The 104,259-nt window shown below is 72.8% G+C and carries 98 protein-coding genes and 3 tRNA genes (1 of these 101 only partly in view); 61 read left to right on the top strand and 40 right to left on the bottom strand.

Annotated elements, in window-relative coordinates; genetic code table 11:
• Positions 1 to 198: 198 nt before the first annotated feature.
• Positions 199 to 269 (bottom strand) — tRNA-Gly (locus tag ACP7BI_RS10730).
• Positions 270 to 373: 104 nt separating this feature from the next.
• Here ACP7BI_RS10730 and ACP7BI_RS10725 point away from each other — a divergent pair.
• Positions 374 to 1,786, top strand: a complete 1,413-nt coding sequence (locus ACP7BI_RS10725; RefSeq protein WP_425846029.1) for a GH1 family beta-glucosidase — start codon at positions 374 to 376, stop codon at positions 1,784 to 1,786.
• On the opposite strand, the gene ACP7BI_RS10720 is transcribed toward ACP7BI_RS10725, so the two are convergent.
• Together ACP7BI_RS10720 and ACP7BI_RS10715 are read right to left on the bottom strand one after the other, a co-directional pair.
• Positions 1,783 to 2,262: a hypothetical protein gene (locus tag ACP7BI_RS10720; RefSeq protein WP_425846027.1), complete on the bottom strand. Its 480-nt coding sequence runs from the start codon at positions 2,260 to 2,262 to the stop codon at positions 1,783 to 1,785. The two genes, ACP7BI_RS10725 and ACP7BI_RS10720, sit on opposite strands and share 4 nt — an antisense overlap.
• A gap of 55 nt (positions 2,263 to 2,317) precedes the next feature.
• Entirely contained in the window at positions 2,318 to 2,491 is a 174-nt protein-coding gene (locus ACP7BI_RS10715) for a hypothetical protein (RefSeq protein WP_425846025.1), read from the bottom strand.
• A gap of 131 nt (positions 2,492 to 2,622) precedes the next feature.
• On the opposite strand from ACP7BI_RS10715, the gene ACP7BI_RS10710 reads away from it, so the two are divergent.
• From ACP7BI_RS10710 to ACP7BI_RS10700, 3 genes are all read left to right on the top strand, one after another.
• Positions 2,623 to 2,697 (top strand) — tRNA-Pro (locus ACP7BI_RS10710).
• Between the two features lies 1 nt (position 2,698).
• On the top strand, positions 2,699 to 3,589 hold the full coding sequence (locus tag ACP7BI_RS10705; RefSeq protein WP_425846023.1) for a sugar nucleotide-binding protein: 891 nt from the start codon (positions 2,699 to 2,701) through the stop codon (positions 3,587 to 3,589).
• A gap of 41 nt (positions 3,590 to 3,630) precedes the next feature.
• Positions 3,631 to 4,434: an isocitrate lyase/PEP mutase family protein gene (locus tag ACP7BI_RS10700; protein ID WP_425846022.1), complete on the top strand. Its 804-nt coding sequence runs from the start codon at positions 3,631 to 3,633 to the stop codon at positions 4,432 to 4,434.
• A gap of 19 nt (positions 4,435 to 4,453) precedes the next feature.
• On the opposite strand, the gene ACP7BI_RS10695 is transcribed toward ACP7BI_RS10700, so the two are convergent.
• From ACP7BI_RS10695 to sigK, 6 genes are read right to left on the bottom strand one after another with little or no spacing between them, the layout of a single operon-like run.
• Positions 4,454 to 5,293, bottom strand: coding sequence for a PhzF family phenazine biosynthesis protein (locus ACP7BI_RS10695; RefSeq protein WP_425846020.1), 840 nt, complete (start codon positions 5,291 to 5,293; stop codon positions 4,454 to 4,456).
• A gap of 37 nt (positions 5,294 to 5,330) precedes the next feature.
• Positions 5,331 to 6,029 carry an RraA family protein gene (locus ACP7BI_RS10690; protein WP_425846017.1) on the bottom strand — a complete coding sequence of 233 codons (699 nt, stop codon included), beginning with the start codon at positions 6,027 to 6,029 and terminating at the stop codon, positions 5,331 to 5,333.
• 19 nt (positions 6,030 to 6,048) lie between these two features.
• Positions 6,049 to 6,390, bottom strand: a complete 342-nt coding sequence (locus ACP7BI_RS10685) for a hypothetical protein (RefSeq protein WP_425846014.1) — start codon at positions 6,388 to 6,390, stop codon at positions 6,049 to 6,051.
• Between the two features lie 36 nt (positions 6,391 to 6,426).
• Complete coding sequence (locus ACP7BI_RS10680) at positions 6,427 to 7,338, bottom strand: DMT family transporter (RefSeq protein ID WP_425846013.1); 912 nt, start codon at positions 7,336 to 7,338, stop codon at positions 6,427 to 6,429.
• Entirely contained in the window at positions 7,339 to 8,112 is a 774-nt protein-coding gene (locus ACP7BI_RS10675; RefSeq protein WP_425846010.1) for an anti-sigma factor domain-containing protein, read from the bottom strand.
• Positions 8,109 to 8,657, bottom strand: coding sequence for an ECF RNA polymerase sigma factor SigK (gene sigK, locus ACP7BI_RS10670; RefSeq protein ID WP_425846007.1), 549 nt, complete (start codon positions 8,655 to 8,657; stop codon positions 8,109 to 8,111). Before sigK ends, ACP7BI_RS10675 begins: the two co-directional genes overlap by 4 nt.
• A 216-nt stretch (positions 8,658 to 8,873) precedes the next feature.
• Between sigK and tig the strand changes: the two genes are divergently transcribed.
• The 3 genes from tig (at position 8,874) to ACP7BI_RS10655 (ending at position 11,632) form a co-directional block, all read left to right on the top strand.
• Complete coding sequence (gene tig, locus ACP7BI_RS10665; RefSeq protein WP_425846004.1) at positions 8,874 to 10,229, top strand: trigger factor; 1,356 nt, start codon at positions 8,874 to 8,876, stop codon at positions 10,227 to 10,229.
• Positions 10,230 to 10,352: 123 nt separating this feature from the next.
• Entirely contained in the window at positions 10,353 to 10,967 is a 615-nt protein-coding gene (locus tag ACP7BI_RS10660) for an ATP-dependent Clp protease proteolytic subunit (protein WP_211449452.1), read from the top strand.
• Entirely contained in the window at positions 10,967 to 11,632 is a 666-nt protein-coding gene (locus ACP7BI_RS10655; RefSeq protein WP_425846001.1) for an ATP-dependent Clp protease proteolytic subunit, read from the top strand. Before ACP7BI_RS10660 ends, ACP7BI_RS10655 begins: the two co-directional genes overlap by 1 nt.
• Before the next feature lie 68 nt (positions 11,633 to 11,700).
• On the opposite strand, the gene ACP7BI_RS10650 is transcribed toward ACP7BI_RS10655, so the two are convergent.
• Positions 11,701 to 12,339, bottom strand: a complete 639-nt coding sequence (locus tag ACP7BI_RS10650; protein WP_425845999.1) for a copper resistance protein CopC — start codon at positions 12,337 to 12,339, stop codon at positions 11,701 to 11,703.
• A 140-nt stretch (positions 12,340 to 12,479) separates the two neighbouring features.
• On the opposite strand from ACP7BI_RS10650, the gene clpX reads away from it, so the two are divergent.
• The 5 genes from clpX (at position 12,480) to ACP7BI_RS10625 (ending at position 23,825) form a co-directional block, all read left to right on the top strand.
• Positions 12,480 to 13,757 carry an ATP-dependent Clp protease ATP-binding subunit ClpX gene (gene clpX, locus ACP7BI_RS10645; protein WP_425845996.1) on the top strand — a complete coding sequence of 426 codons (1,278 nt, stop codon included), beginning with the start codon at positions 12,480 to 12,482 and terminating at the stop codon, positions 13,755 to 13,757.
• A gap of 41 nt (positions 13,758 to 13,798) precedes the next feature.
• Positions 13,799 to 14,617 (top strand): ABC transporter ATP-binding protein, encoded by an 819-nt coding sequence (locus tag ACP7BI_RS10640; RefSeq protein WP_425845993.1) that lies wholly within the window; start codon positions 13,799 to 13,801, stop codon positions 14,615 to 14,617.
• A gap of 41 nt (positions 14,618 to 14,658) precedes the next feature.
• Positions 14,659 to 15,645: an ABC transporter substrate-binding protein gene (locus ACP7BI_RS10635; protein WP_425845991.1), complete on the top strand. Its 987-nt coding sequence runs from the start codon at positions 14,659 to 14,661 to the stop codon at positions 15,643 to 15,645.
• Positions 15,642 to 17,672 carry an iron ABC transporter permease gene (locus ACP7BI_RS10630; RefSeq protein ID WP_425845988.1) on the top strand — a complete coding sequence of 677 codons (2,031 nt, stop codon included), beginning with the start codon at positions 15,642 to 15,644 and terminating at the stop codon, positions 17,670 to 17,672. The genes ACP7BI_RS10635 and ACP7BI_RS10630 overlap by 4 nt, the downstream gene beginning before the upstream one ends.
• A 387-nt stretch (positions 17,673 to 18,059) precedes the next feature.
• Entirely contained in the window at positions 18,060 to 23,825 is a 5,766-nt protein-coding gene (locus ACP7BI_RS10625) for a peroxidase family protein (protein WP_425845985.1), read from the top strand.
• A 59-nt stretch (positions 23,826 to 23,884) separates the two neighbouring features.
• Here ACP7BI_RS10625 and ACP7BI_RS10620 read toward each other — a convergent pair whose 3' ends face one another.
• Positions 23,885 to 25,924 carry a M3 family metallopeptidase gene (locus tag ACP7BI_RS10620; protein ID WP_425845982.1) on the bottom strand — a complete coding sequence of 680 codons (2,040 nt, stop codon included), beginning with the start codon at positions 25,922 to 25,924 and terminating at the stop codon, positions 23,885 to 23,887.
• A 51-nt stretch (positions 25,925 to 25,975) separates the two neighbouring features.
• Between ACP7BI_RS10620 and ACP7BI_RS10615 the strand changes: the two genes are divergently transcribed.
• The gene (locus ACP7BI_RS10615) at positions 25,976 to 26,767 is read left to right on the top strand and encodes a methyltransferase domain-containing protein (RefSeq protein ID WP_425845980.1); all 792 of its coding nucleotides are present in this window, start codon (positions 25,976 to 25,978) and stop codon (positions 26,765 to 26,767) included.
• Positions 26,768 to 26,912: 145 nt separating this feature from the next.
• On the top strand, positions 26,913 to 27,518 hold the full coding sequence (locus ACP7BI_RS10610) for a helix-turn-helix domain-containing protein (RefSeq protein ID WP_425845979.1): 606 nt from the start codon (positions 26,913 to 26,915) through the stop codon (positions 27,516 to 27,518).
• 200 nt (positions 27,519 to 27,718) lie between these two features.
• On the opposite strand, the gene ACP7BI_RS10605 is transcribed toward ACP7BI_RS10610, so the two are convergent.
• The 3 genes from ACP7BI_RS10605 to ACP7BI_RS10595 form a co-directional block, all read right to left on the bottom strand.
• Positions 27,719 to 27,949, bottom strand: a complete 231-nt coding sequence (locus ACP7BI_RS10605; RefSeq protein ID WP_425845976.1) for a hypothetical protein — start codon at positions 27,947 to 27,949, stop codon at positions 27,719 to 27,721.
• Entirely contained in the window at positions 27,949 to 30,522 is a 2,574-nt protein-coding gene (gene valS, locus ACP7BI_RS10600) for a valine--tRNA ligase (RefSeq protein ID WP_425845974.1), read from the bottom strand. Before valS ends, ACP7BI_RS10605 begins: the two co-directional genes overlap by 1 nt.
• Before the next feature lie 104 nt (positions 30,523 to 30,626).
• The gene (locus ACP7BI_RS10595; protein WP_425845971.1) at positions 30,627 to 30,800 is read right to left on the bottom strand and encodes a hypothetical protein; all 174 of its coding nucleotides are present in this window, start codon (positions 30,798 to 30,800) and stop codon (positions 30,627 to 30,629) included.
• Positions 30,801 to 30,850: 50 nt separating this feature from the next.
• Here ACP7BI_RS10595 and ACP7BI_RS10590 point away from each other — a divergent pair, with 50 nt between their 5' ends.
• Positions 30,851 to 31,636 (top strand): fructosamine kinase family protein, encoded by a 786-nt coding sequence (locus tag ACP7BI_RS10590; RefSeq protein ID WP_425845969.1) that lies wholly within the window; start codon positions 30,851 to 30,853, stop codon positions 31,634 to 31,636.
• Positions 31,637 to 31,643: 7 nt separating this feature from the next.
• Here ACP7BI_RS10590 and ACP7BI_RS10585 read toward each other — a convergent pair whose 3' ends face one another.
• Together ACP7BI_RS10585 and ACP7BI_RS10580 are read right to left on the bottom strand one after the other, a co-directional pair.
• A complete protein-coding gene (locus tag ACP7BI_RS10585) occupies positions 31,644 to 32,261 on the bottom strand; it encodes an IMPACT family protein (protein WP_425845968.1) in 618 nt (205 codons plus the stop codon).
• A 142-nt stretch (positions 32,262 to 32,403) separates the two neighbouring features.
• Positions 32,404 to 33,762: an MFS transporter gene (locus tag ACP7BI_RS10580; RefSeq protein WP_425845965.1), complete on the bottom strand. Its 1,359-nt coding sequence runs from the start codon at positions 33,760 to 33,762 to the stop codon at positions 32,404 to 32,406.
• A gap of 76 nt (positions 33,763 to 33,838) precedes the next feature.
• Between ACP7BI_RS10580 and ACP7BI_RS10575 the strand changes: the two genes are divergently transcribed.
• Positions 33,839 to 34,486 carry a TetR/AcrR family transcriptional regulator gene (locus tag ACP7BI_RS10575; RefSeq protein ID WP_425845964.1) on the top strand — a complete coding sequence of 216 codons (648 nt, stop codon included), beginning with the start codon at positions 33,839 to 33,841 and terminating at the stop codon, positions 34,484 to 34,486.
• A gap of 47 nt (positions 34,487 to 34,533) precedes the next feature.
• Entirely contained in the window at positions 34,534 to 35,406 is an 873-nt protein-coding gene (locus ACP7BI_RS10570; protein ID WP_425845962.1) for a hypothetical protein, read from the top strand.
• On the opposite strand, the gene ACP7BI_RS10565 is transcribed toward ACP7BI_RS10570, so the two are convergent.
• Positions 35,403 to 36,272, bottom strand: a complete 870-nt coding sequence (locus ACP7BI_RS10565; protein WP_425845960.1) for an aminotransferase class IV — start codon at positions 36,270 to 36,272, stop codon at positions 35,403 to 35,405. The two genes, ACP7BI_RS10570 and ACP7BI_RS10565, sit on opposite strands and share 4 nt — an antisense overlap.
• Before the next feature lie 33 nt (positions 36,273 to 36,305).
• Positions 36,306 to 36,785 (bottom strand): hypothetical protein, encoded by a 480-nt coding sequence (locus ACP7BI_RS10560; RefSeq protein WP_425845958.1) that lies wholly within the window; start codon positions 36,783 to 36,785, stop codon positions 36,306 to 36,308.
• Between the two features lie 116 nt (positions 36,786 to 36,901).
• On the opposite strand from ACP7BI_RS10560, the gene ACP7BI_RS10555 reads away from it, so the two are divergent.
• From ACP7BI_RS10555 to ndk, 7 genes are all read left to right on the top strand, one after another.
• Positions 36,902 to 38,125: a histidine kinase gene (locus ACP7BI_RS10555; RefSeq protein ID WP_425845955.1), complete on the top strand. Its 1,224-nt coding sequence runs from the start codon at positions 36,902 to 36,904 to the stop codon at positions 38,123 to 38,125.
• On the top strand, positions 38,113 to 38,802 hold the full coding sequence (locus tag ACP7BI_RS10550) for a LuxR C-terminal-related transcriptional regulator (protein WP_425845954.1): 690 nt from the start codon (positions 38,113 to 38,115) through the stop codon (positions 38,800 to 38,802). The genes ACP7BI_RS10555 and ACP7BI_RS10550 overlap by 13 nt, the downstream gene beginning before the upstream one ends.
• Positions 38,799 to 39,647, top strand: coding sequence for a hypothetical protein (locus ACP7BI_RS10545; RefSeq protein WP_425845951.1), 849 nt, complete (start codon positions 38,799 to 38,801; stop codon positions 39,645 to 39,647). The genes ACP7BI_RS10550 and ACP7BI_RS10545 overlap by 4 nt, the downstream gene beginning before the upstream one ends.
• A gap of 221 nt (positions 39,648 to 39,868) precedes the next feature.
• Complete coding sequence (ileS, locus tag ACP7BI_RS10540) at positions 39,869 to 43,183, top strand: isoleucine--tRNA ligase (protein WP_425845949.1); 3,315 nt, start codon at positions 39,869 to 39,871, stop codon at positions 43,181 to 43,183.
• A complete protein-coding gene (locus tag ACP7BI_RS10535; RefSeq protein WP_425845946.1) occupies positions 43,180 to 44,625 on the top strand; it encodes a bifunctional folylpolyglutamate synthase/dihydrofolate synthase in 1,446 nt (481 codons plus the stop codon). Before ileS ends, ACP7BI_RS10535 begins: the two co-directional genes overlap by 4 nt.
• Positions 44,622 to 45,050, top strand: coding sequence for a DUF4233 domain-containing protein (locus ACP7BI_RS10530; protein WP_425845944.1), 429 nt, complete (start codon positions 44,622 to 44,624; stop codon positions 45,048 to 45,050). The genes ACP7BI_RS10535 and ACP7BI_RS10530 overlap by 4 nt, the downstream gene beginning before the upstream one ends.
• Positions 45,051 to 45,272: 222 nt before the next feature.
• Positions 45,273 to 45,683: a nucleoside-diphosphate kinase gene (gene ndk, locus ACP7BI_RS10525; RefSeq protein WP_425845941.1), complete on the top strand. Its 411-nt coding sequence runs from the start codon at positions 45,273 to 45,275 to the stop codon at positions 45,681 to 45,683.
• Between the two features lie 75 nt (positions 45,684 to 45,758).
• On the opposite strand, the gene ACP7BI_RS10520 is transcribed toward ndk, so the two are convergent.
• On the bottom strand, positions 45,759 to 46,376 hold the full coding sequence (locus ACP7BI_RS10520; protein ID WP_425845939.1) for a vitamin K epoxide reductase family protein: 618 nt from the start codon (positions 46,374 to 46,376) through the stop codon (positions 45,759 to 45,761).
• A 39-nt stretch (positions 46,377 to 46,415) separates the two neighbouring features.
• Here ACP7BI_RS10520 and leuE point away from each other — a divergent pair, with 39 nt between their 5' ends.
• Together leuE and ACP7BI_RS10510 are read left to right on the top strand one after the other, a co-directional pair.
• Positions 46,416 to 47,099 (top strand): leucine efflux protein LeuE, encoded by a 684-nt coding sequence (gene leuE, locus ACP7BI_RS10515; RefSeq protein ID WP_425845937.1) that lies wholly within the window; start codon positions 46,416 to 46,418, stop codon positions 47,097 to 47,099.
• A 201-nt stretch (positions 47,100 to 47,300) separates the two neighbouring features.
• Positions 47,301 to 49,823, top strand: coding sequence for an Rne/Rng family ribonuclease (locus ACP7BI_RS10510; RefSeq protein ID WP_425845935.1), 2,523 nt, complete (start codon positions 47,301 to 47,303; stop codon positions 49,821 to 49,823).
• A 59-nt stretch (positions 49,824 to 49,882) separates the two neighbouring features.
• Here the strand turns inward: ACP7BI_RS10510 and ACP7BI_RS10505 are convergent, their stop codons facing one another.
• A complete protein-coding gene (locus tag ACP7BI_RS10505; protein WP_425845932.1) occupies positions 49,883 to 50,164 on the bottom strand; it encodes a DUF4031 domain-containing protein in 282 nt (93 codons plus the stop codon).
• 155 nt (positions 50,165 to 50,319) lie between these two features.
• On the opposite strand from ACP7BI_RS10505, the gene rplU reads away from it, so the two are divergent.
• The 9 genes from rplU to rsfS all read left to right on the top strand — a co-directional run bounded on the left by rplU (position 50,320) and on the right by rsfS (position 57,062).
• On the top strand, positions 50,320 to 50,628 hold the full coding sequence (rplU, locus tag ACP7BI_RS10500) for a 50S ribosomal protein L21 (RefSeq protein WP_021010989.1): 309 nt from the start codon (positions 50,320 to 50,322) through the stop codon (positions 50,626 to 50,628).
• Between the two features lie 13 nt (positions 50,629 to 50,641).
• Entirely contained in the window at positions 50,642 to 50,896 is a 255-nt protein-coding gene (gene rpmA, locus ACP7BI_RS10495; protein WP_211449392.1) for a 50S ribosomal protein L27, read from the top strand.
• A 68-nt stretch (positions 50,897 to 50,964) separates the two neighbouring features.
• On the top strand, positions 50,965 to 52,497 hold the full coding sequence (gene obgE / locus ACP7BI_RS10490) for a GTPase ObgE (RefSeq protein ID WP_425845929.1): 1,533 nt from the start codon (positions 50,965 to 50,967) through the stop codon (positions 52,495 to 52,497).
• Positions 52,494 to 53,345 (top strand): glutamate 5-kinase, encoded by an 852-nt coding sequence (gene proB / locus ACP7BI_RS10485; protein ID WP_425845927.1) that lies wholly within the window; start codon positions 52,494 to 52,496, stop codon positions 53,343 to 53,345. The genes obgE and proB overlap by 4 nt, the downstream gene beginning before the upstream one ends.
• Before the next feature lie 48 nt (positions 53,346 to 53,393).
• Complete coding sequence (locus tag ACP7BI_RS10480) at positions 53,394 to 54,641, top strand: glutamate-5-semialdehyde dehydrogenase (protein WP_425845924.1); 1,248 nt, start codon at positions 53,394 to 53,396, stop codon at positions 54,639 to 54,641.
• A 27-nt stretch (positions 54,642 to 54,668) separates the two neighbouring features.
• Positions 54,669 to 54,863 carry a hypothetical protein gene (locus tag ACP7BI_RS10475; protein WP_211449385.1) on the top strand — a complete coding sequence of 65 codons (195 nt, stop codon included), beginning with the start codon at positions 54,669 to 54,671 and terminating at the stop codon, positions 54,861 to 54,863.
• 9 nt (positions 54,864 to 54,872) lie between these two features.
• Positions 54,873 to 55,469 (top strand): nicotinate-nucleotide adenylyltransferase, encoded by a 597-nt coding sequence (nadD, locus tag ACP7BI_RS10470; protein WP_031223936.1) that lies wholly within the window; start codon positions 54,873 to 54,875, stop codon positions 55,467 to 55,469.
• Entirely contained in the window at positions 55,466 to 56,665 is a 1,200-nt protein-coding gene (locus tag ACP7BI_RS10465; protein WP_425845920.1) for a hypothetical protein, read from the top strand. Before nadD ends, ACP7BI_RS10465 begins: the two co-directional genes overlap by 4 nt.
• Before the next feature lie 16 nt (positions 56,666 to 56,681).
• Positions 56,682 to 57,062, top strand: a complete 381-nt coding sequence (gene rsfS, locus ACP7BI_RS10460) for a ribosome silencing factor (RefSeq protein WP_211449381.1) — start codon at positions 56,682 to 56,684, stop codon at positions 57,060 to 57,062.
• Between the two features lie 219 nt (positions 57,063 to 57,281).
• On the opposite strand, the gene ACP7BI_RS10455 is transcribed toward rsfS, so the two are convergent.
• Positions 57,282 to 59,225, bottom strand: a complete 1,944-nt coding sequence (locus tag ACP7BI_RS10455) for an amidase (RefSeq protein WP_425845917.1) — start codon at positions 59,223 to 59,225, stop codon at positions 57,282 to 57,284.
• The gene (locus tag ACP7BI_RS10450) at positions 59,222 to 60,235 is read right to left on the bottom strand and encodes an agmatine deiminase family protein (protein WP_425845915.1); all 1,014 of its coding nucleotides are present in this window, start codon (positions 60,233 to 60,235) and stop codon (positions 59,222 to 59,224) included. Before ACP7BI_RS10450 ends, ACP7BI_RS10455 begins: the two co-directional genes overlap by 4 nt.
• Before the next feature lie 95 nt (positions 60,236 to 60,330).
• Here ACP7BI_RS10450 and ACP7BI_RS10445 point away from each other — a divergent pair, with 95 nt between their 5' ends.
• The 3 genes from ACP7BI_RS10445 (at position 60,331) to ACP7BI_RS10435 (ending at position 63,966) form a co-directional block, all read left to right on the top strand.
• Entirely contained in the window at positions 60,331 to 60,957 is a 627-nt protein-coding gene (locus ACP7BI_RS10445; RefSeq protein WP_425845912.1) for a TetR/AcrR family transcriptional regulator, read from the top strand.
• Positions 60,958 to 61,029: 72 nt separating this feature from the next.
• Positions 61,030 to 62,391 (top strand): flavin monoamine oxidase family protein, encoded by a 1,362-nt coding sequence (locus ACP7BI_RS10440; RefSeq protein WP_425845911.1) that lies wholly within the window; start codon positions 61,030 to 61,032, stop codon positions 62,389 to 62,391.
• A gap of 30 nt (positions 62,392 to 62,421) precedes the next feature.
• Entirely contained in the window at positions 62,422 to 63,966 is a 1,545-nt protein-coding gene (locus ACP7BI_RS10435; protein WP_425845909.1) for an APC family permease, read from the top strand.
• A 75-nt stretch (positions 63,967 to 64,041) separates the two neighbouring features.
• On the opposite strand, the gene ACP7BI_RS10430 is transcribed toward ACP7BI_RS10435, so the two are convergent.
• Positions 64,042 to 64,920 (bottom strand): VOC family protein, encoded by an 879-nt coding sequence (locus ACP7BI_RS10430; RefSeq protein ID WP_425845907.1) that lies wholly within the window; start codon positions 64,918 to 64,920, stop codon positions 64,042 to 64,044.
• Positions 64,921 to 65,003: 83 nt separating this feature from the next.
• Here ACP7BI_RS10430 and ACP7BI_RS10425 point away from each other — a divergent pair, with 83 nt between their 5' ends.
• Entirely contained in the window at positions 65,004 to 65,543 is a 540-nt protein-coding gene (locus tag ACP7BI_RS10425) for a cyclodeaminase/cyclohydrolase family protein (RefSeq protein WP_425845905.1), read from the top strand.
• Positions 65,544 to 65,669: 126 nt separating this feature from the next.
• Here the strand turns inward: ACP7BI_RS10425 and ACP7BI_RS10420 are convergent, their stop codons facing one another.
• Positions 65,670 to 66,143, bottom strand: a complete 474-nt coding sequence (locus tag ACP7BI_RS10420; RefSeq protein WP_021011006.1) for an Lrp/AsnC family transcriptional regulator — start codon at positions 66,141 to 66,143, stop codon at positions 65,670 to 65,672.
• Positions 66,144 to 66,319: 176 nt separating this feature from the next.
• On the opposite strand from ACP7BI_RS10420, the gene ACP7BI_RS10415 reads away from it, so the two are divergent.
• The 10 genes from ACP7BI_RS10415 to ACP7BI_RS10370 all read left to right on the top strand — a co-directional run bounded on the left by ACP7BI_RS10415 (position 66,320) and on the right by ACP7BI_RS10370 (position 77,828).
• Positions 66,320 to 67,444 (top strand): thiamine pyrophosphate-dependent enzyme, encoded by a 1,125-nt coding sequence (locus ACP7BI_RS10415; protein ID WP_425845903.1) that lies wholly within the window; start codon positions 66,320 to 66,322, stop codon positions 67,442 to 67,444.
• The gene (locus tag ACP7BI_RS10410) at positions 67,441 to 68,472 is read left to right on the top strand and encodes an alpha-ketoacid dehydrogenase subunit beta (RefSeq protein WP_425845901.1); all 1,032 of its coding nucleotides are present in this window, start codon (positions 67,441 to 67,443) and stop codon (positions 68,470 to 68,472) included. Before ACP7BI_RS10415 ends, ACP7BI_RS10410 begins: the two co-directional genes overlap by 4 nt.
• Positions 68,469 to 69,794: a dihydrolipoamide acetyltransferase family protein gene (locus ACP7BI_RS10405; RefSeq protein ID WP_425845899.1), complete on the top strand. Its 1,326-nt coding sequence runs from the start codon at positions 68,469 to 68,471 to the stop codon at positions 69,792 to 69,794. The genes ACP7BI_RS10410 and ACP7BI_RS10405 overlap by 4 nt, the downstream gene beginning before the upstream one ends.
• 36 nt (positions 69,795 to 69,830) lie before the next feature.
• The gene (locus ACP7BI_RS10400) at positions 69,831 to 71,507 is read left to right on the top strand and encodes a carboxyl transferase domain-containing protein (RefSeq protein ID WP_425845896.1); all 1,677 of its coding nucleotides are present in this window, start codon (positions 69,831 to 69,833) and stop codon (positions 71,505 to 71,507) included.
• A gap of 5 nt (positions 71,508 to 71,512) precedes the next feature.
• A complete protein-coding gene (locus tag ACP7BI_RS10395) occupies positions 71,513 to 73,507 on the top strand; it encodes a biotin carboxylase N-terminal domain-containing protein (protein WP_425845894.1) in 1,995 nt (664 codons plus the stop codon).
• Positions 73,504 to 73,986 carry a MaoC family dehydratase gene (locus ACP7BI_RS10390; protein ID WP_425845892.1) on the top strand — a complete coding sequence of 161 codons (483 nt, stop codon included), beginning with the start codon at positions 73,504 to 73,506 and terminating at the stop codon, positions 73,984 to 73,986. The genes ACP7BI_RS10395 and ACP7BI_RS10390 overlap by 4 nt, the downstream gene beginning before the upstream one ends.
• An 8-nt stretch (positions 73,987 to 73,994) precedes the next feature.
• Complete coding sequence (locus tag ACP7BI_RS10385; RefSeq protein ID WP_425845889.1) at positions 73,995 to 74,834, top strand: HpcH/HpaI aldolase/citrate lyase family protein; 840 nt, start codon at positions 73,995 to 73,997, stop codon at positions 74,832 to 74,834.
• A gap of 161 nt (positions 74,835 to 74,995) precedes the next feature.
• The gene (locus ACP7BI_RS10380) at positions 74,996 to 76,174 is read left to right on the top strand and encodes a YibE/F family protein (protein ID WP_425845887.1); all 1,179 of its coding nucleotides are present in this window, start codon (positions 74,996 to 74,998) and stop codon (positions 76,172 to 76,174) included.
• 77 nt (positions 76,175 to 76,251) lie between these two features.
• Positions 76,252 to 76,327, top strand: a tRNA-Ala gene (locus ACP7BI_RS10375).
• 325 nt (positions 76,328 to 76,652) lie between these two features.
• The gene (locus ACP7BI_RS10370) at positions 76,653 to 77,828 is read left to right on the top strand and encodes an adenosylhomocysteinase (RefSeq protein ID WP_425845885.1); all 1,176 of its coding nucleotides are present in this window, start codon (positions 76,653 to 76,655) and stop codon (positions 77,826 to 77,828) included.
• Positions 77,829 to 77,908: 80 nt separating this feature from the next.
• Here ACP7BI_RS10370 and ACP7BI_RS10365 read toward each other — a convergent pair whose 3' ends face one another.
• Positions 77,909 to 78,796 carry a universal stress protein gene (locus tag ACP7BI_RS10365; protein ID WP_425845884.1) on the bottom strand — a complete coding sequence of 296 codons (888 nt, stop codon included), beginning with the start codon at positions 78,794 to 78,796 and terminating at the stop codon, positions 77,909 to 77,911.
• A 101-nt stretch (positions 78,797 to 78,897) separates the two neighbouring features.
• On the bottom strand, positions 78,898 to 79,422 hold the full coding sequence (locus ACP7BI_RS10360) for a glycoside hydrolase family 15 protein (protein WP_425845882.1): 525 nt from the start codon (positions 79,420 to 79,422) through the stop codon (positions 78,898 to 78,900).
• Between the two features lie 142 nt (positions 79,423 to 79,564).
• On the opposite strand from ACP7BI_RS10360, the gene ACP7BI_RS10355 reads away from it, so the two are divergent.
• The 7 genes from ACP7BI_RS10355 to ACP7BI_RS10325 all read left to right on the top strand — a co-directional run bounded on the left by ACP7BI_RS10355 (position 79,565) and on the right by ACP7BI_RS10325 (position 85,927).
• Entirely contained in the window at positions 79,565 to 80,200 is a 636-nt protein-coding gene (locus ACP7BI_RS10355) for a SatD family protein (protein WP_425845880.1), read from the top strand.
• Positions 80,197 to 81,042, top strand: coding sequence for a hypothetical protein (locus tag ACP7BI_RS10350; RefSeq protein ID WP_425845879.1), 846 nt, complete (start codon positions 80,197 to 80,199; stop codon positions 81,040 to 81,042). The genes ACP7BI_RS10355 and ACP7BI_RS10350 overlap by 4 nt, the downstream gene beginning before the upstream one ends.
• 100 nt (positions 81,043 to 81,142) lie before the next feature.
• Positions 81,143 to 82,042, top strand: a complete 900-nt coding sequence (locus ACP7BI_RS10345) for a carbohydrate ABC transporter permease (protein ID WP_425845876.1) — start codon at positions 81,143 to 81,145, stop codon at positions 82,040 to 82,042.
• Positions 82,039 to 82,908, top strand: a complete 870-nt coding sequence (locus ACP7BI_RS10340) for a carbohydrate ABC transporter permease (protein ID WP_425845874.1) — start codon at positions 82,039 to 82,041, stop codon at positions 82,906 to 82,908. Before ACP7BI_RS10345 ends, ACP7BI_RS10340 begins: the two co-directional genes overlap by 4 nt.
• A 68-nt stretch (positions 82,909 to 82,976) precedes the next feature.
• Positions 82,977 to 84,323, top strand: coding sequence for an extracellular solute-binding protein (locus tag ACP7BI_RS10335; protein ID WP_425845872.1), 1,347 nt, complete (start codon positions 82,977 to 82,979; stop codon positions 84,321 to 84,323).
• 23 nt (positions 84,324 to 84,346) lie between these two features.
• Positions 84,347 to 85,423: an ABC transporter ATP-binding protein gene (locus ACP7BI_RS10330; protein ID WP_425845870.1), complete on the top strand. Its 1,077-nt coding sequence runs from the start codon at positions 84,347 to 84,349 to the stop codon at positions 85,421 to 85,423.
• Positions 85,424 to 85,462: 39 nt separating this feature from the next.
• Positions 85,463 to 85,927, top strand: a complete 465-nt coding sequence (locus ACP7BI_RS10325; protein WP_425845868.1) for a MarR family winged helix-turn-helix transcriptional regulator — start codon at positions 85,463 to 85,465, stop codon at positions 85,925 to 85,927.
• A 14-nt stretch (positions 85,928 to 85,941) separates the two neighbouring features.
• Here ACP7BI_RS10325 and ACP7BI_RS10320 read toward each other — a convergent pair whose 3' ends face one another.
• Together ACP7BI_RS10320 and treS are read right to left on the bottom strand one after the other, a co-directional pair.
• Complete coding sequence (locus ACP7BI_RS10320; protein WP_156906033.1) at positions 85,942 to 86,112, bottom strand: hypothetical protein; 171 nt, start codon at positions 86,110 to 86,112, stop codon at positions 85,942 to 85,944.
• Between the two features lie 93 nt (positions 86,113 to 86,205).
• The gene (gene treS, locus ACP7BI_RS10315; protein ID WP_425845865.1) at positions 86,206 to 88,428 is read right to left on the bottom strand and encodes a maltose alpha-D-glucosyltransferase; all 2,223 of its coding nucleotides are present in this window, start codon (positions 88,426 to 88,428) and stop codon (positions 86,206 to 86,208) included.
• Positions 88,429 to 88,481: 53 nt separating this feature from the next.
• Here treS and ACP7BI_RS10310 point away from each other — a divergent pair, with 53 nt between their 5' ends.
• Positions 88,482 to 89,519, top strand: a complete 1,038-nt coding sequence (locus ACP7BI_RS10310) for a zinc-dependent alcohol dehydrogenase family protein (RefSeq protein ID WP_425845862.1) — start codon at positions 88,482 to 88,484, stop codon at positions 89,517 to 89,519.
• A gap of 8 nt (positions 89,520 to 89,527) precedes the next feature.
• On the opposite strand, the gene ACP7BI_RS10305 is transcribed toward ACP7BI_RS10310, so the two are convergent.
• The 4 genes from ACP7BI_RS10305 to ACP7BI_RS10290 all read right to left on the bottom strand — a co-directional run bounded on the left by ACP7BI_RS10305 (position 89,528) and on the right by ACP7BI_RS10290 (position 92,241).
• On the bottom strand, positions 89,528 to 90,826 hold the full coding sequence (locus ACP7BI_RS10305; protein ID WP_425846047.1) for an alpha-amylase family protein: 1,299 nt from the start codon (positions 90,824 to 90,826) through the stop codon (positions 89,528 to 89,530).
• 81 nt (positions 90,827 to 90,907) lie between these two features.
• Positions 90,908 to 91,102, bottom strand: coding sequence for a hypothetical protein (locus ACP7BI_RS10300; RefSeq protein ID WP_425845861.1), 195 nt, complete (start codon positions 91,100 to 91,102; stop codon positions 90,908 to 90,910).
• A 28-nt stretch (positions 91,103 to 91,130) separates the two neighbouring features.
• The gene (locus tag ACP7BI_RS10295) at positions 91,131 to 91,976 is read right to left on the bottom strand and encodes an SMP-30/gluconolactonase/LRE family protein (protein WP_425845859.1); all 846 of its coding nucleotides are present in this window, start codon (positions 91,974 to 91,976) and stop codon (positions 91,131 to 91,133) included.
• A gap of 70 nt (positions 91,977 to 92,046) precedes the next feature.
• On the bottom strand, positions 92,047 to 92,241 hold the full coding sequence (locus tag ACP7BI_RS10290; RefSeq protein WP_425845857.1) for a hypothetical protein: 195 nt from the start codon (positions 92,239 to 92,241) through the stop codon (positions 92,047 to 92,049).
• Here ACP7BI_RS10290 and ACP7BI_RS10285 point away from each other — a divergent pair.
• On the top strand, positions 92,222 to 92,797 hold the full coding sequence (locus tag ACP7BI_RS10285) for an NADPH-dependent FMN reductase (RefSeq protein WP_425845856.1): 576 nt from the start codon (positions 92,222 to 92,224) through the stop codon (positions 92,795 to 92,797). The two genes, ACP7BI_RS10290 and ACP7BI_RS10285, sit on opposite strands and share 20 nt — an antisense overlap.
• A 104-nt stretch (positions 92,798 to 92,901) precedes the next feature.
• On the opposite strand, the gene putP is transcribed toward ACP7BI_RS10285, so the two are convergent.
• The gene (putP, locus tag ACP7BI_RS10280; RefSeq protein WP_425845853.1) at positions 92,902 to 94,461 is read right to left on the bottom strand and encodes a sodium/proline symporter PutP; all 1,560 of its coding nucleotides are present in this window, start codon (positions 94,459 to 94,461) and stop codon (positions 92,902 to 92,904) included.
• Positions 94,462 to 94,716: 255 nt separating this feature from the next.
• On the opposite strand from putP, the gene ACP7BI_RS10275 reads away from it, so the two are divergent.
• From ACP7BI_RS10275 to ACP7BI_RS10265, 3 genes are all read left to right on the top strand, one after another.
• On the top strand, positions 94,717 to 95,211 hold the full coding sequence (locus ACP7BI_RS10275; protein WP_021064830.1) for a PadR family transcriptional regulator: 495 nt from the start codon (positions 94,717 to 94,719) through the stop codon (positions 95,209 to 95,211).
• A 35-nt stretch (positions 95,212 to 95,246) separates the two neighbouring features.
• Positions 95,247 to 96,962 (top strand): ABC1 kinase family protein, encoded by a 1,716-nt coding sequence (locus ACP7BI_RS10270; protein ID WP_425845851.1) that lies wholly within the window; start codon positions 95,247 to 95,249, stop codon positions 96,960 to 96,962.
• An 80-nt stretch (positions 96,963 to 97,042) separates the two neighbouring features.
• Positions 97,043 to 98,272 (top strand): cobalamin-independent methionine synthase II family protein, encoded by a 1,230-nt coding sequence (locus tag ACP7BI_RS10265; protein ID WP_425845849.1) that lies wholly within the window; start codon positions 97,043 to 97,045, stop codon positions 98,270 to 98,272.
• Positions 98,273 to 98,364: 92 nt separating this feature from the next.
• Here ACP7BI_RS10265 and ACP7BI_RS10260 read toward each other — a convergent pair whose 3' ends face one another.
• The 7 genes in view from ACP7BI_RS10260 to ACP7BI_RS10230 are tightly spaced (each overlapping or abutting the next) and all read right to left on the bottom strand, a layout consistent with a single transcriptional unit that may run on beyond the window.
• Positions 98,365 to 99,024, bottom strand: coding sequence for a VOC family protein (locus ACP7BI_RS10260; RefSeq protein ID WP_425845847.1), 660 nt, complete (start codon positions 99,022 to 99,024; stop codon positions 98,365 to 98,367).
• Positions 99,024 to 99,686, bottom strand: a complete 663-nt coding sequence (locus ACP7BI_RS10255) for an alkylhydroperoxidase domain protein (RefSeq protein ID WP_425845844.1) — start codon at positions 99,684 to 99,686, stop codon at positions 99,024 to 99,026. Before ACP7BI_RS10255 ends, ACP7BI_RS10260 begins: the two co-directional genes overlap by 1 nt.
• Positions 99,683 to 100,342, bottom strand: a complete 660-nt coding sequence (locus ACP7BI_RS10250; RefSeq protein WP_425845843.1) for a CMD domain protein — start codon at positions 100,340 to 100,342, stop codon at positions 99,683 to 99,685. Before ACP7BI_RS10250 ends, ACP7BI_RS10255 begins: the two co-directional genes overlap by 4 nt.
• Complete coding sequence (locus tag ACP7BI_RS10245; protein WP_425845840.1) at positions 100,332 to 101,402, bottom strand: LLM class flavin-dependent oxidoreductase; 1,071 nt, start codon at positions 101,400 to 101,402, stop codon at positions 100,332 to 100,334. The genes ACP7BI_RS10250 and ACP7BI_RS10245 overlap by 11 nt, the downstream gene beginning before the upstream one ends.
• Positions 101,402 to 103,063 carry a dipeptide ABC transporter ATP-binding protein gene (locus ACP7BI_RS10240; protein ID WP_425845838.1) on the bottom strand — a complete coding sequence of 554 codons (1,662 nt, stop codon included), beginning with the start codon at positions 103,061 to 103,063 and terminating at the stop codon, positions 101,402 to 101,404. The genes ACP7BI_RS10245 and ACP7BI_RS10240 overlap by 1 nt, the downstream gene beginning before the upstream one ends.
• Positions 103,060 to 103,905 carry an ABC transporter permease gene (locus ACP7BI_RS10235; protein ID WP_425845836.1) on the bottom strand — a complete coding sequence of 282 codons (846 nt, stop codon included), beginning with the start codon at positions 103,903 to 103,905 and terminating at the stop codon, positions 103,060 to 103,062. Before ACP7BI_RS10235 ends, ACP7BI_RS10240 begins: the two co-directional genes overlap by 4 nt.
• Positions 103,902 to 104,259 carry the final stretch of an ABC transporter permease gene (locus ACP7BI_RS10230; protein WP_425845833.1) on the bottom strand. Its footprint extends 578 nt past the window's final position, so the window shows 358 of its 936 coding nt (coding positions 579–936); the start codon falls outside the window, past its right edge; it ends in the stop codon at positions 103,902 to 103,904. The genes ACP7BI_RS10235 and ACP7BI_RS10230 overlap by 4 nt, the downstream gene beginning before the upstream one ends.

Below are 104,259 nucleotides of genomic sequence, written 5' to 3'. Positions count from 1 at the left end.
CCCCACCACTCATCCATGACGGCATTCCACCACGGGCCACTGACACGCGAGCGACCGCAGAAGAGGGCTGTGGAGAACGTGTTCTGTCCGGTCAGGCGCCGACTGGGGTGCGCTTCGACGCGCTCAGCGCGCTGCGCGCGGAGCGGCTCAGCGCGCTGAGGGAGGGGGCGCCCGGAGCGGCACAGCGAGAAGGAGCGGAGCGGGCGACGGGAATCGAACCCGCGTAATCAGTTTGGAAGACTGAGGCTCTACCATTGAGCTACGCCCGCGCGGCCCGAGCGCGACGCGCGATCGGGACGCGACGAATCTACCGCATCCGCCCTCTCCGTCCGTGCGACGACCGCGCCTCCCTCGCCCGGCTACGCTCGAGACCGTGCAGCGAAGCATCCCTGACGACTTCATCCTCGGCGCCGCGACGGCGGCCTTCCAGATCGAGGGCGCCGCCTTCGAGGACGGGCGCACCGCGAGCATCTGGGACGCGTTCGCGCGCGTGCCGGGCGCGGTGATCGACGGCCACAACGGCGACGTCGCGTGCGACCACTACCACCGCATGACCGACGACGTCGCGCTCATGCGAGACCTCGGCCTGCAGGTCTACCGCTTCTCGACGAGCTGGGCGCGCGTGCGTCCCGACGGCGGCGAGCCCAACGCGAAGGGCATCGACTTCTACTCGCGGCTCGTCGACGAGCTGCTCGCGGCCGACATCATGCCGTGGCTCACGCTCTACCACTGGGACCTGCCGCAGGCGCTCGAGGAGCAGGGCGGGTGGACGAGCCGCGACACCGCGCACCGCTTCGTCGACTACGCGCTCACGGTGCACGACGCGCTCGGCGACCGCGTGCAGAACTGGACGACGCTCAACGAGCCGTGGTGCTCGTCGTTCCTCTCCTACACGGCCGGCGCGCACGCGCCCGGTCGGCAGAGCGTCGAGGCGGGCCTCCAGGCCGGCCACCACCTGCTGCTCGCCCACGGCATGGCGGTCGGCGCGCTGCGCGAGGCGGGAGCCGAGCGCGTTGGCATCACCCTCAACTTCCAGCCCGCCGAGCCGGTCGACCCGCAGAGCGCCTCCGACCTGGAGGCCGCGCGGCGCCTCAACGACCAGTACAACCGCTTCTTCGTGCACCCGATCATGACGGGCGAGTACCCCGAGTCGCTCGTGCGCGACGTCGGCCCGCTCGGCCTCGACGCCGTCGTGCACGAGGGCGACCTCGAGATCATCGCCGCGCCGATCGACGTGCTCGGCGTGAACTACTACCACGACGACGCCGTCTCCTACGAGACGCCCGAGGCGCCGGTCGTCAACGACGCACCGACCGATCGCCCGATCGCGAGCCCGTACCCCGCCGCCGAGGGCGTGCAGGCGCATCCGCGCGGCGTGCCGACGACCAACATGGGCTGGGAGGTCAACCCCTCCGGCCTCACGAAGCTCCTCCACCACCTGCACGACGAGTACACGGGCGCGAAGGGCGTCGAGCTGTGGGTCACCGAGAACGGCGCGGCCTACGACGACGAGGTCGTCACGGATGCGTCGACGGGCGAAGCGCGCATCCACGATGCCGAGCGCACCGACTTCCTCCGCTCGCACGTCGGCGCCGTGCTCGATGCGGTCGACGCGGGCGTGCCGGTCAAGGGCTTCATGTACTGGTCGCTCATGGACAACTTCGAGTGGGCGTGGGGCTACCACAAGCGCTTCGGCATCGTGCGGGTCGACTACGAGACGCAGGAGCGCACCGTGAAGGACTCGGGGCGCGAGCTCTCGCGGATGATCCGCGAGCGGACGCTCTAGCCCGCCGCCGCGGAGTCGGTGCCGCGCGTGCGGATCGCGCGCCGCTTCGCGAGCCCGCGCGCAAGGACGGCGCTCGCCGCGCCTGTGATGATGCCGGGTGCAAAGAGCACGCCCCAGCTCGGGTCGCCACCCGCGAAGACGGCGACCGCGAGCGCGCCTCCGATCGCACCCAGGACGCCGAAAGACGCGTGGTGCACCCACTCGGCCCGCACGCGACGGAGCACTGCCGCCGCGGCGATCGCGACGGGGACGCCATAGAGGGTCAGGGCGGGCAGGCCGATGAACGCGCCGATCAGGAGCGCGATCGGCAGCGTCGAGGCGGCGAGCACCGCGCCGAACACGAACGATCCCGCGAACACCGCACCCGCTCCGACAACCCAGCCGAAGGCGATGTCCCCAGCGGTGAACTCGTTCGCCGCCGGGTCGCGCCAGCCGTACCGCGCACGCAGCGGCTCGTCCACCTCGGGCTCGATCACGACGCGAGCGTGCCGCACCGGCAGTCGACGGTCGAGCGGTCCGCCGCGGACCGGTTCATCGCACCGGCGCGAGCGCGATGAGGAGCGAGAGCACCGCGAGCACCGCCGCGACCGGCACCATCGCCCACCGCTCCGGCTTGCTGCGGGAGATCGCGTTCATGGCGATGCCGAGCACGAAGTAGGCGACGACGACCCACACCGAGCGCGAGCGCGAACTGGAAGACGGCAAGCAGGACGAGGACGGCGGTGAGCACGACGGCGGGGAGCACGTCGACACGATAGCCGGGGCGGGCGCCCGTGGTCGGATCGGTGGATGCGCCCACGCCGTTAGGATCGGTGACTGTACGGGAGCGATCCCTACGGGGCGTAGCTCAGCTTGGCTAGAGCGCCCGCTTTGGGGGCGGGAGGTCGCAGGTTCGAATCCTGTCGCCCCGACGTGCGAGCGAGCGAGACAGCGGCATCGCCGCGGCGGACCCTGCTCGTCGGCTGCGGCAAGCTCGGCACGCCGCTCGGCCTGCGGCTCGTCGCCGCCGGCGGCGAGGTCCTCGCGCTGCGCCGCGACACGACCGGGCTGCCGGATGCGTTCGCGCGCCTCTCGGCCGACCTCAGCGCACCGGTGCCCCGGACGCTCATCCCCGCGGTCGACGACGTGGTGATCACGCTGCCGCCGGGCGACCACGACGGCCCGGAGCCGGCGTACGTGCGGTCGCTCCGGCACCTCGCCGATGCGCTGCAGGCCGCGTCGCGCCGCGTCGTGCTCGTCTCGTCGACGCGAGTGCTCGAGGGCCGCGCCGGTCCGACGCCGCTCACGGAAGCGGACGCGCCGGCGCCGGCCTCCGCTCGTGCCGCGGCGCTGCTCGACGGCGAGCGGCTCGCTTTCGATCGCCTCGACGCGCTCGTCGTGCGCCCCGCGGGCATCTACGGCCCTGGCCGCGACACGCTCGTGCGCAAGGTGCGCGATGGGTCACCCGTGCAGTACGCGCGGCGCACCAACCGCATCCACGAGACGGATCTCGTGCGCTCGCTCGAGGCGATGCTCGGCGAGCCGGAGCCGCCACGGCTCCTCCATGCCGTCGACGCCCGGCCCGCCCCGCTCGGCGATGTCGTGACCTGGATCGCCGATGCCCTCGGTGTGCCACCGCCACCTCGGATCGAGCCGGCGGCGCCGAGCGGCACCGTGCTGCGCGGCGACCGCCTCATGGCGCTGCTCGGTCGGCTGCGCTACCCGTTCTTCGAGGACGGCTACAGCGCCCTGCTCGAGCAGGCGATCGTCGCCGGCGCGGCGCGCGGAGGACCGCCCCTTGTCGCACGCGTCGCGCCGACATAAGGTCGCGGCGAGCGCGGCAGCGGACCGCGCCGGAGGTCGCGATGCCCGATCCGCGAGTCATCGAGTTCCATCGCCTGCACGAAGCGGGCACGTTCGTGATGCCCAACCCGTGGGATCTCGGCAGCGCCCGCATCCTCGAGCGGCTCGGCTTCCCCGCCCTCGCGACGACGAGCGCAGGCTTCGCCTGGTCGATCGGCAAGCAGGACTCGCGCGTCGCGCTCGATGAGGCGCTCGGCCACCTCCGCGCCCTCGCCGCAGCCGTCGCCGTGCCGCTCAACGCCGACTTCCAGGGCGGCTTCGCCGACGATCCCGAGATCGTCGCCGCGCACGTGGAGGCGGCCGCCTCGACCGGCGTCGCGGGCCTGTCGATCGAGGACTCGACCGGCGACGCCGAGCACCCGCTCTTCGAGCACGCGCTCGCCGTCGAGCGCGTCGCCGCGGCTCGAGCGGCGATCGACCGCGGCGGGACCGGGGCGCTGCTGACCGCGAGGTCCGAGGGGTACGTCGTCGGGCATCCCGATCTCGACGACACGATCCGTCGGCTCGTCGCGTACGCCGGCGCAGGCGCCGACTGCCTCTATGCGCCACGCATCTCCTCGCGCGACGAGGTCGCGGCGATCGTCGCGGCCGTCGCGCCGAAGCCCGTGAACCTGCTCGTGAATGCGCCGTTCGTCACCGTCGAGGAGGCGGCGGCGCTCGGCGTGCGCCGCATCAGCGTCGGCGGCACGCTCGCGCGCGCGGCGTGGGGCGGGTGGCTCGGCGCCGCCCGCGAGATCGCCGAGCGCGGCACCTTCACGGCGTTCCAGGGGCTGCCGGATGTCGAGAGCCTGCTCGCCGACGGATGACCGACGCGAGCGCGTCGCGTCAAGCGATCGCGATGCCCGAGAAGCACGTGACCGTCGCGCCGCCCACCCAGACCGTGCCGTCGGCATCCGCCTCGATCGAGATCGCTCCCGCGCGTCCGAGCCGTCGGCCCTGCGAGACCGAGTACGCGCGCTCGGCCGCGCCGGTGCTCGTGAGCCACTGGGCGACCGACGCGTTCTGGCTGCCGCACACCGGGTCCTCCGCGACGCCGATCGCGGGCGCGAACGAGCGCAGCTCGAACGCGCGCTCCGAGCCGGGCGGGTAGGCGCCGATCGCGCCGACCATGGCGTCGGGGATGCGCGAGAGGTCGGGCTCGAGGTCGAGCACCTCCTGCGCCGTCTCGAGCCGCACGACGCACCAGCCCGGCCCGTTGTCGACCCACTGGTGCGCGACCACCCGCTCGGGCGCGATGCCGAGCGCCTCGACGAGGCGCGCGAGGTGCTCGGGCTCGAGCTCGCCCGTGCGGCGCATCGGGGGAGCGGCGAAGGCGAGCACGTCTCCGCGCCGCACGTCGATGAGGCCGGCCTCGCACTCCTGCACGATGCGGTCGTCGCGCCGAGGAACGCCGCCGTGCTCGAGCCACGCGTGGGCCGAGCCGAGCGTCGGGTGGCCCGCGAACGGCAGCTCGCCGCCGGGCGTGAAGATGCGCAGCCGGTAGTCGGCGTCGGGCGAGGCGGGCGGCAGCACGAACGTCGTCTCCGACAGGTTCGTCCAGCGCGCGATGCGCTGCATCGACGCGTCGTCGATGCCCTCGGCATCGAGCACGACGGCGACGGGATTGCCGAGGTAGGGCTGGGCGCCGAAGACGTCGACCTGGGCGAAGCGGCGCTGGCGGGTCATGCTCTCTCCTTCGTCGGAGGTCGATGGATGCGTCGGCTCACTCCTCGATCGCGCCGCCCACGTCGCGCAGGTGCTCGCGGAAGCCGATGCCGCGGGCGCTGCGGGCGTCGAGGTAGTCACGGAACCGCACTTGCTCGCGCAGGCTCGAGCCGCCGCGCATGGCGGCGGCCTGGCGGCGCTCGGTGTCGCGGATGCTCGCGGCGGCCTCGGCGATCGGGCTCGCGTGCGCGACCGGCACGACGATCGCGCCGTCGTCATCGGCGAGCACGAGGTCGTCGCGCGCCACCGCGTGCTCGCCGAGCCGCGCGACCTGGAGCGCGTCGGCCGCCTGCGGCTCGACGCTCGCCGGTCCCGACGGCGAGGCGCCGAGGCTCAGCACCGGCAGGCCGATCTCGCGCAGCTCGCGGGTGTCGCGGTGCAGCCCCCAGATGACGATGCCGGCGATGCCGGCGCGCGCCGCCTCGAGCGCGACGAGGTCGCCGAGGCACGCGCGGTCGGTGCGACCGCCGTCGTCGACGACGAGCACGTCACCCGGCTCGCTCGCCTCGAGCGCCTCGAGGAACACGTCGACGCTGCCGACGTGCTGCGCGGGGAGCGCCCGGCCGACGACGTGCACGCCCGGCAGCACGGGCCGCAGCCCGGCGGGACCGCACCGGACCGGCACGCTGAGGCGCATGCATGCATCCGCCACATGAGCCGTCGAGAGGTCGTGGAAGGCCGACTGGAGCTCCTGCATGGGTCCTCCTCCATCGCACTCAACCGGGTTCGTGCTGCGTCGGCACCCACACGAGCGGGTGGTGGCAGCGATCGCACAGCACGTACCCATGCTCCCAGACGACCTCGTGCCCGTGGCGCTCGCAGTCCGACTCGAGCTGCGCCCACCGCAGGTCGGCGAGCGCGGTGCGGCGATGCAGCGGCCACCGCCACGGTGTGAGCCCGAGCTCCCGGAGCTCCGGGTCCGTCCAGTCATCCCGGTGGTGCGCCGGCCACTCGCCGACCGTCGGCTCGCCGTAGCCGCCCTCGATGGCGCAGGGCCGGGTGCTCCTGGGTGGGCGGCGGCAGCGCAGGCAGACGCCGTCGAGCAGCTGCTCCTCCATCATCGGGCTCCTCTCAGCACGGGACCGGATGCGTCGCTACGGCCGAGCGCGCCCGCGCCGCTGCGCGGTGAGCACGATCGCGACGCCCGCCGCCGCTACGACGAGCCCGGCGATGCCGAGCGGCGTGATCGGCACGCCGAAGATGAGCCAGACCCAGAGCATCGTCGTCGGCGGCGTGAGGTAGAGCATCGTGCTCACGAACGTCGCGCCGTGCGAGCGCGTGACCGTCACGTAGAGCACGTAGCCGCCGAGGCTCGAGAGCACGACGAGCCACAGCACCGCGAACCAGAGCTCGCCCGACGCCGGGGGAGCGGCGTGCCCGCGCAGCAGCGCGACCGCCATGAATGCGGCGCCCGCGACGATCGAGTGCAGGGTGAGCGTCTGCAGGAGGTCGTCGTGCATGTGCCAGCGGCGCTGCAGCACGGTGCCGGTGCCGAGGCACATGACCGCGGCGAGCGGGAGCGCGTAGGCCCACAGCGGCGCGCCGGTGCCGCCGAGAGCGCCCGAGACGACGAGCGCGACGCCGCCGAGCCCGACCGCCATGCCGAGCCACATCCATCCGTTCGCCCGCTCGCCGAGGAAGCGGCCGGCGATCGTGGCGACGAGCATCGGCTGGAGCGCTGCGATGAGCGCCGCGGTGCCGCCGTCGACGCCCGCGCGCACGCCCTCGAAGATGAGGAGGAGGTACGCCGCCTGGTTGAGCACCGCGACCGTGCCCTGCCGCAGCCAGCTCGCGCGCCCCGGCCAGCGACGGCGGAGCGCGAGCATCGCCGCGAGGAGGATGCCTGCGAGCACGACGAAGCGCCACGCGAGCACCGTGATGGGTTCGCCGCCGGCGCGAGCGGCGAGCTCTGCGCCCACGAAGCCCGAGCTCCACGTGACGATGAGCCCGATCGAGGCGACAGTGATCGCGGCCGTGCCGAGGCGGCCAGCGCGCTGCGCCGCCACCTAGGTCTCGACGACGAGGATCGGGTCGCTCGTCGGCGCCTCGGAGCCGCCCGCCGGCTCGACCGTCACGCCGATCGCGGCGCCGGCCGAGAGCTCGCCCTCCAGCAGGAACGCGCTCGAGGCGTCGAACACGCCCGCCGATCGGGCGCCGGCCTCGTCGATGAACCAGGCTTGGTAGGTCGATCCCTCGGGCGCGGCCGGCAGGCCGTCGAAGAGGATCGCCGACTGCTCGCGCTCGGGCGACCAGACGACCGTCGCGACGCCGCCGTCGGCGAGCTCGACCTCGCTCCGATGCGCGTCGGACGCCGCGACGAGGGCGCCGAGCGCCTCCTGTCGCGAGTCGCCGCCGAGCTGGGTGCCGATCGCGACGCCGCCGAGCAGCAGCGCCGACCCCGCCGCGACCGCACCGAGCACGCGCGCGGGGCGCCAGCGCGCTCGCGCGCGGCGCTCGGCAGGGCCGACCGGGCCGGCAGCGGGGGTGGATGCGCGCGGCTCCTCGGCGCGAGCGGCGGCGGATGCGTCCGGTCGCGAGAGTGCGGACGGCGCGTCGCGCCGCGGCTCGCGCGCGATCGCGTCGAGCACGCTCGCGCGCAGGCTCGGCGGCGGCGCGACCTCGTCGGCCGCGAGCAGCGCCGCGGTGTCGGCGAGCTGCCGCGCCTCCGCGAGCGCCTCGGGCGACGCCTCGGCCTCGAAGCGCGCGCGCTCGGCAGGCTCGAGCGCGTCGAGCGCGTAGGCGGCCGCCAGCTCGTCGACGGGCCGGGACTCGTCGGTCATGTCGTCACCCCCAGGATCCCGCGGAGGCGCTGCATGCCGTCGCGGAGCCTCGTCTTCACCGTGCCGAGCGGCGCACCGATGCGCTCGGCGATCTCCGTCTGCGTGAGCCCTTCGAAGTACGCGAGCTCGATCGCCTCGCGGTGCGAGTCGCTCAGGTCGCCGAGCGCTCGCCGCGCCCTCGCCGCGTCGAGCGAGATCTCGGCCTGCTCGGCGACGGTGTCGACCGGCACCGCCGTGTCGCGCACGCCGATCCGCTCGTCGCGATCGCGCTGCGACTGCGAGGAGCGCACGCGGTCGACGGCGCGCGCGTGCGCGATCTGCAGCAGCCACGACATCGCGGCCCCGCGGCTCGGGTCGAAGCGCTTCGCCTGCCGCCACGCCTCGAGGTAGACCTCCTGCGCGACCTCCTCCGACTGCGCGCGATCCACGAGGATGCGCAGCACGAGCCCGTAGACCCTCGCGGCCGTCGCGTCGTAGAGCTCCGCGAACGCCCGCTCGTCGCCGTCCGCCGCGCGCACGAGGCACTGCTCGAGCGAGGTCTCCACTCGCCCGAGTATTGCAGGCCGCCACCGGGCGGCCGCTCGGGGCCCGGCGAGCGCGGTCATGCCCGTGATTCGTCACGGGCGAACGGGCGGATTGGCCCGATCGCAGGGGAGGGCCGTTACACTCGGACGATGGTCCGCCCGCAAGCGGTGGATCTCGCGTGCCTACGCACCGCTGGCCCTCGTGCCGCACAACCACCAACCTCAGGAGACCACCCCGTGAAGACCACGGTCGAGAAGATCGAGAACACGCGCACCAAGCTGACCATCGCGGTCGAGCCCGAGGAGCTGCGCCCCGCGATCGACAGCGCCTACAAGGCCGTCGCCGAGCAGATCAGCGTCCCCGGCTTCCGCAAGGGCAAGGTCCCCGCGGCGATCATCGACCAGCGCATCGGGCGCGAGGAGATCCTCAACCAGGCCGTCTCCGAGTCGATCGACGAGTTCTACCGCCAGGGTGTCGCCGAGGCCGGCATCCGCCCGCTCGGCCGCCCCCAGGCCGACGTCACCGCGTGGCCCGAGCTGGGGGACTTCTCGGGCGACCTCGTCCTCGAGATCGAGGTCGACGTGCGCCCCGAGTTCGACCTCCCCGAGGTCGACGGCCGCACGATCACGGTCGACGCGATCGAGATCGGCGACGACGCCGTGCAGGAGGAGCTCGACGCGCTGCGCAGCCGCTTCGGCACGCTCGTCACGGTCGACCGCCCCGCCGCGAAGGGCGACTTCGTCACCCTCGACCTGACCGCGACGATCGAGGGCGAGGTCGTCGACACCGCCAACGGGATCTCCTACGAGGTCGGCTCGGGCGAGCTCATCGACGGCATCGACGAGGCCGTCGACTCGCTCACCGCCGGCGAGGAGACCACCTTCACCTCGAAGCTCGTCGGCGGCGACCACGCCGGCAAGGACGCCGAGGTCACCGTCACCGTCGACGCGGTCAAGGAGCGCGAGCTGCCCGAGGCCGACGACGACTTCGCCCAGATGGCGAGCGCCTTCGACACGATCGACGAGCTCAAGGCCGACCTCAAGGAGCAGGCAGCTCGCAGCCGCCGCATGGGCCAGGCCGAGCAGGCGCGCCAGCGCCTGCAGGAGGAGCTCGTCGAGGCCGTCGAGATCGAGGTCCCCTCGGCCGTCGTCGAGGATGAGGTCACCCGGCACCTCGAGGCCGAGAACCGCGCCGACGACACCGAGCACGGCGAGGAGGTGCGTCAGGAGACGCGCAAGCTCCTCAAGCAGCAGATGCTCTTCGACCGCTTCGCCGAGGAGGCGAACCTGCAGGTCACGCAGCAGGAGCTCACGCAGATCATCGTGCAGCAGGCCGCGCAGTACGGCATGGCGCCGCAGGAGCTCGTGCAGGCGCTCGAGGCCAACGGTCAGCTGCCCGTGCTGCTCGGCGACATCCTGCGCGGCAAGACGCTCTCGACGCTGCTCGGGCGCGTCTCGGTCGTCGACGACAAGGGCGAGGCCGTCGACCTCTCCGACTTCCTGCCGCCGGCCGACGAGGTCGACGAGGACGACGTCGAGGGCGCGATCCGCGAGGCAGAGGCGAAGCTCGCGGCGCAGCACCAGGAGGACTGAGCACCTCAGAGAGGGCCGGGCGGGAGCCCGGCCCTCTCGCGTGCCTCCGCCTGCGGCGAACACGCGCAGGAGCGCCCCTCCCGCTCACCTAGTGTGGAGAGCAACCGAGAGAAGGAGTCACCCGTGGCTGAACCCGTCCTCGCGCCGTCGGTCTTCGACCGGCTGCTGCGCGACCGCATCATCTGGCTCGGCCAGGAGGTGCGGGACGAGAACGCGAACGAGATCTGCGCGAAGATCCTGCTGCTCGCCGCAGAGGACCCGAACAAGGACATCTACCTCTACATCAACTCGCCCGGCGGCTCGATCACGGCCGGCATGGCGATCTACGACACGATGCAGTTCGTGCCCAACGACATCGTCACGGTCGGCATCGGCATGGCCGCCTCGATGGGCCAGCTGCTGCTCACCGCCGGCACCGCGGGCAAGCGCTACATCACGCCGAACGCGCGCGTGCTGCTGCACCAGCCGCACGGCGGCTTCGGCGGCACCTCGAGCGACATCCAGACGCAGGCGCAGCTCATCCTCGACATGAAGAAGCGCCTCGCCGAGATCACTGCGGAGCGCACGGGCAAGAGCGTCGAGCAGATCAACGCCGACGGCGACCGAGACCGCTGGTTCACGGCGCAGGAGGCGCTCGAGTACGGATTCGTCGACCACCTCCGCGCGTCGGCGAGCGACGTCACGGGCGGCGGCGGCACGGACCAGGACGGCACCGCTGACCAGGAGGGCGGCAACTGATGGAGACTCCCACGTTCCAGGCGGGCGGCAGCGCCCTCCAGATGCCCGGCTCGCGCTACATCCTCCCGAGCTTCGAGGAGCGCACCGCCTACGGCTTCAAGCGCCAGGACCCCTACGCGAAGCTCTTCGAGGACCGCATCATCTTCCTCGGCGTGCAGGTCGACGACGCATCCGCCGACGACGTCATGGCGCAGCTGCTCGTGCTCGAGTCGCAGGACCCCGACCGCGACATCGTCATGTACATCAACTCGCCCGGCGGCTCGTTCACGGCCATGACGGCGATCTACGACACGATGCAGTACATCCGGCCCGCCGTGCAGACGGTGTGCCTCGGCCAGGCGGCCTCCGCCGCGGCCGTGCTGCTCGCGGCGGGCGAGCCCGGCAAGCGCCTCGCGCTGCCGAACGCCCGCATCCTCATCCACCAGCCCGCGACGTCCGACGCCGGCCGCGGTCAGGCATCCGACATCGAGATCCAGGCGCGCGAGGTGCTCCGCATGCGCGAGTGGCTCGAGGAGACCCTCGCGAAGCACTCCGACCAAGAGGTCGAGCGCGTCTCGAAGGACATCGAGCGCGACACGTTCCTCTCGGCGCAGGAGGCCCTCGAGTACGGCCTCATCGACCAGGTGCTCACGAGCCGCAAGACGGCGCCGCAGCTGCTCGGCTGACGCTGGAACGACGAAGGCCGGCCTCCCGCAGGAGTGCCGGCCTTCGTCATGCGCGGGGATGCGCGGGGTCACGCCTCGTCGCGCCGGCGGCGGTAGCCGCGGTTGACCGTGTAGGCGATGATCGCGAGCACGACGAGCAGTGCGAGCACGCCGATCGCGATGAACGGGAAGTCGCCGCCCTCGTCGGCCGCGTCGTCGCCGGGGCTCGCGTCGTCGCTCGCGACCGGACCGGGCGCCGCCTCGCCGGGATCGACGGATGCCTCGGGCTCGGTCGTCGACGCGGGCTCGGTCGCGTCGGGCGCGGCGGCACCGCAGATCGGGGCCGTCTCGGAGCCGGCCGTGCCAGCCTCGCCCTCGGCGGGCTCGAACGAGAACGCCACCGTGCCGTCGACGGGGTGGCCGTCGGACGAGACCACCTGGTAGTCGAGCGCGTAGTCGCCCGCCGCGCCGAGCTCGGCGTCGAGCGAGATCGTGTCGCCCTCGACGACGACGCAGCCGTCGCCGTAGTAGCGGCCGTCCGCGTCGGTGAGCTGCAGCCGGTTCGCGGAGTCGGCGCCCTCGAGCGAGAGGATCTCCTCGTTCATCACGACGCTGAACGTGCCGGGCTGCTCGGTCACCGTGTCGCCGTCGCTCGGCGTCGAGCCGATCACGGCGGCGTGGGCGGGCAGGAGGATGACGGCCGCGAGCGCGGCGAGGGCGGCATGCATGCCTCCAGCCTATCGAGGGGCTCGCGGGCCGCCCCGGCGCCGATCGGGCCGAATCCGGCGTGGTCGGCCCCCGTGTCGGCGGCCTGCTCTAGGCTCGTCACAGGGCGCGGCCCGCGCTCGCAGGCGATGAGGAGGGCGAGATGGCACGACTCGGAGAGAGCGGCGATCTGCTGAAGTGCTCCTTCTGCGGCAAGAGCCAGAAGCAGGTGCAGCAGCTCATCGCTGGCCCCGCGGTGTACATCTGCGACGAGTGCGTCGAGCTGTGCAACGAGATCATCGAGGAGCGCGCCGCCGAGGCCGGCGAGGGCACGCAGCCGGAGCGCTTCACCCTGCCGAAGCCGCGCGAGATCTTCGACTTCCTCGAGGAGTACGTCGTCGGCCAGCAGAGCGCGAAGCAGTCGCTCGCGGTCGCGGTCTACAACCACTACAAGCGCATCGGCGCCGCGAAGCAGCTCGAGTCGGCCGACACCGCCGGCGACGGCGTCGAGATCCAGAAGTCGAACATCCTGATGGTCGGCCCGACCGGCTGCGGCAAGTCCTACCTCGCGTCGACGCTCGCGAAGCAGCTCAACGTCCCGTTCGCCGTCGCCGACGCGACGTCGCTCACCGAGGCGGGCTACGTCGGCGAGGACGTCGAGAACATCCTGCTCAAGCTCATCCAGGCCGCCGACTTCGACGTCAAGCGCGCCGAGACCGGCATCATCTTCATCGACGAGATCGACAAGGTCGCGCGGAAGGCCGAGAACCCGTCCATCACGCGCGACGTCTCGGGCGAGGGCGTGCAGCAGGCGCTGCTGAAGATCATCGAGGGCACGGTCGCCTCGGTGCCGCCGCAGGGCGGGCGCAAGCACCCGAACTCCGAGTTCATCCAGATCGACACGTCGAACGTGCTGTTCATCGTCGCGGGTGCCTTCGCCGGCCTCGAGGACATCATCGCGAACCGCTCGGGCAAGCGCGGCATCGGCTTCGGCGCCCCGGTCGCGTCGCTCAAGCCCGACCTCGACGTCTTTCAGGACGTGCTGCCGGAGGACCTGCACAAGTTCGGCCTCATCCCCGAGTTCATCGGCCGGCTCCCCGTCATCGCGACGGTGTCGCCGCTCGATCGCGCCGCGCTCGTGCAGATCCTCACCGAGCCGCGCAACGCGCTCGTGAAGCAGTACCAGCGCATGTTCGAGATCGACGGCGTCAAGCTCGACTTCGAGCCCGAGGCGCTCGAGGCGATCGCCGACCTCGCGGTCGAGCGGAAGACCGGTGCTCGTGGCCTCCGCGCGATCCTCGAGACCGTGCTCGCACCGGTGATGTTCGACGTGCCCTCGCGCGAGGGCGTCGAGCGAGTCATCGTGACGCGCGAGTCCGTCGCGGGCGGCGAGCCGCCCATCGTGCTCACCGCCGACGACATCCAGGAGCTCTCGGCCTGACCGCGTTGCGGAAGCACCGAAGGTAAGGCTACCCTTACCTTGTGAACCGCACCGGACTGAGCGCGCTGCGCGCCGACGACGTCTCGCTCGCATACGGGCGCGAGGCGATCGTGCACGCCGCGTCGATCACGCTCACCCCGGGCCGCGTGACGGCCCTCGTCGGCCCGAACGGCTCCGGCAAGTCCACGCTCCTGCGCGGCCTCACCGCGCTCCACCGGCCGACCGAGGGGCGCGTGCTGTTCGCCGACGGCGCCGACGCGTCGGCGCTCGCCGAGCGCGAGCTCGCGCGCCGCATCGCGCTGCTCGCGCAGTCGCACCCCGACCCCTCAGGCGTGAGCGTGCGCGAGGTCGTCGCCTACGGCCGGTTCGCGCACCGCGGCCGGTTCCGCTCCGGCGATCCGCGCGGCGGCGAGGTGATCGAGCGAGCCATGGCCGCGACGGGCATCGACTCGCTCGCCGAGCACCCGGTCGCGCAGCTCTCCGGCGGCCAGCGGCAGCGCGTGTGGCTCGCGACGTGCCTCGCGCAGGAGACCGGCATCGTGCTCCTCGACGAGCCGACGACGTTCCTCGACGTGCGCTACCAGCGCGAGATCCTCGAGATCGTGCGCGACCTCGCCGACGACGGCGTCGCGGTCGGCATCGTGCTGCACGACCTCGAGCAGGCCGCCGAGGTCGCCGACGACGTCGTGCTGCTCGTGCACGGCCGCATCGTGGCCACCGGCAGTCCGGAGGAGGTGCTGACGGCCGAGCGCCTCAGCGCCGCCTACGAGGTGCCCATCGACGTCGAGCCCGACCCCTCGGGCTTGCGCATCCGGCCGCAGCGGCTCCGCCGCCGGCCCCTCGTGTCGCGCGCCGCGTGACGCGCACTCCCATCGGGCCGAGCGCCCGAGGAAGGACCCCCATGTCCAAGCGAACCCTGCTCACCGGCGCCGCGCTGCTCTCGGCGCTCGCCCTCACCGCGTGCGGCACGACCGAGCCGGCCGGCTCCAGCCAGGGCGCGGAGCCCGAGGCCTCGGCCGTCACGGTGACGGACGCGCGCGGCGTCGAGGTCGAGGTGCCGGCCGGCGCCACCGACGTCGTCGCCCTCGAGTGGGCGGCGGTCGAGCACCTGCAGACCGTCGGCATCGAGCCGGTCGGCGTCGCCGACGTCGAGGGCTACACCAGCTGGGCCGGCACGGGAGCGCCGCTCGCGGGCGAGCCGACCGACGTCGGCACGCGCACCGAGCCGTCGATGGACTCGATCGCGGCGCTCGCCCCGGACCTCATCGTCGCCGTCGCGGGCCGCGACGACGCCGCCTACGGCGACCTCGAGGCCATCGCGCCCGTCGTCGTCCTCGCCGGCGCCGACGCATCCGACCCCCTCGGCACGATGCTCGCCGACCTGCGGCTCGTCGCCGAGGCGACCGGCACGCAGGACGCGGCCGAGGCCGCGATCGACGAGTTCGAGGCGCACGTCGACGAGCTCGCGGGCGAGGTCGAGGCGGCCGGTCTCGCCGGCACGCCGCTCGCGCACATGGACGGCTACGAGAACGGCGGGCAGATCGAGATCCGCCCCTACGCCGACGGTGCGCTCCTGCCCGCGGCGTTCCAGGAGATCGGCTTCGAGAACGGCTGGCCGGGGGAGGGCGACCCGCAGTACGGCCTCGGCATCACCGACGTCGAGGGGCTCACCGCGCTCGACCCCGAGTCGCACATCCTCTACATGACCGTCGGCGACCGTGACGTGTTCGTCGACCAGCTCGCATCGAACGCGATCTGGACCGGCCTGCCCTCGGTCGAGGCAGGCCGCGTGCACCGGCTGCCCGACGGCATCTGGCTCTTCGGCGGCGTCGACTCGGTGAGCGCCTACCTCGACGCGGTGCTCGCGTCGCTCTCGCCCACGCCGTGACCCGGGTCCGACCTGGAGGGCTCGCGCTCGGCGCGGCCCTCCTCGTCGCACTCCTCGGCCTCGCGGCTTGGCACGTCACGCAGGGGACGACGCAGCTCGGGGTGCCCGAGCTGCTGGGCTGGCTCGGCGGGGAGCGGAGCGACAGCGCCGTCATCGTCGAGAGCCGGCTCCCGCGCGTCGCCGCCGCGATCGTCGTCGGGCTCGCGCTCGGCGCGGCCGGCTACGCGATGCAGACGATCACCGGCAACCCGCTCGCCTCGCCCGACACGCTCGCGGTGAACGGCGGCGCGGGCGCCGCGATCGCGCTCGCTGCCGTCTTCGGCGCGAGCCTGCCCGGGCTCGGTGGCGCGGCGCTCGCCTTCGGCGGCGGCATCGTGGCTGCGCTCGCCGTCGTCGCGATCGGCCGCGGGCGAGGCTCGACGACGCAGATGGTGCTCGTCGGCACCGCGCTCGCGCTCGCGCTGCAGTCGGTCTCGACGGTCGCGATCATCCTCGCGGAGCAGGAGACCGCTGGCCTCTACGCGTGGGGCGTCGGTCGGCTCTCGCAGAACGGCATCGGCACCGTCGCGCAGCTGCTGCCCGTCGTGCTGCTCGGCATCGCCGCGCTGCTGCTGCTCGCGCGCAGGCTCGACGTGCTCTCGCTCGGCGAGGAGGCCGCGACCACGATCGGCGTGGGAGTCGGCCGGCTCCGCTTCACCGCGCTCGTCGCCTCGGTCGCGCTCGCGGCCGCAGCGGTGGCGATCGCAGGGCCCATCGGCTTCGTCGGGCTCGCGGCGCCGATCGTCGTCCGGCTGCTCGCGGCGCGCATCCCGGGCGCGGCCCGCCACATCGTCGCGATCCCGCTCGCCGCGCTCAGCGGCGCGCTCCTCGTGGTCGGCTCCGACGTGCTGCTGCGCTTCGCGCTCGGCGGCATCCGATCGATGGACGTCCCGACCGGCGTCGTGACGAGCCTCGTCGGCGCCGTCTGCATCATCGTCCTCGCGCGCTCCATGGCGGGTGCTGCCGAGACCGAGTCGATGACGGTGCTCGGCGCGCGGACGCTCACCGCGCGCGCGTGGTTGCCGCTCGTCGTCGCGGGTGCGCTGCTCGCCGCCCTCGCCGTCGGTGCGGTGCTGCTCGGGGACCGGATGCTGCTGCTCGGCGACGTCGCGAACTGGCTCGCGGGCCGCGCGGGCGACGCGGTGCGCGTGACGCTCGACACGCGCTCGCCGCGCGTCGTCGCCGCGGTGCTCGCCGGAGTCGCGCTCGCGCTCTCGGGCGCGCTCGTGCAGGCGATCGCGCGCAACGCGCTCGCGGATCCCTACCTGCTCGGGGTCGCGGGCGGTGCCGGGCTCGGAGCGATCGGCGTCATCACGCTCGTGCCCGCCGCGGTCGGCTGGGCCGTCGCGGGCGGCGCGCTCGCGGGAGGCGCGGCCGTCGGCGCGCTCGTGATCGCGCTCGTCGGCTGGCGGCGGCTCGGCAGCCTCCGGCTCGTGCTGACGGGCCTCGCGCTCTCGGCGGGCACGGCGGCGCTCACGAGCATGCTCATCGTCGTCACCGACCCCTACAACCGGGCGAAGGCGATCGTCTGGCTCGCCGGCAGCACCTACGGCCGCGGCTTCGAGGACGTCGTGCCGGTCGCGGTGACGATCGTCGTCGCGGTGCTCGCCCTCGTGTGGATGCACCGCGACCTCGACCTCGCGCAGCTCGACGAGGCGACCCCGCGGCTGCTCGGCGTGCGGCTGCCCGCGGTGCAGGTCGTCGCGCTCGTGCTCGCCGTCGCGCTCGCCTCGACGGCGGTCGGGGCGATCGGCGTCGTCGCGTTCGTCGGGCTCGTGGCGCCGCACGCGGCCAGGGCGCTCGTCGGTGCCCGGCACCGGGTGCTGCTGCCGCTCGCGGCCCTGCTCGGCGGCTCGCTCACCCTGCTCGCCGACACGCTCGGGCGCACGCTCATCGCTCCCGCGCAGCTGCCTGCGGGCGTCATGACCGCGCTCGTCGGCATCCCGTACTTCATCTGGCTCGTGCTGCAAGCGGGCCGCGCGCGCTGACGCGCAGGGGCGGGACCGGCTCCGCGCGAAGCCTCGCGCGGAGCCTCGGCGCGCGGGTGACGCTGTTCTGCAACGGCGTGCGATGCATGTTCTAGAACGCTTTGTAAACGGCGTTCACTTAGGGTCGACCGACGATCGGCTCAGTGTGCCGCGAGCGAGGGGTACAGATCGGCGTACCCCGGGGGCTGGGTGCGAATGTCCTCAGGAGGGCTGAAGCGTCTGTGTATTGAGCCATATCCAGCCACGAATCACCCTTGACGGTGACCGAAGCAAGCACAGCTCACCGACTCGCGCAGCGCGCGGGCCGAGCCGCGGCGAAGGTGTCGCGGTCGACGTGGGCGACAGCCCGGCGGGAGTCCTCCGTCGGGCAGAGCAAGAGGAGCCACCGTGCACGCGCCCGCCCCCAGCAGCCCGCCGCCACGATCTCGCCACCTCGGTGAGAAGCTGCGGCGCAACTCGATCGCCCTCCTGTCGGCGTTCGCGATAGCCGTCCCCGTCGCCGTGGTCGCGACACCGAGCCCCGCACTCGCCGTCACCGATGAGACCCCGTCGTTCGTCTTGAACCAGAACGATCTCGAGTTCATCCTGCGGCAGATCCAGATCTCCGAGGCGCACGCCGCCGACGAGCTCGACCCGTCGAACTACACGCTGCTCTGCGCGAGCGCGCAGGACGCGACCGGCACGTGCGTGCCGGACGTCGCCCGGCCCGCGGGCGTGCGCACCGTCGATGGCTCGTACAACAACCTGCGGGTCAACCAGGCCCACTACGGCAGCGCCGACAACGCGTTCCCGCGCCTGCTCGACCCGATCTGGCTCGAGGCCGAGACGGTGCCGCCGGGAGCTCCGCCGAACACCGCCGGCCAGAGCGCGGTCTGCGGGGCGACGAGCCCGACGGGCCAGACCTGCTACGCGCAGACCGAGGGCTTCGTCTACGACAGCGAGCCGCGCGTGATCAGCAACCTCATCGTCGACCAGACGACGTCGAACCCCGCGATCGTCAACCAGATCGAGGCCGGCACGGCGACCCTCATCGAGGGCACCGACATGGCGAGCACCCCGAACACGGCGCCGGACGAAGGACTGTCGGCGCCGTTCAACACGTTCATGGGCTTCTTCGGGCAGTTCTTCGACCACGGCCTCGACCTCGTGGACAAGGGCGGCCACGGCACGCTCATCGTGCCGCTCGAGGGGGACGACCCGCTCTACGACCCGTCGTCGCACTCGAACTTCCTCGTGCTGACGCGAGCGGACCGCATCGAGGACGCGAACGGCAACCCGACGACGGAGCACACGAACCTCACGACCCCGTTCGTCGACCAGAACCAGACGTACGCGTCCCACCCCTCGCACCAGGTGTTCCTGCGCCAGTACGACGCCGACGGCGACGCGACCGGGCACCTGCTCGAGGGCGTCGGCGGCGGCATGGGCACGTGGGCCGACCTCAAGCGGCAGTCGAACCAGATCCTCGGCATCGGGCTGACCGACGCCGACCTGCTCGACGTGCCCCAGGTGCTCGTCGACCCCTACGGCAACTACGTCCCGGGCCCCGCCCGGGGGCTGCCGCAGCTCATCGTCTCGTCCGGCCCGAACGTGCAGGACGTGACGTTCGTCGAAGGCGACCCGGCAGCGCCGGTCTCGACGACGAACGCCCTCTCGACGAACCACGCGTTCCTCGACGACATCGCGCACGGCGCCACGCCGCTGTTCGACGCCGCGGGCAACCTCGTGCCGATCCAGTTCGACGAGAACGGCGACATCATCGACCCGGGCATCCCGCTGTTCGACGCGGGCGGCGCTCCGGTGAGCGATCCGAGCCTCACGGGCTACGACGCGGCGCGCCTCGGCGAGCACTTCGTCGCCGGCGACGGTCGCGTCAACGAGAACATCGGCCTGACCGCGGTGCACGCGATCTTCCACGCGGAGCACAACCGCATGGTGGGGCAGATCGAGGCGCTGCTGAACGGCGACCCGAGCACGGAGCTGCTGCGCAACGACCAGACGATGGCCGACCCGACGCTCCTCGCGGAGTTCGCGAAGGCCTTCCGCGGCGAGGCGCACAGCTACCCCTCGGCGAAGCCCGAGGAGACGCTGCCCGGTCCGCAGGCGGACGACTGGTCATACCAGGAGCGGCTCTTCCAGGCCGCGAAGTTCGCCACCGAGATGCAGTACCAGCACATCGTCTTCGAGGAGTTCGCGCGGACGATCGCTCCGACGATCGATGCCGTCGTGTTCAACGAGAACAGCTACAACCCCGCGATCGACCCGGCGATCATGGCCGAGTTCGCGCACGTCGTCTACCGCTTCGGGCACTCGATGATGACGGAGGAGATCGGGCGGGAGGACGCCGGAGGGACCACGGGTCTCACCGATGTGCCGCTGCTCGAAGGCTTCCTGAACCCCGAGCGGTACGACATGAACGGCACGCTGACGCCGGAGCAGGCGGCAGGATCGCTCATCAACGGCATGACGGGACGCGTCGGCAGCCAGATCGACGAGCACGTCACCGACACGCTGCGCAACAACCTGCTCGGCCTGCCGCTCGACCTCGCGACGATCAACCTGCTCCGCGGTCGCGACGTCGGCATCCCGCCGCTGCAGGATGCCCGCGCGGCGTTCTTCGCCGCGACGGGCGACTCTGCGCTCGAGCCGTACAGCGACTGGGTCGACTTCGGCCTCGGCCTGAAGAACGGCAACAACTTCGGTCGCGGCGGCAGCAATGCGTCGCTCGTGAACTTCGTCGCCGCGTACGGCACGCACCCGACGATCCTCGCGGCGACGACCGTCGACGAGCGCCGGGCCGCGGCCGCGATGCTCGTGAACGGCGCCCCGGTCGGCAGCGAGTTCATCTCCCGGTTCCCGGGCGCGAACCGCTTCCACACCGCCGCGCTCTTCTCCGAGCGGCACTACCCGGCGGGGGCAGAGGTCGTCTACGTCACGAACGGCTTCAACTTCCCGGATGCCCTCTCGGCCGGAGCGCTCGGCGCACCGATCCTGCTCGTCCCCAACGACGGCGCCGGCGCGCTGCCGCAGGAGACGCACGCAGAGCTGCAGCGCCTCTCGCCCCAGCGGATCGTCGTCCTCGGCGACACCAACTCGGTGAACGCCAACACGGTGATCTCGCTCAACGCGATCTCCGCCACCGACGCCCCGGTCACCCGGATCGCCGGCGCGGACCGCTACGCCACGTCCGCAGCGATCGCGCGGACCTTCACGGGACCGGTGAACCGGGTCTTCGTCGCGAACGGGCAGAACTTCCCCGACGCGCTCGCAGGCTCGGCCGTCGCCGCTCGTGACGGCTCGCCGATGCTGCTCGTCACCCCGGGGTCGATCCCCGCGGTCATCGCCGCCGAGCTCGATCGGCTCGACCCGGCCGAGATCGTCGTCCTCGGAGGCACGCCCTCGGTGAGCCCCGTGGTCGCGTCGCAGCTGCAGGCGTACACGACCGGCTCCGTCACGCGACTGGGCGGCGCGAGCAGGTACGAGACGGCCATCCAGATCAGTCAGCAGTTCTTCCCGACGGGCGCGAACCGCGTGTACGTCACGACCGGTGAGAACTTCCCCGACGCGGTCACCGCAGCGCCCGGCGCAGGCCTCAACGGCTCGCCGATCCTGCTGATGCCGCCGACCGGGATGACGCCGGCGATCCGTGCGGAGATCGAGCGGCTGTCGCCGACCGAGCTCTTCATCCTCGGTGACACGAACTCGATCAGCGCCGCGACGGAGCTCAACCTGGCGGCGCTCGCACCGACGCCGGTCACGGCGCCGGCGGACCGCCTCGACTTCATGAACGGCACGGGCAGCTGGGGCAACGCGGGTGGCTCGACCACCACGGGCCTCGAGTCGGTGGAGTTCTGGGTCGGCGGCCTCGCTGAGCGGCTCGACGCCTTCGGCGGCATGCTGGGCTCGACGTTCAACTACGTCTTCGAGACGCAGCTCGAGCAGCTGCAGTTCGGCGACCGGTTCTACTACCTGTTCCGCAACCAGGGCGAGCAGCTGTTCGCCGCGCTCGAGGGCAACTCGTTCTCGGACCTCATCCAGCGCAACTCCGATGCGTCGAACCTGCCGGCGAACATCTTCGCTCTGCAGGACCCGATCATCGACCTCGACGCACTGCCGAACCCGCTTCCCGCGGGCCTGCTGCAGGGCACCGATGGCAGCTGGCGCTGGTCGGGCGACGAGCACGTGGAGATGCACGGCACCGCGAACCGCGATCACATGATCGGCGACGAGGGCGACGACTCGCTGTGGGGCTACGAGGGCGACGACCGCATCGAGGGCGGGTCGGGCAACGACTCGCTCATCGGCGGACCCGGCCACGACATCATCACCGACTCGTTCGGCGATGACACCATCCACGGTGACCAGGGCAACGACGCGATCCACGTCGGTCCCGGTGCCGACCTCGCGCTCGGCGGCCTCGGCGACGACTTCGTCGTCAACGGCGGGGGCGACGCGTCGACGTTCTTCCTCGGGATGGGCGACGACATCATCCGCGGCACCTCCGGCCGCACGACCGTCTTCGGCGGCGAGCAGCACGACTGGATCGAGGGCAGCTCGCACGCCGACCTCCTCCAGGGCGACAATGCCGACCAGTTCCAGAACGACACGCTGGGCGGCAACGACGTCGTGATCGGCGGCCTCGGCAACGACGACGTCGAGGGCGAGGGCGGCGACGACATCCTGGTCGGCGCAGCCGTCGGCACCGATCGCCACCTCGGCAACATCGGCTTCGACTGGCTGACCTACTACGGGCAGTCGGGACCGGTCACGTCGGACTGGCAGTTCACTCGCACCTTCGAGCCGAACAACCCGCTCCCGTCGCGATTCGACCAGATGGAGGCCCTCTCGGGTGGTGCCGGTTCCGACACCCTCCGCGGACCGCTCGTGGCACCGGATGACATCGCGCCGAGCGAGATCCCGCTGCACAAGGCGACGCAGGCGAGCCTCGATCTGATCGATGGGCTCGAGGCGCTGCTGCGGCCGGCCGGGGCTGCGTACGACTACGCGGCGCCGTTCATGCGGGACACGCCCCCGATCGATGCCGACGGCCTCAGCATGATCATCATGGGCGGCCCCGGCGACGACACCATCGAGGGACGAGGCGGCAACGACTACCTCGACGGCGACGCGATGCTCCGGGTCCAGCTCCTCGACACCACGACTGGAGAGCGCTTCGACAGCGCGGCGCAGCTCCAGGCGCGGGTGTTCTCGGGAGCGCTCAACCCGGGCGACATCGACATCGTGCGTGACATCGTGATGGACCCCAACGCGGCGGCATCGTCCGACACGTCGGTGTACTCCAACCCGATGGCCGACTACACGGTGACGGCGCTGCCCGATGGCTACTGGCAGGTCGAGCACACCAACGTCGTCGAGGCGGAGGAGAGCGACGGCACGGATGTCATCCGCGGCTTCGAGCGACTCCAGTTCTCGGACGGGTGCGCGACGCTCAACGAGGCCGGCGACGGCTGGGATGCGTGCGCGCCGCTCGGGGCGGTCACCATGTCGACCGACGCTCCGGTGGAGGACGCGCAGATCACGGCGAGGCTCGTCGCGACGGACGGCGTCACGCCGCTCGACGCGAGCGAGTTCACCGGCATCGAGTTCATCTGGTGGGCCGGGGAGGGCGACTCGCCCGCGACGGTCAGCGAGTGGGAGGAGCTCGTGCGCACGGGTCCCGCGGCTGGATCGGGCGTCACCGCCCTGAGCAGCTACACGCCCGGCGACGCAGCTGTCAACCAGTTCATGCGAGTGACGGTGAACTTCACCGACAGCGCTGGGCTGCGGCACTCGGCGGCGTCGCCCGTCACGACGAGCGCGGTGGAGAACCGGAACGACCCCGCGGTCGGCCTGAGCCTCGCCTACACGGGATCCCCGGCGGGTCCGCCCGTCGCGACGCTCCTCAGGGCGACGCCCATCTCGGACGCCGACGGCGTGGAGGACGTCGTGTTCACCTACACGTGGACGCGATCGACCGACCCGGCGGTGCCGGACGGCTCGACGGTGCTCGGAGCGACGTCCGACACCTACACCACGACGGCGGCCGACGCCGGCTCCTACATCCGGGTGACGGTGACCTACACCGACAACCTCGGGACGGCGGAGACGGCGACGGCAGTGCTGGAGGCACCGGTGGTCGGAGCGACACCGTAGCCGCGTGAGACGGAGGGGCGCTGCACCGATCGGTGCAGCGCCCCTTCGCCGTGCCGGGACTACTCCGCGGCGTCGAGCCCGCGGCGCTTGAGCAGCGGCGCGATTTCCGCGTCGCGGCCGCGGAAGTCGCGGAACGCGGCGAGCGGGTCCTTCGAGCCGCCGACGCCGAGCAGACGCTCGCGGAACCGCTGCCCCGCCTCGCGGATCGACGGCTGCTGCTTGAACCACTCGACGGTGTCGGCGTCCATGACCTCCGACCAGATGTAGGAGTAGTAGCCGGCCGAGTAGCCGCCGGAGAAGACGTGCTGGAAGTAGCCGGTCGAGTAGCGGGTCGGCACGGTCTCGTTCAAGAGGCCCACGCGGTCGAGCGCGTCCTGCTCGAAGGCCGCGACATCCGTCACCTCATCGCCCGCGACGCGAGCGTGCCACGCCTGGTCGAGCAGCGCCGCCGCGAGGTACTCGCTCGTGTCGTGCCCCTGGTTGAACGACTCCGACGCCTGCAGCCGCTCGATGACGTCGGCGGGCAGCGGCTCATCGGTGTCGATGTGGCGCGCGTAGTGCTCGACGATGCCGGGCCACAGCATCCACATCTCGTTCACCTGGCTCGGGAACTCGACGAAGTCGCGGAAGACGTTCGTGCCGCCGAGCGACGGGTAGGTGACGTGCGCGAAGAGGCCGTGCAGCGCGTGCCCGAACTCGTGGAAGAGCGTCGTCGTCTCGTCGAAGGTCAGCAGCGTCGGCGTGCCGGCCGGCGGCTTCGGCACGTTGAGGTTGTTCATCACGACCGTCGGGTGGCCGAGCAGCTCGTTCTGCTGGATGAGCGAGTTCATCCACGCGCCGCCCCGCTTCGAGTCGCGCGTGTAGAGGTCGAGCAGGTAGAGGCCGAGCTCGGAGCCGCCCTCGTTCCGCACCTCGAAGACGCGCACGTCGGGGTGGTAGCCCACGAGGTCCGTCCGCTCCTCGAACGTGATGCCGTAGACCTGGGTCGCAGCGAAGAAGACGCCGTCGCGCAGCACGCGCTCGGCCTCGAAGTAGGGGCGCAGCGCCGCGGTGTCGACGTCGAAGCGCGCGGTGCGCTCCTTCTCCGTCCAGTAGTCCCAGTCCCACGCGGCGAGCTGGTAGCCGAGGCCCGCGGCGTCGATCTGCGCCTGCAGCGCCGCGGCCTCGGCGCGCGCGTTCGCGGCGGCGGGCTTCGCGAGCCGAGTGAGCATCGCCATGACGTTGTCGGGGCTGCCGGCGGTCTCGTCGGCGGTCACGGCGTGCGCGTGCGTCGCGAAGCCGAGCAGCGCCGCGCGCTCGGCGCGGAGGGCCGTGAGCTCGACGACCGTCTCGCGGTTGTCGTGCTCGTTGCCGCGCGTGCCGCGGGCGAGGGACGCCTCCATCACGCGGCGCCGGACGCCGCGGTCGGTGAGCGATGCGAGCCACGGGTGGCCCGAGAACAGCGGCAGGGTGATGAGCCACTTGCCGTCGAGCCCGCGGTCGGCAGCGGCGGCCGCAGCGGCCTGGATCTCGCCGTCGCTCAGCCCGTCGAGCTCTGCCGCGGAGTCGATCACGACCGCCAGGTCGTTCGTGTCGGCCTGCAGGTGCTTGTCGAAGCGCGTCGTGAGCGTCGCGATCCGCTGGTTGAGCTCCATGAGCCGTGCGCGAGCCGCCTCGTCGAGGCCGGCGCCCGCGACGGTCATCTCGGTGTGGCGCCGCTCGACGAGGTAGCGCTGCTCGTCCGTCCATGACGCATCCGGCGCCTCGTGCAGCGCCGCGACGCGCGCGTACAGGCGCGGGTCGAGCGTGATCGCGTCCTCGTGCGCGGCGAAGCGCGGCGCGAAGCGCTCCTCGAGCTCCTCGAGGAACGGGGTCGAGTCGGTCGAGGTCATGCTGAAGAAGACGTGCGCGACGCGCGAGAGGATCGCGCCGGAGCGCTCGAGCGGCTCCATCGTGTTCTCGAAGGTCGGCGCGGCGTCGTCCTCGACGATCGCGCGGACCTCCTCGAGCTGCTCGGCGAAGCCGGCCTCGAGCGCCTCCTCGAAGTGCTCGTCGCGGATGTCGGCGAACGGCGGCAGCTGGTACGGGAGCGCGCTGGGCGTCAGGAAGGGGTTGGTCATGTCACCACCCTAGAACCGGCCGAGACGCGCGCTTCGCCATAGAGTGTGCTCATGCCCCCGGCTACGTACACTCATGGTCACCACGCGAGCGTCGTCGGCGCGCACGCGGCTCGCACCGTCGAGAACTCGGCCGCCTACCTCGCGCCGATCCTCGAGCCGGGCATGCGCATCCTCGACGTCGGGTGCGGCCCGGGCTCCATCACGATCGACCTCGCGCGGCGGGTCGGCGACGCGGGCCACGTCGTCGGCATCGATGCGAGCGCCGAGGTCGTCGAGCACGCGCGGCGCGCGGCTGCCGATGCCGGCGTCGGCAACGTCGAGTTCCTGGTGGGGGATGCGTACGCGCCGCCGGGCGGGGAGTTCGAGATCGTGCACGCGCACCAGGTGCTGCAGCACCTGGGCGAGCCGGTGTCGGCGCTCGCCGCGTGGCGGCGCGTGGGCCGGGTCGTCGCGGCGCGCGACGTCATCTACTCGTCGACCGCCATGCATCCGCTCACGCCGGAGCTCGCGCGCTGGCGCGAGCTCGTCGTCTCGCTGCAGGCCGCGAACGGGGGCGACGGCGACGCCGGCGCGAAGCTCAAGGCGTGGGCCCGGGAGGCGGGCTTCTCGAGCATCGAGACCGACGTCGAGACGTGGTGCTTCGAGTCGGCCCGCGGTCGCGAGTTCTGGGGCGGGCAGTGGGCGGAGCGCGCCGTGCACTCCGCGTTCGCCGACGGCACCGAGCGGTTCGGCCTCGCGGACGCCGCCGAGCGGGAGCGCATCGCCGACGCGTGGCGCGCGTGGACCGCCGACGACGATGGCTGGATGGCCATGCTGCACGGCTGGATCATCGCCCGCGACTGACCTGCGCCGCGCTTCCCCGCCGCGCAAAGTACCGGCACTCTGCTGCCGCGCGGCATCTGCGGCCGCAGAGTGCCGGAACTCTGCGCCCGCTCGAGGTCTCTGACAACGGTTGCAAAGAAGGCTTTGCAAAGGGTAGTATGGAGCCATGCTCGACGCCGCCGTCGACGGTTCCGGCGGCGAGAGCGAGGCCCCGGCCGTCGATCTCGAATCCCTCAAGGCCCTCGCTCACCCGCTGCGCGTGCGCATCCTGCACGTGCTGACGACGCAGGGTCCGCAGACGTCGTCGTCGCTCGCTGCGACGCTCGGCGAGTCGACCGGCTCGACGAGCTACCACCTCCGGCAGCTCGAGGCGAAGGGCTTCATCGCTGAGGACGCGTCGATCGGCACCGGTCGTGAGCGCTGGTGGCGTCGAGCGATCGCACCCGTCGAGGTGTGGACGAAGGAGCTCGCCGACGCCCCGGAGGGCCGCGCCGCGACCGCGACGGTGCTCGGCGCGTGGACCCAGCACGACAGCGCGCTGCTCGCCGCCTACGTCGCGACGGGGGAGGAGCGCTACGAGGAGCCGATCCTCGACGCGTCCCGCCTCTCGAGCCGCTCGGTCTCGCTCCGCGCGAGCGAGCTGCACCGCTTGACGCGCGACGTCGAGCGCCTCATCGCCCTGCACCTCGACGAGGCCGCCGCAGACACCGGTGACGAGAGCGATCCCGTCCACCGCATCCAGATCCAGTTCAACGCCTTCCCGATCGACTGATCGGGAGACACACCACTCGAGGAGACACCCATGCCGAAGCGCGAAGACCACCCCGTGACCATGCCGATCGCCGTCATCAACGACTCGTTCGTGATGGCGCAGATCCTGACCCGGCCGATGCGCTGAGTCGATCCAGGACACTCCTGTGCAAGGGAGGAAGGCCCCCGGCAGCAGTTCAGCTGCCCGGGGGCCTTCGTATCTCACTCCTCGCGGCTGACGATCGCGTCGTCGCCCTCGAGCCGGATGGTCGTGCCGTCGTCGAGCTCGACGACCGGCAGGCCCTCGAGCCACGTGAGCGTCCAGCGCCACGACGCGGTGTCGGCGCCGAGCTCGACGAGCGTGCGCTCCTCCTCGTCGATCGCCGCGCGCATCGCGATCGGCACCGACTGCGGGGCCTCGCCGCCGACCGCCCAGCGGGTGCCGATCCGCATCACGCCTCCTCGAGCGCGATCTCGCTGACCGCGAGCTCCGCCGCCTCGACGAGCGAGAGGTCACGGATGCGTCCCACGGCCTTGAGGTCGTCGGTCGCGGCCTCGAGGTGCTCGCGCAGCGCAGCGGGGACGCCGATGACCGCGGACGCGACGGGCGTCTTCTGGCTCGCCTTCGCATCCGTCTTCGCCCGCCGGATGCCGATGAGCGCCTGGCCGACCGCCTGGAGCATGCCGGTCGGGGAGTGGTCGATGCCGAGCTCGTCGGCCTCGGGCCACGGCGCGACGTGGATCGAGCCCTCGTGCGACCACGACCAGACCTCCTCGGTCGCGAACGGCAGGAACGGCGCGAGCAGCCGCAGCTGCACGTCGATCGCGAGCCGCAGCGCGGCGATCGCCGAGCCGCGGCCGGGCTCGTCACCCGAGTAGGCGCGCTCCTTGACGAGCTCGAGGTAGTCGTCGCAGAACGTCCAGAAGAACGCCTCGGTCGACTCGAGCGCCTTCGCGTGGTCGTAGCCCTCGAACGCGCGCGTCGCGCCGCGCACGACGACGGCGAGCTCGGCGAGCATCTCGCGGTCGAGGCGCTCGGTGATCTCGCCCGGCTGCCCCTCCATCGAGAGCACGAACTTCGCGGCGTTGAGCACCTTCATCGCGAGGCGCCGGCCGATCTTGATCATCTTCGGGTTCTGCGGGTCGAGCGTCGCGTCGACGCCGAGCCGAGACGACGCGGCCCAGTAGCGCACGCCGTCGGAGCCGTGCTCCTCGAGCATGCCGAGCGGCGTGACGACGTTGCCCTTCGACTTCGACATCTTCTTGCGGTCGGGGTCGAGGATCCAGCCCGAGAGCGCGGCGTGCTGCCACGGGGCGCGGCCGTCCTCGAACATCGAGCGCAGCAGCGTCGAGAAGAGCCAGGTGCGGATGATGTCCTGGCCCTGCGGCCGCAGGTCGAAGGGCGTGATCTTCGACCACAGCTCTGCGCCGTCGGCCCAGCCGCCCGCGAGCTGCGGGGTGAGCGACGAGGTCGCCCACGTGTCCATGATGTCGACCTCGCCGACGAAGCCGCCCGGCTTGCCGCGCTGCGACTCGTCGAAGCCGTCGGGCACGTCGCTCGTCGGGTCGAGCGGCAGCTGCTCGGGGCGCGGCAGCAGCACGCGGTCGAAGTCGGTCTCGCCCTCCTCGTCGAGCGCGTACCAGACGGGGATCGGCACGCCGAAGAAGCGCTGGCGCGAGATGAGCCAGTCGCCGTTGAGGCCGTGCACCCAGTTCTCGTAGCGCGTGCGCATGTGCTCGGGGTGCCAGGCGATCTCGCGCCCGTGGGCGATGAGCCGCTCGCGCAGGGCCTCGTCGCGACCGCCGTTCTTGATGTACCACTGGCGGGTCGAGACGATCTCGAGCGGCTTGTCGCCCTTCTCGTAGAACTTCACCGGGTGCTGGATGGGCTTCGGGTCGCCGATCATGCGGCCGGCGGCCTGCAGCTGCTCGACGATGGCCTTGCGGGCGCTGAAGACGGTCTTGCCGGCGAGCTCGGCGTAGGCGGCCTGCGCCTCCTCGCTCGCGAGCGCCTCGGGCGCCTCGGCGGCGAAGCGGCCGTCGAAGCCGATCACCGAGCGGTTCGGCAGGTCGAGCTCGCGCCACCACGTGACATCGGTCACGTCGCCGAACGTGCAGATCATCGCGACGCCCGTGCCCTTGTCGCGCTGCGCGAGCTCGTGCGCGACGAACGGCACCACCACGCCGAACACCGGGGTCGACACGGTCGTGCCGAAGAGGTGCCGGTAGCGCTCGTCATCCGGATGCGCGACGACGGCCACGCAGGACGGCAGCAGCTCGGGGCGGCTCGTCTCGATCCGCAGGTCGCCGTCCTCGGAGGTGAAGAGCAGCGTGTGGTACGCCCCGGGCTGATCGCGGTCCTCGAGCTCGGCCTGGGCCACCGCGGTGCGGAACGTCACGTCCCACAGGGTCGGCGCATCCGCCTGGTACGCCTCGCCGCGCTCGAGGTTGCGCAGGAAGGCGAGCTGCGACGTGCGACGGGCGTCGTCGGAGATCGTGCGGTAGGTCTGCGACCAGTCGATCGAGAGGCCGAGCGTGCGCCAGAGGTGCTCGAACTTCTCCTCGTCCTCCTCCGTCAGCCGCTCGCACAGCTCGATGAAGTTGCGGCGCGAGACGGGCACCTGGTCGGCGGCCTTCGAGCTCTTGCCCTCGCCGCCCTCGAGCGGAGGCGTGAAGTCGGGGTCGTAGGGGAGCGTCGGGTCGACGCGCACGCCGTAGTAGTTCTGCACGCGGCGCTCGGTGGGGAGCCCGTTGTCGTCCCAGCCCATCGGGTAGAAGACGTGCTTGCCGCGCATGCGCTGGAAGCGGGCGACGAGGTCGGTGTGCGTGTAGGAGAACACGTGGCCGACGTGGAGCGAGCCGGATGCGGTGGGCGGCGGCGTGTCGATCGAGTAGATCGCGTCGCGCTCGAGCCCCGTCGCGTCGAAGCGATAGGTGCCGGAGGCCTCCCAGCGCTCGCCCCACTTCTCCTCGAGCCCCTCGAGGGCGGGGCGGTCGGGCATCCCGGAGGCGGGCATGGCGCTCATGGCGTCTCGCTTTCGCTGTGCGCGGCATCGCGTCTGGCCGCGCCCCGGGGCAGGGCGACGGCATGATGCCTGGTTGTGGTCCGCGCCAGTCTACGCGCGGGCGCTCACGCCTTCCGGCGCATCCGCCACTGCAGCACGGCGGTGACGGCGAAGAGCGCGGCGGCGATGAGGAAGAGCACACGCGGCAGCGTGTCGCTCTGCAGCAGGCCCGCGAGCGCGAAGAGCGCGGCGGCGGTGATGTAGAGCCAGAGGGGAGCGGGCTTGCGGGGAGCGGCCATGCCTCCACGCTAGCCCGGCGCGGCTCAGCGTCGCGTGGCATCGTGGGGGCATGGACGTCGTCAAGCGCGCGCCGGGGGGTGCCGACCACCGGCTCGCGATGGAGGCAGCCGGGCTCGCGTGGCTCGCCGAGGCTGAGCCGGACGGCGGCACGCGCATCGCCCGCGCCGGGCTCGACCGGGGCGCGCTGCGCGTCGCGCGCGTCGCTGGGGCGGCGCCCACGCCCGCGCGGGCCGAGGCGCTCGGCCGCAGCCTCGCGGCGCTGCACGCCTTCGGCGCCGCGTGGCACTGCTGCCCGCCGGCGGGCGCCGAGCCGCCGCTCGAGTGGGGTTCCTCTCGCGTGCCGCTCGCGCCCGAGCCGGTCGCCGACTCGTGGGGCGCGGCATGGGCCGAGACTGCCGTGCGGCCGGTGCTGCGGCGCTGCCTCGACGAGGGGCGATTGGATGCGTCCCAGGCGCGGGCGGTCGAGGCGGCGGTCGACCGCATGACCGCCGGCGACTTCGACGCGCCGCAGCCCGCCGGCGTCGGGCCGGTCGCGCGCATCCACGGCGACCTCTGGGCGGGGAACGTGCTGTGGTCGGACGTCGACACCGGCGCCGTGCTCATCGATCCGCACGCGCAGGGCGGGCACGCCGAGACGGATCTCGCGATGCTCGCCCTGTTCGGCCTGCCGCTGCTCGAGCGAGTGCTCGCCGCCTACGACGAGGCCGCGCCGCTCGCGGAGGGCTGGCGCGAGCGCATCCCGATGCAGCAGCTGCAGCCGCTGCTCGTGCACACGCTGCTGTTCGGCGGCGGCTACGCGCGGCAGCTGGTCGAGGTCGCGCGCTCGCTCGCGTGAGCGCCGCTCACGCCGGCACCTCGAGCACGCGCGCGCCTGCCGACGCGGCGGCGATGCCGAGCTGCGCGAGCAGCGCCTCCGTCTCGGCGCGCCGTGCGTCCTCGACGACGATCGCGAGCCGCGCGCCCGTCGCCTCGTAGTCGATCGTCGGTTCGTGGCCCGCGGCGCGGATCGCGTGCTCGAACCTCGGCGCGTCGGCGTGGGACAGCCGCGCGACGAGCTCGGTCGCGGCGACGCGCTCGAGCCTGCCGGCCGCGTCGAGCGCGTCGGCTGCGATGCCGCCGTAGGCGCGCACGAGCCCGCCGGTGCCGAGCTTCACGCCGCCGAACCAGCGCACGACGAGCACCGCGACATCGGTGAGGCCGCGACCGGCGATCGCGGAGAGGATCGGCGATCCTGCGGTGCCCGCCGGCTCGCCGTCGTCATTCGATCGGCTCGACTCGCCGTGCGGGCCCACGATCGCTGCGCTGCAGACGTGCCGCGAATCCGGATGGGCCCGTCGGGTGTCGCGCACGAGCGGCGCGAGCTCGTCGAGGCTCGCGATGCGGTGGGCCGTCGCGATGAAGCGCGAGCGAGCGATCTCGACCTCGGCGCTCGCGCCCCTCGCGATCGTCGGCTGCAGCACCTCACCATCCTCTCGCTCGCCCCGCCCGTCCCGTGCACAACGCAAGCCGGGCGGGCGGTCCGTGCGGCGGATCCGGGCAGGCTGCTCGATCCGCCGCTGCTCCCGCTCGACGGGCTTGCGTTGTGCACGGGGGCGTCGCGCCTCAGACCGGCGCGGGCGTCTCCTCGGGGACGGCCGCCTGCGCGGCGTCGGCGTCCTCGTCGCCGAGCCGACGCATCCGCCCCGCCATGATCGCGCCGACGAGCGTGAGCGCCGAGAGCGCTGCCAGCACGATGCCCGGGTGCCACCAGGCGCCGCCCGTGAGCACGCCGAGCTCGGTCGTGAGGTAGGGGATGAAGCCCGAGAGCACGGCCGCGAGCGCGTAGGCGACCGAGAGCGCCGAGTAGGCGTGGCGGCCGCGGAAGAGCTCCTGCATCGTGCCGCCGAGCGCGGCCCACGACGCGGTGGGCAGGATGCCGCCGACGATCATGAGCGCGACGAGCACGGCGAAGGTCGCGCTGCCGAGCAGCCAGTAGATGGGGAACGCGATGAGCAGCGTTCCCGCGGCGCCGAGCGCGACGACGCGCGCCGAGCCGATGCGGGTCGCGAGCCACCCGAAGGCCGGCACGGTGACGAACTGCAGGAGGCCGCCGATCGTCGCGGCGGCGAGCAGCTGCATCTCGTCGAAGCCGAGCGCCGTGACGCCGTAGCCCATCGTGTAGGTGTTCATGAGGGAGTAGGAGCCGATGCCGAGCAGCGCCACGAGGATCGCGACGCCGAACGCGCCCGGCTGCGTGCGGATCGCCGCCCACACGGGGTTGCGCTCGCGCTGCCCCTTCGCGGCGAGCTCCTTGAACACCGGCGTCTCGTCGATCGACCAGCGCAGGTAGAGCGAGACGGCGATGAGCGGGATGGCGATGAGGAACGGGATGCGCCAGCCCCAGGCCGCCATCGCCTCGGGCCCGAGCCCGAAGAACATCACGAGCATGAGGCCGCCCGCCGCGACTGACCCGATCGGCGAGCCGAGCTGCGGCAGCGACGCGAAGAACGGGCGGCGGCGCGCGTCGGCGTGCTCGGTCGCGAGCAGCACGGCGCCGCCCCACTCGCCGCCGAGCGAGAGGCCCTGCGCGATGCGCAGCACGACGAGCGCGATCGCGCCGAACAGCGCCCAGCCCTCGCCGGTCGGCAGCAGCCCGACGAGCCCGGTCGCGACGCCCATGAGGGCGATCGTGATGAGCAGCGTCGAGCGGCGGCCGATGCGGTCGCCGAGGTGGCCGAAGAGGATCGCACCGAGCGGGCGCACGACGAAGGCGATGCCGATCGTCGCGAACGAGGCCGCGAGCGCGCCGCCGTCGCCGAGCGCCGAGAAGAAGAAGGGGCCGGCGAAGAAGGCGGCGAAGTAGGAGTAGGTGTAGAAGTCGTACGATTCGAGCGCGGTGCCGACCGTCGCCGCGGTGGCGACGCGGGCGGAGCTGCTCGAGCGTGCGGGAGCGGCGCCCGAGGGCGCGGTGGTGGTGGTCACGGGATCTCCTCGCGAGGGCGCCGGAGCGGCGCGCATTGTCATACTGGGTGCAACAATAGCGCCGGGAGGGGATGTCATGGCGACGGATCGCACGCAGCGCCGAAGCAAGGGCCGGGGGCCCGGCCGCCCTCGAGCGTCGAGCGCGGCGACGATCCACGAGGCGGCGCTCGAGCTCTTCCTCGAGCGCGGCTACGGCGCGGTGAGCGTCGACGACATCGCCCGCCGCGCCGGCGTCTCGCGCGGCACCGTCTTCTCCTACTGCGAGTCCAAGGCGGATGCGCTGTGGGTCGCCCTCGACGCGGCCATCGCGAGGGCCGGTGAAGCGCTGGAGGCAGCGCAGGGGAACGGCTCCGGTCGTGAGCGCGGTGCGCTCGACGCGCTCGTGGAGGCGATCGCCGCGGCGGTCGAGCCGTGGGGGCGGACGCCGCCCGTCGCGCTCCGCGACGCGCGGGCGATGGACGCAGAGGTCGCGCTCCGCGACGGCGCTCCCGCGAGGCTGCAGCCGCTCGTCGAGCGCGCGGCGCTCGCCCTCGCGCTCGAGCGCGACGCGCTGCCCGAGTCGTCCGCGGCGGCCGTCGCGCCGGTCGCGATCGTCGCCGCGGCGTGCGCGGCGCTCGCGGCGTGGGCGCTCGAGCCAGGACGCCCCGACGCGTCCGCCGCCGTGCGCGCCGCGATCGAGCCGATCGCGGCGGCATCACGAATCCACAACGATCCGCGAGGCTGACCGCGCCGTCCCCCGCCCTCCCAGGCTCGCGGCTCATCATGGGGGACATGCGGCGCGGGCATCGGATCCTCACGGTCGCCGCTGCCGTGCTCATGAGCGCGGCGCTCGTCGGCTGCGGCGCAGCCGCCATGCCGAGCCCCACCGACCCCGGGCTCGAGGCCGACACCCCCGCGCCCGGCGTCGCGCCGCCCGACGCGCTCCCGGCCGTGGGCGGCCACGGGGGCGAAGCGCCCGGCGTGCGGCCGCGGCCGCACCAGCAGCGCGCGGATCCCGACGAGCCCGAGGCTGAACCCGCGCCGTCGCCGTCCGCCGAGCCCGCCCGGCCCACGCCGACCCCGACGGCCGCGCCCACCGCATCCGTCGCCCCGAGCCCCTCGCCGACGCCGCCGGCGGCCCCGCGTGCGCTCGTCGACATGCTCGTGGACGCCGGCTCGCTGCCCCCGCCGACGTGGACCGAAGGGACGTGGGCCGAGCTCGCGCCGCCCGGCTCCGTGCCGGTCGGCGAGGCGATCCCGCACGTGTCCGTCGCGCGCACGGCGAGCGCCGAGTGCGCTGCGGCCGCGGGCGCCGTCGACGGCGCTGCGAGCGAGGCCGCGATGGTCGCGCTCGCGACCGGCACCGAGCGGGGCGGCGCGTTCAACGTCGCGGTGCTGCGCTACCCGAGCGCTGCGGCCGCCGCCGACGGCACCGCGGCGCTCCGTGCGCTCGCCGCCGCCTGCGAGGGCACGGGCACCGAATCGGGCACCTTCGCGGCCCCGCCGCCCGCGCACGACGCGGCGGTCGCGCTCGAGTCCGACGATGCGGCGCTCGTCGTCGACGCCGCGGCCGTCGGCCGGCACGTCGTCGCGGTGCTGCACGAGCGCGCTCCGGCGGAAGCGGTCGCGACGCTCATCGCGGCGCAGGCCGAGCGGCTTCGCTAGACGTTCTCGCTCTCAGCGTCGAGCAGCCGCCGCACGGTCTCGTCGAGCGGCGAGCGCGGCAGCTCGGTGCCGTCGACGCTCGTCACCGCGGCGACGAGCCGGCCCGACGAGAGCAGCCACGCACCGTCGCTCGCGAGCAGGTCGGCGGGCTCGAGCCGCTCGAACGCGACCTCGATGCCGGCGCCCGGCGCTGCCGCCATGAGGTGCTCGAGCGTGAGAGAGGCCAGGATGCCGTCCTGCGGCGGCGTGAGGAGCCGCCCGCCGCGATCGACGACGAGCGTCGACGTCGGCCCCTCGAGCAGCTGCCCCGCGGGCGAGACGAAGACGACGTCGTCGAAGCCGCGCTGCGCCGCGTGCCGCTTCGCCGCCATGTTGATCGAGTACGACAGGCTCTTCGCGCCCGGCAGCAGCCACGGCATCGACGCGACCTCGTCGCCGTCGTGCCCGCGGCCGAGCAGCGTGATCGAGACGCCCTCGGCGCGCTCGCGCAGCACGCCGGCCGAGATGGGCGCCATGAGCGCGAACGCGGTCGGCTCGCCGCCCGACTCCGGGCCGCGCGTGAGCACGAGCCGGATGACCGCTTCGGGCTGCGCGTCGAAGTCCCACGCGGCGACGAGCGCGTCCATCGCCCGCCCGAAGCCCGCGCGGTCGGGCTCGGGCAGCTGCAGGATCGCCGCCGAGCGCGCGAGCCGGTCGAGGTGCGCGTCCCGGTCGCGCACGAAGCCCTCACCATCCGGGCCCCGGCGCGCGAGCGCGGCGTCGAAGACGCCGTCGCCGCGCACGACGCCGAGGTCGTCGGCGCGGATGAGCGGATGCGTGACGTCGGCGAGCGAGCCGTCGAGGAGCGCGAGCAGGGGAGCGGTCATGCGCTCAGCGTAGGGGCGTGCGCCGTACCGGCATCACGGCGTGCCGGCGCAGAACTCCTGCAGTGCGACGACCCGGTCGCCGAGCGCGGTGAGGGCCGTGCCGGCGCGCTCGATGCCTGCGGCGTCGCCCGAGGCGAGCGACTCCTGCGCGTCGGCGACGAGCGCATCCCACCCGGCCTGGATCTCGCCGATGCGCTCGAGCAGCGCCGGGTCGGTCACGCGCGTCTCGAGGTCGCCGACGCGCGTCGAGATGCTGCCGACGAGCGCGAGCGCGCCGAACGGGTCGGTCGCGAGCAGCTCGCCGACGCGAGAGATGTCCGTCGCGATCGCCGTCACCTCAGCGAGCACCTGCGCGCACTGCTGCGCCTGATCGCCGGGCGCGGGCTCGACGGTCGCGGGCGTCGTCGGCACAGGCGCGGGCGAGGGCGACGGCAGGATGCCGCAGCCTGCGACGAGCAGGGCGGCCGCGGCTGCGAGGCCTGCGGCGCCGAGGCGGATGCGGGAGGCGGTCATGCGGTGAGGGTACCGACGGCGGCTATGGCTGAGCCCGGCGCGCATGGGGGATAGCCCCCGCGAGGCTTCCGGGGAACCGCCGCGCGATCGCCTCCCCGCGCGCCTAGCGTGGAGCCATGCAACGCCTCGGCCCCCTCTTCGCGACGATCGCGCACCTCGTGGTGCTCGGCTCGATCGGCCTCCCGATCCTGGCCCTCCTCCTCACGTTCGTCGCGCTGGGCGCCGGGCTTCTGATCGTCGTCGTCGGCGTGCTCTTCCTCGCCCTCGCGCTGCTCGCGATGTTCGGCGTCGCGTGGTTCGAGCGCGAGCGCATCGCGGCGCTGTACGACGCGCCCGTGCCGCCGGCCGTGCTGCGCGGCTCGCACCGCACCGACTGGCTGCGCATCCCGCATCGGCTGCTCCGCATCGTGAGCGACGGCGCCCACTGGCGCGCGATCCTCAGCTTCGCGCTCGCGAGCCTCCTCGGCGCCTTCGTGCTGAGCCTGCTGCCGCTCGTCGGCCTCGGCATCCCGCTCGCCTTCGCGCCGCTCGGCGAGGCGGAGCGCGTGCGCATCCCGCTGACCTCGATCGCCGTGCCGGTCGAGTGGGCGCCCCTGCTCGGCATCCTCGCGCTCGCCGCGGGCGTCGCCGGCACCGTCGGACTCGCGATCGCCCACCGCGGCGTCGCGCTCGGTCTGCTCGTGCCTGACGAGCGCGCGCAGCTCGAGGCGAGGGCGCTCCACGAGCGCGAGCGCCGCCAGGGCGTCGTGCAGGCCGCCGACTACGACCGCACCCGCATCGAGCGCGACCTCCACGACGGCGTGCAGCCGCGGCTCGTCTCGATCGCGATGCAGCTCGGCATGGCGCGCGACCGCATCGAGACCGATCCCGAGGGCGCGAAGCGGCTCATCGACGAGGCGCACGCGTCGTCGAAGAACGCCGTGATCGAGCTCCGCCAGGTCGCCCGCGGCATCCACGTCGCCGTGCTCGACGACCGCGGCCTCGACGCCGCCGTCTCGGCGCTCGCCGCCCGCAGCGCCATCCCCGTCGAGGTCGACGCGCGGCTCGAGCGGCGCTGCTCGCGCGAGAGCGAGACCGCCGTGTACTTCGCGATCGCCGAGGGCATCACGAACGCCCAGAAGCACGCCCGCGCGAGCCGCATCCGGGTCTCGATCCGCACCCGCGAGCACGCGCTGTGGGCGCGCATCGAGGACGACGGCATCGGCGGCGCCGAGCGCCTCCCCGGGGGCGGCATCGACGGGCTCGCGAACCGCGTCGCCGGCGTCGGCGGCACCCTCACCCTCGCCAGTCCCGTCGGGGGCCCGACCGCGATCGAGGTGGACGTCCCGTGCGCATCCTGATCTGCGAGGACTCCGTCCTCCTGCGCGAGGGCATCGCGCGACTGCTGACGGATGCGGGCCACGAGGTGGTCGCGCAGCTGCCCGACGCGACCGCGCTCGAGGCCGCGATCCGCGCATCCGACCCCGACCTCGCGATCCTCGACGTGCGCATGCCGCCGACGCGCACGAACGAGGGCATCCTCGCCGCGATCGGCATCCGCAGCCGCGGCGACCGGCCGCGCGTGCTCGTGCTCTCGCAGTACGTCGAGGAGCGCTACGCCGCCGACCTCATCGCGAGCGGACCGGCCGGCTTCGGCTACCTGCTGAAGGACCGGGTCGCCGACGTGCGCGACTTCCTCGCCGCGATCGAGCAGGTCGCGCGCGGGGGCACGGTGCTCGACCCCGAGGTCGTCACGCAGCTGCTCGCGCGCCGCCGCCGCGATGCGCGCATGGAGCGGCTCACGCCGCGCGAGCGCCAGGTGCTCGCGCTCATGGCGGAGGGCGCCTCCAACCAGGCGATCGCCGACCGCCTCTACATCTCCGCCGGGAGTGTCGAGAAGCACATCTCCGCGGTCTTCCAGAAGCTCGAGCTCGACCCCGAGGACGGCAACCGCCGCGTGCTCGCCGTGCTCGCCCACCTCGACGCGCCCGGCTCCGACCAGGGCCGCCCGGACGACGCCCCAGGAGGCATCCGATGACCATCCCCACCACCAACCGCGCGGGCCGCGCGATCAGCATCGTGCTCGTGGTGCTCGGCGCGATCGCCGCCGTCTTCACCATCGGCGGCGGCGTCGCGGACGGCGTCGCCACCCACCGCGCGACCGACGGCACCTGGAGCGCCGACGCGGAGGGCGTCACCGAGCTGCGGCTCTCGACCTCGGCGGCCGACTTCGACGTCGTCTTCGCCGACGTCGACGAGGCGACGCTCGACGCGAGCTCGACGGGTGGCCCCGTGCAGCGGTGGACGCTCGAGCGCCAGGGCGATGCGCTCGTCGTCGGCACCGGCTGGCAGTGGGGCCCGTGGGGCGGGGGCTGGAGCGGCGGCTGGGGCTTCGGCTTCGGCGACCGGGGATTCGGCGAGGAGCAGGTGACGCTCACGCTGCCGGCCGAGCTCGAGCACGCCGGGCTGCACATCGTCGCCGACGTCTCCGCCGACAGCCTCGACGCCGCAGCTGACTGGGGCCGCGCCGAGCTCGACCTCAGCGCCGGCAGCGCCCAGCTGGGCGGCACCGCCGACGCGCTCGACGTGCACGTCTCGGCGGGCGAGGCGCGGCTCGCGATCGACTCGCCGCGCACGGTGCAGCTCGACGTGAGCGCGGGCCGCGTCGTCGGCGCCGTGACGGGCGAGCAGCCCGACGCGATCACCGCGACCGTGAGCGCGGGCGCGATCGAGCTCGCGATCCCCGACGGCGAGTACGCGGTGACGCAGGACGTCTCCGCCGGCAGCGCCGCGATCGACGTCGACGCCGACCGCCAGGCGGCCGCGACGATCGACGTCGAGGTGAGCGCGGGCAGCGTGACGCTGCGCGGCGAGTCGCGGTAGGATCATAGGCACACGCATCGATCCGGCCATCACCGGGGAGCGGTCGGCAGAACGGCGACGAGGCACCGTGAGGTGCAGCAGCGCTCAGTAGATCCGAACGGGGCAGGCCCGTCACAGCCGGAGGCCTGGGCAACCGGGCACAGAGCGGCGACCCGAGCCCAGGCCCGGGCAGCAAGCGGGGTGGTACCGCGCGAGAGCGTCCCCGCATCCGAGAACCGAGGATGCAGGAGACCAGCGTGACCGACCAGCACCGCTACCCGCTCGCGAGCGGCGCGACCGACGCCGCCGGCGTCGTGGCGAGCCCCGACCTCCCCGCGCTCGAGCGCGGCATCCTCGCCTTCTGGAAGGGCGACGACACCTTCAAGGCATCGGTCGCGCAGCGCGAGGGCTGCCCCGAGTGGGTCTTCTACGACGGCCCGCCGTTCGCGAACGGCCTGCCGCACTACGGCCACCTCCTCACCGGCTACGCGAAGGACGTCTTCCCGCGCTTCCAGACGATGCGCGGCAAGCAGGTGCCGCGCGTGTTCGGCTGGGACACGCACGGCCTGCCCGCCGAGCTCGAGGCGATGAAGCAGCTCGGCATCACCGAGAAGGCGGAGATCGAGGCGATGGGCGTCGACGTCTTCAACGCCCGCGCGCGTGAGTCGGTGCTGCAGTACGTCGACGAGTGGGAGGACTACGTCACCCGCCAGGCGCGCTGGGTCGACTTCGAGGGCGGCTACAAGACGCTCGACCTCTCCTACATGGAGAGCGTCATCTGGGCGTTCAAGGAGCTCCACGACAAGGGCCTCGCCTATGAGGGCTACCGCGTGCTGCCCTACTGCTGGCGCGACGAGACGCCGCTGTCGAACCACGAGCTGCGCATGGACGACGACGTCTACCAGGACCGGCAGGACACGACGCTCACCGTCACGTTCCCGTTCCGAGGAGAGAAGGCGGATGCGTCGGGCCTCACGGGTGTCAAGGCGCTCGCGTGGACGACGACCCCGTGGACGCTGCCGACGAACATGGCGCTCGCGGTCGGCCCCGAGATCGAGTACGTCGTCGTGCCCGCGGGCCCCAACGGCACGACGGCCGGCGGGGGCTCCTTCCTGCTCGCCGCCGCGACCGTGCCCGCCTACGCGAAGGACCTCGGCTACGACGACGCCGAAGCGGCGCTCGCGGCCGTGACCCGCACCGTGAGCGGTGCCGAGCTCGCCGACGTCGAGTACGAGCCGCTCTTCGACTTCTTCGCCGACGCATCCGTCTGGGGCACCGAGCGCGCCTTCCGCGTGCTCGTCGACGACTACGTCGCCACCGGCGAGGGCACGGGGATCGTGCACCAGGCACCCGCCTACGGCGAGGACGACCAGCGCGTGACGGCCGCCGCGGGCATCCCGACCATCCTCTCGGTCGACGACGGCGGCCGCTTCCTCGACAGCGTGCCGCCCGTCGCCGGCCAGCAGGTCTTCGACGCCAACAAGTCGCTCTCGAAGCTCCTGAAGGACGCCGGCCGGGTGCTGCGCCAGGCCTCCTACGTGCACTCCTACCCGCACTGCTGGCGCTGTCGGAACCCGCTCATCTACAAGGCCGTCTCGAGCTGGTTCGTGCGCGTCACCGAGATCAAGGACGACCTGCTCGCCGCGAACGAGCAGATCACCTGGGTGCCCGAGAACGTCAAGCACGGGCAGTTCGGCAAGTGGCTCGAGGGCGCCCGCGACTGGTCGATCAGCCGCAACCGCTACTGGGGCAGCCCCATCCCGGTGTGGAAGAGCGACGACCCGAACCACCCGCGCGTCGACGTCTACGGCTCGCTCGACGAGCTCGAGCGCGACTTCGGCGTGCGCCCGACCGACCTGCACCGACCGGCGATCGACGAGCTCACCCGCCCGAACCCCGACGACCCGACGGGGAGGAGCACGATGCGGCGCATCCCCGACGTGCTCGACGTGTGGTTCGACTCCGGCTCGATGCCGTTCGCGCAGTTCCACTACCCGTTCGAGAACGAGCAGTGGTTCGCCGAGCACAGCCCCGCCGACTACATCGTCGAGTACATCGGTCAGACGCGCGGCTGGTTCTACGTCATGCACGTGCTCTCGGTCGCGCTCTTCGGGCGGCCGGCGTTCGAGAACGTCATCAGCCACGGCATCATCCTCGGCGACGACGGCTTCAAGGCCTCGAAGTCGCGCCGCAACTACCCCGACGTCAACGAGTCGTTCGACGCCTACGGCTCGGATGCGGTGCGCTGGAACCTGCTGCAGGGCTCGATCCTGCGGGGCGGCAACTTCGTCGTCTCGGAGGAGGGCATCCGCGAGGCGCTGCGGCAGTTCCACCTCCCGCTGTGGTCGACGTGGTACTTCTTCGCGACCTACGCCAACCGCGCCGTCGACGGCGAGCCGTACCTCGCGCAGCGCTCGACCGAGTCGACCGACGTCCTCGACCGCTACATCCTCGCGAAGCTCCGGAAGACCGTGGAGACGACGACGGATGCGCTCGAGCGGCTCGACGCGACGGGCGCGACCTGGGCGGTGCGCGAGTTCCTCGACGTGCTGACCAACTGGTACGTGCGGCGCTCGCGCGACCGGTTCTGGCTCGGTGTCGCCGCGGACGGCTCGGGCTCGCAGGCCTTCGACACCCTCTGGACCGTGCTCGAGACGCTTTCGCGCATCGCCGCGCCGCTCTCGCCGCTCGTCACGGAGGAGGTCTGGAAGGGCCTCACGGGCGGCCGCTCGGTGCACCTCACCGACTGGCCCGACGTCGCCGACCTGCCTGCCGACGACGAGCTCGTGCGGCAGATGGATGCCGTGCGCGCGATCGCGAGCGTCGGCAACGCCCTGCGCAAGCAGGCGAGGAAGCGCGTGCGGCTGCCGCTGCCGACGCTCACGGTCGTCGGCTCGGTCGACGTCGCGCCGTTCCGCGCGGTGCTGCAGGACGAGCTCAACGTGCGGCAGGTCGTGCTCGAGGAGGCGGATGATGGCTCGCTCGAGCGCTACGGCATCTCGCGCCGGCTGCAGGTCAACGCGCGCGCCGCGGGACCGCGCCTCGGCAAGGACGTGCAGCGCGCCATCCAGGCGGCGCGCGCCGGCGACTGGGTCGCGGCGGACGGCGTCGTGACCGCGGGCGGCATCGCGCTGCAGGAGGGCGAGTTCGAGCTCGCGCTCGAGGTGGCCGACGAGTCTGCCGCCGTGGGCTTCCTGCCCGGCGGCGGCTTCGTCGTGCTCGACACCGCCACGACGCCAGAGCTCGAGGCCGAGGGCCTCGCGCGCGACGTCGTGCGCGCCGTGCAGCAGGCCCGCAAGGAGGCCGGGCTCGACGTCTCCGACCGCATCCGCCTCGAGCTCGGCTCCGACGAGCACGGCGTGCGGGCGCTCGAGGCGAACCGCGAGCTCGTGATGGCCGAGACGCTCGCGCTCGAGCTGACCCTCGACCGCGTCGACGACACGATGGGCGAGCTCGCCGACGGCCGCACGGCGCACCGCGTGGGCGACGGCTCGCCGCTCGCGATCGCGCTCGAGCGCGTCGAGGCTGGGCGCGACCGCGTGGAGGTGGGCGCGTGAGCGAGCACGACGACGTCGACGACCGCATCCTCGAGTCGCTCGAGCACGCCGAGGCGGCGCGCGAGGCCTACGAGGCGCTGCTCTCGCGCGCGGGGGAGCAGGCGGTCGAGCCGCGCATCGAGGCGACCCGGCGCGCGGTAGAGCTGCTCGGCGACCCGCAGCGCTCCTACCGCATCATCCACATCACCGGCACGAACGGCAAGGGTTCGACCGCCCGCATCGCCGACGCGCTGCTGCGCGCGCACGGCCTCCGCACGGGCGTGCTCACGAGCCCGCACCTCGAGCGCGTGAACGAGCGCATCCTCATCGACGGGGAACCCGTCTCGGACGAGGCGTTCGCGCGCAACTACGAGGAGATCGCGCCCGTGCTCGAGCTCGTCGACCGCGAGCTCGAGGCGGCGGGGCAGCGGCGGCTGACGTTCTTCGAGGCCTTCACGGTGCTCGCACTCTCGGTGCTCGCGGATGCGCCGGTCGACGTCGCGGTGCTCGAGGTCGGCATGGGCGGCAGGTGGGACTCGACGAACGTCGCCGACGGCGACGTCGCGGTCATCACGCCCATCGCCCTCGACCACACGAACCGGCTCGGCTCGACGGTCGAGGCGATCGCGCGCGAGAAGGCCGGCATCATCAAGCCCGACGCGATCGTCGTCTCGGCGCAGCAGCAGCCCGAGGCCCTCGCGGTGCTCGAGGCGCGCGCGGCCGAGGTCGGCGCGCGGCTGCTCGTCGAGGGGCGCGAGTTCGCACTCTCGGGCCAAGCGGTCGCCGTGGGCGGCCAGCTCATCACCGTGCGCGGCCTCGCGGCCGAGTACATCGACCAGCTCGTGCCGCTCATGGGCGCGCACCAAGGCGCGAACGCGACGCTCGCGCTCGTCGCGGTCGAGGCCTTCCTCGGCGGCGGCTCCCAGCCGATGACCGCCGAGGTGCTCGCCGACGGCTTCGCCGCCGCGTCGTCGCCCGGTCGCCTCGACGCCGTCGGCGCGCATCCGCTCGTCATCCTCGACGCCGCGCACAACCCGCACGGCGCGGCGGCGCTGCGCACCGCGCTCAGCGAGTTCTTCGGCCTCGAGCGGGTCACGCTCGTGCTCGGCGTGCTCGCCGGCAAGGACGCGACCGGCGTGCTGACCGCGCTCGAGAGCGTCGTCGACGAGGTCGTCATCACGCAGTCGACGTCCGAGCGCGCGCTCGACGCCGACGAGCTCGCCGCGCAGGCCGTGGCCGTGCTCGGCGCCGACCGGGTCGTCGTCGAGCCCGACCTCTCGACCGCGGTCGAGGCGGCGCGCGAGGCGGCGACCGATCGCGGCGGCGCGGTCGTCGTCACCGGTTCGATCACGCTGCTCGGCGACGTGCTCGGCCACGCGCGCGAGGCGGGCTGGCTGCTGCGACCCGACGCGCGCAGGCAGGCGGCGACGGTCGAGGTCACCGACGAGGAGGGGCAAGCATGAGCGAGCCGATGGCGCAGGACGAGCCGATGGCGCAGGCTGAGGGGGCGGCGAAGCGTCGCCCGCGCCCCGCGCGCGGCGCGATGGAGGCGCTGCTTCGCATCGTGCACGGCCTCGAGGTCGCGGGCATCGCGTTCGGCGCCCTCGCCTCGTGGGGTGTCACGCGAGACTGGCCGGCGCCCGTCGCCTTCGTGGCGGTCGGCTTCGCGCTCATCGCGACGATGCCGCTGCTCGCGCGCCCGTGGGGCTGGCTCGTGAGCCTCGCGCTGCAGGTCGCGGTCGCGGCGCTCACGGTGTTCGAGCCCGTCTGGGGCGTCGTCGCGGCGGTGCTCATCGGCCTGTGGATCTACTGCTTCGTCAAGGCGCGCGGCATCGAGCGGCGGCGCCGCGCCTCGGGCCTCGACCCGCGGGGCGCGCCCGGCACCTGACCCGGCCCGGGGGTGCGCAGCCGTGAGCCGTCGAGCATGTGCACGCTCTTGCGGCTCGCCGCGTCGCCAGGCCGCAACAGCGTGCACATCCCGCGTGCGCCGCGGATCCGTGTGCACGCTCTTGCGGTGCGACAGGCGTTCGAGCCGCAGCAGCGTGCACACGGCTGCTGGGCGCGCCGCCCCGCGGCGTCCCGGCCGCATGGCGTCGGTAGGCTGGAGCCCATGCAGAGCACCCTCGTCCTCATCAAGCCCGACGGCGTCCAGCGCCAGCTGACCGGCGCGATCCTCGCGCGCATCGAGGCCAAGGGGTACGTCGTCGCCGACCTGCGCATGGTGCAGCCCGAGCGGGCGCTGCTCGAGGAGCACTACGACGAGCACCGCGGCAAGCCGTTCTTCGAGCCGCTCGTCGAGTTCATGCTCTCGGGCCCGTCCGTCGCGATCCGCCTCGAGGGCGACCGCGTCATCGAGGGCTTCCGCTCGCTCGCCGGCACGACCGACCCCACGACCGCCGCGCCCGGCACGATCCGCGGTGACTTCGGCCGCGACTGGGGCCTCAAGGTGCAGCAGAACCTCGTGCACGGCTCCGACTCCGAGGAGTCGGCCGGGCGCGAGCTCGCCCTCTGGTTCGCCTGACCCGTTCATCGAACTTCCCTCAACCGCGACGATCGCGCCCGGCCGTCCGCAGTTCGGGGAAGTTCGACACTCGCGCTAGAAGGCGAAGAGGAACCGGGGGATGCCCGGCAGTACGATCATGATCGTCAGCACGACGATCACGGCGAGCGCGAGCGAGAGCACCCAGCCCCAGCTCGAGAAGCGGGCGGCGGTGCGCCGCAGCCCCGCGGGTGCCGGCAGCGCGCCGGCGCCGAGCGCCCACGTCCAGAGCGGGAACGCCATCGCGTACATCGCCATCCAGACGAGGAAGCACCAGGGGCACACGAAGCCCAGCACGAAGACCGACTGCTGCGCGAGCCACAGCACGAACACGAGCCCGCCGAGCACGCCGATCGAGAAGACCGTCCACACCCACCGCGGCATCGCGACGCGACCGAGCGTCAGCGCCCCCATGATGATCGGAGCCGGGAACGCCATGAGCCCGAGGAAGGGGTTCGGGAAGCCGAACAGCCTGCCCTGCTCCGACTCCATCGCGCCGGAGCACGACAGGAACGGGTTGAGGTCGCACGAGAGCAGCTCCTCCGGGTGGAGCAGCAGCTCGATGCGCTCGACCGAGAGCGCGAGCGCGCCCGCGAGCCCCGTGAGCCCGGTGATGATGAGCAGCACGCCGAGCCACACGGGCGCGGCGATGTGGGCGGGTCGAGCGTCTGACATGGTGCCTCCTGCTCAGCATCCTGTCAGCCCGGGGGAGCGATGAGCTTCGACGCGGCGACTCTCACAGCATTCACCTTGGGTGCGATCGCCATCGTGCTGCTGCCGGGCGCGAACAGCCTCTTCGTCGCCACCACGTCGCTGCGCGCCGGTCGCGGGCCCGGCTTCCGCGCGATGCTCGGCGTCTTCCTCGGCGACGCGATCCTCATGGTGCTCGCGGTGCTCTCGGCGCAGGCGCTCTCCGCCAACCCGGTCGTCTACACCGTGCTCATCTGGGCCGGCGCCCTCTACCTGTGCTGGCTCGCGCTCGGCCTCGTGCGCAGCGCGCTCGTGCGCCTGCGCGCCAAGCTGCGGCGCACCGCCGAGCCGGAGCCGAGCGAGAGCCCCATCAGCCCGTCGACCGCGCCCAACCCGATCATCGCCGAGCCGCGCCTGCGCCCGTTCCGCACCGCGCTCGTGACGAGCCTGCTGAACCCGAAGGCGATCCTGTTCTTCGCCTCGTTCTTCCTGCAGTTCATCGACCCGGCCTCGCCGACCCCGCTCGCCGACCTGCTCGTGCTCATGCTCATCATCGAGGGCCTCTCGGCGGCGTACCTCACGGTGCTCGTGCTCATCGGCGCGAACATCGGCCGCCGGGTGCAGCCGCACGGCTGGCTCGCCATCATCGGCACCCTCGTCGCCGCGCTCGGCTTCCTCGCGCTCGCGGTGCGGGTCGTGCTGCCCTGAGCGTCGGCAGCGGTCCCGCGGAGCACGTGCGGTAGACTTCCCGCAGCGTCCGACGGGCGCTCGCACAGGTTTTCCGGGCGGCACCGCCGACCCGGGTCGTCCCCGCGAGGGGGGCGGAAGGAAGGATTCGCGCCGGGGCGCGCCCCGTTCGCGACAGAGATGACGACCGGCGGCGCCGGTCGTGGCAGGAGCGCGCCAGCGATGGTGGACAACGACACGACCCTCCCCGAAGAGCCGACGACGGCGACGGGGGCAGCAGAGACGACCGAGCCCGAGGCGCAGAAGGCGCCGCGCAGGCGCGTCGCGACGCGCCGCAAGGCGGCACCCGAGGCGGCCGCGTCCCCGGAGACGGCGGATGCGTCGGCGGACACGGCGGTCGCGTCGCCCGAGCAGGCGGTCGCGTCGCCCCAGCAGGCGGCGGTCGCCGAGCCCGCGCAGCAGCCCGAGGCGCCGGCCGACTCGCTCACCGAGTCGGGGGAGCAGGAGCCCGGCCACGAGCCCGGCCTCGCCGACCCCGGCAAGCCCGCCGACGCATCCGGCTCGGAGGACGCGACCCAGGACGCGCCCAGCGAGGACGACCCCATCGCCGCCGCGCGCACGCTGCCCGAGCTGCCCGCCGGGCCCTTCGGCCTGCTCTTCCACGCCCCCGACCTCGAGCGGCTCCCGACGCTGCCGCCGCTGCGCGCGGAGCTCGACGACGAGGACGACGAGGACGACGAGGGCGACGACCAGCAGGACGGCCGGCGCTCGCGCCGCTCGCGCTCGCGGTCGCGCTCGCGCCGCACCGAGGACGAGAAGCCGCTCATCACCGAGCCGCAGAAGGTGCGCGGCTCGACCCGGCTCGAGGCGAAGCGCCAGCGCCGCCGCGAGGGCCGCGACGCCGGTCGCCGCCGCACGGTCGTGACCGAGACCGAGTTCCTCGCTCGCCGCGAGGCCGTCGAGCGGCAGATGATCGTGCGCTCGAAGCACGACCGCGTGCAGCTCGCGGTGCTCGAGGACGGCGTGCTCGTCGAGCACTACGTCGCGAAGGCGAGCGAGTCGAGCCTCATCGGCAACGTCTACCTCGGCCGCGTGCAGAACGTGCTGCCGAGCATGGAGGCCGCCTTCGTCGACATCGGCCGCGGCCGCAACGCCGTGCTCTACTCGGGCGAGGTCGACTGGGATGCCGCCGAGCTCGAGGGCCAGCCGCGCAAGATCGAGCTCGCGCTCAAGCCCGGCGACACGGTGCTCGTGCAGGTCACGAAGGATCCGGTCGGCCACAAGGGCGCCCGGCTCACGAGCCAGATCTCGCTGCCCGGCCGCTACCTCGTGTCGGTGCCCGGCGGCTCGATGAACGGCATCTCCCGCAAGCTGCCCGACACCGAGCGCGCTCGCTTGAAGAAGATCCTGAAGCAGGTGCTGCCGGAAGGCGTCGGCGTCATCGTGCGCACGGCCGCGGAGGGCGCGACCGAGGAGCAGCTGACGCGCGACGTCGAGCGCCTCACGCGCCAGTGGGAGCGCATCCAGCAGCTCCGGAACGGCTCCGCGCCGCAGCGCCTGCACGCCGAGCCCGACCTGCTCGTGAAGATCGTCCGCGACGTCTTCAACGAGGACTTCTCGAAGCTCATCATCCAGGGCTCGGAGGCGCTCACCACGATCCGCGAGTACCTCGAGGCGATCGCGCCCGACCTGCTCGACCGGGTCGAGGCCTACGAGGGCACTGACGACCCCTTCGACCACTTCCGCATCGCGGAGCAGATCGACAAGGCGCTCGACCGCAAGGTGTGGCTGCCCTCCGGCGGCTCGCTCGTCATCGACCGCACCGAGGCGATGACCGTCGTCGACGTCAACACCGGCCGCTTCGTCGGCGCGGGCGGCAACCTCGAGGAGACGGTCACCAAGAACAACCTCGAGGCGGCCGAGGAGATCGTGCGCCAGCTGCGGCTGCGCGACATCGGCGGCATCATCGTGATCGACTTCATCGACATGGTGCTCGAGTCGAACCGCGACCTCGTGCAGCGGCGCCTCATCGAGTGCTTGAGCCGCGACCGCACGAAGCACCAGGTGGCGGAGGTCACGAGCCTCGGGCTCGTGCAGATGACGCGCAAGAAGCTCGGCCTCGGCCTGCTCGAGACCTACTCGGAGCCGTGCGAGATCTGCGCGGGCCGCGGCGTCATCGTGCACCACGAGCCCGTCTCGAAGCCGCAGCGCCAGCAGCAGGAGAACGGCGGCCCGGGCGGCGGCGGTCGCCGTCGCGGCCGCGGCAAGCAGGGCGAGCAGCAGCCCGAGCAGCACCAGCAGCAGCAGGGCGGCAGCAACGGCGGCACGCACGCGATCACGGACGACATGCGCAAGGGCCTGTCCCAGATCGCGGCTGCGGCGAAGGGCAAGTCGGCTGAGGCCGAGCAGCCTGCCGCCGAGCAGCCTGCCGCCGAGCATCCGGCCGTCGAGCAGCCCGGGGGCGAGCAGGGCCGGCGCGAGCGCCCCTCCGGCAAGGTGCAGCCCTCGAAGGCCGCGGTCGAGGCTGTCGCCGCCGAGCCGGTCGTGACGATCCTCGACATCCCGGTCGAGCCCAAGCAGGAGCAGCCGGCCGAGAAGGTGAGCGAGCGCGACCTCGACGGGCTGCTCGGCGGCGCGCTCGACGCGCTCGCCGCGCCCGCGCCGGGGACGGGCAAGGCCGCGCGCCGCTCGCGCCGCGCCTCGTCGGGCGTCATCACGGCGAAGCCCGACGACCTGAACCGCTGATCGAGCAGGTCGCGAAGCGGCCGTGTCGAGATCATCCGTCTCGATGCGGTGCTACGCGCCTACTCGACGAGCGGCGGCCGCCGGTCCCGCTCCTTCACGCGCAGCCCGCTCGCGATGAGCCGCTTCACGAGCACCTTCGGCGGCACCTGCTCGGCGCCCATCGCGACGAGCTCGGCGATGCGCTCGGCGGGCACGTCGTAGTGGTCGTGGTCGAACCCGCGCCGCGGGAGCCCCGCCGCGCGCGCGAACGCGTGCAGCTCGTCGAGCGACGCGTCGCTCACGAGGTGCGCCCACATCGTGCCGTGGTTCGGCCAGAGCGGCTCGTCCACCAGGATCGCCATGCGCCCACGGTAGCGCCGCCACGCGGGGCGGCGCTGTTGACCGGCATGGCTCGCGACGTGTATCGTTGTTCGCTGGCGCTCGTCGCAGTTCCTTGCGCGCGCTACAAGCTTCGTCCCGGCCCTGCCGGGAGTCGTTCCAACAGTGAGGATCCAACGTGGTGTACGCAATCGTGCGCGCCGGCGGCCGGCAGGAGAAGGTCGAGGTCGGCACCGTGCTCGTCGTCGACCGCATCGCCGGTGACGACAACGGCAACGTCGAGCTGGCCCCCGTGCTGCTCGTCGACGGCGACAAGGTCACGACCGACGCCGACGCGCTCGCCAAGGTCAAGGTGACGGCCGAGGTCGTGACCGACCTGCGCGGCCCGAAGATCCGCATCCAGCACTACCGCAACAAGACCGGCTACAAGCGCCGCATGGGCCACCGTTCGGAGCTCACGCGCCTCAAGGTCACCGGCATCAAGTAAGGGAGCCGCAGACATGGCACACAAGAAGGGCGCATCGTCCACCCGCAACGGCCGTGACTCGAACGCGCAGCGCCTCGGCGTCAAGCGCTTCGGCGGCCAGGTCGTCAAGGCCGGCGAGATCATCGTCCGCCAGCGCGGCACCCACTTCCACCCCGGCGCCGGCGTCGGTCGTGGCGGCGACGACACCCTGTTCGCCCTCGAGGCGGGCTCGGTCGAGTTCGGCACGAAGGGCGGCCGCAAGGTCGTCAACATCGTCGCCGCTGGCTGACACGCGACACACCCGATGAACGGGGCGGGCTTCGGCTCGCCCCGTTCTCGCATCGAGAGGAGACCTCCGTGGCGACATTCGTCGACCAGGTGACGCTGCACCTGCGCGCAGGGAACGGCGGCCACGGCTGCGTCTCCGTCAAGCGCGAGAAGTTCAAGCCGCTCGCCGGCCCCGACGGCGGCAACGGCGGCGACGGCGGCGACATCGTGCTCGTCGCCGACAACCAGGTGACGACGCTGCTCGGCTACCACCGCAACCCGCACCGCGCGAGCGAGAACGGCCAGCCCGGCATGGGCGACCACCGCTCGGGCACGACGGGCTCCGACCTCGTGCTCCCGGTGCCGGTCGGCACGGTGGTGTCGGATGCGTCGGGCGAGCAGCTCGCGGACCTCTCGCAAGCGGGCATGCGGATCGTCGTCGCCGAGGGCGGCCAGGGCGGGCTCGGCAACGCCGCGCTGTCGAACCAGAAGCGCCGGGCCCCCGGCTTCGCGCTGCTCGGCACGCCGGGCTTCGAGGGCGACGTCACGCTCGAGCTCAAGACCGTCGCCGACGTCGCGCTCGTGGGCTTCCCGAGCGCCGGCAAGTCGAGCCTCGTCGCCGCGATGTCGGCCGCGCGGCCGAAGATCGCCGACTACCCGTTCACGACGCTGCACCCCAACCTCGGGGTCGTCGAGTCGGGCCAGTCGCGCTACACGATCGCCGACGTGCCGGGCCTCATCGAGGGCGCGAGCGAGGGCAAGGGGCTCGGGCTCGAGTTCCTGCGCCACGTCGAGCGCTGCTCGGCGCTCCTGCACGTCATCGACTGCGCGACGCTCGACCCCGGCCGCGACCCCGTGACCGACCTGCAGGTCATCCTGCGCGAGCTCGCCGCCTACCCCGTGCCCGAGGGCCAGACGCCGCTGCTCGAGCGGCAGCAGCTCGTCGCGCTCAACAAGATCGACGTGCCCGAGGCCGCCGAGCTCGCCGCGTTCGTGCGCGAGGAGATCGAGGCGATGGGCTTCCGGGTCTTCGAGATCTCGACCGTCGCGCACAAGGGCCTGCGTGAGCTCTCGTTCGCGCTCGCCGAGATCGTCGAGGCCGACCGCGCCGCGAAGGCCGCCGAGCCCGCGCCCGAGCGGATCGTGCTGCGGCCGCGCGCGATCGACGAGGCCGGCTTCAAGGTCAAGGTCGAGGGCTCCCACGCCGGGCCCGTGTACCGCATCCTGGGTGCGAAGCCCGAGCGCTGGGTGCAGCAGACCGACTTCCAGAACGACGAGGCCGTCGGATACCTCGCCGACCGGCTCGCGAAGCTCGGCACCGAGGAGGCGCTGCTCAAGGCAGGCGCCGTCCCCGGCGCGACGGTCGTCATCGGTCCGGGCGCCGGCATCGTCTTCGACTGGGAGCCGACGATCGCCTCGGCCGCCGAGCTCGTCGGCAACCGCGGCACCGACCCGCGCCTCGATCGCAACGACCGGCGCACGACCGCCGAGCGGCGCGACCAGTACCACCGCCGCATGGACGCCAAGCAGGCCGCGCGCGACGAGCTCGGCACCGAGCGCGAAGCCGGCCTCTGGAACGACGACGAGGGCTTCGAGGTGCAGCGCTGGGAAGACGAGGGATGACGCGGCTCGACCTCACCGCCGGCGAGCGCGTCGTCGTCAAGGTCGGCTCCTCGTCCATCTCGGGCGAGCGCCGCGGCCAGATCGAGCCGCTCGTCGACGCCCTCGCCCGGCTCCACCGCTCGGCCGAGGTCATCCTCGTCTCCTCCGGCGCCATCTCGACCGGGATGCCCTACCTCGGGCTCGAGTCGCGGCCCGTCGACCTGCCGATGCAGCAGGCTGCGGCCGCGGTCGGTCAGAACGTGCTCATGAACCGCTACCAGCGGAGCCTCTCGCGGCACGAGGTCGTCGCGGCGCAGATCCTGCTGACGGCCTCCGACATGGAGCTCGACTCGCACCGCGTGAACGCGCGCAACGCGCTCGAGCGGCTGCTCGAGCTGCGGATGCTGCCGATCGTCAACGAGAACGACACCGTCGCGACGCACGAGATCCGCTTCGGCGACAACGACCGGCTCGCGGCGCTCGTCGCGCGGCTCGTCGGTGCCGACCGGCTCATCCTGCTCTCGGACATCGAGGCGCTCCGCACGGCGCCGCCGGACGAGGCCGGCTCCGAGCCGATCGAGCACGTGCCCTTCGGCGACCCGCTCGAGGGGGTGCGCCTCGGCGCCTCCGGCTCGCACATCGGCTCCGGCGGCGCGATGACGAAGGTCGACGCGGCGCGGCTCGCGGCCGAGGCGGGCGTCACGGTCACCGTCACCGCGACGCCGCTGCTCGACCGGCTGCTCTCGGGTGAGCGGCTCGGCACCGAGTTCGAGGCGAACCCCGCGCGGTGGAGCTTGGAGCAGAGGCACGTTCGTGCCTCTGCCGCGACCCCAGCGCCGGAGCCCGACCCGGGCTCCGGGACCGGCTGAGCGCTCGCGCAGCCCGATCGAGCTCGCGGCGGCTCCTAGGATCGAGGCATGGCCGATGACCTCGACGCGCTGCTGACCGACTCGAAGCGGGCCTCCCGCGCGCTCGGCGTCGCGCCGGCGGGTCAGCGGCACGAGGCGATCCGCGCGATCGCGGCCGCGATCGAGCAGGCGACCGACCGCATCCTCGCCGCCAACGCCGAGGACCTCGAGCGCGGCCGCGCGAGCGGCCTCGCCGACGGTCTGCTCGACCGGCTGCTGCTCGACGAGGGGCGCATCGCCGGTCTCGCCGCCGCCGCGCGCGCGCTCGCCGAGCTGCCCGACCCGATCGGCGAGGTGCTGCGGGAGCGCACGCTGCCCAACGGGCTCGAGCTCACCGAGGTGCGCGTGCCCTTCGGCGTCGTCGGCGTCATCTACGAGGCGCGCCCGAACGTCACGGTCGACCTCGCGTGCATCGGGCTCGGCTCCGGCAACGCCGTCGTGCTGCGCGGCGGCTCGGCCGCCGGGCGCACGAACGCCGCGCTCGTCGAGGCGATCCAGGATGCGGCGGCCGGCGAGGGACTGCCGCGCGAGGTCGTGCAGACGATCGACCGCTTCGGCCGCGACGGCGCCGGGCGGCTCATGCGCGCCCGCGGCCTCATCGACCTGCTCGTGCCGCGGGGGAGCGCCGCGCTCATCGACCGCGTCGTGACCGAGTCGACCGTGCCCGTCATCGAGACCGGTGCCGGCGTCGTGCACGCCTTCGTCGACCGCAGCGCCGACCTCCCGATGGCGCTCGACATCGTGCTCAACGCGAAGACGCAGCGCACGAGCGTCTGCAACGCGCTCGAGACGGTGCTCGTGCACCGCGACATCGCCGAGACCGCGGTGCCCACGATCGCGGTCGCGCTGCAGCAGGCGGGCGTGACGATCCACGCCGACGGCGCGCTGCCGGGCGTCGACGGCGCCGAGCCGCTCCGCGACGGCGGCTGGGCGACCGAGCACCTCTCGATGGACGTCGCGATCGGCGTCGTCGACGACCTCGACGCCGCGATCGAGCACGTGAACGCATTCGGCACCCACCACACCGACACGATCATCACCGACGACCCGGATGCGGCGGCCAGGTTCCTCGCCGAGGTCGACTCCGCGGTCGTCATGCACAACGCATCCACCCGATTCACCGACGGCGGCGAGTTCGGCTTCGGCGCCGAGGTGGGCATCTCGACGCAGAAGGCGCACGCGCGCGGCCCGATGGGCCTGCCGGAGCTCACGAGCACGAAGTGGATCGTGCGGGGCTCCGGCCAGGTGCGGGCCTGACCGATCCGACCGCGATAGGCTTGCACCATGACGCTGATCACGCTGACCTCGGCCCTGCTCGAGGCCTCGCTCGAGGCCGAGGGCGACTCCGCTTCGGCATTCGGGCCCTACATCGCCGCGGGCATCACCGCCGCCGTCTTCATCATCTCGGCGATCGTGCTGCGATCGTTCCGCGACGTCGCGCACCGCTCCGAGCGGCACGACGTGCACGGCAACGCCTGATCCGCCTCCGTGGCTGAGCGCCGCCGACGCCTCGGCATCATGGGCGGCACGTTCGATCCCGTCCACAACGGCCACCTCGTCGCCGCGAGCGAGGTCGCGCACCACTTCGCGCTCGACGAGGTCGTCTTCGTGCCGACCGGCGAGCCCTACCAGAAGCGCAACGTCTCGCCGAGCGAGGACCGCTACCTCATGACGGTCATCGCGACCGCCTCGAACCCGCGCTTCCGCGTCAGCCGCATCGACATCGACCGCGGCGGCCCCACCTACACGATCGACACGCTCCGCGACGTGCGTGCGGCGCATCCCGATGCCGAGCTCTTCTTCATCACCGGGGCGGATGCGTTCACCTCGATCGTGGAGTGGAAGGACGCCGACGAGCTCTGGGAGCTCGCGCACTTCGTCGCCGTGACCCGCCCGGGCCACCACCTGTCGGTGCAGGACTATCCGCGAGAGCGTGTCTCGGAGCTGGAGATCCCCGCCCTTGCGATATCCTCGACCGATTGCCGTGCGCGCGTTCGCGCCGGATATCCCGTCTGGTACCTCGTGCCCGACGGGGTGGTTCAATACATCAGCAAGCACGACCTGTACCGGAGACTGACAGCATGACCGATGCGAACGAGGGGCGCCCGCTCACCCGGCGTCAGCTTCGCGAGCTCGAGCGCGCTGCAGAGCTGGCCCGCACCGGCGGAGTCCCGCCGGTCCCCGATGCAGCGGAGCGCGAGCAGCTGAGCGACGAGCCCGAGCGGCTCGGCCGCCACTCCACCCCGAGCGTCCCCGCGGCGCCGGAGGAGACGCAGCCGCTCGAGGCGCAGCTCGCCGTCGACGGGACCGTGGCCGAGCCTGTCTCCGATGCCGAGCCCGAGCTCGCGCCGCAGCCTGAGCTCACCCCCGAGCCCGCGCCGCAGCCCTCGAAGCCCCTCGGCCGCTTCTTCGGCCGCAAGAAGGCCGCCGAGGCGCAGCAGGCGCCCATCGACCTGCCCGAGACCGTCGCGATGGACCGCGTCGACGCCGACGAGGCCGAGCGCGCCGAGGTCATCGAGGCCGAGGTCGAGCCGGCCCCGCCCGCCCAGCAGTCCACCGCATCCGTGCCCGCGCCCTGGTCGGCGCGTCGCTCGAGCGTGCAGGTCGACGACGTGCAGGGCCTCGACACCGTCGACGACCACGAGCTCGACAGCCTCGAGATCGACGAGGTCATCGTCGAGCAGCCGCGGGTCTCGGCGCACCGCATCGCCGAGTCGACGCCCGCGCAGCTCGAGGACAAGCGCGCCGCCGAGGCCGAGGAGGAGCCGACCCCGACGGGGCCGAGCCGCGGCCAGTCGCAGCGACTGCCGGTCATCGTCAACGTCGTCTCCGACACGTCCGAGCACCACATCGCCGACCTCCGCGACCAGGGCGTCGCGACGAGCGGCAGCGGCTCCTCGACCTCGTCCTTCACCGCGAACGCGCTCGTGCTGCCCGCCGGCACCGACAGCCCCGACTTCCAGCTCGAGGGCGAGGACGGGCTACTCGTCACCGGCTCGATCGACGTGCCCGAGGGCTTCGCGTCGTCTGGTCGCGGCAGCGCCTCGATCGACGGCAGCGATGTCGACGCCGAGGTCGCCGAGGGCGAGGTCTCGAGCCCCGAGACGGCACCCGTGCGCGCCTCGAAGGCCGTCTCGTCCTACGCGAACGCCCGCGTGCAGATCGCGCCGCAGAAGCAGCGCACGAATGTCGTCCCGGTCGCGATCGGCGCCGGCGCCGGCGTGTTCGTCGCGGGCGTCGTCGGCGTCATCGTCTGGGCCCTCTCGCAGGGGATCCTCTGAACATCAGGAGTGCACGATGAGTGCCGATCAGCGGGCGATCGAACTCGCCCGAGCCGCGGCGCGCGCCGCCGACAAGGCGCTCGCCGTCGACCAGGTGGCGCTCGACGTCTCGGGACAGCTGCCCCTCACCGACGTGTTCCTCATCGCTACCGGGCGCAACGAGCGGCAGGTGAGCGCGATCGCGCGCGACATCGAGGATGCGCTCATCGTCGACGGCGCGAAGCCGATCCGCCGCGAGGGCCGCGCCGACGGGCGTTGGGTGCTGCTCGACTTCTCCGACATCGTCGTGCACATCTTCCACGAGGAGGAGCGCACCTACTACCAGCTCGAGCGGCTCTGGCGCGATGCGCCGGTCGTCGACCTGCAGCTGCCCGAGGCTCCCGCCACCGCCGAGTAGCGCCCGCCGGCGCTGGCTTGCGCCTCCACGCTCGCGCGCTGCACCGGCACGTGAGCGGTCAACTCGGCGCGTGAGCGGTCGACTCCGCGCGTGAGCGGTCAACTCCGCGCGTGAGCGGTCACTCGAAGTGACCGCTCACATGCCGAAGTGACCGCTCAAATGCCGAAGTGACCGCTCACACGCCAGGATGACCGCTCAGAGGCGGAGCTTCGCGACTGCTCAGGCCCGCGCGAACGCGCCCGCGTCGCCGCCTTGACCGCGCACGAGCGCGACGACCATGCTGCCGCGCACGCGGGCGGTGAAGCGCTCGCCCTCGAGGGCCGGCTCCACTTGGGCGCCGTCGATCCAGAGCGCGATCGCCTCGCCCGCCGCGCGACCGGTGACGACGAGCTCCTCGCCGTCGCGGGTCGCCCGCAGCTCGATGCTCGCGGCGGCGTCGGCCGTGCCGAGCAGCGCGGTCCACTGCGTGGGCGGCAGCTCCGGCGTCCTGGGCGGCACCGTGCGCCGCTGGCGCTGCGCCTCGATCGCGAGCCCGATGCGCAGCAGGCGCTCGTCGTCGTAGGGTCGGCCGGCGATCGTGAGCCCCACGGGCATCCCGATGTCGTGCATCGTGCCCATCGGCACGGTGACGGTCGGGATGCCGAAGTGCCGCCAGACGAGGTTGCCGTTCGCGACCCACGTGCCGTTCCGCCACGCGAGCTCGGCCGAGGCCGGGTTCGTGTCGGCGTCGGCGGGAGCGACGTCCGCAAGCGTCGGCATCACGACGACGTCGATCCCGTTGGCATCGAGCCACTCGTCCCAGTCGAGGCGGCGCGTCTCCTCGAGCCCCGCGATGCCGTCAGCCATCGCGGGGATGTCCTCGAGCTCGGGCACCGGCAGCGACGGGAACTCCGCGAGGTCGATGCTCGCCGCAGGCTCGAACGCGGGAGAGCTGCGCTCGAAGCGATCGGGGAGCGCACCGGGCGGATGCGGGAAGATGCGCTCGCCGTCGACGTCGCGGAGGTGCAGCAGGGCGGGATCGCCGTTGCGCTGCAGGAAGCCCTCCCACGCCCACACCGCGAGCTCGCGCAGCTCGCTCTCGATGAAGCGCGGCGGCACGATGCCGCGGTCGAGGAGGTGCGGCGCGCCGACGCGATCGCCCTCGTAGCTCGACACGAGCGGCAGGTCGGTCTCGACGACCGTCGCGCCGGCGGCGCGGAGGTCGTCGGCCATCGCGCGCCACAGCTCGAGCACGCTCTCGCGCGTCGGGATGGGCGTGCGGAGGTCGGGGTCGGCGTCGATGTACATGCGCGGCACTGCGATCGTGAGGCCCGCGAGCGGGGCGGGCTCGAGCGCGGCGAAGGATGCGGGGCGCACGTCGGCGACGGCCGGCACGTCGAGCCACGGCTGCTGCCGCCAGAAGTCGCCGTCGGTGCGCTCGTCCGGCACGACGAGCGCGTCGAGCGCCGCGAGCAGGTCGGCCATCGAGCGGGTGTGCGGCACGACGACGTCCATGGTCGGCACGAGCGCCCAGTTGCCGCGCATCGAGATGAGGCCGCGGGAGGGTGTGTAGGCGCACAGTGCGTTGCAGCTCGCCGGCGCGCGGCCCGACGACCACGTCTCCTCGCCGAGCCCGATGACCCCGATCGACGCGGCGGTCGCGCTGCCCGAGCCGTTGGACGACCCCGAGCCGAACGCGCTCGTGAGCCACTCGGCGCTGTAGGGGCTCTCGGCGCGGCCGCGGAGGCCCCGCTGCATGCCGCCGTTCGCCATCGGGGGCATCGTCGTGAGCCCGATGAGCACGGCTCCGGCATCGCGCATCCGCTCGATCGCGAACGCGTCCTCGCCCGCGACGAGGTGCTCGAACGCGGGGCTGCCGGCCGAGACGGTCATGCCGCGCGCGGAGTAGCTCTCCTTCGCGGTGAAGGGGATGCCGTCGAGCGGCCCGGCGGGTCGGCCCGCGCGGATCCTCGCGTCGGCGGCCGCGGCCGCCTCGAAGACGTCGGGCGCGAGCACGGGCACGGCGTTCAGCCGCGGACCGGCGACGTCGAACGCGGCGATCCGCGCGAGCGTGAGCGCCGCGAGCTCGGTCGCGGTCGTCCGCCCCGCGTCGAGCTCGGCCCGGAGCGAGCGCACGCTCGCCTCGACGAGCCGCACTCCGTGCACCGAGCCCACCTCGCTCACGCGGCGCTCCTCGGCTGCTGCTGCGTGATGCAGTGGATGCCGCCGCCGCGCGCGAAGAGCTCGCGCGCGTCGACCGTCACGGCGCGCCGGCCGGGGTAGACCGCCTCGAGCACCTCGCGCGCGGACTGGTCGGCGGCGGGGTCGCCGAAGCCGCACGCGATGACGCCGTCGTTCACGATCACGTGGTTGACGTACGACCAGTCGACCCAGCCCTCGTCGTCGCGGAGGGTCGCGGGCGCGGGCAGCGGCACGACCTCGAGCCGAGCGCCGCTCGCGTCGACCGCCTCGGCGAGCAGCCTCGCGGTGTCGCGCGAGACGGCGTGGTCGGGGTGCTCGGGGGAGCGCTGCTCGTGCACGAGCACGCGCCCGTCGCCGACGAGCGACGCGACGATGTCGACGTGGCCGCGCGTGCCGTAGCGCTCGTAGTCGCGCGTGAGGCCGCGGGGGAGCCAGATGGGATGCGTCGCGCCGATCGTGCGCTCGAGCTCGGCCTCGACCTCGGCGCGGGAGATGCCGGGGTTCCGACCCGGGTCGCGCTGCACCGTCTCGGTCAGCAGCACGGTGCCGCGGCCGTCGACGTGGATCGCGCCGCCCTCGTTGACGAGCTCGGAGGGGATGCGCTCGGCGCCGGCGAGGTCGGCGACGATCGCGCCGATGCGCGAGTCGTGCTCCCAGCTCGCCCAGTCCTGCGCGCCCCAGCCGTTGAAGACCCAGTCGACGGCGCCGAGCCTGCCGCGCTCGTCGAGCACGAACGTGGGGCCGATGTCGCGCATCCACGCGTCGTCGAGCGGCGCCTCGACGAGCGTCACGGCGCTCGAGAGCAGCCGCCGCGCGACGCCCACCTCTTCGGCGTCGACGATCATCGTCACGGGCTCGAACTCGCTCGCGGCGTTGGCGACCGCGGCCCACGCCTCGTGCGCCGCCGTGGCCTCCGCGGGCGTGTCGCCGGCGTTCGGGCCGTGCGGGAACGCCATCCACAGCCGCTCGTGCGGGTCCGATTCCACGGGCATGCGCCAGGACATCCCTCTCCCATCATCGCGAACGCTATTGATCGATTGATCAATAGCCTGGGTCGACAAGTTACTGTGGTCGCGGCGAGGAAGCAATGACCCCAGCGAAGCGAGTCCGGAAGAGTCCCGAGGAGCGGCGCGCCGACGTGCACGGCGCGGCGCGAGCGATCGCGCTCGAATCCGGCCTGAGCGCCGTCACGCAGCGCGCGGTCGCCGAGCGCGCCGGCGTCGCGCCCGGCCTCGTGACGCACTACGCCGACCGCATGGAGCTCCTCGTCGCCGAGGTCTTCCGCGACATCGCGCAAGAGGAGCTCGAGAGCGTGCGGGCGAGCGTCGAGGCCGTGGACGGCGGCGACGTCGAGCGCGTGATCGCGCTGCTGCACGGGCTCATCCGCGACTACCGACGCGACGTCGCGCTCGTCTGGCTCGACGGCTGGAGCCTGTCGCGGCGCAACGAGGAGCTCGCCGTGACGCTCGTCGACCAGGCGCGGGCGTGGGAGGACTTCGTCGCCGGCGTCTTCGAGCGAGGGGATGCCTCGGGTGCCTTCCGCGCGCCGGACTCCCTCGCGCTCGCGCGCTTCGTCATCGGTGCGACCGACGGCTTGAGCGCCCAGGCGACGGTGTGGGCGGGGCACGAGGAGGAGACGGTGCGCTACGTCACCCGCACCGTCGCGGGACTGCTCGGCATCCCCACCTCGGCGCTCGCGCGCGGCGCCTATTGATCATTTGGCCAATAGTGTGCGACACTCGCTGGCGCGGCGCGGAGCAGCGCCGACGACGGAGGGATCGACACCATGCTGGAACGCGCGAGCGACGTCCTCGTGATCGGCGCCGGGGCCGCTGGCCTCAGCGCGGCGACGCGCCTCGTCGAGTCGGGCTTGACGGTCACGGTGCTCGAGGCGCGCGACCGCGTCGGCGGGCGCACGTGGACTCGGGAGATCGACGGCGCGGTGCTCGAGATCGGCGGCCAGTGGGTCTCGCCCGACCAGGAGGCGCTGCTCGAGACGCTCGACCGGCTCGGGCTCGAGACCTACGCGCGCTACCGCGAGGGCGAGAGCATCTACGTCGACCGCGAGGGCCAGCGCCACCGCTACACGGGAGAGATCTTCCCGGCCGGTGCCGAGACCGAGGCCGAGATCGAGCGCCTCATCGGCATCCTCGACGGGCTCGCGACCGAGGTCGGCGCGACCGCGCCCTGGGCGCACCCGCGGGCGGCGGAGTTCGACGCCATCTCGTGGCACCACTGGCTCCGCACCCAGTCCGACGACGAATCCGCGTGCGAGATCGTCTCGATCTACGTCGCCGAGGCGATGCTCACGAAGCCCGCGCACTCGTTCAGCCTGCTGCAGGCGCTCCTCATGGCGGCCTCGGCCGGCGGCTTCGCCAACCTCGTCGACGAGGACTTCATCCTCGACCGCCGCGTCGTCGGCGGCATGCAGCAGGTCTCGCTGCGGCTCGCCGAGCAGCTGGGCGACTCGGTCGTGCTGAACGCGCCCGTGCGTCGCCTCGAGCACTCGGCCGACGGGGTCGTCGCGCACGCCGACGGCGGCGTGGTCGTCCGCGCGAAGCGCGCGGTCGTCGCGGTGCCGCCCAACCTCTACTCGCGCATCGACTTCCAGCCGCCGCTGCCGCGCCTGCACCAGCAGATGCACCAGCACGTCTCGCTCGGCCTCGTCATCAAGGTGCACGCCGTCTACGCCTCGCCGTTCTGGCGCGAGGACGGTCTCTCTGGCACGGTCTTCGCCCCGCACAGCCCCGTGCACGAGGTCTACGACAACACGAACCACGAGGACGAGCGGGGCACGCTCGTCGCCTTCATCTCCGACCTGCAGGCGGATGCGTCGTTCGGGCTCGGACCGGAGGCGCAGCGCGCCGCGATCCTCGAGCAGCTCGCAGCCTACTTCGGCCCGCGCGCGCTCGAGCCCGAGGTCTTCTACCTCTCCGACTGGGGCGCGGAGGAGTGGACGCGCGGCGCCTACGCCGCGAGCTTCGACATCGGCGGCCTCTCGCGCTACGGCGCGATGCAGCGCGAGCCGCTCGGCCCGCTGCACTGGGCGTGCAGCGACATCGCCGCCGAGGGCTACCAGCACGTCGACGGCGCGATCCGTCGCGGCTGGGCCGCGGCCGACGAGGTCATCGACGAGCTCGGCGACTGACCGAGCCAGAACCGGATAGAGGAGTCAAAGGTGACTGCAACACGAGCGGCCGACGCCGCCGTCTCGAACAAGGGCCTCGCGCCCGGCACCGTCGGGGTGCTCGGGGCCGTCGTGATCGGCGTCTCGACGATCGCGCCCGCCTACACCTTCACCGCGGCGATCGGCCCGACGGTGAGCGCTGTCGGCGTGCAGGTGCCCGCCATCATCCTGCTCGGCTTCGTGCCCATGCTGCTCGTGGCGTTCGGCTACCGCGAGCTCAACCGTGCGATGCCCGACGCCGGCACCTCGTTCACGTGGGCCACCCGCGCCTTCGGCCCGTACGTGGGCTGGATGGCCGGCTGGGGCCTCGTGATCGCGACCGTGCTCGTGCTCTCGAACCTCGCGGGCATCGCGGTCGACTTCCTCTACCTGCTGCTCGCGCAGATCACGGGCAACGAGTCGATCGCCGAGCTCGCGGCGAACCCTTTCATCAACGTCATCACGTGCCTCGCGTTCATGGCGGCCGCGACGTTCATCTCGTACCGCGACATCGAGACCACGCAGCGCCTGCAGCTCGCGCTCGTCGCCTTCCAGGTGCTCGTGCTGCTCGCCTTCGGCATCACCGCACTCGTGCGGGCTTCCTCCGGCGAGGCGCTCGACCACACCCCGATCGACCCGTCGTGGTTCAGCGTGTTCCAGGCGCCGTCGGTCAGCGCGGTCATCGCGGGCCTGTCGCTCTCGATCTTCATCTTCTGGGGCTGGGACGTCGTGCTCACGATGAACGAGGAGGCGAAGGACCCGGCGCGCACGCCCGGCCGCGCCGCCGCGATCACGATCGTCATCGTGCTCGGCCTCTACCTGCTGCTCGCGATCGCGCTGCTCGCCTTCGCAGGCGTCGGCGACACCGGTCTCGGACTCGGCAACGCCGACATCCAGGAGAACGTGCTGTTCTTCCTCTCCGACCCGATCATGGGGCCGATCGCCTGGCTCGTCTCGCTCGCGGTGCTCACGTCGTCGGCGGCGTCGCTGCAGTCGACCGCGCTCTCACCGGCACGCACGCTGCTCGCGATGGGGCACTACCGCGCCGTGCCCGCGCGCTTCGCGACCGTGCACCCGCGCTTCCGCACGCCCGGCTTCGCGGCGGTCGTCTCGGCGCTCGTCGCGAGCGGCTTCTACGCGGTCATGCGCTTCGTGAGCGAGAACGTCCTGTGGGACACCATCACGGCGCTCGGCATGATGGTGTGCTTCTACTACGGCCTGACGGCGCTGAGCGCGGTCTGGTACTTCCGCAAGACGTCGACCTCGTCGGGGGTCAAGGCGTTCCTGGTGCAGCTGCTCGCGCCGCTGCTCGGCGGCATCATGCTCGTGGTGCTCTTCGTGCAGACGCTCGTCGACAGCCTCGACCCGGCCTACGGCTCGGGCTCCGAGATCGGCGGCGTCGGCCTCGTCGGCATCCTCGGCGTCGGCATGCTGCTGCTGGGCGTCGTGCTCATGCTCATCATGCGCAAGCTGCGCCCGGCGTTCTTCCGCGGCGAGGTGCTGCCGATGGGCTTCAACAGGGGCGACCTCGACACGAAGGCGCTCTTCATCAAGTAGCGGCGCCCACGACGACGGATGCGTCCGGCCCGGTCCGCACGGACCGCGCCGGACGCATCCGCGCTGTCTGCTTGCCTAGCCCGCGAGCGAGGGCGTGAGCGTGATGACGTTCGCCCACGGGTCCTCGAAGCGGAGGCTCTGGCCGTCGTCGGCGACCGCGACGCCCGCGGACGCGAGCCGCTCGCGCGCCGAGCCGAGCGCATCCGCATCGGGCACCCGGATCTCGACGCGGCCGAGCCCGAGCGTGTCGGCGCGGCGACCGGCGCCGCGCGAGTTCCACACGTTCATCGCCATGTGGTGGTGGTAGCCGCCCGCGCTCACGAAGAGCGCCGTGCTGCCGAGCGAGGCGGTCTCGGCGAAGCCGAGCGCGCCGACGTAGAAGTCGCGCGCGGTCGCGACGTCGCCGACCTGCAGGTGCACGTGGCCGACCTTCGCGTCGATCGGCGCCGTCGCCGACTGCCCGAACGAGCCGCGGTCGAGGTGCTCGCTGACGAAGCGGTTCGGGTCGATGAACTCCGTCGTCATGTAGACCTTGCCGCCCTCCCAGCGCCACTGGTCGCGCGGTCGGTCGACGTAGAGCTCGACGCCGTTGCCGTCGGGGTCGGCGAAGTAGAACGCCTCGGAGACGTGGTGGTCGCCGGTGCCGGCGAACTGGATGCCGGGGATCTGCGTCATCCGCACGACCGCGGCGGCGAGGGCGGCGTGCGTCGGGTAGAGGATCGCGGTGTGGAACAGGCCCGCGTCGGCCGGGTTCGGGCCGCGCAGGTCGGGCGCCTCCTCGAGCACGAGGATCGTGCGGCCGCCCACGCCGAGCTCGACGACGCCCGGGCGCTCGGCGATGTGCTCGAGGCCGACCCCGGCGGTGTACCAGTGCACGAGCCGAGCGAGCTTCGCGGTCTTGAGCATCACCGGGCCCATGTCGGTGGCGTCGGGCAGCAGGTCGATGGTGTCCATGAGTTCCTCCACGGGAGGCAACGCCCTCGCTCGCGGGGCATTCCGGGCGGGCCCTCGGGAACCGCCGGGTATGGTCGCGCTCCATGGGCGAGAGCGTGTGGACCGACCGTGCCGACGAGCTGCTGCTGCGCACGGCCTCGGCCGAGCCGACGCCGGGCAGCGGCGCGGCGGCCGCGGTCGCCGGCGCGCTCGGCATCGCGCTCGTGCTCAAGGCGCTCACGATCACCGACGACGACGGATGCGCTGCGGCACGCGCCAGGGGAGAGGCCCTCGTCGAGCGCGTGGTGGCGGCTGCCGACGCGGACGTCGAAGCGTTCGCCGAGGTGATCGACGCGGACGGTGGTGCGGACGCCGAGCGGGCGCTCGCCCGGGCCGCCGCCGTGCCGCTCGACCTCGCGGCAGCGCTCGTCGACGCGCTCGCGCTCGCTCGCGAGGCGGAGCCGCTCGTGAAGCCGACGCTCGAGAGCGACGTGCTCGGCGGCGCCGACCTCGTGCGCGGCGCCGCGGCGGTCGCGCTGCGGGCGGCCGAGCTCAACGTGGCGTCGCTCGAGGACCGCGACGCCGCCGACGCACCGGCGTTGCGGCAGCGCCTCGACGCGCTCGGGAAGCAGCTCGCCGAGTAGCCGGCTGCGACGCGAGGCGACGCGGACCCGATCTCGGCGCGCGGACCCGAGATCTCGGGTCCCGCCGCCGAGGTGGGGTCCGCGGAGGCGACCGCGTCGGCGCGAGCGGGTCGACCGCGTCGGGTCTCAGCGCGCCTGCAGGTCCCGCTCGAGCACGGGGGCGAGCCGGAAGGGGATGAGCTCGCCCATCGACAGCCACGTCTCGGTGCGCTCGACCCCGTCGCACGCGAGCACGAGCTTGTTGATGCGGTAGAGGTCCTCCGCGTCGCGGCACACCGCGCGCACGAGCACGTCGGCCTGGCCCGAGAGCCCGAACGCCTGCACGACCTCGGGGATCCGCCGCAGCTGCTCGACGACCTCGTCGATGCGCGGCTGGTCGACGTGCGTCGCCATGAACACCGTGAGGGGGTAGCCGAGGGCCGCGGCGTGGAACCTGCGGTCGAAGCCCTGCAGCGCATCCGACGCCTCGAGCGCCGCCACCCGGTTCTGCACCGTGTTGCGCGCGAGGCCGAGCTGCTCGGCGATCGCGGCGTTCGTGATGCGCGGATGCCGCGTGAGCTCGAGCAGGATCCGGCGGTCGGTGTCATCGACGATGCGCATGCTGCGCAATCTAGCGCAGCCGATGCGCCCGCGGAATGCGCGCACCGCGCAGCCTGCGTGTCGCAGATTGCGCGGAGTGACTTCCGGCGATACGGTCTCCCCACGATCGACGAGGCGCACCAGCCTGGCCGATCCGACCGGCGCCCACCAGGCGCTTCGAACAAGGAGGTTCGCTCGTGTCGATCACCGTGCCCGCTCCCGACCCCGCGCTCGCCGCCGGCCTCGACTGCCCGCTGCGCGTCCTCGACCTCGACGGCACCCGCCTGCACGACCCGCTGCTCGACGCCCACCTCGGCGACATCGACGAGTCGGCGCTCGCCGACCTCTACCTCGACATGGTGCGCGTGCGCCGCCTCGACACCGAGGCGTTCGCCCTCACGCGCCAGGGCCACCTCGTGCTGTGGCCGCCGCTGCTCGGCCAGGAGGCCGCGCAGGTCGGCGCCGCCCGCTCGCTCGAGCAGCGCGACTGGGTCTTCGGCTCCTACCGCGAGCACGGCTTCGCGCTCCTGCGCGGCGCCGACATGGCCGAGTTCGCGCGCATCTGGAAGGCCTACGCGCACGGCGGCTGGGACCCGCACGAGATCAACATGGCGCCCTCGCAGATCATCATCGGCGCCCAGAGCCTGCACGGCGTCGGCTACGCGATGGCGGCGAAGATGGATGGGTCGGACGAGGTCGCGCTCACCGCGTTCGGCGACGGCGCCACGAGCGAGGGCGACGTCAACGAGGCGCTCGTGTGGGCATCCGCGTTCCAGGCGCCCGTGATCTTCCTCTGCCAGAACAACCAGTACGCGATCTCCGAGCCCGTCGCCGTGCAGTCGGGCGGCCTGCCGCTCGCGCTGCGCCCGACCGGCTTCGGCATCCCGTCGATGCGCGTCGACGGCAACGACGTGCTCGCGATGCTCGCCGCCGGCCGCATCGCCGTCGAGCGCGCGCGCTCGGGTGGCGGCCCGACGTTCATCGAGGCCGTCACCTATCGCCGAGGCCCCCACACGACGACCGACGACCCGAAGCGCTACCGCGACGAGGCGGAGGTCGAGGAGTGGGTCGCGAAGGACCCGATCGACCGCGTCGAGCGCGCGCTCGCTCGCTGCGGCGTCGACATGGACGCTGTGCGCGCCGAGGCGAAGGTGCGCGCCGACCGGCTCGCGAAGGAGTTCCGCGCCGCCGCGGAGCACGCCGAGCCGCCCGCCGCCGAGGAGATCTTCGACAACGTCTACGCGCAGCCGAGCCGCCGGCTCGAGCGCCAGCGCGCCGAGCACCTCGCGTTCGTCGCGAGCCTCGCGGAGGAGAGCAAGTGACCGAGACGCTCACGCTCGCGAAGGCCGTCAACGCGGCCCTCGCAGATTCCCTCGAGGGCGACGACCGGGTCCTGCTCATGGGCGAGGACATCGGCCAGCTCGGCGGCGTCTTCCGCGTCACCGACGGCCTGCAGGCGCGCTTCGGCACGCAGCGCGTCATCGACTCGCCGCTCGCCGAGTCGGCCATCATCGGCACCGCGATCGGCATGAGCTACCGCGGCTTCCGCGTGGTGACGGAGATCCAGTTCGACGGCTTCATCTACCCCGCGTTCGACCAGATCGTCGCGCAGGTCGCGAAGCTCCGCTACCGCTCGCGCGGCCGCGTCACGATGCCGCTCACGATCCGCGTGCCCTACGGTGGCGCGATCGGCTCGGTCGAGCACCACTCCGAGAGCCCCGAGTCGTACTTCGCCCACACCGCGGGCCTCCGCGTCGTGACCGCGTCGACGCCGCAGGAGGCGTACTCGACGCTGCGCGCGGCGATCGCGAGCGACGACCCGGTGCTGTTCTTCGAGCCGAAGGGCAAGTACTACACGAAGGGCGAGGTCGACCGCTCGGTCGTCCGCGACCTCGAGACGGCGAACGTCGTCGCGAGCGGTCGCGACGTGACGATCGCCGCCTACGGCCCGACCGTCGAGACGGCGCTCCGCGCGGCGATCGCCGCCGCCGACGAGGGCATCGAGGTCGAGGTGATCGACCTCCGCTCGATCTCACCGCTCGACGTCGACACGGTCGTCGAGTCGGTGCGCCGCACCGGCCGGCTCGTCGTCACGCACGAGGCGCCCGCCGAGGCATCCGTCTCCTCCGAGCTCATCACCTCGGTCGTCGAGCGCGCCTTCTCGAGCCTCGAGGCGCCGCCCGAGCGCGTCACCGGCTACGACACGCCCTACCCGCCGTCGGCCGTCGAGCACGACTACCTGCCGAGCCTCGACCGGCTGCTCGACGCGGTCGACCGCACGCTCGGCCGCCGCAACTCGCGCACCGAGCTCGACTACGCATCCGTCACCGCACTGGGAGCCGCACGATGAAGACGTTCCTGCTGCCCGACCTCGGCGAGGGCCTCACCGACAGCGAGATCGTCGCGTGGCGCGTCAAGGAGGGCGACGCGGTCGAGCTCAACCAGCCGCTCGCCGACATCGAGACGGCGAAGGCCGTCGTCGAGCTGCCGAGCCCCTACGAGGGCACGATCGCGAAGCTCCACGCCGCCGAGGGCGAGACGGTCGACGTCGGCGCGCCGCTCATCGACTTCGATGTCGCGGGCGATGACGCGCCTGCGCCGTCGGGGTCGGGTGCGTCGGCCACGGATGCGTCGGCGCACGACGATCCCGCACCCTCGCCCGCGGGCGGCCCGGTCGCGACGCCCGACGCGACCGTCGCCGAGGTGCGCGACGCCCCGGCGCCGGAGGAGAAGCCCGAGAAGGTCTCGGTGCTCGTCGGCCACATCACCGTGCACGGCGGCAAGCCCACCAGGAAGCGCCGCGCGTGGGACGTCGAGCCCTTCACGCGGCAGGAGCGGCCGAGCGGCCGCCCCAACCGCGCGATGCCGCCCGTCCGCAAGCTCGCGAAGGAGCGCGGCATCGACCTGCAGTCGGTGCGGCCCTCGGGCCGTGACGGCCTCGTCACGCGCGCCGACCTCGAGACCGCAGGCACCGCATCCGGTCCCCAGGCCCAGCCGCAGCCCGCGTCGACGCGCGAGAAGGTCACGGGGCTGCGCAAGCACACCGCCGCCGCGATGACGCAATCGGCGCTCACCGTGCCGCACGCCGCGACGTTCCACCAGGTCGACGTGACCGAGACGCTCGCGCTCGCCCGCTCGGGCGACGCGTCGTTCCTCGCGCTCGCGAGCCGGGCGATCCTGCTCGCCGCGAAGCGCTGGCCCGACGTGACGGCCGCCTTCCACGCCGACACGATGGAGCTCGAGCGCTTCGCGCACATCAACCTCGGCATCGCCGTCTCGACCGACCGCGGGCTCGTGGTCGCCTCGATCGACGAGGCGGAGTCGATGGATGCGTCGGCGCTCACGGCCGCGATCAAGGACCGCGCGACGCGCGCCCGCGAGGGCTCGCTCACGATGGCCGAGCTCACGTCGTCGAACATCACGATCTCGAACGTCGGCGTCTTCGGCGTCGACGGCGGCATCCCGATCCTCAACCCGGGGGAGTCGGCGATCATCGCGCTCGGCGCCGTGCGGCGGATGCCGTGGGAGCACGAGGGCGAGATCGTGCTGCGCGACGTGTGCACCGTGACCGTCTCGTTCGACCACCGCGTGCTCGACGGCCGCGAGGCGGCGGGCTTCCTCGCCGACATCGCCGCTGTGCTCGAGCGCCCGGCGCTCGCGCTGGCGCGCTGATGCCGGCTCTCGGCCACGGCATGGCACGGTAGGGCCATGCACCGACTCGAGACCCGCGTCGACCTCGCGGGGGAGCAGGCCCGCGCCAACCGCGCGGCGATGGAGGCGCTCGTGGCGCAGCTGCGCGAGCGGCTCGCCCAGGTGGCGCTCGGCGGCCCCGAGAAGTCGCGCGAGCGGCACGTCGCGCGCGGCAAGCTGCTCGCCCGCGACCGCATCGACAGGCTGCTCGACCCCGGCAGCCCGTTCCTCGAGGTCGCGCCGCTCGCGGCGTGGGAGGTCTACGGGAAGGACGGGCAGGATGCGCCGAGCGCCGGCATCGTCGCCGGCATCGGCCTCGTGCACGGCCGGCACGTGATGGTGATCGCGAACGACGCGACCGTCAAGGGCGGCACCTACTACCCGCTCACGGTGAAGAAGCACCTGCGCGCGCAGCAGATCGCGCGCGAGAACCGGCTGCCGTGCATCGCGCTCGTCGACTCCGGCGGCGCGTTCCTGCCGATGCAGGACGAGGTGTTCCCCGACCGCGAGCACTTCGGCCGCATCTTCTTCAACCAGGCGCAGCTCTCGGCCCAGGGCATCCCGCAGCTGGCGGCCGTGATGGGCTCGTCGACCGCGGGCGGCGCCTACGTGCCGGCCATGAGCGACGAGACCGTCATCGTGCGCGAGCAGGGCACGATCTTCCTCGGCGGCCCGCCGCTCGTGAAGGCCGCGACCGGCGAGGTCGTCGACGCCGAGTCGCTCGGCGGCGGCGTGCTGCACGCCGAGGTCTCGGGCGTCGTCGACCACCTCGCCGACGACGACGAGCACGCGCTCGAGATCGTGCGCGACATGGTCGAGGCGCTCCCGCCCGGCGACCGCGCCGCCGCGAGCGGCGCCGTGCCGGCGAAGGCGCAGTCGTTCGGCTGGTTCGCCTACGCGCCCCTCAGCGCGCTCGACGACGAGAGCGCGCCGGCCGTCGACCCATCCACCCTCTACGACGTCATCCCGCCCGACCTCCAGACGCCGTACGACGTGCGCGAGGTCATCGCGCGCATCGTCGACCGCAGCGGGTTCCACGAGTTCAAGGCCGGCTACGGCGACACGCTCGTGACCGGCTTCGCCGAGCTGCACGGCCACACGGTCGGCATCGTCGCGAACAACGGCGTGCTCTTCTCGGAGTCGGCGATGAAGGGCGCGCACTTCATCGAGCTGTGCGACCAGCGGGGTGTGCCGCTCGTGTTCCTGCAGAACATCACGGGCTTCATGGTCGGCTCGGAGGCCGAGCGCGGCGGCATCGCCAAGCACGGCGCCAAGATGGTCACCGCCGTCGCGACGACGCGCGTGCCGAAGCTCACCGTCGTCGTCGGCGGCTCGTTCGGCGCCGGCACCTACTCGATGTGCGGCCGCGCCTACGACCCCCGCTTCTTGTGGCTCTGGCCCAACGCGCGCGTGAGCGTCATGGGCGGCCCGCAGGCCGCGTCGGTGCTCTCGACCGTCAAGCGCGAGCAGCTCGAGGCCGCGGGCGAGGAGTGGTCGGCGGATGCGCAGGCCGAGTTCGAGCGCCCCGTGCGCGAGCAGTACGAGCAGCAGGGCAACCCCTACTACTCGTCGGCGCGCCTGTGGGACGACGGCGTGATCGACCCCGCCGACACCCGCCGCATCCTCGGCTTGGCGCTCGACGTCGTCACCGCCGTGCCGATGCCCGAGCCGCGCTTCGGCGTCTTCCGGATGTGATGCAGATGGACTCCCTGTTCGACACCGTGCTCGTCGCCAACCGCGGCGAGATCGCCATCCGCATCGCGCGCACGCTCCGCGACCTCGGCATCCGCTCGGTCGCCGTGCGCGCCGACGACGACCCCTCGCCGCACCCCGAGCACTTCGACGAGACCGTCTTGCTCGGCAGCGGGGCGCTCCGCGACACGTATCTCTCGACGAGCAAGATCCTGGATGCGGCGCGCACCTCGGGCGCGCAGGCCATCCACCCCGGCTACGGCTTCCTCTCGGAGAACGCCGCCTTCGCCCGTGCGTGCGAGGACGCGGGGATCGTCTTCATCGGGCCGGGCGCATCCGCCATCGAGACGATGGGCGACAAGATCTCCGCCCGCCACGCGGTCGAGTCGCGCGGCGTCGCGACCGTTCCGGGCATCGCGGAGCCGGGCCTCGACGATGCGGCGCTCATCGCGGGCGCCGAGCGCGTCGGCTACCCCGTGCTCATCAAGCCCGCCGCGGGCGGCGGCGGCAAGGGCATGTACCGCGTCGACGACCCCGCCGAGCTGCCGGCCGCGCTGCAGGCCGCACGCCGCGAGGCGAAGAGCGCGTTCGGCGACGACACGCTCTTCATCGAGCGCTTCGTCTCGAACCCGCGCCACATCGAGGTGCAGGTGCTCGCGGACACGCACGGCAACGTCATCCACCTCGGCGAGCGCGAGTGCTCGCTGCAGCGCCGCCACCAGAAGGTCATCGAGGAGGCGCCGAGCGCGCTCCTCACCGAGGCGCAGCGCGCCGCGATCGGCCAGGCGGCCGTCGAGACCGCCCGCTCGGTCGGCTACGTCGGCGCAGGCACGGTCGAGTTCATCGTCGCGGGCGATCGGCCCGACGAGCCGTTCTTCATGGAGATGAACACGCGCCTGCAGGTCGAGCACCCGGTGACCGAGATAATCACGGGCATCGACCTCGTCGAGCAGCAGCTGCGCATCGCGGCGGGGGAGCCGCTCGCGATCGCGCAGGACGACGTGCGGCTCGAGGGCCACGCGATCGAGGCGCGCATCTACGCCGAGGATCCCGCGGCGGGCTTCCTGCCGACCGGCGGCACCGTGCTCGACGTCGACTGGCCGTGGGACGACGCCGACGACGACGTGACGGCGCCGCCGCGCGTGCGCGTCGACGCGGGGGTCGGCCACGGCACCGCAGTCGGCTCGAGCTACGACCCGATGATCGCGAAGGTCATCGCGCACGGCGACTCGCGCGCGGAGGCGATCGACCGGCTCGACCGGGCGCTCGCCGGCATGCACCTGTTCGGCGTCGTGACGAACCGGGGCTTCCTCCGGGCGCTGCTGCAGGAGCCGAGCGTGCGCGCGGGCGAGCTCGACACGGGCTTCATCGACCGCGAGGGGGAGCGGCTCGCGCGTCCCGCCGACGACGGGGAGCGGTTCGCGATCGCGGCGGCGGCGCGGGCGCAGCATGGGCTGGGCCTCCTGGGTGCATGGGCCGCCGACGGCTGGCGCCTCGGCGGCGCCGTCGGACACGTCGTACGCTTCGCCGACGCCGACGGGATCGCGACCGTGCGCGTGCGCCGCATCGACGACCCGAACGAGCACCGCGTCGAGGAGTCGCGCGGCGTCGACATCGAGGTGCGGCGCGCCGACGGCTCGACCGAGCGCTGGGAGCGGCTGAGGATCGAGCGCCCGATGCTCGAGACGGTCGAGGGCACCTGGGTGTGGACGGAGGGCGGCGACGTGCTCGTCGAGGCCCCACCACGCGCGCACCGGGGTCGCGGCGCCGCGGAGCCCACCCTCGCCTCACCGATGCCCGGCACGGTCGTCGCCGTGCACGCATCCGACGGTGATCGCGTCGAGGAGGGCCAAGCCGTCGTGAGCGTCGAGGCGATGAAGATGGAGCACGTGCTGCGCGCGCCCGTCGCCGGCACCGTGCACGTGCGTGCGAGGGTGGGGGAGCAGGTGACGCGCGGGCAGGAGCTCGCGACCGTCACGCCCGAGAAGCAGGAGGACGCATGAGCGAGCGCCGCATCACGCAGCGGGGCCTCTACTTCGACGAGCTCGAGGAGGGCGTCGTCTACGAGCACCGACCCGGCCGCACGATGACCGAGACCGACAACGTGCTCTTCACGACGCTCACGATGAACCCGCAGCCGCTGCACCTCGACCGCGCCTGGAGCGAGGGCACCGAGTTCGGGGAGCCGCTCATGAACTCGATGCACACGCTCGCGACCATGGTGGGCCTCTCGGTCGGGCAGCTCACGCAGGGCACGATCGTCGCGAACCTCGGCTTTAGCGAGGTCGCGTTCCCCGCGCCCGTGCGGCACGGCGACACCATCTACTGCGAGACGCGCGTGCTCGAGAAGCGCGCCTCGAGGTCGCGGCCGGGGCAGGGCATCGCGACCTTCGAGCACCGGGCGCTCAACCAGCACGGGGAACTCGTCGCAACCGCCGTGCGGAAGGTGCTCATGCAGGGATCGCCCGGGGAAGAGGCGTGAGCGCCGGCGTGGCTGCGCTGAGCTCGTCTGCCTTGGGCATGGGCCCCGTGCTGCTGTTCTGCCCCGGCGACCGGCCCGACCGGTTCCGGAAGGCGGCCGAGCGATCGGATGCGGTCATCCTCGACCTCGAGGACGCCGTCGGCGCCGGGTCCAAGGCTGAGGCTCGCGAGGCGGTGCGAGCCGCCGGCCTCGACCCCGAGCGCACGATCGTGCGGGTGCAGGACGCATCCGCCTCCGGCTTCGACGACGACCTCGCCGCCGTCGCGGCGTCGCCGTTCCGCACCGTCATGCTCGCGAAGGCCGAGTCGACCGAGCAGGTCGATCGGGTCGTGGCCGCGGTGCCCGGTGCACGCGTCGTCGTGCTGTGCGAGACGGCGCGCGGCGTGCTCGAGGCCGAGCGGCTCGCGGCGCACGACGCGGTCGTCGGCATGATGTGGGGCGCCGAGGATCTCGTCGCCTCGATCGGCGGCACGTCGAGCCGGAGCGAGAGCGGCGCCTACCGCGACGTCGCGGTGCACGCGCGCAGCCGCATCCTGCTCGCCGCCGCAGCCTTCGGCATCACGGCGATCGATGCGATCCGCGCCGACATCCAGGACCTCGAGGGCGCGCACGCCGAGGCGGTCGATGCCGCGGCGTCGGGCTTCGGCGCGAAGGCGGCGATCCATCCCAGCCACGTCGAGCCCTATCGTCGCGCGTTCGCGCCGACGGATGTGGAGGTCGACCTCGCGCGCCGCATCCTCGATGCGGCGACCCGCAACCCCGGCGTCTTCTCCTTCGAGGGGCAGATGGTCGACGAGCCGATCCTGCGGCACGCGCGGAGCGTCGTCGCGCGCGCCGCTCGGCCGTAGGGCCGCCCGCCCGCGTTCGCACGAGGGCACCGCGCCGCGGCGTTGGTAGTCTGCTGAGCGATCGGGGAGGCAGCTTGGGTCGACATCGCAGCCGTGCGCGCGGAGCCGCGCACCTGCGTTGGAGCGACCGTCGCCCGGGATCGTTGCCGCCGGATGACGAGTTGCGCGCAGGCGTCATCGCGCCACCGACCGCCGGGCACAGCCACGGCCATGACCACAGCGACGCGCTGCGCGTGACCGCGCGGTCGAGGCTCCTGCTCTGGCTCGCGCTCGCGCCGATGCTGCTCGCGACGGCTGCCGGCATGCTCGCGCTGTGGCCGAGCGCCGACGCACTGCCGGAGCGCGCCCCGTACTTCGGCGAGGGCGTCGGCACGATGCACGTGAGTGCGACGGGGAGCGCCGACCCGGAGACCGGGCTCGCGCCTGCGCGGCTCGACGACGGCGCTCTGATCGACGTGGTCGTGCCGCCCGAGGCGGTGGGGGAGATCGCAGACGGAGACCGGCTGCGCGTCTTCCACGTGCCAGAGGCCGCCGGCTACGGCTCGAGCTACGTCTTCGTCGACTTCGCCCGTGAGCTCCCGCTCGCCCTGCTCGCGCTCGCGTTCGTGGGCGCCGTGGTCGCGGTCGCCCGCTGGCGCGGCGTCGCGGCGCTCGTCGGGCTCGGCGGTGCGTTCCTCGCGATCGGCGGCTTCACGCTGCCCGCGCTGCTCGCGGGAGAGCCCGCCCTCCCCGTCGCCCTCGTCACCGCATCCGTCGTGATGTGCATCGTGCTCTACGTCGCCCACGGGTTCAGCACGCGCACGACCACGGCGCTGCTGGGCACGCTCATCGGGCTGCTGCTCACCGCCGGCATCGCCTGGGCCGCGACCACGTCGTCGCGCATCATGGGCACGGGCTCGGAGGAGTCGGCGGTGCTCTTCCAGCAGGTGGGGCTCGACCTCTCGGACGTGTTCATGTGCGGTCTCGTGCTCGCCGGCATGGGCGTGCTCAACGACGTCACCATCACGCAGGCGTCCGCGGTGTGGGAGCTGCGCGCCGTCGCACCGGGCGCGAGCCGGGCGGAGCTGTTCGCCCGAGCGATGCGGATCGGCCGCGACCACATCGCCTCGACCGTCTACACGATCGCGTTCGCGTACGTCGGAGCGGCGCTGCCGCTGCTCATGGTGATGTGGATGACGGATGCGCCGGCCGACCTGCAATTGACGACGGGCGAGGTGGTGGAGGAGATCGTGCGCACGCTCGTCGGCTCGATCGGCCTCGTGCTCGCGATCCCGGTGACGACGGGCATCGCCGCGCTCGTCGTGCCGGGGGAGTCGGAGCCGGAGCTGCAGCCAGCTTGACCGACGCTGCCCGCGCGATGTGACGGAGCCCCGCTTCATCCTGTATGCTGTTCAGGTTGCTCCGAGGAGCACACCACGGGTCTGTGGCGCAGCTGGTAGCGCACCTGCATGGCATGCAGGGGGTCGGGGGTTCGAGTCCCCCCAGATCCACCATTGTGATGACGCGGGACATCGTTCATAGATGTTCCGCGTCATCGTTCATATCGGGGAGAAGCCCTGGCCATCGGCCGGGGCTTCTGTCGTTGTTGCGCCAGTAGTCCGGTGGCTGGTGACGGTGGTCCCGTCGATGAGGATGAGCACGGGGCCTGCGGCTTCGCGAGGCAGCGCCGGGCCCCCGTGCGTGCCGGTCGCTCAGGCGCCATGTCAGGATGGAGGCAGGCGCGGGGCATCCGCGCCTACGGGATGCGACGAAGTGCATCCGTCGCCTCGATGAGCGCGACGTCCCGAGCGCTGCGATCCGCAGCGGAAGAGTCCCATCATGATCGACACAGCTGAGCAGCTCGCTGCCGAGGGCGCTGCCCGCATCGAATGGATCCGCTCGCGCATGCCGCTGCTGGCGGCGCTGCGCGAGGAGTTCGCCCAGACCCGGCCACTGGCCGGCCGCACGATCGGTGTCTCCCTGCACCTCGACCCGAAGACCGCGGTGCTGATCGAGACGCTCGCCACGGGCGGCGCGCAGCTCGTCGGCACCGGCAACCACGGGTCGACGCAGGACGACATCGTCGCCGCGCTGCAGGCATCCGGCCTGCACCTCTTCGGGCGCCGCGATGACACGCTCGACGACCACCGCGCGAACCTCCGCCGCACCCTCGAGGCGCGACCCGACGTGCTCCTCGACAACGGCGCGGACCTCGCGCTCGGCACCGTCGAGCACGGCTTCGCGCACGAGGTCATCGGCGGCACCGAGGAGACCACGTCAGGCGGCTTCCGGCTGCGCGAGGAGGGCACCGACGTGCCGTTCCCCGTGATCGTGATCAACGACTCGCGCATCAAGGCGATCGGTGAGAATCGGCACGCCGTCGGGCAGAGCGCCGTCGAGTCGCTCATGCGCATCACCAACCTGCAGCTGCCGGGGAGCCGCTTCGTCGTGATCGGCTACGGCTGGTGCGGCCGCGGCGTGGCGCAGTACCTCGCGGCGCTCGGTGGCAAGGTGGGCGTCGTCGAGCGCGACCCCGTGACCGCGCTCGAGGCCGCCTTCGACGGGCACCGCGTCGGCTCCCTCGAGGAGCTGCTGCCCTGGGCTGAAGTGGTCGTGACCGCCACCGGACGTCCAGACGCGCTGCCGGCCGCTGCGCTGCCGATGCTCGCGGACGGCGCGGTGCTCGCGAACATCGGCCACTTCCCGTGGGAGATCGACGTGGATGCGCTGCGCGACGGCGCGACGAGCCGACAGGTCGCGCCGGCGATCGAGCGCATCGAGCGCGACGGCCGCCACGTCGTGCTGCTCGCGGAGGGGCGCATGTTCAACCTCGCCGGGCCGGGACCCAAGGGCAACTCCATCCAGTCGATGGATCTCGGCTTCTTCCTGCAGGCTCGCTCGCTTGAGCGAGTGGCGACCGACCGCGGGCTCGCGGCCGGCCCGCAGGGCGTGCCGGTCGACATCGAGCACGGCGTCGCGCGCGCGATGCTCGCGTCGATGGGCGCCGCGCGCTGAGCGCGCCGACGCTGCACTCGGCGCGCAGCTCGCGGACCTGCCCCGCGGCGCGGCGAGGGTGCCGTTCGCTGTGAGGAGCGTCAGGGCTCCGCGGCGGCCTGCTCGGTCGGCTCGATGTGCCCGGCCTCCCCGGGGGTCGGCACGACCGCGACCGGGCACGGCATGTTCATCAGGAGATCGTGGCTGACCGAGCCGAGCAGGAGTCCGGCGAGCCTGCCGCGGCCGTGCGTGCCGACCACCGCGAGCCGCGCGCCTTCCGCGCGCTGCGCGAGGACGACGGATGCGCGGCCGTGCTCGAGCACCGCCTCGACCGGGAGGTCCGGGTGTGCCGCGTGGACGCGTGACACTTCGGCGTCGAGCACGGCCCGCTCGCTCGACTCGAACGCCTCGATGGGGGACTCCATCGCCTCCCACGCGCCGCTGACGAGCGGAGGCACGTCCCAGGCACGGACCGCGACGAGCGTGTCGTCCTCGCGCTCCGCCTCGCGAGCCGCGAACGCCATGGCCGCGGCGCCGGTCTCGTCGTCGACGCCGACGATCACTCGCTCGCCGCCCGGCTGCCAGTCGACGGGCACGACGACGAGCGGGCAGTGCGTCCTCGCCGCGACGGCGAGCGGCAGCGTGCCGTAGATGAGCCCGACCGCCCCGCGGGTCTTGTGGGAGCCGATCACGAGCAGGTCCGCGCGACGCGAGGCCGCCTCGAGTCCGGGCACCCGGCGCGCGTGCTGCACGGTCGTCGAGACCTCGGCGGAGACGCCGCTGAACCTGATCCGCTTGCCCGCCTCGTCGACGATGCGCTCGTGCTCGAGCAGCACCGGATCCGTGTTGACCTGTGGGATCCAGTCGATGTCGACCACCGTGGTGACCTCGACATGCATGGCGACACTCCGCGCTCGGTCGACCACCCAGTCGAGCGCGGCTGCGCTCGCGGTGCCGCCATCGACCGCGACCACGACGTTGTAGGGCATCGGCGCACTCCTCGCTCCCGGGTCGGACAGCTCCATCCTGCAACGGGAGGGCTCCGCCGCGAAAGGTCGCGTGCGGCATCCGCACTGCCGGGAGCCGCCCGTCAGTCGCCGCCCGCGGTCGCCCGCAGCGCATCCGTCGCCCTGATGAGCGCGAGGTGGCTGAATGCCTGCGGGAAGTTGCCGATCAGGCGCTGCGCGTCCGGGTCGTACTCCTCGCTCATGAGGCCGAGGTCGTTCGCGTAGCCGACGAGCTGCTGCGTGAAGCTGTCGAGCTCGGCATCGAAGCCGCGGTCGTCGATCTCCTCGCGCAGCCGCTCGCGGAGCTCGCGCCAGTGCTCGACCGGCCCGTCGAGGCCGTCCTCCTCGACCGCACGCACGCCGCAATCGAACCCGGCCCACAGCATCGCCCGGCCGTGCGTGAAGCAGTGGAGGTCGCCGCGCATCTCCCAGATGCCGTGGTCCTGCCGATCGAGGTTCGCCTCCGCGTAGTCGAGCAGACCCTTCTGCATCGCCCAGCTGTACGCATCCTCCTCTTCGCCCGCGGCGCGAAGCTGCGGGAGCGCCACCATCACCTCGCCGACGACGTCGGCCTGGAACTGGCTCGCCGCGCCGTTGCCGACCCGCACGGGCCGAGAGTGTGACGGCGCGGCATATGTCGGCACTGGACGTCGAGCGGTTGCGCGGTGTGCGGCCGATCGCACACCTGATATCGAGCTCTTATAAGGTAGTAGGTGATCGCTCGTCGATATCAGTCGTACACTTATCTGCATGGGACGGGACGCAGTGGCCGTGATCGCCGACATCATCGGCTCGCGCGAGCTGCCCGACCGGCGGGCCGGGCAGGAGGAGGTGCTGCGCGCCTTCGCTCGCGCTGAGGAGCACGCCGGCGCCGAGGTGCCCGCGTATGCGGCGGTGGGCGACGAGTTCCAGGCCGTCTACGAGAGCGCGGAGCGAGCCGTGCTCTCGACGACGATCGTCGCGCTCTCGCTGCCCGACGGGCTCGAGCTGCGCTTCGGCATCGGCGCGGGGGAGGACCGCATCGTCGACGCGAGCGGCAGCGTGCCGATCCGGGACGGCAGCGCCTGGTGGCGCGCCCGGGAGGCGATCGATCACGTCAAGCAGGCGCAGCGCTCGGGGCGGAGCCGCGCCACGAGCACGTTCCTGCATGACGGCGGCGACGAGGAGAGGGCCATCCGGGGTCTCCTGCTGCTGCGCGACCACATCGTCGGCTCCATGCGGCCGCGCGACAAGCGGATCGCGCTCGCCGGACTGGAGGAGGTGCCCCAAGCGCGCACCGCAGAGGCCGAGGGCATCCGCCAGTCGGCGGTCTCGCAGAGCTGGCACCGGTCTGGCGCCTCAGCGGTCGTCGAGATGCTGCGTCAGCTCGAGGGGGCCAGGTCGTGACCGCGGCAGCGATCATGCTCGTGATGGGGCTCGGCCATCTCGCGCTGAGCGCGAGATCGCTCGCGAGCGGCCATCCGAGCGCCGATGCGCGTCCGCGAGCGAGCCGCATCGCACTGCGCGGCGCCGACCTCATCTGGGCGGGAGCCGGCTGGATGATCGCGATCGCCGCGCTCATCCTCGCGACGGGTCTGCCGTGGGCGTCTGCCGTCGTCGCGCTGGTCGTCTCGACCGTGGCGACCGTGCTGCTCGCTGCTCGAGCGCGCCTCGCCGCGATCTCGGGCTTCGTGCTGACCGTTGCCGCGATCGCGCTCGCGGTGCTGCTCGACGGCTCCGCGGTCGACGAGGACGCGCCGCTCGCTCGCGTGCTCGCCGGCAGCGCCCAAGCGGACGCCCTCGCGCCGAGCGTCGTCGTCGTCGCGAGCGCAGCACTGGTCTTCCTCGGGCCGACGAGCAATGCGCTCGTGCGCGCGGTGGTCGCCGCTGCCCGCCGGACGGACGAGCCGAGCGACCCGCCGCCCAGCCCGAGCACCGCGTGGCGCGTGCTGCGCCGCGACAAGGAGATCGCGGTGGTGCGCAAGGCCGAGCCCGCGACGACCGTGAGCGGCTTCCGGGGCGGGCGCATCGTGGGCCCGCTCGAGCGCGTGCTCGTGTTCGCATCGCTGCTCGCGGGGATGCCGGTCGTCATCGCCGGGCTCGTCGCGGCGAAGGGCGTCGTGCGCTTCCCAGAGATCTCGGCCGACCGCTCGGGCGGCACGAAGGCGGAGGAGTTCCTCGTCGGCACGCTGTGCAGCTTCCTGCTCGCGAGCCTCGCGGTGCTCGCGGTGGTCCTGCCGCCGCAGTAGTTCCCGCGCCGGTCGGACGTCACGGCCGGTTCATCTTCAACACCCCTCGGCGTCGCCCGGACGACAACTGCGGTTCAAGCGACTCCGAGAGCCTCGGCGAGTGCCCGCCACCTCTCCGCATCGCCGTCGCCAGCGGCGTCGCGATGCGCTCGTCGTCCTGGCGTTCGCCGGGCCCAACCTGCTGCTCATCTCGGCGTTCATCTACTTCCCGCTGCTGAGCAACGCCTACTACTCGACGCTCGACTGGCGCATGGGCGCGACGTCCGCGACGAGCGCCGGGCTCGACAACTACGTGCGGCTGTTCACCTCGCCGCAAGGCGCGGAGATGTGGCGCGTGACGATCACGTTCACGGTCGTCACGGTGGTCGCATCGATGGTGCTCGGCTTGCTCGTGGCGCTCGCCCTCAACCACCGGATCCCCGGGGTCACCGCCGGCCGCACCGCGATCTTCGCGCCCTACGTGCTCTCCGGCGTCGGCGTCGGGATGGTCTGGAACTTCATCTTCGACCCGCAGATCGGGCTGCTCGGGCACGCGCTGCGCGCGTTCGGCGCGCGCTCGCCCGAGTGGTACCTCGACGGCGACCTCGCGCTCCTGATGGTGATAATCGTCTACGTCTGGAAGAACCTCGGCTTCTGCGCCGTCGTCTTCCTCGCAGGCCTCCAGTCCATCCCGCGCGACCTCATCGAAGCCGCTCGGATCGACCGGGCCGGGGCGCTCACCCGCTTCTTCAAGCTCACGCTGCCGCTGCTCTCGCCGACGGTCTTCTTCCTCACGGTCACGACGATCCTCAGCTCGATGCAGGCGTTCGACATCCTGAAGATCATGACGCCGTCGGGCAACGGCACGAACACGATCGTGTTCGAGCTGTACCTGCAGGGCTTCGGGCCGTACCAGGACGCCGGCTACGCCGCCGCGATCTCGGTCGTGCTCTTCGTCGTGCTGTTCGCCATCACCGCGTTCCAGATGCGGTTCGTCGAGAAGCGGGTGCACTACGCATGAGCTCCGATCACACCACCCGCTGGCGGCAGGCGTTCTCCCGTCGCAACCTCGCCGCGACGGTGCTCGGCGGCTACCTGCCGATCCTGCTCGCGATGGCGGTCGTCGTGCTGCCGCTCGCGTGGATGGCGATCGCGTCGTTCAAGCCCGCCTCGGAGATCGTCACGACGCATCCGACGCTCTGGCCGCAAGCGCCGACGCTCGACAACTACCGCCACGTGGCTGACACCGTGCCGCTGCTGACGGTGCTGGGCAACAGCCTCGTCGTCACGATCGTCGGCTCGGCGATCAAGGTGCTGCTCGCGATCACGACGGCGTACGCGCTCGTGTTCATCGACTTCCGCGGCAAGAGCGTCGTCTTCCTCGCCATCCTCGTCGCGCTCATGGTGCCGCCCGAGGCCGCGCTGCTGCCGAACTACATGACGATCTCTGCGCTCGGCGGACGGAACACCCTCTGGGGCATCATCCTGCCCGGGCTCGGCACAGCATTCGGCACCTTCCTGCTGCGCCAGCAGTTCAAGACGCTGCCCAGGGATCTCGTCGAGGCGGCCGCGCTCGACGGCGCCGGCCACATGAAGCGGCTCTGGCGCATCATCGTGCCCGTCTCGGCACCGACGATCGCGACGGTCGCGCTCGTGACGATCGTGGGCGAGTGGAACAGCTTCATGTGGCCGCTCATCATCACCGACTCCGTCGACACCATGACCCTGCCCGTCGGGCTCAACCTGCTGCAGACGATCGAGGGGCAGACCGGCAGCTACGGCTACCTCATGGCCGGCGCCGTGCTCGTGATCCTGCCGGTGCTCGTCGTCTTCGCCGCGCTGCAGCGATTCATCGTCAGCGGCCTCACGCAAGGCGCCGTCAAGTGACCGCTCGACGACTCACCCCACCCGACCCATCCGGCTCAACCACCGCATCCACCGAACCTAGGAGCACCATGTCCCACCGCACCCCGTCCGCCCGCGCGAAGCGCGCAACCACGACCGTCGCGGCGCTCGGCCTCGCCGCGCTCGGCCTCACCGCCTGCGGCCCCGCCGTCGGCGCCACCACGACCGAGGCCGCGGCCGAGGTCGACTGGGCCTCGATCGAGCCCGCCGACTCGATCAGCTTCTGGACGAACCACCCGGGCGGCTCGCAGGCGATCGAGCAGCAGCTCGTCGACGCCTTCACCGAGGAGACGGGGATCGAGGTCGAGATCGTCACCGCCGGCGCGAACTACGAAGAGGTCTCCCAGCGGTTCCAGACCGCGCAGACCTCGGGCGACGTCGGCGACCTCGTCGTGATGTCGGACGCCACGTGGTTCACGAACTACGTCAACGACTCGCTGCTCGCGATCGACGACGTCTTCGCCGCCGCCGGGGGAGATGCCTCGACGTACAACGCGACGCTCTTCGACGACTACCGCTACGAGGACGCCCACTTCGCGGTGCCGTACGCGCGCTCCACCACGATCTACTACTACAACAAGGATCACTACGCGCAGGCCGGCCTCACGCAGGCCCCGACCACGTGGGACGAGGTGCAGGCGAACTCGCAAGCGCTGGTCGATGCCGGCGTCACCGACATCGCGTTCAGCTTCCCGTCCGCCTCCGACTACCCCGCGTGGATGATGAACAACCTCGTCTGGGGCTACGGCGGGGGCTGGTCGGACGAGTGGGATGCGAGCGCCGTCACGAGCGACGGCACGGTCGAGGCCGTGGAGTTCGCGCAGGCCGCCGTGCAGGCCGGCTGGGCGAACGTCTCGAGCAACTCGCCCGCCGATGACTTCGCGGCCGGCGCCACGAGCCAGTTCATCGGCTCGACCGGCTCGCTCGGCGGCGTCACCGAGACTGCCGCCTTCGAGGTCGGCGTCGCCTTCCTCCCTGGCGGCCCCGTCGAGCAGGAGCTCGTCGTTCCCACGGGCGGCGCCGGCATCGCGATCTCGTCCGCCTCGACGCCCGAGGAGCAGCTCGCCGCGGCGATGCTCGCCGACCACCTCACGAGCGCCGAGAACACCGTCGAGTTCTCCAAGGTCACGGGCTATGTGCCGGTGCGCTCCGACGCGGACGCGAGCGCCATCTACGCCGAGAACCCGAACTTCGAGGTCGCGGTCGAGCAGCTCGAGACGCGCACGCGCACGCAGGACTACATGCGCGTGTTCCTGCCCGGCGGCGACCTCGCGCTCGCGACCTCGCTGCAGCGCATCCTCACGACCGACGTCGACGTCGCGGATGCGCTCGGCGAGCTCCAGCGCGAGCTCACCGGTCTCTACGAGAACGACCTCGAGCCTCAGCTCGAGGGCTGAGCGACAGGACGAGGAACACCACGATGGTCAACGTCTCGCTGCACGACATCACGCTCACGTACCCCGGCGCCTCGAGGCCCTCGATCGACGCGATCGACCTCGAGGTCGAGCACGGAGAGTTCCTCGTGCTCGTGGGACCGTCGGGGTGCGGCAAGTCGACGACGCTCCGCGCGCTCGCCGGCCTCGAGTTCCCCGACTCGGGCAGCATCGCGTTCGGCGACCGCGACGTCACCGGGCTCGATGGCAGTCAGCGGGACGTTGCCATGGTGTTCCAGAGCTATGCGCTCTACCCGCACATGACGGTGGCCGGCAACATCGAGTTCTCGCTGAAGAACGCGAAGGTGCCGGCCGCCGAGCGGAGGCGGCTCGTCGCCGACGCGGCCGAGCTGCTCGAGCTCGACGGCCTGCTCGATCGCAAGCCGAGGGAGCTGTCCGGCGGTCAGCGCCAGCGCGTCGCGATGGGCCGTGCGATCGTGCGGCGACCCTCGGTGTTCCTCATGGACGAGCCGCTCTCGAACCTCGACGCGAAGCTGCGGGTGCAGACCCGCGGCCAGATCGCGGCGCTGCAGCGGAGGCTCGACGTGACGACCGTCTACGTCACGCACGACCAGACCGAGGCGATGACGATGGGCGACCGCGTGGTCGTCATGAACCAAGGGCGCATCGAGCAGGTCGGCACGCCCCGTGAGCTCTACGACGAGCCCGAGACGCTCTTCGTCGCGAGCTTCATCGGCTCGCCGCAGATGAACCTCGTCGATGGCTCATGGTCGGATGCGGAGGGTGCGCGAGTGCGAGACCTCCGGTTGCCGTTCCACCCGGCAGCCAGCCACTCGGCGACCTCGCTCACCTACGGCATCCGCCCCGAGGACCTCGAGCTCGTCGCCGGGACCGGCCGCGACGCCGCGCTCGTACGCGTGACCGTCGAGCTCGTGGAGGAGCTGGGCTCCGACACCTACGTGTATGGCACCGGCCACGGCGCTCGATGGACGGCGCGACTCCCGAAGGGCGCTCGACCGGCGATCGGGGAAGAGCTCGCGTTCGCCGTGGGTGCGTCGAGCGTCATCGCGTTCGAGCCCTCGACGGGGCACCGCGTCCGCTAGCGGCCGTCGAGGGGGGCGCTGCGCGCCTAGAATCGACGCGTGGCGCACGACGAGCTGCCCGTGCAGGAGCGGGACGACCTGGCGCTCGAGCGCCAGGTGTGCTTCGCGCTGTCGGTGGCATCCCGCAGCGTCGTCGGCGCCTACCGCCCAGCGCTCGAGCCGCTCGGACTCTCACACCCGCAGTACCTCGTGATGCTTGCGCTCTGGGGATCGCGCTCGCTCTCGCTGCGCCAGCTGGCCGAGCAGCTGCGCCTCGAGCCGGCGACGCTCTCGCCGCTCGTCAGGCGGCTCGAAGCCGCGGGGCTCGTCGCTCGCGCGAGGCGCGCCGACGACGTGCGCACGCTCGACATCACGCTGACCGAGCGGGGAGCGCAGCTGCGCGAGCAGGCGCTCGCCGTGCCGGGGGAGATGATGCAGCGACTCGGGCTCGACCGCGAGGAGCTCGAGCAGCTGCACCGCCTCATGACGCGGCTCATCGCCGCGGTCGACGGCGCGGACGCCTGACGAGCGAAGCCCGCTCAGGCGTTCGCGAGCACCACGAACGCGATCACCGCGGCCGTCGTGCCGACGACGGTCACGGCTGCCGCGCAGTAGCCGACCACTCGCCAGGCGAGGATGTCGCCTCGCGTGAAGCTCTGCGGGTCGCGGTCGTGGGGCCAGCCCTGGTGGCGCGCGGTCGGCTCCTGCATGATCGGACCGGTCTCCTCGGATCGCCGAATACTTAGCGCACTAAGCATATCGGCGATCCGGCCGTCGCCGGACCGAGCCGCGCGAGCGGCGGCTCAGTCCTCCTGCGGGACCGGCTCGAGCGTCAGGAACAGCCCGCCGTAGGGTGGCAGGCTCACGCTGAAGCTCTGCAGGTCGTCGACGTGGCCGATGCCCTCGCCGGTCGCGGCATCGATCACCGCGTGCTGGGTCGGCAGCGCCTCGGAGTGCACCGTGCCGTCGACGCCCTCGCCCGAGAAGTTCAGCACCGTCACCTGGATCGGCGCGTCATCGGCGTCGGGCTTGCCGTCGTCGAGCCGGTGCACGAGGACGAGCATCGCGGGGTGCGCGACGTGCGGCACGTCGAGCTGCGTCGCGGTCGCGACGCCGTGGTCGCGGCGGATCTGCAGCACCTCGGCGAGCCGGTTCACGAACGATCCCGGCTCCTCGATCTGCGAGGGGAGCGAGCCGTAGAGCGAGCGGCCGCGCGGCATGCCTGCCGACGACGTCATCGCATCGGGCGCGGCGTCGATCAGGTCGTGCGCGCCGCGCTCGATCCAGCGCGTGTCGCCCGTGTTGATGAGGTCGCGCACGTCGTCGGCCGGGAGCGTCAGCATGCCCGTGAGGTCCCAGCCCGAGAGCGCGAAGACGCCCGGCTGCCACGCGTTGTACTTCGCGAGCAGGATGTGCGCATCGCGGATCGCGGGCACCGCCTCCTCGGTGATGTCGTCGAGCGTCGCGAAGCCCTGCGTCGCCGCGATGAGCGACGCGCTCGTGCACGCGATGCCGTTCTGCGTGAAGACGCGGTTGTAGTCGGCCTGCTCCGTCAGCGTCTCGGTGAGCTCGGCGCGGATGAGCTCGGCGAGCTCGCCGCCGGTGATCTCCTTGTGCCGGAAGGGGTAGACGTCGTCGCGGTGCCGCGTCGCCCAGTGCACGAGCTCGTAGGTGAGCTCGTCGTGATTCTGCAGGCCGTGCACGAGCCCGACCGGCTCGACGCCGAGCTCGAGCGACGACATGAGCGTGAGCCGCAGGAACTCGGTGTCGCCGGTCGCGAGCGCGTGGTGGTAGCCGGGCCGGCTGACGAAGTCGTAGGAGAGGTCGGCGCCGACCGCGCTCGTGTCGCGGATGTCCTCGATCGTGAGGTTGAGCTCCTGGAACGTGAAGCCGCCCACCTTCCGCACCATGCCGGCGATGATGTGGTTCGCGGCGTGGGAGAGCGGATGCCCCTCCGACCAGGCGGGCAGGCCCTCCGCGCTCTTCTCGACCCCGAGGAAGCCGTTCGCGTCGAGGCGCAGCGCGCTCGTGCCGAGGTCGCCGAGCGAGTGGAGCGCGTCGCCGATCACCAGCCGCATGCCCGCGAACGTGGGGTCGAGCCAGTTGATCGACGGCTGCCCCTGCTTGAAGTAGTGGAGGTAGACCCAGCGGCGCTCGACGCCGTCGACGCCGAGCACGGGCGGGGTCGCGCTCCAGTTCGTCTCCTTCACACCGGGCATGTAGAAGATGACGCGCTGCAGCTCGCCGATGATGTAGCCGCGGTCGCTCAGCTCGCGCTCGGCGGTCGCGTCCAGGTTCGCCGCGTCGCGGCCCTCCGGCACCTCCGGCAGCAGGTGCCAGTCCTCCGGCGGGATCTCGACCATGTGGTAGATGCCGGGGTAGTCCTTGAACGCCATCTCGGCGAGCCGGAAGTCGGCGCCCTTGCCCGTGTGGCCGGGCACGATGTCGTCGATGATCGAGCCGCTGTGCTCCTCAGCCACGTCGGAGAGCCGACGGAACGCATCCTCGTCGCCGAAGGCGGGATCGATCTGCGTGCTGATGCGGTCGAAGTGGCCGTCGACGCTCGGCGTCTCCATCCAGTCGGTGATGCCGCCCGCGCGCTTCACCGGTCCCGTGTGCAGGCCGTTGATGCCGATGTGCTCGAACGCCGCCCAGAGCGCCTCCTCGCCGAGCGCGTCGAGGAACGACTGGCCCGGCCGGGTGATGAGCGAGATCGGGTAGGCGGTGAACCACACGTCGGCGACGCCGATCGCGCGCCGCGCGTCGGGGCGGGCGTAGGGGTTGCGCCACATCGACGGCTGGCCCGAGAGCTGCCGGCTGAGCACGTCGGCGTCCTTGAGCATCGACTGGCGCACGAGCCACTCGACGTAGGAGGGGTTGGATGCGTTCGCGGTGCGCGGGTCGGTGCGGAACCGCCGCACGCTGCCGCTGCGGAACTGGTCGCGCGGGCGCAGGCGGCGGGGACGAGCGGGGTATCGCTGCTCGTCGTAGGTGATCTCGGTGCCGTGCTCGTCGGGCTCATCCACGCCTGCATGTCTATCACTCTCGGTTGGGCGTGCCGTCCTGCCAGGATCGAGGCATGCGTGCCCTCCTGATCGACGCCGTCCGCTCGACTCCCGCCGTGCGCGACGTGCCGTCGCCGACCGCTCCTGCGGGAGGCGTCGTGGTCGAGGTGCACGCGACGGGCCTGTGCCGCAGCGACTGGCACGCGTGGGCCGGCCACGACGACATCGCCTTCCCGCACGTGCCGGGCCACGAGCTCGCGGGCATCGTCGCCGGGGTGGGCGAGGGCGTCGAGCGGTGGCGCGTCGGCGACCGCGTGACGGTGCCGTTCGTGTGCGGCTGCGGGCGCTGCGAGTGGTGCCTCGCGGGCGACGCGCAGGTGTGCCCGGCGCAGCAGCAGCCGGGCTTCACGCACTGGGGCTCCTTCGCCGAGCGCGTCGCGCTGCACGCTGCCGACGCGAACCTCGTGGCGATCCCCGACGGCGTCGACGCCGCGACGGCGGCGGCGCTCGGCTGCCGCTTCGCGACCGCCTACCGCGCGCTCGTCGCGCGTGCCCGCGTGCGGTCGGGGGAGTGGGTCGCGGTCGTCGGCGCCGGCGGCGTGGGCCTCAGCGCCGTCATGATCGGCCGCGCGCTCGGCGCGCGCGTCGTGGCGGTCGACCGCAACCCGGCGGCGCTCGAGCTCGCCGCCTCGCTCGGCGCCGAGGCGACCGTGCTCGCCGACGGGTGCGACGTGCCGACCGAGGTCGCGGCGATCACGGACGGCGGCGCGCACGTGGCGGTCGACGCTGTCGGGAGCGAGCAGACGGCGTCGGATGCGGTGCTGGGCCTGCGTCGTCGCGGCCGCCACGTGCAGATCGGCCTCCTGCCGCCCGTCGACGGGCACCCCCGAGTGCCGATGGACCGCGTGATCGCGTGGGAGCTCGACGTGCTCGGCAGTCACGGCATGGCGGCGGCCGACTACCCGGGCATGCTCGCCCTCATCGAGCGCGGCGTGCTCGAGCCGCAGCGGCTCATCGAGCGCACGGTCTCGCTCGAGGAGGCCGCGACCCTCCTCCCCGGCTTCGACCGCTCGAGCGCGGCCGGCGTGACGATGATCGACCCGCGCCGCTGAGCGACTCGCTAGGAGAGCACTGCCCAGCCGCGCGCACCGAGTCGCACGACGCCGTCGGCGAGCTCGGCGACGCCCGCCTCGACGCTCGACGCGTCGGCGGCCGGCAGCTCGACCGGCTCGTCGGCGAGGTTGAGCGCGGTGATGACGCGGTCGGCGTCGGTCGCTGTGCGCAGCACGATCGCTTCGTTGGTGAGGTGCACGACATCCGTCTGCGCGCGGTGCAGCCACGCGTGGCGACGGCGGAGGGCGAGCAGCGAGGCGTGCACGCCGTACGCGTGGGCGGCTGCCCGCTCGAGCGCGTCGGGCGACGGTGGCTCCGCCGGGAACTCCGGCCGCACGGCGTCGTCGCCGCCGAGCCGCTCCTCCTTGCGCGCCTCGAAGCCCAGCTCGTCGCCCGCGTAGACGGAAGGGGTGCCGGCGACGGTCGCGAGCACGGCCATCGCGTGCGGCACGAGCTCCGGACCCACCGCGGTCGCGATGCGCGTCACGTCGTGGTTGCCGATGAACGTCGAGGGCACGAAGCCGCGCACGAGGGCGTTGTGGCGCTCGATCGCGTGCGCGAGCTCGTGGCAGTTGCGGTCGGCGAGGCCGTGCCAGATGCCCTGCCACAGCTCGTACTGCGTGAGCGAGTCCATCGTCGACTCGCGCACGATCGCCGCGGCGTCGCCGTGGATGACCTCCCCGGTGAAGTAGGCATCGGGGAACCGCTCCCGCACGCGCGGCAGCACGCGCGCCCAGAAGGCGGGCGGCACGGCGTATGCCGCATCGAGCCGCCAGCCGTCGATGCCGCGCTCGAGCCAGTGGGTCATGACGGCGACGACGAGGTCGGCCACCGCATCCGCGTCGTGGTCGAGCGCGACGAGCTGGTCGTGGCCCTCGAACACGTCGGCGGGCACCGGCTCGCCCGGCGACCAGCTGTCCCAGTGGACGCGGAAGAGGCCGGCGGTCTCGGCCGCCCGCCCCTGCTCCTCGAGCGCGAGGAAGGCGGGATGCGCTCGGCCGACGTGGTTGAAGACGCCGTCGAGCAGCACCCGGATGCCTCGCTCGCGGCACGCGGCGACGAGCCGGTCGAAGTCGCGCTCGTCGCCGAGCCGCGGATCGATGCGGAAGTGGTCGATCGTGTCGTAGCCGTGCGTCGCGGAGGCGAAGACCGGCCCGAGTTGCAGGCCGTTGAGCCCGAGCGCGACGAGGTGGTCGAGCCACGCCTCGAGGTGGCCGAGCCGGTGCTCGACCGCGCCCTCGGCTGGCAGCGCCTCGGCGCGGATGGGTGCCCCGACGAAGCCGAGCGGGTAGACGTGCCACCACATGACGTGCTTCACCCAGTCGGGCTCGGCGTGCGGTCGCGGTGCAGGATCGGTCACCGCTCCATCCTGCACCGCGACCCGCTGTCAAGTCTCTCCGAGCAGCGACAGGCCCGCCGCGACCGCGAAGCCGACGACCGCCTCGAGGCCCGCACCGAAGGCGAGCACGACGCCGACCGTGCGATCCGACCACGGCCGGGCGCCCGCGAGCAGCGCGCCTACGAGCAGCGAGCCGGCCGCGATCCCGCCCCACAGCAGCGCCTCGAGCATCGCTCCTCCCATCGGAGGCTGGACCTGCGCGACGCGCTCGTCAGCCCGCGAACTCGCGGACCGGCAGACCCGTGACGCCCGGGTCGACGGCGAAGAGCGCGCCAGCGTTCGGCTCCTCGTCGTCGGGGAGGTCCTCGCGCGACGTGGTGATGAAGAGCCGGTCGAGGCGCTCGCCGCCGAACGCGCACGCGGTCACCTTCGTCACGCCGGGCACCTCGACGCGGCCGTCGAGCGTGCCGTCGGGACGGAACCGCAGCACCGCGCCGTGGTTCACGGCAGCGACCCACACGCATCCGTCGGCATCGACCGTGAGCCCGTCGGGGTGGCCGTCGTCGGGGAGTGAGGCGAGCTCGCGCCGGTTCGTGAGCCCTGTCTCGCGCGCGTAGTCGAAGACCGCGACCGCGCCCGTCGGGGTGTCGTCGTAGTAGGCGAGCGAGCCGTCGGGGCTCCACTCGAGGCCGTTCGAGACCGTCACGCCGCTCAGCACCGTGCTCGTGGAGCCGCCGGGGTCGAGGCGGTAGAGGGAAGCGGCGCCGGGCGACTGGTCGTAGGCCATCGAGCCGCAGTAGAAGCGGCCGTCGGGGTCGCAGCCGCCCTCGTTCATGCGGATGTCGCTCGACGACCAGAGCTCGGGGAGGCGGTGGAGCGTGCCGTCGAGATCCTCGAGCGCGAAGCCGCGCTCGATGCCGATGACCGCCCCGCCGCCGCGCCGCGGCCGCACGCACGCGACGATCGAATCGACGTGCCGCCGCTCGATGCCGGTCTCGGTGAGGGTCAGGATGTCGCCGGCGAGCATGTCGAGCCAGCGCAGCCCGCCCCACCACTCCGACCAGACGGGCCCTTCGCCGTGGTACGCGATCGGGTCGGTGATCTGCTCGGCGCGCATCGGCTCTCCTTCGCTCGGGACTGGGGCCAGCCAAGCGCGCCGACCTGGGAACCGCGGGGGAGCGAGGCGCTCAGCGCTTGGCCGCGGCGATGCGCTCGTCAAGACGCCCCTCGCACCACCGGTCGAGCATTCGGGAATAGTTCGGATTTGAAGTGGTTGCATTGACCGTGCGGGATCGGATCTCGCGCGACAGCAGCTCGGAGCGCCGCAGGACGCGGCGCCGATCACCCTCAAGGAGACGATTCATGTCGAAGATCGCCATCATCACCGGCAGCACTCGCCCCGGCCGCATCAACCGCGGCGTCGCGGAGTGGGTCCTCGAGCTCGCGCAGCAGCGCGGCGACGCGGAGTACGAGCTGGTCGACATCGCCGACTACGACCTGCCCCTCTACGACGAGCCGCTGCCGGCTGCGTATCAGCAGTACTCGAAGGACCACACCAAGCGCTGGTCCGCGAAGATCGCCGAGTTCGACGGCTACGTCTTCGTCACGGGCGAGTACAACCACTCCGTGACTCCGGCGCTCGCCAACGCGATCTCCTTCCTCAACGCCGAGTGGAACGACAAGGCCGCCGGCATCGTCGGCTACGGCTCCGCCATGGGCGTTCGCGCGATCGAGCACCTGCGCGGCATCCTCTCGGAGCTCCAGATCGCGCACGTGCAGAAGACGGGCATGTTCTCGCTCTTCACCGACTTCGAGAACTTCTCCACCTTCAAGCCGACCGAGCTGCAGGCCGAGTCGGTGCCGCCGATGCTCGACCAGCTCATCGTCTGGACGAAGGCGATGGAGTCGGTGCGCGAGGGCGCGCTCGTCGACGCCTGACGCATCCCACACGAAGCGGGCCTCCCAGTAGGGAGGCCCGCTTCGCCGCATCATGCGGATCTACGCGGAACGGGTCCGCGGGAACCTGTCGGGTCGCCGTGGCGTCAAGGGAGGACGTTGCGATCCGCCGCGGCCGCCGGGCTCACGTCGGCTGGCTCGTTGCGCTTGATCGCGACGATGCGGCCCGTGCGGGTGAACTCCTCCTGCACGTCGTCGTCGTGGCGCTGCGTCGCGAGGCTCACGAGCATCGCGACGAGCAGGTTGAGCGCGAAGCCGGGCACGATCTCGTAGAGCGTGAACACGGCGATGTCGGTCGCCTGCTCGATCGCGTCCCAGATGAACACGGTCGCGGCGCCGACGATCATGCCGGCGAGCGCGCCCCAGTTCGTCAGGCGGCGCCAGAACAGGCTCAGCAGCACGATCGGGCCGAACGCGGCGCCGAAGCCCGCCCACGCGAATCCGACGAGGCCGAGGATCGTGTCGGACGGGCTGATCGCGAGCACCGCGGCGATCGTGGCGACCGCGAGCACGCACGCGCGGCCGAGCAGCACGAGCGTGCGCTGCGAGGGCTGGCGCTTCACGAAGACCTGGAAGAGGTCCTCGACGAGCGCCGACGAGCAGACGATGAGCTGGCTCGAGAGCGTCGACATGATCGCCGCGAGCACCGCCGCGAGCACGAGGCCCGCGACGAAGGGGTGCAGCAGCGCCTGCGACATCGCGAGCACGACCGTCTCGGGGTTGTCGAGGCCGACGCCCGACTGCTGCACGTAGGCGATGCCGATGAAGCCGGAGATGACGGCGCCGACGAGGGAGATGATCATCCAGGAGATGCCGATGCGGCGCGCGGGCCGCGCATCCGGCACCGACTTGAGCGCCATGAAGCGCACGATGATGTGCGGCTGGCCGACGTAGCCGAGCCCCCACGCGAGCGAGGAGACGATGCCGAGCACCGCGAGGCCGTCGAGGTCGGCAGGGATGAGGCCCTGCAGCTCGGCACCGGAGTCGGCGATGCCCTCCTGCACGCCCGCGAGGCCGCCGACCGTGAAGAACGCGATGACGGGGATGATGATGAGCGCGAGGAACATCATGAGGCCCTGCACGACGTCGGTGAGCGATGCGCCGAGGAAGCCGCCGAAGAGCGTGTAGAGGAGCGTGACGCCGCTCACGAGCAGCATGCCCCAGACGTAGTCGGCGCCGAACGACGACTCGAAGAAGACGCCGCCGGCCACCATGCCGGAGGAGACGTAGAACGTGAAGAACACGAGGATGATGAGGCCCGAGACGATGCGGAGCGAGCGGGAGCGGTCGCGCAGCCGGTTCTCGAAGAAGCTCGGGATCGTGATGGAGTTCTTCGCCACCTCGGTGTAGGCGCGCAGTCGCGGTGCGACGAACTTCCAGTTGAGGTAGGCGCCGATCGTCAGGCCGATCGCGATCCACGCCTCGATGAGCCCTGCCGCGTAGATCGCGCCGGGGAGGCCCATGAGGAGCCAGCCCGACATGTCGGACGCGCCGGCCGAGAGCGCCGCGGTGAAGGGGCTCAGCTCGCGGCCCGCGAGCATGTAGTCCTCGTGGCTCTTCGTCTTCCGCGCGGCGTAGACGCCGATCGCGATCATCGCGGCGAAGTAGAGCCCGATCGCGAGCAGCTGGAAGGTCACGTCAGACATCGTCGTCTCCCTCTGTCGGTGCAGTGATCAGCCTATCCGGACGCCGTTCCCACGGTGTTCACGCTCTTCCGCTCGGCGCCTCGGCGATATATCGTCGGCTATCGCTCACGCGACGACGAGGAGGTCATCGTGCACGGTGCAAGGGGCGGCTACGGGCCGCCGAGAGACGGCTACGGGCATGGCCGGGACGGGTTCGGTCCCGATCGGCACGGCTACGGCGCGCGGGGATTCGGGTTCGGCCCGCCCGGGGCAGGCATGTGGGAGGCGATGGAGCAGCTGCGCTCGGCCTTCGAGAAGCGCGGAGGACCGACGCGCATGGGGCGCGGCGACGTACGTGCAGCGGTCATCGCGCTGCTCGCCGAGCGGCCGATGCACGGCTATCAGATCATCCGGGAGATCGAGGAGCGCAGCGGCGGCGCGTGGCGGCCGAGCGCCGGCTCCGTCTACCCGACGCTGCAGCTGCTCGCCGACGAGGGCCTCATCGCGGCCGAGGAGGCGAACGGGCGGAAGACCTACTCGCTCACCGAGGCGGGGCGCGCGGAGGCCGACGAGGCCGCCGACCGACCGGCCCCATGGCTCGCGACCGAGCGCGGGCCCGGCGGTCACGGCGCGCTCCCGCGCGCGGGCATGGATCTCGCGCAAGCGGCCGCCCAGGTGCATCGCTCCGGCAGCCCCGAGCAGGTGCAGCGAGCGGTGGAGGTGCTCGACGAGGCACGGCGTAGGCTCTACGCCATCCTCGCCCAGGACTGACCCGGATCCCGCCGCGGCGGGCACAAGGAGCGGCCATGCCCGACGCCGGCAGCACGCGAGCGCGCTACCGGCGCATCCTGCGCTTCGCCGCCCGGCACCTCGCGGTCATGTGGTGGTTCGAGCTGCTGCTGCCGCGCCTCGGCCTCGGCGCGCTCGCCGCCCGGAGCCGCAGCGCGCGGCTGCGGCGGCTCGCCCGCCGCTTCCACGTGCTGGCCGTCGACCTCGGCGGGCTCATGATCAAGGTGGGCCAGTTCATGTCGTCGCGCCTCGACGTGCTCCCGCCGGAGATCACGCGCGAGCTCGAGGGCCTGCAGGACGAGGCGCCCGCCGTGCCGTTCGAGGCGATCAGGGCGCTCGCCGAGGCGGAGCTCGGGATGCCGCTCGAGCGCGCGCTCACGTGGGTCGAGCCCGAGCCGCTCGCGGCGGCCTCGCTCGGCCAGGCGCACCGCGCCCGCCTGACCGGGGCCGACGCATCCGCCACCGGCATCGACGCCGCGATCGTCAAGGTGCAGCGGCCCGGCATCGACGCGATCGTCGACGTCGATCTCGCGGCGCTCCGCCGCATCGCGCGGTGGCTCAGCCGCGTGCGGGTCGTCGCGACCCGCGTCGACGTGCCCGCGCTCATCGAGGAGTTCGCGGACACGAGCCTCGCCGAGATCGACTACCTGCACGAGGCCGCGAACGCCGAGCGCTTCGCCGAGTCGTTCGCGGGCGACGCGCGCGTCGGCGTGCCCGACGTCGTCTGGGAGCGCACGAGCCGCCGCGTGCTCGTGCTCCGCGATGTCGCGGCGATCAAGATCAACGACCGCGAGGCGCTCCTCGCCGCGGGCATCGATCCCGCCGAGGTCGCCGCGACCTTCGCCGCGGTCATGTTCGACCAGCTCTTCTCGCACGGCTTCTTCCACGCCGACCCGCACCCCGGCAACCTGTTCGTGACCCTGACGGGGCCGGACGCGTCGGGACCGGTTGCGTCGGGACCGGTTGCGTCGAACCGGGCATGGCGCATCACCTTCGTCGACTTCGGGATGATGGGGGAGGTGCCGCCCGGCACGCGCGCGGGGCTGCGGCGCACGCTCATCGCGGCCGCCGGCCGTGACGGCCGAGGGCTCGTCGCCGCGATGCAGGACCTCGGCGCGCTGCTGCCGACCGCCGACGCCGACGAGCTCGAGCGGGCGATGTCGCACGCGTTCGCGCGCTTCGGGGGCATGGGCTTCGCCGAGCTGCGCGAGGTCGACCCGCGGGAGTTCCGCGACTTCGCGGTCGAGTTCGGCGACCTGCTGCGCACGATGCCGTTCCAGCTGCCCGAGGACTTCCTGCTCATCGTGCGCGCGATGTCGCTCACCTCGGGCATGTGCTCGTCGCTCGACCCGGGCTTCAACCTGTGGGATGCGGTGGAGCCCTACGCCGCGCGGCTGCTCCGCGAGGAGCGGGGCGGGCTCGTGCGCGCGATCGCGCAGGAGGGGCTCGACGCGGCCGCGGTCGCGGCGCGGCTGCCCGGCCGCATCGACCGCGTGGTCACGCGGCTCGAGGAGGGGCGGCTCGCCGTCACCGCTCCCGCGCTCGAGCGGCGGATCGCGCGCGTCGAGCGAACGCTCCGGCGGCTCGTCTCGGCGATCCTCTTCGCGGGCCTGCTCGTGGCCGGCGCGGTGGTGCTGCCGCAGGACGGCGTGCTCGGCACGGCGCTCATGCTGCTCTCGGCGCTGCCGCTCGCGCACATCGTCGTGTCGAGCCTCGTCGGTCGTCGACTGTGACGAAGCGTGACCGGCACGGCTACCGGGCCGCTCGGCCGCGCGGATAGCGTGCCGAGCACCCGACCCGGAGGAGAACCGCCATGACTCGCATCGACGTCACCCACGCCGGCAGCCTGCCGCGCACGCCCGAGCTCATCGCCGCGAACGCGGCACGGACGTTCGCCGACGACGGCCTGACGCTTCAGCGCACCCCCGAGTTCGAGACGCTGCTCGCCGACGCCGTCGTCGACCTCGTCCGCCGCCAGCACGACGTCGGCATCACGATCGTCGGCGACGGCGAGTACGGCAAGGCGATGTCGAGCTCGCTCGACTACGCCGCTTGGTGGACGTACGTGTTCCAGCGCGTCGAGGGGCTCGAGATCACGGGCGAGGACATCTTCACCGAGCCGCCGCAGCGCTCGGCGCCCGGTGACGTGCGCCTCACGTCGTTCCCCGACCGGCGCGACTGGGTGCGCTTCGCCGATGCCTACCTCGACCCCGAGCACCCGGTGCTCGAGCAGAGCCCGGCGACGGCGTTCCCCGCCACGACCGGCCCCCTGCGGTACACGGGCCAGGAGGCGCTCGCGACCGACATCGCGAACCTCCGTCGCGGCATCGCGTCGACCGGGGCCGAGCAGGGGTTCCTGACGGCCCTGTCGCCCGGCTCGGCGGCGCGCATCGCGAACCGCCACTACGCGAGCGAGGAGGAGCACATCTGGGCCTGGGCCGAAGTGCTGCGCGAGGAGTACACCGCCATCACCGAAGCCGGCTTCCTCGTGCAGATCGACGACCCGTCGCTCGCCGAGAACTGGGACCAGATCAACCCCGAGCCGTCGCTCGAGGACTACCTCGCCTTCACGCGCATCCGCGTCGAGGCGCTCAACCACGCCATCCGCGGCCTGCCAGAGGAGCTCGTGCGCCTGCACTTGTGCTGGGGCTCGTGGCACGGCCCGCACACGACCGACATCCCGTTCGCCGACATCGCCGAGCTCGTGCTCGAGGTGAACGCCGGCAGCTATTCCTTCGAGGCCGCCAACGCTCGCCACGAGCACGAGTGGCGCGTGTGGGAGCACGTCGAGCTGCCGGCGCACAAGCGCATCGCGCCCGGCGTCGTCGGTCACGCGACCAACGTCGTCGAGCACCCCGAGCTCGTCGCCGACCGCATCGAGCGATTCGCTCGCATCGTCGGGCCCGAGCGGGTCATCGCGTCGACCGACTGCGGTCTCGGGGGCCGCATCCACCCGTCGATCGCCGCGGCGAAGCTCGAGTCGCTCGGGCAGGGCGCGCGCCTCGCGGAGCAGCGGCTCGGGGCTGCCGTCACGGTCGTCTGAGGGATCGCGCGGGGGCGGCGGCCGTGGCGGTCGCCGCCCCCAATCGTGCGCTCCCGCGCGTGCGATCCCCGCGGTGGGTCGTGCGGTCGGCGTCAGCGCAGCACGACGGAGCGCCCGTCGACCGCGATCTCGACCTCGAAGCCGTCGGTCGCGGCGGGCACGAGCTCGAGCTCGTCGTCGCCGGAGCCGACCGCGAGGCCCAGGGCTCGCAGGCGGTGCGCCTCGGACTCGACGTCGATCGTGCGCCGCCGCAGCGCGACGAGCTCGAGCAGCGGCAGGTCGGCGAGGCCCGGGTGCGCGGTCGCGCCCCAGTCGATGAGGAACGGCGGTCGGCGCTCGTCCTCGGGGCGAGCGAGCCTCCACGCGAGCTCGCCGCCGTCGGGCGTGCGCCGCGAGAGCGGCTCGATGCCACGGAGTCCGACGCCGGCGGTGCGCGCTCGCGCGACGGTCGCGTCGAGGTCGTCGGGGCGGATGGCCCAGCTCGCCACGGCGGGGGCGCTCAACCGGTCGAGCCCGAACGTCGAGATCTCCGATGCAGAGCGGCCCGCCGCGGCATCCGGGCCGATCACCTCGAGGTACTGCCGCACGCGCTCGCCGCGGCGGGTGAAGGCGATGAGCGCGTTGGCCGTGCCGGTCGGGTGCGCGCCCCCCGGTGAGGCGCGCACGCCCGTGGCCCGCTCGACCGCGGCGATCGCCTCGGCGAGGTCGGGACCGGCGAGCACGACGTGATCGAGCAGCGCTGGCACGCCCATCAGCGCGCCCCCCTGCCCGCGGCCGACGACGATGCAGCGGTCGGCGCCTCCGGGGTCGCGGGCGCACCGACGACCTCGGGCTCGCCGAGCGAGAGCATGAGGCGGTTCGCCCAGTTGAAGAACGCCGCACCGCTGAGCTGGTCGACGATGCCCGCGTCGTCGATGCCGGCCGAGCGGAGGCGCTCGACGTGCCCTCCGTCGAAGGCCGACGGCGTCGCCGTGAGCGCCGCCGACGCATCCGCGATCGCATCCCAGCGGTCGTCGACCCGCGCGCCGATGCCCTCGTCGAGCAGCCGCTGCACGTCGCTCTCGCGGCCCGAGAGCCGCGATGCGGCCCGCGCGTGCACCGACGCGCAGAAGACGCAGCCGTTGACGCGCGACACGGCGGCGGCCGCGAGCTCGCGCTCCCAGCGTGGCAGCCCGCCCTGCTCGTTGCCGAAGATGTCGAGGTCGGTGAGCGTGCGCGCGCGGAGCGCCGCGGGGTCGCGCGCGAGCAGCCGGAAGTAGGGGCTCGACGAGCGCGACGCCTCGATGAGCGCCTCGCGCTGCACGGCGGTCAGCTCGTCCTCGGGCACCGGCGGCGCCCACGGCACCCAGCCGAGCGCGCCCTGCGTGAAGCGGTCGGGACGCCGCAGCGTCGGGTAGTCGATGGTCTCGGTCATGCGCGGGTCTCCTGGAGGGTGGTCGAGGCGGGGTCGGGGGCGTCGGCGGCAGGCGCTGCAGCCTCGCGGGCGGCGAGCACCCGGAGGCCGTGCACGAGCCGCAGCTGGAACGCGAGGAACGCGACCAGCTGGCTGAGCGAGACCACCGCGTCGGCGCTCCAGCCAGCGACCTCGAGCGCCCGCAGCGCCTCGGGTCGCGCATCCCGGGGGTGCAGCGTCAGCAGGTGCGCGTGCTCGAGCGCCGCGGCGAGCGGAGCGCCGAGCGCGGCTCGGTCGAGCGCGGCCAGCGGGCCGGCGACGCTCTCGCCGTGCAGCGCGGGTTCGCGGTAGCGGCCGTAGGGGCCGGTTGCGCGGGCGGAGTCGGCCGCGCGGGCCACGGCGTCGACGAGGGCGGGCTCGGCCTCGTCGGCCAGCAGCTCGAGGTAGAACGCCGAGGCACGGGATCGCTCTGTCGACGCGTCGTGGAGCAGCGCCACGAACGCGGCCACGGCATAGCGGTCGACGAGCCGCAGCTGGCCCGGCTCGTCGGGCTCGAGCAGCGCGAGGAAGCTGCGGTGCGCGTGCTCGCGCGCGTCGGGCCGCTGGAGACGGATGCGGGCGAGCGGTGATCCTGGCCGGATCCCGGCGAGGTGGTCGATGACGTCGTCATGCGACATGGCGATCCTCCTGGGGGTCGTCGTGGGTGAGGGTGGAGCGGTCGAGGTCGGCGCGATCCGCGCGACCGACCCGCCAGCCGAGGGCCGGCGCGATCTCGGTCGCGAACAGCTCGAGCGAGCGCGCGGTGAGCTCGGAGCGGGGGTCGACGGAGTGCACCTGGATCGACACCGCCGTCGCGCCCGCGGCGGTGTCGTCGGCCGAGAGCGATTCGGCGACCTCGTCGGGCGTGCCGAGGTGGGTCTCGCTGCGCTCGAGCAGCTCGTCGAGGCTCAGCGAGCCGGGCGTGACGCCGTGCAGCTGCTGCAGCTGGCGGGTGAGGCCGGCCTCGGCGTGCGCGCGCACCGCGGCGCGCTCCGCGGCGTCGACCACGACGACCGAGCGAGAGGCGAGGATGCGCGGGGCGGCTCCCGCAGGCAGCGCGTCGAGGTAGGCGTCGACGATGGGGCGCTGCACGTCCCAGACGCGCGGCGGGAGCGCGGCGCCGGCGAGCCCGGGTGGCGGGGGCTGGACGCGGGAGAGCATGAGGCCGTCGCCGTGGGCGCCGATGAGGCTCGCGCCCTCTGCCGAGAACGTCGCTTGCCACAGCCGGCGGGCGAGGGTCTCCGCGCTCGGCTGCAGGGCGACGTCGGCGGTGCCGTCGAGCAGGGAGCGCACGCGCACGAGCTTCGCGTCGTAGATCGCCCGCCGGTGGCCGGGGTCCTCGCCGAACGCGCTGAGCGTCGCGGGGCTGCCGCCGGTGCCGAGGCCGAGCTCGAGCCGTCCGCCCGCGAGCGCGTCGAGCACGGCCGCGTCCTCCGCGGCGCGCGTCGGCTGCTCGTGGGCGAGCGTCAGGATGGCGGTGCCGAGCCGGATGCCGCTCGTGCGCGCCGCAGCTGCGGCGAGCAGCACGAACGGTGACGGCAGGCCGCCCTCGGCGCGGTCGAAGTGGTGCTGCGCCACCCATGCGCTCGCGAAGCCGAGCCGCTCCGCGAGCGCGATGTGCTCGAGGGCGATCGCGTACCGCGCGGGCGTGTCGGCGTCGTCGAGGACGCGGGTGAAGAAGCCGATCGTGGGAGCCATCAGGCCACCTCCAGGGGTCTCGGGTCGATGCCGGCCGCGCTCGGGGTCCGCAGCCAGTCGGGGGAGGGCACGGCGTCGAGCAGCGCCCGGGTGTAGTCGTGTCGGGGCTGCAGGAGCACCTGCTCGGCGGTGCCGGTCTCGACCGCACGCCCCTGCCGCAGGACCGTGACGGTGTCGGCGATGCGGCGCACGACCGCGAGGTCGTGGGTGATGAAGAGGTAGGTGAGGCCGAGCTCGCCCTGCAGCCGCTCGAGCAGCGCCAGGATCTGCGCCTGCACCGTGACGTCGAGCGCCGACACCGCCTCGTCGAGCACGACGACCGCCGGCTCGATGATGAGCGCGCGCGCGATCGCGACGCGCTGCCGCTGACCGCCCGACAGCTCTCGCGGGAGCCGGTCACCGGCGTCGGGCGGCAGCGCCACGTGCGCGATCGCCGTCGACACGCGGCTCGCGAGCTCCCGGCGGTCGAGGCGGCGGCCGTCGGGCGCGCCGAGGTTCTGCAGCGGTTCGCCGATGGACTGCGCGACGGTGCGGCGCGGGTCGAGCGAGGCGAACGGGTTCTGCGAGACGAGCTGCACCACGCGGCGCAAGGACCGATCCCGACGGGCGGCGACCACGTCGCGGTCGCCGATGCGGATGCCTCCGGCACTCGGCGCGTGGAAGCCCGCGACCGCGCGCCCGATCGTCGTCTTGCCCGAGCCGGACTCGCCGACGAGCGCGTGGGTCGTGCCGCGCTCGATGCCGAAGCCGACGTCGTCGACGGCGCGGTGCGCATCCGCCCCTCGCCCGTACTCGTGCACGAGCCGCTCGACGACGACGAAGGGCTCCGCGGGCGGGCGGGGCGCCCGCGGTGACTCGTCGGCGAGCGCGGGCGCGTCGGCAAGCAGCGTCGCGGTGTAGCGGCTCGCGGGCTGCTCGAGCACCGCGCGCGTCGGTCCGGCCTCCTCGAGCCGCCCGTCGCGCAGCACCGCGATCGCGTCGGCACGCTCGGCGGCGACCGCGAGGTCGTGCGTGATGAGCAGCACGCTCGAGCCGAGCTCGCCGCGCAGGTCGTCGAGCAGATCGAGGATGCGCCGCTGCACGGTCACGTCGAGCGCGCTCGTCGGCTCGTCGGCGATGATGAGCTCGGGCTCGAGCGCGATCGCCGCGGCGATGAGCGCGCGCTGGCGCATGCCGCCCGAGAGCTCGTGCGGATGCTGCCGGGCCCGACGCTCGGGATCGTCGAGGCCGACGCGGTCGAGCAGCTCGACGACGCGCCGGCGGATCGCCTCGGGCCTGCCCCAGCGGTGGATCCGCAAGGGCGCGGCGACCGAGGCGCCGATGGACTGCACGGGGTTGAGCGAGGTGCCCGGGTCCTGCGGCACGAGCGCGACGCGGCGGCCGCGGATGTCCTCGAGCGCGCGTCCCTCGAGGCGAGCGAGGTCGATCGGGCCGCCCGCGAGGCGCAGGGCGATCGAGCCGCGATCGATGCGGCCGCCCTCGGGCAGCAGGCCGATGATCGATTGGGCGGTCGTGCTCTTGCCCGAGCCGGATTCGCCGACGAGTGCGAGCACCTCTCCGCGGCCGAGCTCGAGGCTGAGCCCTTCGAGAGCGGTGCGGCGCTCCCGGCGGGCGCGATACGAGACGGCGAGGTCGTCGATGGTGAGCAGCGGCTCGGTCATGCGGAACCCTCCCTGATGGCTGCGGCGATGCGGTTGGCGGCGAGCACGACGGCGGCGACGACGAGCCCGGGCAGCGTCGTGAGCCACCAGGCGGTCGCGACGTAGTCGCGGCTCTCGGCGATGAGCAGGCCCCACTCCGGGGTGGGCGGCGGAGCGCCGTAGCCGAGGAACCCGAGGGTCGAGATCTGCAGGATGGCGCTGCCGAACTGCAGCGCGGCGAGGGCGACGACGGCGCCGAGCGAGTTGGGCAGCACGTGCCGCCGCAGCACGGCGAAGAACGTGCCGCCCGAGCCGAACGCCGCCTCGACGTAGTCGGTGCGGCGCACCCGCACGACCTGCGAGCGGGCGAGTCGAGCGAACACCGCGATCGACGTGATGCCGACGGCGATCGCGGCGTTCGTGACGCCGAAGCCGAGCAGCACGATGACGCTGAGCGCGAGCAGGAGTCCGGGGATCGCGAGCAGCACGTCGACGACGCGCATGAGCGACTCCTCGACGAAGCCGCCGCTCGAGCCGGCGAGCACGCCGATCGCGGTGCCGGCGACGAGCCCCACGAGCACCGCGAGCGCCGCGCCGGCGAGGGAGTTGCCGGCGCCGAAGACGACGCGCGCGAGCAGGTCGCGGCCGGTCGCGTCGGTGCCGAACGGATGCGCGGGGCTCGGTGGCTGCAGCGCCTCGGCCGCGACGCCCGCGAGCGGGTCGTGAGCGGTGAAGAGCCCCGGCACGAAGGCCCACGCGAGCGCGATCGCGAGGACGCCGATCGCGAGCACGAGCGTCGCGCGGGGGCGCGGACGGGCGCTGCCCACGCGCGGGCTCGGGAGCGCGCCGATCACGGCGCTCACGCGTGCACCGCTCGGCGCAGCCGCGGGTCGATCGCCGGGGCCGCGAGGTCGACGGCGAGGTTGATGAGCACGAAGCCGATCGCCGAGGTGACGACGACCGCCTGCAGCACCGGGATGTCGCGGTTCGCGACCGCCTCCTGGGTGAGCCGGCCGACGCCGGTGCGCGCGAAGACCGTCTCGGTGACGACCGCCCCGGCGACGAGCTCGCCGAACAGGACGCCGGCGATCGTGAGCGTCGGCAGCGCCGCGTTGCGGGCGACCTCGCGCCCGAGCAGCCACCGCGTGCCGGCTCCGCGTGCGCGCGCGACGGCGATGAACGGCTCGGCGACCGTGTCGTCGATCGCGCGGATGAGC

Source organism: Agrococcus sp. TSP3-2-1 (assembly GCF_049897585.1).
GTDB lineage: Bacteria > Actinomycetota > Actinomycetes > Actinomycetales > Microbacteriaceae > Agrococcus.
This window is presented reverse-complemented; position numbering and strand designations above follow the sequence as displayed.

Coding starts and splice junctions, on each gene's coding strand:
- ACP7BI_RS10700 (WP_425846022.1), top strand. CDS start 3,631: ATGCCCGATCCGCGAGTCATCGAGTTCCATCGCCTGCACGAAGCGGGC.
- ACP7BI_RS10695 (WP_425846020.1), bottom strand. CDS start 5,293: ATGACCCGCCAGCGCCGCTTCGCCCAGGTCGACGTCTTCGGCGCCCAG.
- ACP7BI_RS10690 (WP_425846017.1), bottom strand. CDS start 6,029: ATGCAGGAGCTCCAGTCGGCCTTCCACGACCTCTCGACGGCTCATGTG.
- ACP7BI_RS10685 (WP_425846014.1), bottom strand. CDS start 6,390: ATGGAGGAGCAGCTGCTCGACGGCGTCTGCCTGCGCTGCCGCCGCCCA.
- ACP7BI_RS10675 (WP_425846010.1), bottom strand. CDS start 8,112: ATGACCGACGAGTCCCGGCCCGTCGACGAGCTGGCGGCCGCCTACGCG.
- ACP7BI_RS10655 (WP_425846001.1), top strand. CDS start 10,967: ATGGAGACTCCCACGTTCCAGGCGGGCGGCAGCGCCCTCCAGATGCCC.
- ACP7BI_RS10650 (WP_425845999.1), bottom strand. CDS start 12,339: ATGCATGCCGCCCTCGCCGCGCTCGCGGCCGTCATCCTCCTGCCCGCC.
- clpX (WP_425845996.1), top strand. CDS start 12,480: ATGGCACGACTCGGAGAGAGCGGCGATCTGCTGAAGTGCTCCTTCTGC.
- ACP7BI_RS10635 (WP_425845991.1), top strand. CDS start 14,659: ATGTCCAAGCGAACCCTGCTCACCGGCGCCGCGCTGCTCTCGGCGCTC.
- ACP7BI_RS10620 (WP_425845982.1), bottom strand. CDS start 25,924: ATGACCAACCCCTTCCTGACGCCCAGCGCGCTCCCGTACCAGCTGCCG.
- ACP7BI_RS10615 (WP_425845980.1), top strand. CDS start 25,976: ATGCCCCCGGCTACGTACACTCATGGTCACCACGCGAGCGTCGTCGGC.
- ACP7BI_RS10610 (WP_425845979.1), top strand. CDS start 26,913: ATGCTCGACGCCGCCGTCGACGGTTCCGGCGGCGAGAGCGAGGCCCCG.
- ACP7BI_RS10605 (WP_425845976.1), bottom strand. CDS start 27,949: ATGCGGATCGGCACCCGCTGGGCGGTCGGCGGCGAGGCCCCGCAGTCG.
- valS (WP_425845974.1), bottom strand. CDS start 30,522: ATGAGCGCCATGCCCGCCTCCGGGATGCCCGACCGCCCCGCCCTCGAG.
- ACP7BI_RS10595 (WP_425845971.1), bottom strand. CDS start 30,800: ATGGCCGCTCCCCGCAAGCCCGCTCCCCTCTGGCTCTACATCACCGCC.
- ACP7BI_RS10590 (WP_425845969.1), top strand. CDS start 30,851: ATGGACGTCGTCAAGCGCGCGCCGGGGGGTGCCGACCACCGGCTCGCG.
- ACP7BI_RS10575 (WP_425845964.1), top strand. CDS start 33,839: ATGGCGACGGATCGCACGCAGCGCCGAAGCAAGGGCCGGGGGCCCGGC.
- ACP7BI_RS10570 (WP_425845962.1), top strand. CDS start 34,534: ATGCGGCGCGGGCATCGGATCCTCACGGTCGCCGCTGCCGTGCTCATG.
- ACP7BI_RS10565 (WP_425845960.1), bottom strand. CDS start 36,272: ATGACCGCTCCCCTGCTCGCGCTCCTCGACGGCTCGCTCGCCGACGTC.
- ACP7BI_RS10560 (WP_425845958.1), bottom strand. CDS start 36,785: ATGACCGCCTCCCGCATCCGCCTCGGCGCCGCAGGCCTCGCAGCCGCG.
- ACP7BI_RS10555 (WP_425845955.1), top strand. CDS start 36,902: ATGCAACGCCTCGGCCCCCTCTTCGCGACGATCGCGCACCTCGTGGTG.
- ACP7BI_RS10545 (WP_425845951.1), top strand. CDS start 38,799: ATGACCATCCCCACCACCAACCGCGCGGGCCGCGCGATCAGCATCGTG.
- ileS (WP_425845949.1), top strand. CDS start 39,869: ATGCAGGAGACCAGCGTGACCGACCAGCACCGCTACCCGCTCGCGAGC.
- ACP7BI_RS10530 (WP_425845944.1), top strand. CDS start 44,622: ATGAGCGAGCCGATGGCGCAGGACGAGCCGATGGCGCAGGCTGAGGGG.
- ndk (WP_425845941.1), top strand. CDS start 45,273: ATGCAGAGCACCCTCGTCCTCATCAAGCCCGACGGCGTCCAGCGCCAG.
- ACP7BI_RS10520 (WP_425845939.1), bottom strand. CDS start 46,376: ATGTCAGACGCTCGACCCGCCCACATCGCCGCGCCCGTGTGGCTCGGC.
- leuE (WP_425845937.1), top strand. CDS start 46,416: ATGAGCTTCGACGCGGCGACTCTCACAGCATTCACCTTGGGTGCGATC.
- ACP7BI_RS10510 (WP_425845935.1), top strand. CDS start 47,301: ATGGTGGACAACGACACGACCCTCCCCGAAGAGCCGACGACGGCGACG.
- ACP7BI_RS10505 (WP_425845932.1), bottom strand. CDS start 50,164: ATGGCGATCCTGGTGGACGAGCCGCTCTGGCCGAACCACGGCACGATG.
- rpmA (WP_211449392.1), top strand. CDS start 50,642: ATGGCACACAAGAAGGGCGCATCGTCCACCCGCAACGGCCGTGACTCG.
- proB (WP_425845927.1), top strand. CDS start 52,494: ATGACGCGGCTCGACCTCACCGCCGGCGAGCGCGTCGTCGTCAAGGTC.
- ACP7BI_RS10480 (WP_425845924.1), top strand. CDS start 53,394: ATGGCCGATGACCTCGACGCGCTGCTGACCGACTCGAAGCGGGCCTCC.
- ACP7BI_RS10475 (WP_211449385.1), top strand. CDS start 54,669: ATGACGCTGATCACGCTGACCTCGGCCCTGCTCGAGGCCTCGCTCGAG.
- ACP7BI_RS10465 (WP_425845920.1), top strand. CDS start 55,466: ATGACCGATGCGAACGAGGGGCGCCCGCTCACCCGGCGTCAGCTTCGC.
- rsfS (WP_211449381.1), top strand. CDS start 56,682: ATGAGTGCCGATCAGCGGGCGATCGAACTCGCCCGAGCCGCGGCGCGC.
- ACP7BI_RS10450 (WP_425845915.1), bottom strand. CDS start 60,235: ATGCCCGTGGAATCGGACCCGCACGAGCGGCTGTGGATGGCGTTCCCG.
- ACP7BI_RS10445 (WP_425845912.1), top strand. CDS start 60,331: ATGACCCCAGCGAAGCGAGTCCGGAAGAGTCCCGAGGAGCGGCGCGCC.
- ACP7BI_RS10440 (WP_425845911.1), top strand. CDS start 61,030: ATGCTGGAACGCGCGAGCGACGTCCTCGTGATCGGCGCCGGGGCCGCT.
- ACP7BI_RS10430 (WP_425845907.1), bottom strand. CDS start 64,920: ATGGACACCATCGACCTGCTGCCCGACGCCACCGACATGGGCCCGGTG.
- ACP7BI_RS10425 (WP_425845905.1), top strand. CDS start 65,004: ATGGGCGAGAGCGTGTGGACCGACCGTGCCGACGAGCTGCTGCTGCGC.
- ACP7BI_RS10420 (WP_021011006.1), bottom strand. CDS start 66,143: ATGCGCATCGTCGATGACACCGACCGCCGGATCCTGCTCGAGCTCACG.
- ACP7BI_RS10405 (WP_425845899.1), top strand. CDS start 68,469: ATGAAGACGTTCCTGCTGCCCGACCTCGGCGAGGGCCTCACCGACAGC.
- ACP7BI_RS10400 (WP_425845896.1), top strand. CDS start 69,831: ATGCACCGACTCGAGACCCGCGTCGACCTCGCGGGGGAGCAGGCCCGC.
- ACP7BI_RS10395 (WP_425845894.1), top strand. CDS start 71,513: ATGGACTCCCTGTTCGACACCGTGCTCGTCGCCAACCGCGGCGAGATC.
- ACP7BI_RS10390 (WP_425845892.1), top strand. CDS start 73,504: ATGAGCGAGCGCCGCATCACGCAGCGGGGCCTCTACTTCGACGAGCTC.
- ACP7BI_RS10370 (WP_425845885.1), top strand. CDS start 76,653: ATGATCGACACAGCTGAGCAGCTCGCTGCCGAGGGCGCTGCCCGCATC.
- ACP7BI_RS10365 (WP_425845884.1), bottom strand. CDS start 78,796: ATGCCCTACAACGTCGTGGTCGCGGTCGATGGCGGCACCGCGAGCGCA.
- ACP7BI_RS10355 (WP_425845880.1), top strand. CDS start 79,565: ATGGGACGGGACGCAGTGGCCGTGATCGCCGACATCATCGGCTCGCGC.
- ACP7BI_RS10340 (WP_425845874.1), top strand. CDS start 82,039: ATGAGCTCCGATCACACCACCCGCTGGCGGCAGGCGTTCTCCCGTCGC.
- ACP7BI_RS10335 (WP_425845872.1), top strand. CDS start 82,977: ATGTCCCACCGCACCCCGTCCGCCCGCGCGAAGCGCGCAACCACGACC.
- ACP7BI_RS10330 (WP_425845870.1), top strand. CDS start 84,347: ATGGTCAACGTCTCGCTGCACGACATCACGCTCACGTACCCCGGCGCC.
- ACP7BI_RS10320 (WP_156906033.1), bottom strand. CDS start 86,112: ATGCAGGAGCCGACCGCGCGCCACCAGGGCTGGCCCCACGACCGCGAC.
- ACP7BI_RS10310 (WP_425845862.1), top strand. CDS start 88,482: ATGCGTGCCCTCCTGATCGACGCCGTCCGCTCGACTCCCGCCGTGCGC.
- ACP7BI_RS10305 (WP_425846047.1), bottom strand. CDS start 90,826: ATGTGGTGGCACGTCTACCCGCTCGGCTTCGTCGGGGCACCCATCCGC.
- ACP7BI_RS10300 (WP_425845861.1), bottom strand. CDS start 91,102: ATGGGAGGAGCGATGCTCGAGGCGCTGCTGTGGGGCGGGATCGCGGCC.
- ACP7BI_RS10295 (WP_425845859.1), bottom strand. CDS start 91,976: ATGCGCGCCGAGCAGATCACCGACCCGATCGCGTACCACGGCGAAGGG.
- ACP7BI_RS10285 (WP_425845856.1), top strand. CDS start 92,222: ATGTCGAAGATCGCCATCATCACCGGCAGCACTCGCCCCGGCCGCATC.
- ACP7BI_RS10290 (WP_425845857.1), bottom strand. CDS start 92,241: ATGATGGCGATCTTCGACATGAATCGTCTCCTTGAGGGTGATCGGCGC.
- putP (WP_425845853.1), bottom strand. CDS start 94,461: ATGTCTGACGTGACCTTCCAGCTGCTCGCGATCGGGCTCTACTTCGCC.
- ACP7BI_RS10275 (WP_021064830.1), top strand. CDS start 94,717: ATGTGGGAGGCGATGGAGCAGCTGCGCTCGGCCTTCGAGAAGCGCGGA.
- ACP7BI_RS10270 (WP_425845851.1), top strand. CDS start 95,247: ATGCCCGACGCCGGCAGCACGCGAGCGCGCTACCGGCGCATCCTGCGC.
- ACP7BI_RS10265 (WP_425845849.1), top strand. CDS start 97,043: ATGACTCGCATCGACGTCACCCACGCCGGCAGCCTGCCGCGCACGCCC.
- ACP7BI_RS10260 (WP_425845847.1), bottom strand. CDS start 99,024: ATGGGCGTGCCAGCGCTGCTCGATCACGTCGTGCTCGCCGGTCCCGAC.
- ACP7BI_RS10255 (WP_425845844.1), bottom strand. CDS start 99,686: ATGACCGAGACCATCGACTACCCGACGCTGCGGCGTCCCGACCGCTTC.
- ACP7BI_RS10250 (WP_425845843.1), bottom strand. CDS start 100,342: ATGTCGCATGACGACGTCATCGACCACCTCGCCGGGATCCGGCCAGGA.
- ACP7BI_RS10245 (WP_425845840.1), bottom strand. CDS start 101,402: ATGGCTCCCACGATCGGCTTCTTCACCCGCGTCCTCGACGACGCCGAC.
- ACP7BI_RS10240 (WP_425845838.1), bottom strand. CDS start 103,063: ATGACCGAGCCGCTGCTCACCATCGACGACCTCGCCGTCTCGTATCGC.